The following is an 84,587-nucleotide window of genomic DNA, read 5'->3' on the forward strand; positions in this document are numbered from 1 at the left end:
TCATTCGTGCCAACAGTCGATTAAGTTCCAAACAGAATGGCGCACTACACTAGATGTTTTAGTTAATCATACCTTCCACCAGAGTATTGTCTTTGCGCAATAAGCGCATGGTCAAAGCACGAATCGTCCAAGCATATATATTTTTACCTCAGAGACCAGAGAATCATGGCCCACGTCAGAATGGCGTTCGTCAGTGCCAACAAAACGGCAGTGCCACCCATGTCTTTTGCTTTTTTGGCCAACGGATGAATCTCCAAAGATATTCGATCCACGGTAGCTTCAATGCTCGAGTTGATCATTTCCATTATCAGCACCAGCATGATGCTAGCTACCAGCAGTACCCGTTGAGTCATATCAACTGGCATCATGATGGCCACCGGCACAAGAACGATGGTGAGAATAACTTCTTGGCGAAAAGCGGCCTCTTCTTTCCAAGCAACTAATAGTCCAGACAAAGAGCAGCCTAGGGTCTTCACTAACCGCCGTGGACCAGTAAATTTGTGGGGGTTCACATTTGTCATGTTATGGATTTCATGATGAGGATTCAATTTCGAAGTAAAGCACTGAATGGTGGTTTAGTCTAATGCATCGTTCTTCAGACGAATCCTGACAAGTTTCATTGCTTCACGTTTATTGCAAGATGCCATCAATTTTTTGATCTGATTAAACGTTAGGTCAGACCACCATGGCACTCGGTTAAGCAAAAATAATCAAAACCATCAGGGTAGAAATTGCGCTTTCCTCCAACCATTTCGGCGACACCACTTCGCCGTGGAAATAGAACACGCTTCTTGCAGGTTGAGCCGGACAGCCCATCAACGGTGCGTACGTACTTACCACCATAATTTACGTGTTTTCTGTTTAACCGAGTGCCATTCAGGTCAGACCATATTCATTTGATTTTCTGATTATACGTCATAGCGGGCACCTCTATTCCGTTGTGGCTTGGTTCAATGCATTTCAGAGTCTAAAGTGAACAAATTGAGATCGAATTTAAGGAGTGGGTTGATCATTTCAAGGATGGTGATTATTACGAACGAATAAATAATGAAAATAATGGGTTAAGTTGTTTTATTAATTATAAATTTACAACTTTTTAGCTTCAAACTTCAATTCGATATCGTTGTATCTTATATACACTGATCTAGCGACTTGTTCCGTTACTATATTGCTGCATCGCTTGATGGAAGAGCAAACCAAGTTGCAGAACTGGTGCTAAGATATGGAAACCGAGAAAATGACGCAATTAGCCGTTGAAATGTTCTGGATAGCAACTTGCCAGGAAGCTATTACCGCGTGCTGTTCTGGGAGAGATGTGACAACGTGTTTATCTGATTCTTGATTATGCAAGCCATTTCCTGCCATGGGTAGGAAGAGGGTGGTTTAAGTTTATTTGTGAATCAGAGAGAGCTTACTGGGTGAAATTTGAAATGGCAGTATAAAGAGTATCTCCGATTGCTACATCATGGCCTGTTTGTACCTGCCAATTCTAGATATTTGACAGCATTCTCCCAAGCAGTACTTCACTATAAATATTTAATGGGCTTTTCCATCCATGAAATTTATGTCCAGAACATTAGGGATACAATTTGAGTAACGCAGGTATCGCAGCAGAATATATTCCATGCCTTGCTCTCATTTTTTTCTCACACGGTATAATCGCACTCTTTTTACTGGCGATCTAGCCTGAATGTTGATCTTTCGCGGACTTTACTCAACAGGAAAAACGCCAGTTGCACTAACTATCGGCAATTTTGATGGCGTACACTTGGGTCATCAGGCGTTACTCAAGCAATTAAGGATGGCAGCTCAGCAGCTCGGGCTGCCGACTGCTGTGCTGGTTTTCGAGCCGCATCCGCGTGAATTTTTTACACCGCAGGAAGCGCCTGTGCGGCTGACCAGCATGCGTGAAAAGCTTGAATTTTTCACGACACTCGATGTGGATCGCGTATATGTATGCCGCTTCAACAGCAGTTTTGCACAGATGAGCGCAGTGAATTTTATTCATGTTTTATATGAGAGCTTGGCGGCGAAATTTGTGCTGATTGGCGATGATTTTCGTTTTGGTAACCGACGCAGCGGCGATATTGCGTTGATGGAAAAGATAGGCGGTCAGCAAGGTTTAAAAGTAGAGGTCATGCACAGGGTGTCGCACAATGACGTACGCATATCCAGCACGGCGGTGCGCGCTGCATTGAGTAAAGGTGATCTGCGCACTGCACAGCGTTATTTGGGGCGACCTTATAGTATCAGCGGGCGAGTGGTTCACGGCGACGGTTTAGGCAAGCAACTGGGGTTCCCGACCGCAAATATCCAGTTGAAGCACAATCGGCCACCACTTACCGGTATTTTTGTCGTAAGGGTACAGGGGGACGGTATGTCACCAATGCAGGGCGTAGCGAGCTTGGGTGTACGTCCTACGGTGAAAAAAAATGGCAAGCCAATACTGGAAGTGCATCTGTTCGATTTTTCGGACGAAATTTATAACAAACATTTACGCGTGGATTTCCTGCACAAACTGCGCGATGAAGTGAAGTATCTTGATTTGCAAAGTTTGACGCAGCAGATTGAGCTCGATGTAAGTAATGCAAAGCAATGGTTTATACAATATGACTGATTATAAAAACACTCTCAATCTTCCCGACACGCCTTTCCCCATGCGCGGCAATTTGGCCCAGCGTGAACCGCAGATGCTCGCCCAATGGCAGGCACAGCAACGCTATGAAAAAATACGCGCTACTAGCTTGGGACGCCCAAAGTTCATCCTGCATGATGGCCCGCCTTACGCTAATGGTGACATCCACATTGGCCATGCGGTAAACAAAGTGCTCAAGGATATTATAGTCAAAAGCAAGATTTTATCCGGTTTCGATGCGCCATATGTGCCCGGCTGGGATTGCCATGGTTTGCCGATTGAATTGCAGGTGGAAAAAAAACATGGCAAGGAGATACCGCCCGATCGTTTTCGTGAGCTGTGCCGCGAATATGCCACCGAGCAAATCGAGAAACAGAAAAAGGATTTTATTCGTCTAGGCGTGCTGGGTGATTGGGATAATCCCTATCTCACCATGAACCACCAAACCGAGGCGGATATAATCCGCGCTTTGGGAAAAATATTCGAGCGAGGCCATCTTTATCAGGGGCGCAAGCCTGTGAACTGGTGCCTGGATTGTCAGTCAGCGCTGGCCGAAGCTGAAGTCGAACATGAGGACAAAACATCTTCCGCGATTGATGTGGGTTTTGAAGTAATGAGTTTCGATTTTTTGTCTAAAGCTTTTGGCGTGTCTTTGCCGAGTAATGAAAAATCTTATGCAGTCATTTGGACTACTACGCCATGGACATTGCCCGCTAATCAGGCAGTAAGCGTCCATCCTGATTTTGACTATGTGCTGGTACGAACACCACGCGGATTGCTGATATTGGCTGCTGATTTGAAACAAGCATGCCTGGATCGCTATGAATTGACAGGTGAAATACTCGCTACTTGCAAGGGCGTTGCACTGAATGGGTTGCCATTACATCACCCATTCGATGAACGTGGGGTAAAAATTATTTGTGGAGACCATGTAACCCTGGAAGCGGGTACTGGCTTGGTACATACTGCTCCGGCACATGGCTTGGACGACTATTTTGTTGGTCAAAAATACGGGCTGCCTAATGATAGCCCGGTGGGCGACGATGGCAAGTTCCTCGCAAATACGACACTGGTCGGCGGTTTGTTCGTATGGAAAGCGAATGATGTGGTGGTCTCCACACTTCAGGCTAGCGGACATCTGATGCACCTGGAAAAAATACAACATAGTTATCCGCACTGCTGGCGACACAAGACCCCGATTATTTTTCGTTCCACACCGCAGTGGTTTATCGGCATGGAACAATTTCACCCTACATACTCCATTCTGAAGCCGGGAGAGGGAGCAAACTTGCGTGATCTCGCCAATAATGCGGTTGAAACCACCCAGTTCTATCCGGCATGGGGCAAGGCGCGACTGAAAGCGATGATTGCAAACCGCCCGGACTGGTGTGTGTCGCGCCAGCGAAATTGGGGCGTGCCGATGCCGTTCTTCGTCCACAATGAAACCACGCAGTTACACCCGCGCACGCTTGAGTTGATCGAGCAGGTCGCGCAGCGCGTCGAGCAGCAAGGTATTGAAGCGTGGTTTTCGTTGGACGCCAAAGAGTTGTTGGGTGAAGAAGCAACACAATACCGTAAACTTTCCGACACACTGGATGTGTGGTTCGATTCTGGTACCACGCATGCGTCGGTGTTGCACCGACGCAAAGATTTAGCATTCCCTGCAGATTTATATCTGGAGGGATCGGATCAACATCGCGGCTGGTTTCAGTCCTCGTTACTTACCTCTTGCGCCTTGAATGACCGTGCACCTTACAACGCGCTGCTTACCCATGGTTTCGTGGTGGATGGCCATGGGCATAAGATGAGCAAATCCAAGGGCAATGTTATCGCACCGCAGAAAATTTTTGATACGCTGGGTGCAGACATTTTGCGCCTGTGGGCTGCGTCAACTGACTATTCCGGCGAGATGACTATTTCCGATGAGATTCTCAAGCGTGTGGTGGAAAGCTATCGCCGTATCCGAAATACATTACGTTTTTTGCTTGCGAACACTGCCGATTTTGATATCCAGCGAGACGCCTTGCCAGTGGATGAGTGGATGGAGATTGACCGTTATGCACTGGCGCTGGTAAGCCGGTTGCAGTTAGAGATTAAAGCAGATTATGAGCGCTACGAGTTTCATCTGGTCGTACAGAAATTACAGACTTTTTGTTCCGAGCAGCTGGGTGGATTCTATCTGGATATCCTCAAAGATCGTCTTTACACCACGGCGCAAAATTCGTACGCACGACGTTCTGCACAGAATGCACTGCACTATATTAGCCATAGTCTGGTGAGATTAATGGCACCGATACTCAGCTTTACCGCAGAAGAAGCGTGGGAGACTTTGAGTGGTCAGCAGGACGTGAGCGTGTTTCAGCAGGAATGGCTTTCCCTACCAGATTTGCCGAAAACAGACGATCAAAGTCTAGTTAAAAATTGGACGATAATCTGTAACTGGCGTGCCAAAATAAATAAGTATATCGAAGAAGTGCGCGCTGCTGGGCTAATTGGTCAAGCGCTGGCCGCTGAGGTGGAAATTTACGCAGCGGATGAAAACTTCGATGTACTTGACCGTCTTGGTGATGACCTGCGTTTTGTGCTGATAACTTCGCGTGTCACCATGCATCGCGTCGCATCTGAAGCGGAAGAGCGCATTGAAGTAATGCCGAGTCAGAATATCAAGTGCGAACGTTGCTGGCATTACCGCGGCGATGTAGGCAGCGATCCTCAAAATGCTACGCTGTGTGGACGCTGCGTCAGTAATTTATTGGGTGACGGCGAGGTGCGGAAGTATGCTTAATGCTGCTCTATCTCTGACGAGGAATGAATGACGAAGCCAGTTGGGGGCGTTAGGTTGATACACTGGTTAAGCTTGGCAACGATAATAATCATCCTCGATCAGATCACCAAGCTGTGGATAAGCCAGAGTTTTATCTATGGCGAGAGCGTGGCGGTGACAGATTTTTTTAACTTGGTGTTAGTGCACAATAGTGGTGCAGCGTTCAGTTTTCTAAGTAATGCTGGAGGCTGGCAACGTTGGTTATTCAGTCTCATTGCCGTGACTGCATCGGTATGGATAATATGGCTGCTGCACAAACATAAGCAGGAGAAGCTGTTCTGCTTTGCTCTGACTTTGATTCTCGGGGGTGCATTGGGTAACCTGGTAGACCGCGTTGCTTACGGCTATGTGGTGGACTTCCTGGATTTTTACTGGAACACTTATCATTTTCCAGCATTTAACGTTGCAGACTCAGCAGTTACCTGTGGCGCAGGGTTGATGCTGTGGGAAAGTTTTACAAAAAAGTCTTAGAAGACGTTTGCCTTCGTGGGAATAGCAAATCAGGGTGATGCCAAAAATCCAGAGCTCTCCAAATGCAAGTTGTGGAAAAAATTTCATAGTGCTGCAAAAAATTTTGATAGACAAGCTATACATCAGAATTGCTAGAGATATTTATTACTTATTGAAAAGATAGAATGGAACTATTACTCGCAAATCCCCGTGGTTTCTGTGCTGGTGTTGATCGCGCCATCGAAATGGTCGAACGTGCACTGGCTCTTCATGGTGCTCCAATCTATGTGCGCCACGAAGTGGTACACAACGAGTTTGTGGTTGCTAACTTGCGAAAAAAAGGCGCAGTGTTCATTGATAATTTAGCCGATGTGCCAGCGGGCAGTATCCTCATTTTCAGTGCACATGGCGTATCGCAAGCTGTGCGAAGCGAAGCGAAGGCACGCGGGTTTACGGTGTTTGATGCAACGTGCCCGCTGGTAACCAAGGTGCATAGCGAAGTTGCGCGTCTGCGCGAGCGGGGCAAGGAAATTATAATGATAGGACATGCTGGGCATCCAGAAGTGGAAGGCACAATGGGGCAGGGTGACGGTAGCATGTATCTGGTGGAGTCACCTGCAGACGCGCAGCTGTTAGTGGTGAAGGATCCAAGTAACATCGCCTTTGTCACCCAGACTACCTTGTCCATGGATGATACCGCCTCTATCATCGAAGTGCTCAAGGCACGTTTTCCGGGCATTACCGGCCCCAGCAAAAACGACATTTGCTACGCTACGCAGAACCGACAGGATGCAGTCAAGCATCTGACTAGCCAATGCGACGTAGTAATCGTGGTCGGTTCGCCCAGTAGCTCTAATTCAAACCGCTTGCGCGAGGTTGCACACAACATGAATGTTCCTGCCTACCTGGTTGATAATGCAAGTGAATTGAAATATGAATGGCTGTCTGGAAAGTTGCATATCGGCATATCTGCCGGCGCTTCCGCCCCGGAAGTATTGGTGCAGGACGTGATTAGACGGTTACAAGAATTGGGTGCCGTAAATGTACGTGAATTGGATGGTATTAGCGAAAATGTTGTATTCCCAATTCCAAAAGGGCTTGCCTGAAGGTACCTTTAACAATCCAGTTTTGCGAACAGCCGCTTTGCAAAATTAGATTTGTAGACGCGCCCTGTAATGTCAGATTAATTTGAGGTTGCTACGAATTAAATCTTCGCGACGCAGCATAAATACAAACTCGTCACCTGCTGCCACCTCCAGCCAGATGAACGGAAGATTGGGGTATGTGGCTTCAAGTGTGGGACGATTATGGCCGATCTCGACCACCAGCAATCCATTGGGATTGAGGTGGTCGGCCGCATGTTCCAATATTTCGCGTGTGGCATCAAGCCCATCTGCACCACTGCCCAACGCGAGTTGCGGTTCATGCCGGTATTCTGACGGTAGCGTGGCCATAGATGGCGCATCTACATAGGGTGGGTTGCTGATGATAACGTCGTATTGCTTGCCTTTCAGATTGGTAAACATATCTGATTCTATAATTTGGATTCGGTCTTCCATGCCATAGTCAGCAATATTGCGCTTAGCTACTTCCAATGCGGCTGGAGAAATATCGACTGAATCCACTGCAGCGTCAGGAAAGGCGTGCGCAGCCAAAATGGCGAGACAGCCACTACCAGTGCATAGATCCAGGACGTTGGTCACGATCTTCGTATCAGCTATCCAAGACGCAAATTGCTCCTGTATCAGCTCTGCGATAAAAGAACGTGGCACGATGACGCGCTTGTCTACATAGAATCGAAAATCCCCTAGCCATGCTTCTTGCGTCAGGTAGGCGACAGGAATTCGTTTGTCTACGCGCTGCTTGAGCAATGCGAGTAATGCATTTTTTTCGTCTGAAATTAGTCGCGCATCCAGAAATGGATCCAGCGTGTCCAATGGCAGATGCAGCGTGTGTAGAATGAGGTAGGCTGCTTCATCATATGCGCTGGCCGAGCCATGCCCGAAGCTGAGCTTTGCTTCGTTGAATGCACTGACCGTAAAGCGCAGCCAGTCACGCACAGTGTGAAGTTCGTTAGTGGAGTCAAAATGATGCAGGACACTCATATTTTATTAACCAGCAGATTGACCAATGTGCGGCAGTATATTTTAGATAATACATCCAAGTCGGTCACGGATACGCATTCATTGAGTTTATGTATGGTTGCATTAATCGGACCGAATTCAATCACTTGCGGGCAGATATCGGCTATGAAACGCCCATCTGAGGTGCCGCCACTGGTGGAAAGTTCGGTTTCAATACCCGTTACTTCTTTGATAGCAGCGCCCACTGCATCTACCAGATCACCGCGTGGTGTGAGATAGGGCTTGCCGGACAGTGACCAATCTAAATCATAACTCAATTCATGTTTATCTAGAATGGCGTGAGTCTTGGCTTTCAGTTCGTCCACTGTACTCGCTGTTGAAAAACGAAAATTGAAATCGATTTCTACTGTGCCGGGAATGACGTTGGTTGCACCCGTGCCACTGTGCATGTTGGAAATTTGCCAAGTCGTAGCCGGGAAGTATGTGTTTCCGTTATCCCATACCATTGCAGCCAGCTCGGCGATGGCTGGAGCAGCGAGATGGATGGGATTTCTGGCTAGGTGAGGGTAAGCGATGTGGCCTTGCACGCCTTTTACGATAAGTTTGCCCGAAAGCGAACCGCGTCGCCCGTTTTTGATTGTGTCGCCGGTTTTGGTAGATGAAGTTGGTTCGCCCACGATACAGTAATCCATTTTTTCGTCGCGAATTTGCAATGCTTCTACTACGCGCACTGTGCCATTTACAGCTATGCCTTCCTCATCGGAAGTCAGCAATAAGGCTATTGAACCGGCATGGTCGGGATGTGCAGTCACAAATGCTTCGATGGAGGTGACGAAGGCAGCCAGGGAACCTTTCATGTCGGCCGCGCCGCGCCCATATAACATTCCGTCGCGTATGGTCGGAGTAAATGGGTCGCTGTGCCACTGGTCCAGTGGGCCGGTCGGCACGACATCGGTGTGGCCGGCAAAACACACCAATGGGCCGCTGCTGCCGCGCCGCGCCCACAGATTGTCCACATTGTCGTAGCGTAATGTTTCCAGTTTGAATCCAAGCGGTTCGAGGCGCGCGCCGATGAGCGTCAAGCAGCCTTCATCCAACGGTGTGAGTGAAGGGCGGGTGATAAGTTGTTTGGCAAGTTCAAGGGTGGGCATAGATAGATTAAGACTTGAAATTAAAAATTTTTTCGTAGCTGACGTCGTCGAAGCCGATATGCAGCAGTTTGCCATCCTGTTCCAATAGCGGGCGTTTAATGACGCTTGTTTTTTCCAGTAGCAGGGGTAATGCGCTATTGTTGTCCTGGATGACTTGTTTTTGTTCTGCCGACAAACCGCGCCACGTCAGACCATTACGGTTGATTAGACTTTCCCATCCTATCTGTTGCAACCAGCTCTGCGCCAGTTCCGGCTCAAGGCCATGTTTTTTAAAATCGTGAAATTGATACTCGGCACAATGCTGTTCCAGCCATACGCGAGCTTTTTTGACAGTGTTGCAATTTGCAATGCCGTATAATTTCATCTTATTGAATTAATTAATATTTTATATTTGTCAGTGTGGCGATGCCGGAGTTGCCTGCAATTTAGCGTGGTGAACTAAGAGTAATAGATCAAGGATGATAAATTACTGGCCGAGTCAGCGTTGCGCAAAGCATCTTCTTTGCTGATATCACCATCTTTGTACAGCTTGAATAATGCCTGTTCAAAGGTCTGTGAACCGGACGATATACTTTGATCGATAGCATCGCAAATTTTATCGATCTCATCATTTTTAATTAGCTCTGAGACAAGCGTAGTATTGAGTAAAATTTCCACAGCGGGCACCAACGTGCCATGTACGTTGGGTACCAAACGTTGAGAAATTACTGCCCGTAAGCTCATTGCCATGTCAGCGAGTACAGCTCGACGAGTATCATGTGGAAAGAGATTTACGATGCGGTTCAGTGCATGGTAGCTATTATTGGCGTGCAGCGTGGACAGGCATAAATGGCCGCTCTGGGCAAAAACCAGCGCATGTTTGAAAGTTTCGCGATCGCGAATTTCACCTATCATTAGCACATCAGGCGCCTCGCGCATAGCGCTTTCCAGGGCATTGCCATAGGAAAGCGTGTCGGTACCGATTTCACGTTGATTAACAATGGATTTATTATGTTTAAACAGGTACTCGACGGGGTCTTCAATGGTCAGGATATGGCCGGAGGTAATACTATTGCGATGCTCAATCATTGAAGCCATAGTGGTGGATTTGCCCGATCCAGTCGCACCCGCAACCAATATCAGGCCACGCTTTTCCATAATGAGCTGATTTAATACTGGTGGCAGATTCAGTTCCTCAATGTCGAGAATGTTGAACCGTATATAACGAATGACAATGGAAATGCTGCCTCGCTGGCGGAAAATATTGATCCGATAATTTCCAGTATCCAAGGCACGATAGGAAAAATTCATTTCCATGCTGGACTCGAAAGTTGCGATTTGCTCCGGTGTCATTATTTCATAGGCGATGCGCTCAATAGTTTCGCTATCAAGAGTCTCTGTATTCACTGGCATGACCACGCCATTAATTTTGATGTTGATAGGTGCACCCGCAGAGAAGAAAAGATCAGAGGCATGTTTGTCGGCAGCCAACTGTAAAAAAGGTGTAATGATCATAATCTTTCCTGGGGTGAATCTGGCTTTAAATCCCGCGTAGCAGCTCGTTAATACCGACTTTTGCCCGGGTCTTGGCATCCACCTTCTTTACGATCACGGCGCAATACAGGCTGTAGCTGCCATCCTTGGAGGGCAGGTTGCCGGAAACTACCACCGAGCCAGCCGGTACCCGGCCATAAGTTACTTCGCCAGTTTCACGATCAAAAATTTTGGTGCTTTGCCCGATGTATACACCCATCGAAATTACCGCACCTTCTTCCACAATGACGCCTTCGACAATTTCCGAGCGCGCACCGATGAAGCAGTTGTCTTCGATAATAGTCGGATTGGCCTGCACCGGTTCCAGAACACCGCCGATCCCGACTCCACCACTCAAGTGCACGTTCTTGCCGATCTGCGCACAAGAACCGACCGTCGCCCAGGTATCCACCATAGTGCCTTCATCCACATAAGCGCCAATGTTGACGTAAGAAGGCATCAGTACCACATTTTTGGCTATGAATGAGCCTCTGCGTGCTGAAGCTGGCGGCACTACGCGGAAGCCGCCGTCTCGAAAATCACGCGAGTTGTAGTCGGCAAACTTGGACGGCACCTTGTCATAATAATTGGTAAAACCGCCCTTGATGAAAGCATTGTCTTCAATGCGGAAAGACAACAATACTGCCTTTTTCAGCCATTGATGAGTCACCCACTGACCATCTATTTTTTCCGCCACTCTTAAAGTACCATGGTCGAGATGGCCTATAACGGTGTCCACCGCATCTTTCAATTTGGCATCAACGTTGCGTGGAGTAATTTCGGCACGGCGTTCAAAGGCGGGTTCGATAATCTGTTGCAGTTGTTCCATGATTTTCCTAGTCAAGTTTGCGGGTAAATTCGGCGATGCGATGCGCGGCTTCCAAAGTTTCGCTTAGCTCTGCCACCAAGGCGATACGAATAAAATTTTCGCCTGGATTGATGCCATGTGCGTCACGTGCCAGAAAACTGCCGGGCAGCACGGTGACATTATAGTCTCGATGCAGGTATTGCGAGAAGCGGGTGTCAGCTACAGGCACCCGCAGCCATAGGTAAAAACTGGCATCCGGCAGCACCACCGGCAGCACAGGTTTCAGGATGGATATCACCTGAGAAAACTTTTCCGTATACAGGCGGCGGTTTTCGGCGACATGTTCTTCATCCTGCCAGGCGATGGCGCTGGCCGCTTGTACTGCCGGGTTCATGGCGCAGCCGTGGTAAGTGCGATACAGCGTAAATTTCTCTATTATTTTTGCATCGCCTGCCACAAAACCAGAGCGCATACCGGGCACGTTAGAGCGCTTGGACAGACTGAAAAAAGATACCAGATTGCGGTAGTCGCTGCGCCCCAATTGGTGTGCTGCTTGCAACGCACCGAGCGGCGGCGTATCAAAATAGATTTCAGAGTAGCATTCGTCGGCAGCGATGATAAAACCGTAACGATCGGCCAGTTCAAATAATGTCTTCCATTCTGCAAGTTTCATTACTCGACCGGTCGGGTTGCCGGGTGAACATACATAAATTAGCTGCGTGCGTTGCCAAACATCCTGCGGTATTTGATCAAAATTCAACGCATAGTTATCTTCCGGCAAAGTGTTGAGGAAATAGGGCGTAGCACCTGCCAGCAAAGTGGCGCCTTCATATATTTGATAAAACGGATTAGGGCAAACCACGGTGGGGTTGTCGCACGTACGGTCAATCACCGCTTGGGCGAAAGCGAATAGTGCTTCACGACTGCCATTTACCGGCAGGACTTGTGATTTTGCATCCAGTGCTGGGAGGTTGTAGCGTTGCGTAAGCCAGTTGGCAATGCTGACACGCAGCGCGTCGCTACCTGCGGTTGTGGGATAATTTGAAAGTCCCGCCAGATTGGCACTTAATGCATCACAAATGAATCGCGGAGTGGCATGTTTGGGCTCCCCGATATGCAGCTTGATAGCCTGACAGGCCGGGTTGGGGACAACTGAGCGAAATAAATTGGCGAGCTTTTCGAATGGATACGGGCTTAGGCGATTAAGTTCAGGGTTCATTTTGTTATCTCTTCAAGTCCGCAATTGCTGAAAATTGATCGAAGATTTTAACAGATTTATCGTAAATGGACCCCAGACTAGCCGGATGCATGGAGCAAGGCGGTAGCTATTTTTAGTGTGATAAATAATTTGTAGAATGATATTAGGAGCCTGACGATCATGCAGAAATTCAAAATTAAATCACTGTCCCTTGCTTTGGTAGCAACAGTAAGTTCGGTTGGTATCGCGAATACGGTCAATGCTGCTGTACACCTAAGTGGGAACGGCCTCGGTCAGGTTCTGATTTTCCCCTATTACACTACACGTGCCGGCATGGACACCTATCTGTCTGTATTGAATACCACGGCTTCGTCTAAAGTCTTAAAAGTAAATTTTTATGAAGGCAAAAACAGCCGTGAAGTGATAACTTTTAACCTCCATCTATCTCCTTACGATATGTGGACGGCTGCAATTGTAAATACGGCAAATGGTGCGAAGCTTGTCACGGCCGATAAATCTTGCACTGCCCCTCGGATTCCTGCCGATGGTAAAGAATTCATGAACTTCACATTTTGGGGCTTTGCTCTTGAAGGTATAGGGATTATTGGCGGAGATGGCGAAACAGCCTCACTTGATCGTACCCGTGAAGGCTATTTTGAGATTATCGAAATGGGCACGGTCACAAACACCGCAATCAACACATCCATTACCCACGCTAGCGGCGTGCCTGCTAACTGCGCAGTAGTTCAGGCTGTAACCATGGATATGGGCCCAAACAGTGTATTGGAGGTGGGTGGTCAATCGGCTAAAGCAGACCCACCGACCGGTGGCCTAGCGGGTACAGCCTCCCTGATAAACGTTACAGGCGGAACCGATTATGGCTATGAACCTACCGTGCTTGAAGCGTTTGCTCCAAGTCAAGCTAAGAACATATGGTATGTGCCGGGCCATATTTACCCAGATCTGACATCCTCAGATCGCACCAGCATAGTAATTAGCGGTGGTTCCATTGTAACCAGCAATTGGAATAATGGTGAAGATGCTGTGAGTGCGTTGTTGATGCACGACAGTATCATAAACGAGTCAATTTTTGATCAGACTACCCTGTCTGGTACAGACTGGGTGATAACAATGCCGACAAAACGATACAAAGTTCCTGTCCATAACCCGGCATTGGCGGCGGATACCACTCAACTGTATAGTCCATTTACCCATAAATTTTGGACTGGTGGTGCGTGTGAACCTATTAATGATAATTACGCTTTCTTATTTCAATCCTTTTGGAACCGTGAAGGACAAGAGGTACATTATTTGTACGGTGTACCACCACCAGGACTCGCAACATTCCTATGCTGGGGGGCTAATGTTGTAACGTTCAACAGCAGCCACGTGCTCGGATCATTCAACGAAAGCAATATTTCAATTCCTTTTGAGAATGGCTGGTTGAAGATGACCTTTAAAACTTATGATGAATGTTGTAATAACTACCAGCCTTTAGGTCAAATGAATGGAAATGGTGTAGCTAGTCAATATATTTCCCAGTCTATAACAAGTGTTAATGGCGATACTTACATCGGCTTACCTACCATAGGCTTCATGGTGCAGAATTTTATCAATCAGAATGCAGCTCCTGGCGTTATGGCAACCTATGGCGGAAACTTTAATCACAAATATACGACTTCTATAACGCATGCACCATTCTGAACCACTACCTGCATCGAGCAGATGTTCATGCCATCAGCTATACCGCACTTCCGTCTGGTAATTTTTGTTTGATGGTTGAATTATTAACGCTGTTGGAGGCTCTATTTTCGCAGGATGTCACTTAATTTTCGAGCTGCTAGGTTGACAGGACGTGCTTGGAATAAATGATTGAAGTAGATTGGTGAGATTCTAAAAAAGGTAGGGCTGCAGACGATTGAGGTCAGGATTCGTGACTTTTGCTTCAGTTGAACAAGTACGATCATAAAGGCGTAATGAGTGGCATCAAAACAAAAAATTTTGTCGGTGATATGCCTTTTGAGTGGGGCAATGGTGTGGGGACTGATTTGGTACCCCTATCGCGCACTAAACAATATGGGGGTAGGCGGCGAATTATCTACGCTGCTCAGCTATGTTACGGCAATGGTATTAGGTCTGCTGTTTTTGGGGCCGATATGGCGCGAATTGCGAGTTGCCGGGTGGCTGAGTCTTGCATTGATGGCGAGTGCGGGCTGGACTAATGTAGGTTATGTGCTGGCGATGTTGGACGGCGAAGTCATGCGCGTTCTGCTGCTGTTTTATCTCGCGCCATTGTGGACGGTATTCTTTTCATACTGGCTACTCGGTGAAAAATTAAATTATTACGGCTACGCCATTATCGCGCTGTCATTGGGTGGTGCCTTCGTTATGCTGTGGGATACACAGCATGGTTTGCCGCTGCCGCAAAGCCAGGCGGAATGGATAGGTCTTTCAGCGGGGGTTAGTTTTGCTTTGATGAATGTAATAGTGCGTCGCGCGCAGCACTTGAGCGTGAATTTCAAAGCAGCCAGCATATGGTTAGGCACAATATTGTTTACCACCGTGTTGCTGTTGTACCAAGGCAATTTCATAGCGCAATTGCATAGCATCCCCCTCGATGCGTGGTGGCTGCTATTGCTGATTGGATTGGTGTTGTGTGCCATTAGTTTTGTTTTGCAATATGGACTGACTTATATGCCCGCCAATCAGGCTATTGTTCTGTTTCTATCCGAGCTGGTATTTGCTGCCGTATCCGCGTATTTCTTGGCTGAGGAGGAAATGGGACTGCGGGAAGTGATCGGTGCAGTGTTGATTGTTTCGGCCAGTTTGCTGTCTGGAAAATGCACACCACTTCATGAAAAATAATTTTTTTGGGAAATTTTAATGAATAAGGCGAAATTTATTACCTTTGAAGGGGTAGACGGAGCAGGTAAAAGCACCCATCTGGCATGGTTTGCCGATGCATTGCGCAAACGCGGCAAGGAAGTGCTGGTAACGCGTGAACCGGGTGGCACTCCCTTGGGAGAATGTCTGCGTGACATTCTTCTAAATCAACCCATGCATGCAGAAACGGAGGCTCTTTTAATGTTCGCCGCTCGCTTGGAACATATCGAGCAGGTTATCAAGCCAGCTTTGCAACGGGGAGTCTGGGTGGTGTCCGACCGTTTCAGCGATGCCAGTTTTGCCTATCAGGGTGGGGGCAGGGGGGTGAAGGTGGAAAAGTTGGAACAATTGGAATGCTGGGTACATGAAAATTTTCAGCCGGATTTGACATTATTGTTTGACGTACCGGTTGAGGTGGCACGCCAACGACTGTCGAAGAATACAACGCTGGATCGCTTCGAGCAGGAAAAAGATAGTTTTTTCGAGAAGGTGAGGCAAGCTTATCTGGATCGCTGCAAGAAGAATCCAGATCGCTTCGCTTTGATTAATGCTGCAAAAACACCAGAGGAAGTTAAAGAAGATTTAGAGAAAGAAATCCTATCGCTTTGATAAAAATGTATATTTATAATTTTTTTTATCTGGTTGTGTATGTACTTCAGGAGCCATCAATTGCTCCCCCATGCTTGATTCCAAGCATTGAGTACTATGGAGGCCAAATCACCTGGGTATGCTTGCCTATTTCCGCGTAGTTCATGTATCTTACTGCAGATACTTTAAATTAAGGAGACTCAAATGCGTTATGTGATTGCAATCATCATGCTGTTTTGTGCGGCACAAGCATGGGCAGGAAATGTGGTCGTAAGCAATGCCTCGGCACGCGCCACGGCACCAGGACAAGAAAGTGCCGCAATACAGTTCACCATCACCAGTAAGACAGAAGCACGGTTGGTGACGATTGTCAGTCCGGTTGCTGGCTCAGTCGAGATTCACAGCATGACACATGATGACGGCATGATGAAAATGCATGCCCTTGAATTCCTGCCACTACCGGCAGGCAAGAAGGTCAGTCTGGGCTCGAGCGGTATGCATGTGATGTTGCTTGACCTCAAGAAACCGCTTAAAGCCGGTGAGAATGTGCCACTCACCATCACTGTGGAGTTCGCCGATAAGCACGAGGAGAAAATTAGTGTGAATGCCGAAGTTAAGTCACTCACTAGAAGCCGACATTAGTCATGAGCATCATATTTATAGACTTACAATGATACGTCATTGAATCAGTGCAAACTGTGCGTGTAATGGGCGGCTAAGTGCCGCCCATTTGTTTGTGCTGCAATGATGGCGGACTTCTGAGTTAAAATGCTCGCCTGTTTAGCGAAGGAAAATGTCATGTCACTTACCCCTACCACTGCCGTCCAGAAAGCGCGTACGCTGTCTGAGGCGTTACCATACATTCAACGGTTTTTTGATAAAACTATCGTAATTAAATATGGCGGCAATGCCATGACCGATCCCAAGTTGCAGGAAAGTTTTGCGAGCGACGTGGTGTTGCTTAAACTGGTCGGTATGAATCCGGTCGTCGTTCATGGCGGTGGGCCGCAAATCAATGACCTGCTTCAGCGCGTTGGTAAGCAAGGAGAGTTCATCCAAGGCATGCGTGTCACAGATGAAGAAACCATGGATGTGGTTGAAATGGTGCTGGGCAAAGTAAACAAGGATATTGTTAACTTGATTAACCGGCATGGTGGCAAGGCAGTGGGGCTGACTGGGCAGGATTCCTCGTTTATCCGTGCAGACAAGTTGCTACTGGAAAGCCGCGACGAGCCGGGCAAAATGTTGGACATCGGCTTAGTGGGAGAAATCAGTTTAATTGATCCGTCGATTATAACTTTCCTTGATTCCGGCGATTTTATTCCGGTCATCGCACCGATCGCTGTGGGGGCGGATGGAGAGACATTGAACGTTAACGCCGACGTAGTGGCGGGCAAGTTGGCAGAAGTGCTGAAAGCAGAAAAACTGGTGCTATTAACTAACACGCCGGGCGTGCTGGATCGGAGCGGCAAGCTGCTCACCGGTTTGACTCCGAAACAGATCGACGAACTGGTAGCAGATGATACGCTGTACGGCGGCATGTTACCGAAGATCAGTTCAGCGCTGGATGCTGCGCGTGGAGGGGTGAAATCGGTACACATTATTGATGGTCGCGTAGAACATGCGCTGTTGTTGGAAATTCTGACTGACGAAGGTGTGGGTACGCTGATTAAAAGTATATGAGTCGTATCGTCTGGATTTTTGATCTGGATAACACATTACACAACGCTGTGCCGCATATTTTTCCGCATATCAACCGCAGTATGACCGCTTACCTGCAACAGCATCTGAAGCTGGATAAGCAGACGGCGAACGACTTGAGAATGCATTACTGGCAACGTTATGGCGCGACCTTAAGTGGCATGATGCGGCACCATGCCACCGATCCCGATCATTTTCTGTGGCATACACACCAGTTTCCACAGTTACCGCAGATGGTTTTGTATGAAGCACGCTTGCGCCATGTATTGAAAAGATTGCCGGGCAAGAAATTGGTGTTTTCCAACGCACCGCAGCACTATGCTCATGCCGTGCTGCAATTGTTGCGTATTAATGATTTATTCGACGATGTGTTCGCTATTGAGCATGCGCGTTACCAACCCAAGCCACAGTTAGCAGGTTTTATTCGGCTGTTGCGCAAGCATCATCTGAACCCGGCGCGTTGCGTAATGGTGGAAGACAGTGCAGACAACTTGCAGGCCGCAAAACGCTTGGGGATGCTCACTGTGTGGGTGAGTACCACGTCTCGGTTGCCACCTTTTGTGGATGTGAAGATTCGTGATGTGATGAAGTTGCCGCGCATTTTACCGCGGCTGATTTGAAGAAGAATGACATGGACACCATGCCGATCAGATGTGAATTGCAGATAATTCAAATTGCCGCAGAAATGTTGGAGCAGCCTGAGCAAATCGCAGTAGTATAGGCAAGAGTCACTTTACGCGAGATCCGATGGATAGTGATTGCAGCAATGAACCATCCTGCTCGCAAATGATTGCTTTCTAAATTACAGGAGTTTCATCATGATATTGATTCTTTCGTCCAATACCAACCAGAAAAGCGCAGAATATCAACAGCTAATCGAGTATCTCACCGGTTTGGTTGGTGTCCAGATGCGCGTTCATGTTGAGCGCGGTACAGAACAGATATTAACTGAAATTTACCTCATCGGTAACACCAAGCCACTAGACATTAAGGAGATGCAAAACTTGCCCTGTGTCGAACGTGTGGTGCGCGTGTCGGAGGAATTTCGTATCCTTGGGCAGCATAAAGACGACTCAAGACCAACGTATTTCGATTATAAAGGCGTCCGCTTTGGCCAGGACACGCTTAATGTGTTTGCCGGACTTTGTGCAGTGGATAACGCCGAACATGTCGAAATTATGTTAAAGGCATTACGCGATAATGGACAGGTTTGTACACGCATGGGTGCCTACAAACCGCGCACCAGTCCCTATGCTTTCCAAGGGCATGGCAAGAATTGTTTACCTTTCGTGTTTGATCTGGCGGGCAAATACGGCATAAAAGTGATTGCAATGGAAATTACGCATGAGTCGCACCTCAACGAAATCCGTGCCGCATTGCAGCAGACCGGCAATCCCACCGGTGTGATGTTACAAATTGGCACGCGCAATACTCAGAATTTCGAACTGCTGAAAATCGTTGGACGTCAACAGGAATTCCCGGTGCTGCTTAAACGTGGTTTTGGCATCACGCTGGACGAATCACTCAACGCTGCCGAATATCTGGCGTCTGAAGGTAATCGCAATGTAGTGTTCGGCTTGCGTGGTATGAAGACCAATATGGGCGATCCTCACCGCAATCTTGTGGACTTTGCGCATGTGCCGGTGGTAAAGCGTCTGACCCGGATGCCTGTATGCATTGACCCATCTCATTCAGTCGGCACGCGCAGTGCCGCGCCCGATGGCATTCTCGATTTGATGCACATCACCGCGCAGGGGGTGATGGCTGGTGCCAATATGGTGCTGGTGGATTTCCATCCCGTTCCCTTAAAAGCACTGGTGGATGGGCCACAGGCATTATTGCTGAAAGAATTGCCACACTTTCTTGAGGATGTTCAAATTGCGCGCGACGCGTATCTGAAGCGTGTGGCATTGGCGCAACGTTTTGCGCAGTAAACGGAGGCCATCTATTTCAGCTAGGTTTGCTCCCTTCGCTTCATTACTTATCGCTTGCTGGAGATGAGTGCAAGAAGCGAGGCTGGAAGTAATTTTGTCACTGTAAAGTATGCTATTTTTTTCTGCCTGCTGCTCTTCTGTGCAATTTCGCAGGCTACCACGCCATTTTCGGTCACCGATGCCAGTGGTGCGCAAGTAGTATTTGCCACATCACCACAGCGCATCATATCTTTAGCGCCTAATCTTACCGAACTGGCTTATGCCGCAGGTATGGGCCGTCAAATGGTGGCGGTTACGGCATACAGCAACTATCCACAGCAAGCCAAACAACTGCCGCAAGTTGGCGATGCATTTCGCCTCGACTGGGAGCGTTTGGTCGCGTTAAAACCTGATCTGGTGCTTGCATGGGGTAGCGGCCTGTCATCGCGCGACCGCGCCACATTTGAAAAGCTGAAGTTGAGAGTGCTGGTGCTGGAACCGCGTCGTCTTGATGACATTCCCAGGGTATTGCGTTTGCTGGGACGTATCGCCGGTATGGAGGCAGTAGCTGAAGCTGCTGCGTACGACTTCGTGCAGCAGCTTGATACCTTGCGTCGGCAATATGCCGGACGCACTAAGGTGCGCGCCTATTTTCAAATTACCGTAACGCCGATGCTTACGGTGAACGATGCGCATATCATCAGTGACGTTCTGAATTTGTGTGGTGCACAGAACGTATTTGCCGCTGTGCCCTTGTTGACGCCTGCCATTTCGGACGAGGCACTGGTAAAAGAAAATCCACAGGTGATGCTGGCTGTCGCTGCCACGCGTGAACAGGAAGAAGAGACAAAAAAAATATGGCGCGGGTTGCCGTTGATTGCTGCCCGACAAGGTCAAATGGCTTTCATTCACCCCGACCTGATCAGCCGCTCCACGCCACGCATTCTGCTTGGTGCAAAGCGGATATGTGAACAGATAGAGTCAGCTCGGCACTAGTAGGTTTGAGCGTATTCGCTATGCAATGTGCCGCATGCTTTCAATTATTATTGGGCGAATTAAACTGAGTACCATTTTCGTCACGGCAATCACGATAGCTTTCGTTGGGTAGTCATGACTGTCGGGGGCTGACAGCTTCCTTGAATAGCACCATTACATAAAATAAAAGCATGGGCACTATATGCAATAAAGCGCGATTGATTGTAGTGTAGTCTTCCGCCCATGCTTGAACATGAGTAAAAAAGAAAACAACCGCGAGAAATGAAACAGCGGTGAGCAGTAGAACTGTCATGCTTCGAAAAGAGGGGGCAAGAAGCCGCGAAAAAGACAAAATAAGCGCCGTCGCTACCAGATACCAGAGCAGATGCCAGTTGTCCATCATTATCATATTTTGCCAAAACGGCTGCCAATCGGCCGCAAAGCGCAGATGCACGTGATAGCCAAACAAGTAAAAATCTTTTTCTCCAAGAGCAAACAAAGTTGCCGTGCCCGCAGCTGCAAGCACGGACATCCCCACTAACCCAGCGCGCGGCATGAACACAATCAATAACGCGGGAAGGAAAGTTAACGTCCATGCAATACCAGGTTGCTTTATTAAGATGCACCCTAAGCCAAACAGCAATGCCATGACCCCCTGCCAGAAATCGCGCTTCCTGGTCCAGTGGAAAAAAGCCATTGCTGCCAAGCCATAGAATGCTCCCATAAATAAATCCGCATAGCCTGCCAAAGCCACATGAACATCCAAAATGGGAAGTGAAAGCAGGAAATAGGTAAACATTAGAGCAAATAATGGTGATATCTGCCATTGCCTGGCCTGACCATAAAATGCCAAGCCTAAGGCGACCGCGCATAGTAGCCAGGGCAAGTTCATAAGAGCATCGTCCCATCTGCCCAAGCTGTAGCTCATCCATACTTGTATTAGCGGTATGGCTGGAGGGTAATGGGGAGCGGCATCAGTGTAAGCGCCTGCCAATTCGCCGCTCAGCCAAACGTCAGCGGGAACGAATGTCGCCAAGTGTCCAAGTTCATACCAAACGCGAGCCTTGGTTGCCCATTGCGACCAGGCATCCCAAGGAAACAGCGGACGCCATACAATCTCCAGCCCCAGCCCAGCCAGTCGCACCACAATTGCGGCCAGCACAACGGCATAGACGATTTTCCGCCACCCGGCCAAGCTGTGCCAATCTGCTCCGAATCGCCTGATTCGCCAAGGTTCTCTACGGCCAAGCCAAGCACCGGCAACTGTCAAAAATAATAGTGCCAGCCCAATACTGAAGAAGCCAAGGCGGATTGCCAGCGCATCCAGCAAACGCATCACAAGCGTGGTTAATAATAGTCCGCCCAGATAGCCATACCCTAGGAGCGTCGGCCATGTGATACCGTTGGCCTTGAACCAAGATGCACGCAACCACACTACCCCCAATAGCCAAGGCAAACACAAGCCAGCCACTAACGTAAGTAATTCCATTTAATACACCTTGAACAAAGCATTGCCTTCAGCCCAAAACAGCAAGTCGACTTTTAGAGATTGGTTATCACCCCACATTAATAATTGATGCGGACGATCATATTTCACGCCCTTTTTTGCGAACAGGGCAATATAGTCTCCAGTTTTGATCTGCGATGCCGGGGGTAGATCATTGCGGGCTAGAACGTTTTGAGGATAAAAATGGTAAGCCCCTTTTCTTCGCGAGTAGACGTCATCGGAAAAATACAGGATACGGCCAGTAGCAGTAGGCAGTTTTGCTTTCACACTTCTTGTGAAGTCAAACAAGGCGTTGTCTGCGACAGCAAGATGTTTGTCCTCCCAGGTTTTACCGGCAAATAGCTGGTGCGTCAGCTTTAGTTGCTGAAATAAATTCGCCTGCCAACGTGCATCCAGTATGAACCAGCCGAGCAAAACCATGCCCCATACCATGGCAATATTTAGGGGAACGACTTTTGCTAAGGCCAAGATTAAGCTCAAGATCAGTGCCAGCAATATAATCGCGGCGATGGCTAAAACAGAAGGGACATTTTTGTGGATGGCATCTCCGTCGACAAAGTTAATCGAAGTTGCCTGCCATTGGTCAAGCGCAAACCATTGCTTCACTATATTTGGTAGCGCTCCTGGCAAAGATGAAGACTCAAGTGAAACATCATTAACTAAAATCGGTGTAGCCAGTGTTCCCTTTACAATAATTGCCAAGTCTAAAATTTGGCCGCGCCAATTTTCATCTGTAGCCATCTCCAATGGCTCCAAGGTATTAGCCGCCCAAACAAGTGGACGCACATAAACTCGATTCTCTGCCGTGCGCCACAAAAACTCCATTTCAACGGCAGGTGTGACGCCTGAGACAGACCATCTAATGGCAGCATAATCCTTTGCCTGAAAAGCGGGTGGGGAAAGTGCAGCAACAGCAATACCCTGATTTGTTAGCTCTTTGATTACCAGCTTGTCCTGGTCGCTATAACCTTGGCCCTTACTCATGGTTAGCGCCGCGCCGTTCCAGCTTAATGGCTTGGTGCTACTCATCCATTTTCCTGGCCAATTGTAGTGAAGATAGACTAGTGACAAAATCAAAGCGCTTGCAAAAAATAGCAGAGGTGCAGCTAGCCAATCCTGGCGCAGGATTTTTTTATAGGGTGCGGAATGGGGTTCAAGTTGAATGGACATACCGTAATTTCTTTAATGAAAACACGACAAAGGTATTCTGTGTATATACAAAACTTAATACTCAATGCGCATTTTTGCCAGTGATCATCATAAAAGCCGTCATAAAAATAATTCGCAGGTCGAACCATAAAGACCAGTTATTAATGTAATACAGATCGTACTTTACTCGCATTTCCATTTTTTCGATCTCTCCCGTTTCACCTCGCCAGCCGTTAACCTGCGCCCACCCGGTAATGCCAGGCTTGACGTGATGCCGCATCATATAGGCGTCAATTTGCTGCTGGTAGAATTCGTCATGTACCACCGCGTGCGGGCGTGGTCCGACAATCGACATATCACCCTTTAACACATTAATAAATTGAGGTAATTCGTCCAGGCTTGTGCGTCGCAGAAAAGCTCCAAAGGTTGTAATGCGATGATCGCCGGGAATCGCTTGAGGCACTTCTGCAGTTGGTTCGGCATGATGCTTCATTGTGCGGAATTTCCAAACCCAGATACGTTCACCGTGCAATCCGCCACGTATCTGTTTGAAGAAAATGGGCCCCGGAGAACTAAGTTTGACCCCGATTATGATAAGCAACATGAGGGGGCTAGCTACCAACAAAATAAATGCCGCCAGAATTTTGTCCTCCACGGCTTTAACGATGCCCTGTACTCCAGATAAGGGTGATTCCAACAGATGAATGACCGGAAAACCCGCCACTTCGCCGATGGAATGGTTGAGCAAATGAACCCCGTAAATGTCTGGAACGAAGGTGACTTGCACCGGCAAGCGGCTTAAATGCGCTACCAGTGACTTGACCTGCTTATCCTGCTGCAACGGCAGAGCGATCCATACTTGATCAATACCGAGCTCCGCTACTTCTTGGGGCAGGCAATGCAGGCCACCACGAATCGGCACACCCTCTAACACTTGCCCCTGCATCTGAGTATCGTCATCATAAAACCCCACTACTTTCAAGCCTGTCCATGGTGAAGCGGCGAGGCGGTGGGCCACGTTACGCCCCAGCTTCCCTGCGCCGGCGATAGCGATAAATCGTAGATTAAAACCACGGCTGCGAAAAAAACGCAGTCCGACTCGCAATACCACCCTGAAAGCGACCAAAGAGACGAAACCCGCCACCGCCCACTGACCAATCCATATACGGGAAAAATAAGTACTTGATTTGGTTACAAACAACACAATGATCAACCCAGCGCAAACCACCGCCCAAGCGCTCGCCAATATTTGTATTTCTGCCCACAGACTTGCACCCCGATGGGGGCGATATATAGCGAAAAATGGAAACACTGCGAGGCAAAACAGGAACACACCGATTAGCACAAAAACGTAATTGCTCGGAAAATCCCAAGATCCGAACCTGATCGCGTAAAGCAACATTCCAGTGGCTACCACCACAAAAGGATCCAGGAAACGCTGGGCTAGTTCAAGAGTGCCAGCGTTTTCCTTGAGCAGGCTGCGCGAGTTCATGGCAACTACACCTCGTTCGACGTGGCTGTCGTCAGTGTCTGCTGGAATCGACCCCACTCATTTTCTACACACGTCATGAACTCTGCGCGAAATCTCTCTGGCGCAAAACGGCAGGCATTATTACGACAGTTAACGGGCAAAATACGAGCGGCTTCCTGTTCAAAAGAAATGATTGCTGCTTTAATGGCCGAGATAGATTGCTCTGCAAAAAATATGCCAGTTGGTTGTTCATCATCCAGGCCGCGAATGGTTTCCAGCACACCGCCCTTGCTATATGCAATCACTGGCGTACCACAAGCCTGAGCTTCTAATGGAGTAATGCCGAAATCCTCCTCTGCGGCAAACACAAATGCCTTGGCGCGCTGCATGTAATCGCGTAATACATCATCAGGCTTATATCCCAGCACTAATACATTTGGACCGGCTTTCGCTCTGACTTTCTGCATTTCCGGTCCGTCACCAATAATAATCAACTTTCGTTCCGGCATAGCTGTAAAAGTTTCCGCGATTAAATCAATTTTTTTGTAAGGCACCAAACGAGACGCTGTCAGATAAAAATCTTCCTTTTTTTCGTGTAGGGTAAATTTTGAAATTTCCACTGGCGGATAAATTACCGCCGCATCGCGGCGATAGGTTTTCCAAATTCGCCGTCTAATAAAATGTGAGTTTGCGATAAAGTAATCAACACCATTAGCCGTTCTCACATCCAAAATTCGCATTTTGTGCAGTAGCCATTTGGCGACCCACCCCTTTATGCTCTTGTCCAAACCCGAATCTCTCAAATATTGATGCTGCAAATCCCATGCATAACGCATAGGCGAATTTACATAACTTATATGAAGCTGATCCGGTCCTGTAATAACCCCTTTTGCGACAGCATGGCTACAAGAAATTACTAAATCATAGCCGGACAGATCGAACTGTTCGACAGCCAAAGGCATTAAGGATAAATACTGTCTGTATTTAGTTCTGGCGAAGGGCAAGTTTTGCACAAACGAAGTTGTCGCCTTTTTTCCTAGCAGAAAACCTCGTTCCCGGGAAGGGATAAAATCGACCACGCCATATAAATCAGCATTCGGATAGCATAGTAATATTTGTTCCAGAACACGCTCGGCCCCCGCATAGACTGTTAGCCAATCATGAATTACAGCCACTTTCATATTTTGCACTTTAATATTAGGCATCAAAAAGCGCCTTCATCCCTTCAAAAATAAGCATGTGAGGATAGTTTGGCATATGCTTTACAAGCCCTGTCATCACGCGTGGCCGATCCTGCGGCGAGCAGCATAAGGGCCGTATGGACAGTCTTGGTATTTAAATCGCCAAAACACAACACCTCTTGCTTGATGTTGAAACGGATGAAAATCTGGCAAAAATGAGACATGGTAAATAGATCTAATATTTAGACATACTGCCATTATAATTACATGCTTTGCTTATGGAGAACATTAGTGCGCGGCATAAGCGTTAACTTTAACCGAATTCGTGCTGTTTGCAGCAAGGATTTGTTGCCGTGGCTGGCGCAGCAAGCAGTCTGCATTACCTGTGTGCAGGAACTCAAAGCGCATCCGAATTCGAGCGCAGCATGGCCTGGAACGATCCCGTCATTGGCATTCATTGACAAATTGGAGGCGAATCCATCTCGTGCGCAAAGAATCAACAAGCCAAATCATTGGCAGAAGTGGAGTGCTTCGCGTGTCCACTACTAATAAGCCCCTCGCTTCGCTCTCCTCACATTCCCCTCATCAGGGAACCAACCCCCACGCAGCTCAACCCACATCTCTCGTGGCACTGGTCAGAAGCCTCTGGAGCAACCGCCAGCTCATCGCGCAAATGACCAAGCGTGAAGTGGTGGGTCGCTATAAAGGCTCCGCCATGGGCTTGGCTTGGTCCTTCTTCAACCCAGTGTTCATGCTGACCGTGTATACCTTTGTCTTCTCCGTAATCTTCAAGTCCCGCTGGGCCGTTGGGAACGAAGAGAGCAAAACCCAGTTTGCCGTGGTGCTGTTTGTCGGCATGATTGTTCATGGATTGTTTGCTGAGGTACTCAATCGCGTCCCGTCGCTCATTCTGTCTAACGTAAATTACGTCAAAAAAGTCGTGTTTCCGTTGGAAGTGCTGCCGGTCATTGCCATGGGGGCAGCACTCTTCCATAGCTTCATCAGCCTATGCGTGCTGCTCGTTGCTTTTGCCCTATTTAACGGTTATTTGCACTGGACGGCAGTTCTCGTCCCGTTTGTGCTGCTGCCTATAGTCATCCTCACGCTAGGCCTTGCATGGGTGCTTGCTTCTTTGGGCGTATTCCTGCGTGATGTGGGGCAAACCATCGGCATCGTCACCTCGGTAATGCTGTTTCTTTCCCCCATCTTTTACCCTGTAACTGCCCTACCGGAAGAATTCCGTCCCTGGATCATGGCCAACCCGCTCACTTTCATCATCGAGCAAGCGCGAGAAGTGCTGATCTGGGGACGCCTGCCTGACTGGGCGGGGTTGGGCGTGTACACCCTCGCCGCCACGGTAGTCGCTTGGGTAGGATATGCCTGGTTCCAAAAAACCAGAAAAGGGTTTGCAGATGTCCTTTGACCAATTGCTTTTCGCGGGCGAATTTCAAACGCGGGAGTTTAAGATCAACTTTGAAACGGATCGCCTGCTGGCCAACCTGGGACAATCAGCCATCAATAAATTGCTAAGCAATTTGCTGGAGCTGGGCAAAAAATTTTTTTTGTTGCACGCCAAACATGCCGGCTGCTTCAGTAGTAGATTACTTAGTTATGCATGAAAATGAGCAACCCTTAGTCAGTAAATACAGGCAGGTTTTGCCCGTTGAAGACGAGCTCCCGGCAGAACTTAAAAAGGGAACGGCTATGGCTGGCAGAACAAAAATGAAGTGAAGGAAAAAATGTCTTCTGAAATCGCCATTCGCGTCCAAAGCCTCAGCAAGTGCTATCAGATTTACGACACTCCGCGTGACAGGCTTAAACAATTCGTTTTGCCGCGCCTAAGAAGGATGATGGGAAAATCACCCAAGCAATATTTTGGCGAATTCTGGGCGCTCAAAGATATCTCCTTTGAAATAAAAAAAGGCGAAACCGTCGGTATCATCGGGCGTAATGGCAGCGGTAAATCCACCTTGCTGCAAATGATCTGCGGTATGCTCAACCCAACCAGTGGCGCTGTTCAAACCAACGGCCGAGTTGCCGCCCTGCTGGAGCTCGGTTCCGGCTTCAACCCCGAGTTCACAGGTCGGGAAAACGTGTATATGAATGCGGCCTTGCTAGGGCTTGGCCAAAAGGAAATTGACGCACGGTTTGATGATATTGCGGCATTCGCCGACATTGGTAATTTTATCGAACAACCCGTAAAGACATACTCCAGCGGCATGCTCGTTCGGCTAGCCTTTGCTGTAAACATAATTTCAGAGCCTGACATCATGATTGTTGACGAGGCTTTGGCGGTAGGAGATATGAATTTTCAGGCCAAGTGCATGACCGCACTCACTCGCATCCAGGAAAGCGGTTCTACTATTTTGTTTGTCAGCCATGATGTAGGCGCAGTAAAAAGTTTGTGTTCGCGGGGGCTTTATCTTGAACACGGCATACTTAAGGCCATCGGAAAGGCGTCAGATGTGGCAGAGCAATACATCCGAACGATGCGAGAAGAAATGAATGCAGAAATTCGCCAATTCAGTCGTGTATCGTCTGAATTTAAGACGGAACAAAAAAAAATAGAAGAAGAAAATGTGCAAACCTTGGAGAAAGACAGCACAATTTTGAAGCGATCGGATGAGTTTGACAAACGGGTAGCTGCATTTCGGTATGGCTCTGGGGGTGCAAGAATTACCTACGTTGAACTACTCAATATGAGTAATGAGCCGATATGGTTGTTGGATTTCAACCAAGAAGTAAAGATTCGAATTTATGTTGAATCATCGTCAGAGCAAAGTATTTCGGTCAATTTCAATATTTGTGATGATAAAAAGGGGAATCTAACAGGATGTGGATTTGCTCAAGTTGAACAGGAGTTTCTGACGACAGAAATTGGTGGGCAATATTTGGTCGATTACACTCTTCGACTACCACTACAAGAAGGCAGCTATTCACTTCGAACACAGATCACAGCACCTATAGTGCGCGGTGAGACGGCAGAGTTTGTGGATGTAATCGAGAATGCGGTGGTTTTTCAGATGGAACGGTGGAAAAGAGGCAGGATTTGGTCAAAAATTCATTTGTTTCCAACGTTAAACTTGAAGAGACTGACCGAAAATGTTAACTAAGAGTAAAAATTTTATTTCAGCTACTCGTCTAGATAGCTTTCCAGATTTTATGATAGTTGGTGCGCAGAAAGCAGGAACAACAGCGCTTTATGAATACCTGTCTAAACATCCGCAAATTCAATCAACAACAGAAAAGGAGCTTCATTATTTCAACTGTGAAGCTCGGTACAAAATGGGCATCAAGTTCTATCAAGCACTATTTCAATTGGGTGCAAATTCAAAATTGACATTTGATGCATCACCAGGCTATCTGAACAATGCTAATGCCCCGAAAAGAATTTATGCACACAATCCCAAAGTCAAGATCATCATATTGCTTCGTGATCCAGTTGAGAGGGCGTATGCAGCTTGGAATATGTATAGAAAAATGTATTTGAGGAACCGGAACTGGTTCTTTGACGAGTGGGTTTCTTTTTGCGGGGACACCTGCTTCAGTATATTGCGAAGGCAGGACGATCGCATATTCAACTTTTCGCAATACGTAATTGATGAAATTGAGCTTCAGGATATCAATAATTCATCTGCCATTCTGGAGGCGCCAATTCTTTCTCATGGATATTATCATGATCAAATTCAGAGATATTTATCCATCTTCAACGAAAGCCAGATTCTGATTTTTGAAAACTTAGAAATGCGAAGAAATACAGTCAGGTGTCTTCAAAAAATAGAGACTTTTTTGGATGTTTCAGGTTGTGATTGGGAAAATATGAATCTCGCGCCGGTCTTTGAAGGTGAATATTGTGATCCAATTGATGTAACTGACAAGCGTTTTTTGTACGATTATTATGATTCAAGCAATGAGCGACTTTTTGAACTCCTTGGCAAGCGTTACGCGTGGAGTGCTGAATGATACCCGTAACTCGAACTTTTTTACCAGATATAGAGGAATACACTGTTTATCTAGATAAAATTTGGCAAGCAGGCCATATCACCAACAATGGACCGCTATGCCGTCAGTTGGCTGATGAAATCGCTCTCTATCTTAGGGTTCCCAATCTAGAGTTGGTGACTAACGGCACACTTGCGCTCCAGATTGCCATCAAGGTGCTAGACATTAAGGATGAGATCATCACCACACCATACAGCTATGTCGCCACAACAAATTCTATCTTGTGGGAAGGCTGCGAGCCAGTTTTCGTTGACATTGAGCCGCAAACCTTCTGCATTAACCCTGATCTGATCGAGGCGGCTATCACCGAAAAAACCTCTGCGATTCTGGCCACACATGTTTATGGCTATCCGTGTGACGTGGCAAGAATTCAAAAAATTGCAGACAAGTACAAGCTCAAAGTCATTTATGATGCGGCTCACGCCTTTGGGGTGAAGCTTTTTGGCGAGTCGATTTTGCAGCATGGAGATTGTTCCACTTTGAGTTTCCATGCCACCAAGTTATTTCACACTGCCGAGGGGGGCGCAGTAGTGAGCAAAGACGCCGAAGTCGGCAAACGTGTCTTTCTGATGAAGAAGTTCGGTCACATCGGCGAAGATGAGTATCTCGACATCGGTATTAACGCAAAAATGTCGGAATTGCATGCTGCAATAGGCCTTTGTGTCTTGCCGAAGGTGAGTGACATCATAGCCTCTCGGAAAGAGTGTTCAGGCTGGTATGGAGAACAACTCGAAGGCAGCTTGTTACAATGGCCCATTTCTCCAGTTGGCCTCGAATACAACTATGGTTACTATCCGGTCATTTTTTCGTCTCATGATGTCATGATGAAAGTGCGGCAGACACTCATGGATAACGGCATCGGCCCACGGCGATATTTTTACCCATCGCTGAACACTTTGCCCTTCTTGAAGCCGGAACTAAAACGCATCTGTCCGATGTCAGAGAATATTTCTTCGCGTGTGCTTTGTCTGCCCTTGTATGTTGGGTTAAGTATGGCAGATGTTGGTGTTATTTGTGGAATCATCAGACACACCCTGCAAGGCGGAGTAAAGCTGTAATGAAGCTGGCTATCATGCAGCCTTATTTTTTCCCCTATATTGGCTACTGGCAATTGATAAATGCCGTGGACCGCTTCGTGTTATTTGATGACGCCCAATATATGAGACATGGCTGGGTCAACAGGAACCGGATACTAAAACCTGGTGGCGGTTGGCAATATATTTTGGTGCCGCTTAAAAAACATGATATGACAGAGTCAATCAAGAATGTACAAGCGCATCCGGATAAAAAATGGGAAGAATTGATCATCGGACAATTGGCGCATTACAAAAAAAAAGCACGATATTTTGATGAAACTAATGAGATGGTAAGCGAGATTCTCTTTAGTAATAATGAACAAAGTATTGCTGCTATTAACTTTGCCACAATAAAAAAATTATGCGCGTATTTAGATATCAAGAAGGAAATCATTGTTTCATCCGAGCAGAATCTCGATTATGCGGATGTCAACGATGCAGGAGAATGGGCGCTTCGGATTGCTGAACAAATGGGGGTGTCTGAATATATCAACCCTGCGGCTGGAGCAGATTTGTTTAGTCAGGTGAAATTTTCATCCAGCAACATTAAACTTTCCTTTTTAAAATCACAAGAAATTGTTTATTCTCAACGAGGTATTTTTGAACCGTCCTTGTCGATCATCGATGTATTGATGTTCAATGGCATTGAGGGCACAAGTCGACTTTTGAAAAATTACTCCGTTGAAACGGTTGATAAATGAACAGCTACTGGAAAAATCATTACGATTCTATTTGTAAACAATTTGATGGTTCATTATTGACGCAGGTGGGTAAAACCGTAAATGGCCGAGAAATACCCGAACTCCAAGTAAAGTTGATAGTTGAAAATATAGTCAACGTGTTACGGTTAAGTACAAAAGACTATGTTGTCGATTTGTGTTGTGGGAATGGACTTATAACTAGGCAGTTTGCACCGCTTGTAAAGGATGTTGTAGGTATGGATTTTACATCTGGCCTAATAGATGCAGCGAAGCGATATAGCAGTTTCCATAATATTGAATATGTTAATTCTGATGTATTACGCCCCGATCCTAAATATTTTTCAGGATTAAAGAAAATTGTAATGTATGAAGCTCTGCAACATTTTTCTGAACAGCAATTTGGCATCCTGTTGGATGAGTTAGAAAGTTTGGCAGCAGGATCATTAGTTTTCTTTGGAAGTATCCCAAATAAAGAAAAATTGAGCGCGTATTATGATACCGAAGAGAAATTCACGTTTTACTTGCGGAGTGAGCGCGAGGGCAAACCACATATGGGTCGGTGGTGGGAAATGGAGGAAATTGAGCGGATTGTTTCAGGACGCAGTTTTAAGACAACATTTTTACCCCAGGTAACGTCGTTGTACACAGCATATTATCGATTTGGCGTTCTCCTTGAAAAATACCAATGAAGAAAATTGGTATATTTGGTACTCCTCGCTCCGGTACATCATGGCTCGGGCATATTTTCAACAGCCATCCTGACGTAGCGCTAAGATTTCAGCCGCTTTTTTCATATGGACATAAAGGTAGATTGACCGCGTACTCATCTACAGAAGATATCCAGACTTTTTTTGAAGAAATTCTTTATACCCAAGATGCTTTCGCGACGATGACATCTGAGACGCAAAAGGATTATCCGGTATTTCAAAAAACTGCGCGGCCTACTCATATTGTTTTTAAAGAAACGCGATATCTTCATATCATTGAGAACATACTTGCTCAGTGTAGTGACGTTAAAATCATTGGAATTATCAGAAATCCGCTGGCAGTGCTTGCTTCCTGGGTTTCGGCACCAAATGAATTTAATTCGGCGTGGGATATTAACAGGGAGTGGCGAGGAGCCCCAAGCAAGAATTTGAATAAGCCGGAAGAGTTTTTCGGTTTTGACAAATGGAAGGAATCTGCTGAGGCATTTCTTCGTTTTAAATGCCAATTCCCTCAGCGATTTATATTGGTACGCTATGACGAATTGAATAGAGCGCCACTTGAGACAACTAGAAAGTTATTTGATTTTTGTGGATTAGAAATTTGTGATCAGGTAGAAGACTTCCTCAGCGAATGTAAATCAAGGCATGATTCCGATCCATATTCGGTTTTTCGCGCCAAGGCGAGCGATGATCGTTGGCAAGGTGTATTGCCCGATGAAATTGCGAAACAAATTATGCTAGAACTTAAAAACACTTCGTTGGATATTTTTCCTCAGGGTGGCAAGAATGCCTAAAATCTCTGTCATTCTGACATCGTTCAATCATGAGAAATACCTTCACGAAGCGATTGATAGCGTCCTCAATCAGACCTTCACCGATTACGAGCTGATTATTTGGGACGATGCTTCCTCTGATGGTTCTTGGGCAGTCATCAATAGCTATTCAGATTCACGTATTAAGGCATTTCGAAATGAAGCGACGAAGAGAGGGATTTACGGAATAAACAAAGCTATCTCCGAGGTGGCTACAGGTGAATACATCGCCATTCATCATTCAGACGATATATGGGAACTCGATAAGCTGGAAAAGCAAGTTGCCTACTTGGATAATCATTGTGAAATTGGCGCGGTTTTTACATGGGCGCAAATAATCGACGAGAACGGCGCCAAGTTGGAAAACAATTGGTTTGAACAGGAAAATAAAACCCAATGGCAGTGGCTAAATCAGCTTTTTCATGAGAAAAATCATTTAAATCATCCTAGTGTTTTGATTAGGAGAGAGTGCTACCAAGATGTGGGGATGTACCGTTATGGCCTGGCACAGACGGGTGATGCCGAAATGTGGAGTAGGATTTTAATAAAATTTCCCATACACGTTATTCAAGAGAAGCTAACAAGTCATCGATTATTTTCGGACAAGTCGAATACCAGTGGTTCTAGAATAGAAGTTTCCATCAGGGCGAACAACGAATGGAATGTGTTGAGGGAGAACTATCTTTCGATTTCAAATATCGAAGATATAGTTGCGACATTTCCCAGTCTCCAACGTTTTAGAAATACTGAAGGCGCTGACAATGTGTTTTTGCTAGCGATGGCTTGCTTGTATGAATGTCGGCAAAAAAGTGCATGGAATTTTGGTTTAAAATTGCTGTTCGACTTGTTCCATGACGAAACACGTAGAAACAAAATATTAGAGGTTTATTCTTTCTCTTATATGGATTTCATCAGATTGACCGATAAGTTTGATGTTTATGAGCTGCGTTCAGTAGTCGACTTGGAAGGGCAAGTCACCAACCTCAACCAAGCTGTGGCTAAACGTGACGAACAGATCGCTAGTAATAACCAAGCTGTGGCTGAGGAAATCCTCCGGTTAAGTTCGGTTGTGCTAGCCAAGGATGGCGCAATCGAGGTTCAAACTAAAGAAATTCGGCAACTTTCTTCTATGCTCAAAGATACCTGGCATGAAGTCGCGCAACATGCAGAGGAAATCAACTCTCTGAGATTATTGTTAGTTCAGCGAGACCAGTCGGTTGAGACACTGAATAATTTGCGAAGGCACATGGAAGAAGTACTTGCCAATGTCAAAGAGGAACGCTTACGTGCAGAAGCCGAGTTACAGGCAATTCGACGAACCAAATGGTTTAGGTTGCGGGACGCAATACTCCATCAACCATGGGGGGGCAGAAAAATTGCCCGTGTTGGGTACTTGGCTGGCGCGATGGCAATTCCTCCACTGATTCGCTCAAGACTTTCCCCGTTAGTGTTCCGAATTAGAGCACGGCTCAATGCCTCGCGGCATGTGCTTCTGTCAAACACCAATGAAAGCGGCGCCTATCTGGTTCGGCGACTAGCACCTGCCATACCCAACCGCCCGCATGTGGTACATATTATTGCAAACTTTATGACCGGCGGATCCACGCGTCTTGTTGTTGACTTGATCGAGTACCTTGGCGCTCATTATGCGCAAAGTGTAGTAACGAGCTACATTCCTACACCACCTGCATACATTGGTGTTGATATTACGGAGTTTCGTTTCCCTGAAAATGAACAACTATTTATTGACCATTTTTCACAACTGAAACCCGATCTACTTCACGTTCATTACTGGGGGGATTGCGATGAGCCATGGTACGAGAAAGCAATCGCTGCAGCTGAGCATCTCGGCATCCCCATAGTCGAGAACATCAACACACCTGTAACACCATATATTTCTGATGCCGTTCGGCGCTACGTCTACGTCAGCGATTATGTTCGACATGTGTTTGGTCAGAATCACCCCTCGCATATCACGGTATACCCCGGATCGGACTTCTCACACTTTGACCGAAAATCAGGCGAGCGCCCGGCTGATGATTGTATTGGGATGGTATATCGAATGGAACGTGACAAGCTCAATGAAAGCGCCATTGTTCCATTTATCAAGGCTGTTCAAAAGCGCCCTCAAACACGTGTGCTGATCGTGGGAGGGGGGAACCTGCTTGAGTCCTTCCGTAACGCGGTTGCAAAGGCGGGACTGAATGAGAGTTTCGAATTTACAGGATATGTCAGTTATGATGCGTTGCCGGATCTCTATCGCCGAATGTCAGTTTTTGTAGCACCGGTCTGGAAAGAGAGTTTTGGCCAAGTTAGCGCATTCGCGATGAACATGCAAATACCGGTAGTGGGCTACGACATCGGCGCTATCGGTGAAATAGTGGACAATAAGGCGCTTCTGGCAGAACCTGAGAACCCTGAAATGTTGTCTGATATTATTGTGCGACTGCTTGAATCACCAGCAGAACGCGAAAAGCTCGGCGAGCTTCAACGATGTCGTGCCCAAGACTATTTTTCAGTGCAAGCTATGATCAAGGCATACAGCGCCATTTACCAAGAGATGATGGCTGAGCAAACTTCAAAAATATATGAACGAGTTGCGTGATGAATATCATCGAACGTACTGAAAACCCGCTGACTAGTGGTACTTCAGTAACCGATGGGCTGATGATTAGCAGCATAAAAAAGTTGTCCCGAGAAAAGCACGGAAAATTACATTTTGTTGTTGTATACCCCGAAATAAACAGCCCCGCTCTTTGGGGCGGGGTATTGAGATGAATTGCTCGAAAATCACAGATTTTTATTGCGATGTTGTCTATTCGTCGCAAGCGGCTGGGAATTTACCCGCAGAGATTAAAACCTTGCGGCACGATTATCAAGAAGTATTAATGAGAATATTCCAGAATGAAAATCGTTTTTTTTGTCCATTGCTTTTTCCCTGACCATTTCTATGGTACAGAAACCTATACTCTAGATTTGGCTCGTTACTATAAGGCCAGTGGACATAATGTAACTGTCATTTCCGCAATTTTTCAGGGTGAGCCGCAGGCTGTAGACTTGGTGACGAAATACGAATATCAAGGTGTTTCTGTAGTCTGCATCGACAAAAACCGGCTGCCACATTCTCGCGTCAAAGAAACCTATTACCAGCCCGAGATGAGGAGTGTGCTGGAAAAAGTGCTGCGTGATCTGCGACCTGATCTGGTTCATGTTACCCATCTCATCAACCATACGTCCGCCTTGTTGGAGGTAACCAAGCAACTGGGTATCCCCACTTACGCCACATTTACCGATTTTTTCGGCTTCTGTCTTAACAATAAACTTGAGGCCGCTGATGGCGAGCTTTGCGGGGGGCCATCACCATCGCGTACCAACTGTTTGGCTTGCTATCTAAAGGATGCATCACGTAGTGCTCATGCAAACTCATGGATGCGGTGGGCAACTACGTCCTTTTCCGCACAGTTAATTGCTACGGGGGCCAACTGGGCTAGGCGACTGCCGACATTGAAAGGTGGCCCAATTGACGGACTTGTTGAAGACATCCTGCAACGACCGGATTTGCTTTCTGGTCTGTATAACGGAAGCTACATTGGGGCTGTTGCACCTACTCGATTTTTAAAAAAAGCTTACGCAAACAATGGAATAAATGTGCCGATCCATGACATCTGGTTTGGGGTTGATATTGATCGCAGTCAGAAACCAAAAAGAGGCAAGGGACACAAACCAATAATTGGCTTCATCGGCCAGATTGCTCCCCATAAAGGCACCGATCTCCTTATCAAAGCATTCAAGCGCCTGCCGCGCAATCATGCTGAACTTCGTATTTATGGGCCATCTGACCAAGACCCAAGCTATATGAGTAGCCTGAAGGTGCTAGCGACAGGGCACGATATTCATTTCATGGGTACTTTTCCTAAAGACGCCATGGCCGATGTTCTGCGTGACATGGATCTCCTCGTCATTCCATCTCGCTGGTATGAGAATAGTCCCTTAGTTTTGCTGAATGCTCTCGCCACTCATACACCTGTATTGGTTTCGGATGTTGCTGGTATGACGGAGTTTCTTGAATCGGGCCGCAACGGATACGCCTTCGAGCGGGGAAATGTTGATCACCTTGAGCAATATCTCAGTGAGCTAGTCAATAATCCTGAGAACCTCTATTCTCTAGCAACCAAAACAGAGTATGAGAGAACTCCAAATATAATGGCAGAAGAAACACTGGCGATTTACGAACAACATTTTTAAGTGGCACCGGATAGAAAATAGAAAGGCATGGTATGAAAAAAGTGAAATACCTGATTCTCGGGGGGGGGCCGAGCGGGCTAGCTCTGGCACATTCCCTAATTGATAGAGGGGTGCCGCAAAATCAGGTAGTGCTGCTTGAAAAAGAGTCCACGGTTGGAGGCCTTTGTCGCTCGGAACAGGTGGATGGCTCGCCACTCGATATTGGCGGAGGTCATTTCTTGGACGTTCGCAAGACCGAAGTCCTGGATTTTCTTTTCAGATTTATGCCCAGGGAAGAGTGGAGCAGCTTTGATCGCATCTCCAAAATTCGTCTTCGTGGGCAGGAAATCGATCATCCACTTGAGTCCAATTTGTGGCAATTCAGTAAATCAGATCAAGTTGATTATCTTGAATCTATTGCCCGTGCGGGTTGTATTCGCGGGGAACTGATGCCTGAAAAGTTTGCAGACTGGGTAACCTGGAAACTCGGTGATCGCATCGCAGAAGAATACATGCTTCCCTATAACCGCAAGATATGGTCGATGGATCCCGCCATGCTTGGCACCTACTGGCTCCATAAACTGCCTGACGTATCATTTAGAGAAACACTCCGAAGTTGTTTAGAAGGCCGTCCTTTTGGTGCACTGCCAGCGCATGGAACTTTCCTTTATCCGAAAAACCACGGATACGGTGAAGTTTGGCGGAGGATGGGAGATGCCTTGGGAGACAGTCTTGTAATCAATTGTCCGGTTCAATCGATTGATTTGGCAACGCACACGGTTAATGGTCACTGGCAAGCGGAATCGATCATTTCAACCATCCCATGGACACTCTGGCCGGGATTCTGCGATATTCCGCGCGAAGTTTTACAATCAATCAAGCAGTTGAGCGTAGTTGCAATTGATGTTGAATATGTGCCGGATACCATGAATAACCCGTCACACTGGATATACGAGCCAGACGAAGCTATTCCTCATCATCGCTACTTGCTGCGGTCGAACTTTTGCACGAATGCGCGAGGGTACTGGACTGAAACCAACGCTTTACGTTCTCGCCCAACGACAGGCTTTCGCCACCATAATGAATTCGCTTATCCAGTAAATACCCTCGGTAAACCGAAAGCAGTCGCCCATGTGCTTGCATGGGCCGCAGGACATGGCGTTTTAGGCATCGGCCGCTGGGGAAAATGGGAGCACATGAATTCAGACATCGCCGTTGCGGAAGCCATGGGTGAAGCTGCCCGCATTACTTCTGAAATAACTAATAAATGAAAATATCGTTGTGCTTGATTGTCTGGAATGAGCTCCAGGGTTGCATGCTGGATGTGCCTAAACTTCCACGGGACGCGTTTGACGAAATTTATGCTGTTGATGGTGGCAGCACAGATGGAACGGTCGAATATTTGCAGTCGCAAGGCATCACTGTACACCGTCAACCAAAACGAGGATTGAATGCGGCCTATGTGCATGCAAATGATGTCTCTAATTGCGATGCCGTGGTTGTTTTCTTCCCTAAAACTACCACGCCAACCGAAGATCTCAGAAAATTTCGCCCCCTGTTTGAACAGGGCAATGAACTTATCGTTGCCAGCCGACAAATCGCTGGTGCTATCAATGAGGAAGACGCGGGGCTCTGGCGTCCCCGTAAATGGGCGGTGCGGGGGTTGGCATTGCTTGCCGCAGTTATGTGGCACAAAGAAGGTTGCTGGGTCAGGGATGTACTCCACGGCTTTAAAGGCTGGAAACGCAGCGCTTTTTCGCGCATGAAAATTCTCGACTACGGATTGTCGATTGATATAGAAATGGTTGTGCGCGCATATAAATTGAGAATCAAGCGTACAGAGTTCCCTACCACAGAAACAGCGAGAAACTACGGTGAGACGCATTTTAAGATATGGCCCACCGGGAAACGTCTGCTGGGATATCTCTGGTATGAGATTCGCCGCAATGACTAATCAGTCTGCCACTCTGGCCGTTGTTAGACCACTCTGGGCCAGGGTTCTGACTTCGGGCTGGACGAAAGCAATGCTTGCTGCAGCCGTCATCTATGCACTCGTGGCTTTCAATCGAATCGACTGGACTGTGTTTGCAGGAGTGGCGGAAAACTGGACTTGGTTGGTGCTGGCATTTGTCCTGATGCTGCCACCCTACGTTATTGTGTCATACCGCTTCTGGCTGGTTCTGCGCAACCAGGGAATTGTCACTCCATTCGCCACCGCGGTGCGTTGGACGATGATCGGTTCCTTCTTTGATATTGCGATGCCAAGTAATTCAGGCGGGGACGTGGTCAAGGCAGCGTACATCGTACGTCATGTTGGCCCGGGTCTACGTACCAAAGGAGTCATGGCGGTTGCCTTCGATCGTGTGCTCGGCTTGTTAGGTTTGTTTCTTCTTGCCGGCATAACCAGCATAGTCGGGTGGAAGGTTGTTCTGTCAATTAATAGCGGCGGGCATCTACTGATTTTTCTCATAACTGTGTGCCTGGGTACGCTGATTTTTTTTCGAATCGTTGGTTCGCGGCGCCTGTGTAATAGCCAGAGGCTGCGCACTTTTCTGGAGCGACTTCCTGCCGGTCATCGTATTTACAACCTGATTCAGTGTTTTAATGCTCTGCGGGAGAAACCCCGTGATCTCATAGCAGTTCTTGCATTATCAGTTTTGAACCATATTTGCTGGTGTGCGGCTCTTTTGTGTATCACTTATGCATTTGCTCAGTCACCGCAGCTGATTCTTGGTTTTGTTGTTTTCCCTCTTGCCATATTCAGTAATGTCTTTGGCTTTGCTGGCGGTTTTGGTGTTGGCACAGCGGCATTTGATGTGATTTTTTTGCGGCTGCTAGATATTCATGTCGGAGCAGCAATTGGTTTATCTTTTCAAATATTATGTGTTTTATCGAGATTGACAGGGCTGCCGTTCTACCTGGTTGGGCGTGAGAAGAATCTCGGGAATTTTACTTCTAACTTACCGATAAATGAGCGGATATGATTAAGAAAGACTTTACGAATATTAAGAATGAAAGCCACAGTCACAAACTTTTTCTTTACTCCATATTGGCAATTTGCTTTCTCAAACTTGTTCTGGTTGGAACGAATGAGATAATTTCCATCCCAAATGATTCGGTCAATTACGTTCGCCAGTCGCTTGACTCTCTTCGCGAGCTCGGCGCACCTGCAGGCTATCCATATTGGCTAGCGTTAAGCGCCAGCTTGGGTTTGCCGCAAAGGGTGGCTATTGAGATTCTGTACCTGTTCGCGTCAGCGACCGTGGCTTTTAGTTTGGCACGAGTGATAGGTAGATTCTTTGCGCTGATACTGCTTGGAATACTTATCTTTCTTCCGGCCACTTTTTTTCTTTTTGACCACGCTCTAAGTGACGGTTTTTTTTCCTGTCTGACACTTATTGCACTTGCGCTTTCCATCGCAGCCTTACTTGACTCAGATTCTTCAAAGCTTTTATTCTGGATGCGGTTGCTAATGCTTGCGTTTGTACTTGGTTGGATGCTGATTACCAGAAACGAAGATTATTTGGTGATTGGATGGATTATCTGGTTCGTCGTATGTCGTTTCTTTATTCAGAAACCAAATAGGCAGCTAAAGCAGGTGATTCTTGAGGCGTCATTTTGCTCGACTGTATTAATGCTCGGTGCGTTCTCTGTCGCAGGCAGCGTTTCGACCTTCCACTTTATTACCAAGGGTGTATTTGCACGAACTATTATGACGCTTCCTTCTCATATGGACTTGTTGCTGAAGCTGGCCTCTATCGAGACTAAAGCTCTATCAATCAACCGGGTACCCATCACTAAGGCCCAAAGAGAAAGCGCCTACCTTGCCAGCCCCACTCTGAAACGATTGCGGGAGCATATTGAAGACCCAAATAATATGTACCAAATCGCAAGTTTACGGGCAGGCTTTCCTGTGGGTGAAATCGGCGCAGGTTGGGTCTGGCATGTGTTTAACGATGCCGCGTTTAAAGAACTACCCAATAAAACGTTGAAGGACTTGAATGAATTTTATTTCAATACTAATCTTGAGCTAAGACAGTCATTTGAGCGTGGGATCCTCAATAAAGGGTTTGTGATTCACCCATTGCTTGGAGGTAATGTAAATGGTCTCCTGAGCCGTTTATCGGATAGCTCAAACGCAGTTTATAGAGGCTTATTTAAGTCGTACAGGTATAAGCCTGATAGCAACTTTGAGTCTAGTCTTTTCGATTTAGCCTGTTTACGACGTACATCTCTTATTAGTACGTCAGTTTATAGCGGTCAAGTGCAGGGATGGGCTATAGCAGATCGCGGTGCTGATGCTATTGCAAGCGCAGAGGTTGGCGTTTATGAGGCAAAGATGGGCATAGCCAGCACGCGTTGGTTCACAACGAATCAGATTGCCCGACCCGATGTCATTCAAGGATTTACTGCTGAAGGACTTACTGATCCAGAAGTTTTTGGATTCCATGTAATATTGCCCAAAGTTCCGGGAGATACAATAGTCATGCGCTACTTCTTATCGGATAATTCACACCTTATAACTCCTCCTTTAGTCGTCAATAAGGTATCACATATTGAGCGGGGTTCGGCAGGTAGAGTTCTTATCCAAGGCATTGACTCTAATGGTAGAAGCGAGTTGGCTACTCCGCAAAATATCAGACAAAAGTCACAAAAATGGTTGGCGGATGCATTTGAAAAGATATCTCCTGCTTTGTTGTCTGTAATCTTCGTACTGGCAATAATCTCTGGCGTTTTGCAGAAGAGAATTGTTGGGCGTGAACAGGCAGAAACTCTGTTATTAGCAGTATCAGTACTTATTGCAGGCTTGTTGATACAGAGATTTTTATTTTATACCTTGGTTGATGCCGTGGGATGGGATGTTGAAGTACGCTATCTTACTTCCGCGTTGGTTCTCATGGTTGTCTTATCTGGAGTATTGGTTAGCTATTCCTTCCACACCTACCATCGATGTATTGCTATTTTGTTCCAACGAAACTAGCAGTCCTCGACCAAAGTATTTAAGGAATAATTCTCCATAGCTTGGATCATTAAATTTAAGCGGAGTTATCTAGCAGTCTGTCGGACTTAAAGAATCTTAGCGAAAATTGAGCTGAACGAGGGTAGATTTTGCGAGCTTTCGCCTTACGGCGAAATTCCTGCTAACCCAACTTGATGATTTTGCAGGGTAATAGTTGTTCTTTTGCCCAAAGAAGCGGCGAAATATACACCGCTCCGCTCAATTTGCAGCCGATTTCCTTTAAGTCCGACAGGCTGCTAGTTATTCAATAGGTCAATGAATGAAGTTTTTTTTAAACGATAATCCGATTAAAAACGGCACGAGCCACTTACTAGTGTTGTTTATTATTTTGTCTTGTTGCATTCGACTAATGCTTGGTGGAGATCGCGATATTCTTGCGCTCAATCAGCCGTATGATGATTATTGGTTTGTGTCTAGAGCCTTGCAATGGATATACGGTGGCAATTACAGTCACATGGCATTCGCCCAGCTGCCCGTTTACTCCATGTGGTTGAAGGGAGTGTCTCTTCTTGGAATTTCAGCACGATTGGCTATTGATTTGGCGTGGATAATCTCTAGCGTATATCTCGGATATTCCGTTGCACGGTTTTTGAAATCTGTATGGCCGGGCGTTGTTATTTATATTTTCCTGATATTTCACCCGTATAGTTTCGTTTTGTTTGACCGGGCTTTGTCCGAGAACTTAATGGCCGTATTATCTGCGCTGTCGCTGGCTGGATACATTGAGCTCTGGAATTTACGAAACGTGCCGAATATTCGTAATTTGCGGCGCATCTGTGTGGTAATTGCTATAGCTCTGGCTTTCGCTGGGGCTTATCACATTCGTAAGGAGGGGGTTGTCCTACTCCCCGCGTTATTCCTTCTTGCTCTTCTGTCGGCATTTAAGCGAAATGTTTTTTGGGGTGGAATGTCTAAATTCCGTTTAGGATATCCTTTAATAGTAGCTCCACTTGTTGCAACAATATTTTTGGGGATGGTTTTGGCCGGGGCCAATTACTTACGCTGGGGCGTATTCGCTCGCTATGAACTTGCGGCGCCGGGGTATACCCGTGCTGTCAACGCCCTGAATGCGGTAGACCCAACAGGTTCGACGCCCAAGTATGTTACGGTAACGGCGCAGACAAGAGCAAAGGCCTATGCTCAAAGTCTCACCTTCTCTGAACTCAAGCCGTATCTGGATGGACCGATGGGCCAAGAAGTCGCAAGATATTCCTCCACTTTTTCTGGTGTGCCCGGCGAGATTGCAAACGGGTGGTTTTATTGGACGATTCGTGATGCAGCGGCGGCGGCTGGCTGGCATGTTAATGCATCAACAGCTGAGCGGAAATATTTCGCCATGGCACAGGAGCTGGAGAGGGCGTTTGACTCCGGGCAATTGCCAAAAAGGCGGGTAATACTGCCATTTGTCGACCCTGATGTGACTAAATGGCTTCCAGATTTACCTGATGCGTTGGTTGGCGAGGTTCGACAACTCGTGGATCCGACAGTCGCGAATCTGGCGAGCGCGCCGCCGGCGGAGAATGCATCAGCTATCCAGTACGATCACTATATTACGATTGTGGGGCGCCGTTCTCCTCTCCCAAGTTTTTCAATGGTTGCTTGGATGACTCTCCCTGCGGGTACGTGGGTTGGTCTCGGCACGATTGATTCGACTTATTCATGGCAAGTTCTTGAGGGTCCGATTCGCCCAGACGTACCAGGCGCCATCTCTTTTGCCCTTGCTTCTCCAAATGGAGGTATGCCTACGGAACTTTGGATACGTCAGGAAAATGGAAAGAAGTCGCATATTCCTCTGATTGACCTGCACGAAGGCGCGATGCGAGCCATACCGGATATTTCGGGCGCATTGATAGGAGTCGATCGATTATCCAACAGTGCGAAGAAGCACAGGGCAGATATCTTGATCACGCCAATGTCGAAAGTATGGTCTTGGTTTGGATGGATGCTCCTACCAGCAGGGTTCTTATCTTTTTTGTTTATTCGTGGTAGGGGCTTGACAAATCGGGGCACCATTCCAATGGTGGCTGCTTTGACTTTAGTCGTGATAGTCTCGAGAGTTTTTCTCTTGGCATTGCTGGATTCGAGTTCTTGGAACGGATTACAGACTCGTTACCTGCTGCCGATTTTGCCATTTTTTGTTGTGTTTGGGGTGCTTGGTATTTGGTCTGCTTTGCAATGGGTAGTGTCGCTGCGTCGTAATATTAAATATGTTTAAAAGAAGACTCTCCATTAGCAATTGTTACCTTAAACAATTTTAAAATTGAAATTTCTATCCATTGGCTTTAATTTATAGGAGTACTTTGTTTTCATCACTAAGCTGCGCTATTGCTTTGTATGTCTCATATTAATGGTTGCTTATTCAGGGGTGTGGTAAATCCGATGATTCTGAAGCTGCCAGAGAAATGCAGTAGTGTAAGTAGTGCCAGGATAACTCTGATTCAAAAAATGCAGGTCAACGCCACAATTACCAGGACAGATATGATTGGTCGTTGGTTGCAGGCACTGGTCAGGCTACAATTGAATAGCTCGCGGATGGATCTTTTAAATGACCAATGAAAGTAAGATTGTTGGCAGTGGGAAGATTGTCGGTGGCATTTAATGAGGCTAATTAACGTTACTGGCCGTCTGTCACTTGATAAAAAGCGCTTCGTGTGGAGTGGAGGCTTTATCTGGCAGAGATAATTTTTATTTATTCTGAATTTATCTTTTCTGTCGAGTATATAACTCTGACGAGCATATGAACTTAGCTACCACCTTCCGTAGTGGCGAGCATTAATTTTAAGTTGGACAAAATGATATGAAAAAAATAGCTCTGATTACTGGTATTACTGGCCAGGATGGTGCTTACTTGGCTGAATTTCTGTTAAAAAAAGGCTACATTGTGCATGGCATTAAACGTCGCACATCGTTATTTAATACCGACCGGATTGATCATCTGTATCAGGATCCGCACGAGAAAGATCGCCACTTCGTTTTGCACCACGGCGACATGACCGACTCCAGCAGCCTGATCCGCATCATTCAGCAGGTGCAGCCGGATGAAATTTACAACTTGGCGGCACAAAGCCATGTTGCGGTTTCATTTGAAGAACCCGAATACACCGCTAACTCGGATGCCTTGGGAACGCTACGCGTGCTGGAAGCAGTCCGCATCCTGGGCCTTGAAAAGAAGACCCGTTTTTATCAGGCATCCACCTCCGAACTTTACGGCTTGGTGCAGGAAACGCCGCAAAAAGAAACTACACCTTTCTATCCCCGCTCGCCTTACGCGGTCGCCAAGCTTTATGCCTACTGGATCACGGTCAATTATCGGGAAGCCTACGGCATGTATGCCTGCAACGGTATATTGTTCAATCACGAATCTCCGGTACGGGGTGAAACCTTCGTCACACGCAAGATTACGCGTGCTTTGGCGCGCATCAAACTCAGGCTGCAGGATGTCCTTTTTCTCGGCAATCTGGATGCCAAACGCGACTGGGGCCACGCCAGGGACTACGTCGAAATGCAGTGGCTTATGCTGCAACAGGACAAGCCGGAAGATTTCGTCATTGCTACCGGTGTGCAATACAGTGTGCGCGATTTTGTGAATGCCTCTGCCAAAGAACTTGGTATGCAGATCCGCTGGGATGGTACGGGCGTGGATGAAAAAGGTTATGACCACTCCGGCCAATGCATCGTCTCCGTCGATCCGCGCTACTTCCGCCCCACTGAAGTTGAAACCCTGCTTGGCGACCCCACCAAGGCCAAGGTAAAACTCGGTTGGTCACCCAAAATTACATTCGATGAATTAGTGTCTGAAATGGTGAGCGAGGATTTGAAGGCCGCCGAGCGAGATGAACTGGTCAAGAAACATGGCTATTCGGTCCTGAATTGCCACGAGTAGGAATTTGTTTATGAAACTGCAAGATAAAATTTACATAGCAGGTCACCGAGGTTTAGTTGGTTCGGCCCTTATGCGCAGACTGGAGGCAGGAGGTTATATCAACTTGCTTACCCGAACCCATGCCGAACTCAACCTTACCAATCAGGCAGAGACGGAAGCTTTCTTTGAGCAGGAAAAACCCGACCATGTCTTCCTGGCGGCTGCCAAGGTGGGCGGCATTCTCGCTAACAATACCTATCCGGCCGATTTTATCTATCAGAACCTGGCCATTCAGACCAACATCATTCGCGCCGCATACAAAAACCAGGTCAAGCGCTTGTTGTTTCTGGGCTCGAGCTGCATCTACCCTCGCGACTGCCCCCAGCCAATGAAGGAGGAGTACCTCCTTACCGGCCCGCTGGAATCAACAAATCGCCCCTACGCCTTGGCCAAAATCGCCGGAATCGAGATGTGCTGGAGCTTCAACAGGCAATACGGCACGCAGTATCTGGCTGTAATGCCAACCAATCTTTATGGTCCTGGTGACAACTATGAGCCCAACAACTCTCATGTGCTACCTGCGCTTATCCGCAAATTTCATGAGGCGAAAAATAGCAGTGCGACCAATGTCACCGTCTGGGGTACTGGGAATCCTAGAAGGGAGTTTCTTTACAGTGACGATATGGCTGATGCCTGTGTCTATCTCATGAACTTGGCTGATGACAAATTCCAGCCATTGCTTGCGGCAAATCGTAATTTTGGGCTATCGCCGGTAATCAACATTGGCGTGGGTGAAGACGTTACGATCAAAGAACTGGCAGAACTAGTCAAACAGGCGGTGGGTTACGGAGGCAAAATCATTTATGACCAAAGCAAGCCGGATGGTACGCCTAGGAAACTAATGGATATTTCGCGTACTCGAGAGTTGGGTTGGCAAGCCGGCACATCAGTCTATGATGGGATTCGCTTGGCTTACTCGGACTTTCTGGGGCGTGAATTTGAATTGACCACCGCGCCGTTGGTGGAAGCGTTGCCCTATTAGGGTAAATTTATAACTTGCTTTAGTCTGATAAGGTATTTATGAAATGCGTTATTTTTGGCGGTGGGGGCTTTATAGGCTCGGCCATTGTCGACCGTTTGTTGCGCGATGGGCATACCATCCGGATTTTCGAGCGTCCTCGCGTTGAGCCATTTCGCAAGTTTGAAGCACACGAACAGGTAGAGTGGATGGTGGGCGAAATGCTCAGCACTCATGATATGGTGGATGCGATAGATGGCGCCGATATTATTTTCCATCTAGTGTCCACCACGCTCCCTAAAAGTTCGAACGATGATCCGATCTATGATGTTCAGAGCAACCTTGTGGCAACGTTGCAGATGCTCAACGCCATGGTTGCACGCAATGTACCGAAGATTATCTTTATCTCTTCTGGCGGCACGGTATATGGTTCCCCAACGTATTTGCCCATAGATGAATGCCACCCAACGGAGCCACAGGTTTCTTATGGCATTACAAAACTTGCCATCGAAAAATATCTTCTTATGTATGAGCGGTTGCATGGAATCAAGGCAATTATCCTGCGAGTTTCCAATCCATTTGGAGAACGGCAGCGAGTTGAGACAGCACAAGGGGCAGTCGGTGTTTTTATGCATCGCGCCCTAAATGGGTTGCCTATTGATATTTGGGGCGACGGCAGCGTAACCAGGGATTATCTCTACGTCAGCAATGTTGCCGATGCTTTTGCGAAAGCCGTGAGCTATTCTGGGTCGAAAAGCGTATTCAATATAAGCTCGGGCACCGGTACCAGTTTAAATGCGCTTATTGAGTTGTTAGAGGATGTGCTAGATACCTCCATTGAGCGTCGCTATCTGTCGGGGCGGCCATTTGACGTTCCGGTAAGTGTACTCAGTAATTCTCTGGCCATGCATGAGATGGAGTGGGCGCCAGAGGTGCCATTAAGAGAGGGAATTGCCCGTACAGTCTTGTGGATGAAGCGTGAATTGGAAATGTTGGATACTTGATCCGATCTCAACATTTTTATTAAATGAAAATTATTCTTACGGTTCATCAATTTTTTCCTCAGTAGGCGGCTGATGTAAAAGTGTTGATGTACTCGGTTGCTCGCGAATAGACGAGGCGCTGGAATATGGTGGTTACAGGGCCATAAATTTAAACGATGAAAATTCTTTTGACGACGCATGTGTTTTTGCCCGAGAATTTTGGCGGGACGGAAACGCTCGTTCTAAGTGTCGCACTTGTCTTGAAACAAAGGGGGCATATTGTTACGGTCGTGACAGGCTATCCTGAAAAGGATGAGCTAGGCGACATTAATCAGTTTGATGAGTATGAAGTCGATTCCATCCGTGTTATTCGATTCAGGCATGGACGTACTGTATTGAGAGGCCAAAGCAGTGTCATGCAAAATGACTATGACAACCCCGTTTTTGAAGCCCGGTTTCGTCAGCTGCTAGTAGAGATCGAACCGGATGTGGTGCATTTCCATCATCTGGAGCGGCTATCAATTAAAACAATTGATGCATGCAAGGAAAGAAAAATACCTGCGTTTCTAACTGCAACAGATTTTTGGTATGTTTGTCCCGCACATACGCTACTGTTGCCTAATGAAAAAATGTGCGATGGGCCAGCTCACGGTGGCGCAAACTGCCTTAAGCATGTGACTGAGATATCTCAGCCAAAATGGGTAGCCGGAATCGTAAACTCCATTCCTACATATGTCGTGGAACGCATCATGTGTTATCTCAAGCGATCTAACATAAAGCCTTCAGGCAGTGTCGGCAATGTTCAGGCTCTGGCAAGAAGAAGTGAAATAATTGGAGCCAGACTCCTCCTCTTGGAAAGAATTTTTGTCGCTTCCAGTCATGCTAAAAGAATGTTTGAGACTGCTGGAATAATGGGCGGGAAATTTCGAGTGCTGCCATTTGGAATCAAGAGTCATGGATATGTAAAACGTATCCGGCAGAGAACAGATAGGCCTTTGGTGCTGGGCTTTATCGGCTCGATTTTGCCTCACAAGGGACTCCATGTATTAGTTGAAGCGAGCAAGCTTTTACCTGCGGATGCTGCTGTCAAAATAAAAATATATGGGAAATCAGCAGCTGGAGATTCCGCCTATATAAAAGGTCTGCGTATGCTTGTGCAGAATGACGAAAGAATACAATTTTACGGCACTTTCGAGAACGCGAGGATGCCCGCAATACTGGATGGAATCGATGCCTTGGTTATTCCTTCTTTGTGGCATGAGAATATGCCGTTGGTCTCGTTATCTGCTCAGGCAGCGAGTTGCCCTCTCATTGCATCAGACATTGGAGGATTATCAGACGTCATTGACCCTGGCAAAAATGGACTCTTGTTTAGCCCAGGTTCAGCATCTGGATTGGCTCAAATGATCATGCGGTTATTAGACGACCACGACCTATTAGAAAAACTATCAGAAGCCGCTGTCCGGCCTATGGATATCGATCAGTATGTTGATGAGCTTGAGCTGGAATACAGAAAAGTATTGGAGAGAAGTATCTAATGGCGCGCTTGTGAATTAACGGAACCATCTTTACTCGCTTTTGCCGCTGCATCAATGTGTCTGGTTGCATGGTAATGCGGAGCCAAAGCCGAGTGGCATTCATTGAAAAGCTCCACCTATGCGGATCACATGGCTTCCCTAATCAGCCCACAGTATTTGCGGAAGCCATTTTTCAATCATACCAATCTGACAATATACAGTTCCAGATACCTTGAGTGCACCTGGAAGCCGGTTTAGAGGGGGGCTACTGTGGTTAATGTGCCGACTACGTTAACGCTATTATTCGACAGGGTATTATTGCCGTAAGATATCAGCGTTCCATCGATATTCCATAACCCGAAATTGCTGCTTCCTGTCACCATGCTCTTGCGAATACTAACCGAGGCGGCTCCAACTGAAGCTGGACTTTCGGCAGTAATGCCTACGCCAGAACTTGAAACTATCGAACGACTTATGTCTATTTTTGATGAGGCGGTGGGGGTGATTACACGTGCGTATATTCCGATTCCACTTCCTAGCACGATAGTATTGCTTATAGCTGCGGTCGTGGTCGTGCCAGCTGTTTCATTGAACGCAAAGATGCCGGCAGTTGAATTTCCAAGAAACTTCGATTCAGAGATGTCGGCTGTAGCGCCCTCTTGAAGTTGAATACCTATATCATTGTCTCGAATAAGGGTGTTAACCATTCTCACCGTTGCTGGTGTTTGGACTAAAACGCCGAGTTGGTTAGATGAACTACCAATAATCGAAAAATTAGAAATGACACAATTTTCGATTGAAAGCTTGGCGCCAGCGGTCATTAAAATTCCGCTATCACCGCCCAGTCCATTAATGGTCAGGCCGCGCAGCACTACACTTACACCAGGAGTGGCGATAGTCACTCCAGATGTCCCAGCGGCTGAAACAGAAATGGCTGCATAGACACCAGTAGGTGCAGTCAGAGAGACTGACTTGCTGATCGTGACGGGAAGAAAGCCGGTAGAATCGAGTACCACGACTTCACCGTCTGGATCGGTCACGTCTATTGCCCTGTCAAACTGTCGGCATGGTGCGAAGGGGCCACAGGGATTGGCATCATTCCCGTAAGAAGAGACAAAGGAACGCGAGCGAGCCTGAGCATGAGTAACCATTACGGTACTCATAATAGCAATCAAACATATGGATGAGAATTTAAACATATCAATCTCCTGATTGTTAAGGTTGCGAGCTTGTCCGGGAGCCTTGGGTATCCACGGATCGGCCAGTTTTACTGGAGACCTCCCGGAAGCGGAGTAAGTGAACCAGTATTAGAACCGTTATTCGCTATGGTGTTATTAACTAGTGATATCAGCGATCCGCCAGAACCTTGTGAATATCCAACCACATTTCCGGTCACCATGCTTTCGCTGAATGTGACCGAGGCAGTTCCGCCAGAAGCAGATGATTTGATGCCTGTTAAATTATTTGTTACTGACGAACGAATCATTTGTACCTGGGCACTTCCACTGCCGCTTGAAATTGCTTCAATGCCAGTCCCACCTCCAGTCACGATGGTATCGCTGATGGTGGTACTCGAGAACGGGCTAGAAGTGCTTGCAGTGTAGATGCCGGTGTCATTACCGAGAAATTTCGAGCCCGAAATGTCGGTGACTGCACCCGCCTGAAGCTTAATGCCAGTAACATTGTCGCGAATAAGAGTGTCGACTATTCGCACCGATACTGCCGCATTGACTGAAATAGCATTTTGGCCAGCACCTGAAAAATTAGAAATGACACAGTTCTCAATCGAAAGATTGCCGATGCCGCTCATCACAATCCCGTTGTCACCGCCCAGGCCATTAATGATCAGGCCACGCAGCACTACATTTACACCAGGAGTGGCGATCGTTATTCCGGATGTTCCAGCAGTTAAAACGGAAATGGCTACATAGACACCAGTAGGTGCCGTCAGCGAGACTGACTTGCTGATCGTGACGGGAAGAAAGCCGGCAGAATCGAGCACCACCACTTCGCCGTCGGGATCGCTCACGTCTATTGCCCGGTCAAACTGTCGGCATGGTGCGAAGGGGCCGCAGGGATTGGCGTCATTTCCGTATGAAGAGACAAAGGATCGCGTGCGAGCCTGTGCAGGGGTAACCATGAGGGCACTCAGAATAGCAATCAAATATATGGATGATGATTTTTTAAGCATGTTGATCTCCTAGGTTGTTAGTTAAAATTGAACTCTTTCTGCGCTTTAATGTTTTCGAATATTGGACATTAATAATGTTAAGTTACACCGGTAATCGTGCCGAAACTCAAACATGCTTATGTGACACGATAATTATCCATAAATTCAGAGTAAGAATAAAACGTTTGCTGCTTTGTATAAGTAATTAGATAAGCACAAACTATGCCAAGTTTATTTTTCATAAAATAAGTTAGCATTTACATCGCCTTAATATTTTAATATGTTGAGTTCATAAAATGTTAGTGGTACAAACTGGAATGAATGTAAAAATAATCGACTTCCTGATACCTAAACTGCGTAGTCTCACTTGAACAGTCTGTAAAATGGAATTTATAAATGCTTTCAAGCGTGTTTTATAGATAATGCTAGTCAGATAATGCAATGCGATCCCGCAAATTGTAAAGTCACGGAACCTATCAATGACTGCGATTTTCACTTTGGAGCCAGGTAGCAAAAATAATTCAATTCAAATTCGAATAACATGTTCACCTGATAGACGATCGATTGGTCAGGCGGATTCAAGTTCTTCGTACCTCACAAAAAAGTCGATGAATACCTTAGTTGTTCAATTGCAATGTATAAACCACAGGCTTTAGCCGGTCAGTTTTAGGCTTGCAAATTCAGCAAGAGAGGAACAACTACATCTCGTTTCTCCCCGCTGGTGTTGCGTCAGGCTGCGCTAGCCACCTGTATTAGTAGGAGATAGTTCAGCATCTTTGCCATAAAGTTTCTTCTTGTCCCATTGCACGATTGAGTACACGACACAGTACGAACAATAAGTCAGAAAGACGGTTCAGGTAGGGCAAGGCATATTGTGGCGCGGTTTCGAGCTGAGCGAGTGCAGCGAAGTCTCTTTCAGCGCGGCGTGCCACGGTGCGCGCTACATGGCATTGTGCCGCTGCACGGGTTCCACCCGGCAGGATGAATTCCTTAAGTGGCGGCAGGTCGGCGTTGTAGTGAGCAATGGCGGTATCCATATGCAGAAGCTTGTCTTCGGTAAATTGCGCAGCTGGATATGCCAGCGCGCCACCGAGATCGAATAAGTCATGCTGAACATGTAACAGCAAGTCGCGCACGTCATCGGGTACGGCTTCAGCGAGCAGTACGCCGAGGTGGCTGTTGAGTTCATCTATGTTGCCGATAGCGTGAATACGTGCGCAATATTTTTCCACGCGCGTGCCATCGGCTAGTCCGGTGCTTCCGTTATCTCCGGTGCGGGTGACGATTTTGCTTAAACGATTAGCCACTATTTCTCCTCCAGACAATTCAAATATACATTTGCATCGGGTGCCGTGCCGTGCCGTTGCGCCTGCCAGATCATTTCACCCAGGCACTCCATCATGCGATGTTGAGCGTCGTGTTCTGATTGATGATGTGCGACAAGACGCTGAAAGTGCATGCGAATGCCATGCGGTTGGTCGATGGAAATCTGTTCCTCGATGGTGAGGTGCATCATCAGGTGCAGGAAGGGATTAGTCGTGCCTTGCTCCGGTGAGTAGTCTTTATCTTGATAGCGTTCCGGGTTTTCCAGTATTGCGTAATATGCAGGATGCTTTTCGATAAGCTGTGCAGCGAGGTCTTCAAGTGGCGAGAGCAAAGTGCCTGCGCGACGCTTGCGCCAAGTATCGATGAGAAACATTCGGGCTTCATCTCTGCTGGGATTGAACATTATATTTCCTTGTGTCGGTATTCACACAGATCAACGATGCTGCAAATACCACATTTGGGCTTGCGTGCTTGACATATATAGCGTCCATGCAGGATCAGCCAATGGTGTGCATCATGCTTGAATTTGTCCGGCACGAACTTGAGCAGTTTTTGTTCCACTTCCAGCACGGACTTGCCGGGAGCAAAGCCGGTGCGGTTGGATACGCGGAAGATGTGTGTATCCACTGCGATGGTGGGTTGGCCGAAGGCAGTGTTGAGGACTACGCTTGCGGTCTTGCGTCCCACGCCCGGCAGCGCTTCCAGCGCCGCGCGCGTCTGAGGCACTGCGCCACCATGATTTTCCAATAATAGTCGGCAGGTTTGAATGATGTGTTTAGCCTTAGTTTTGTAAAGGCCAATGCGCTGCACATAGCCGCGCAATTTTTCTTCGCCCAGATCAAGCATGCCCTGTGGAGTATTTGCCACAGGAAATAATTGCCGGGTGGCGGAATTTACACTGATATCGGTAGCTTGAGCCGAGAGAGTTACCGCCACCAGGAGCTCAAACGCCGAGTGGTATTCCAGCTCAGTAGTTGGGTGCGGATTGGCAGCTTGCAGTCGTAGAAAAATTTCCTGGCGTTTTGCTGGATTCACAAAGTCGTCTCATACAAGAAAAATTGGGTTGCGCAGTAGTTTCTCAAAATGGATAAGCTTGCATAAGGGTTGCTGACCCATGCGAAACCGGTATTCGAAAATTGGAAGATTATTTCGTTGGATAATGCATGTCTAGTTTTCATAGTCTGGCTGATATTTTACATGACAACTTGTAGGTCGTTAGAGACTGAAGAAAAAATATAACTTTTATTCGATGGCACAAAATTCATCAATGCAGCATGGGAGTATCAAGCTTTGAGTTGTAATATCAAGATGTGGGATTAGATCTTCAATAAAACCGGTGTGAGGATAGGCTTGCGGGTTAGCAAGAATGAGATGGCGTAGTGCTGTTGCGCTGGAGTTATATAGTCGAGTTTAATGAAGATTGACGTCTGTCTTGACGGATGGGTTCACTGTAGGCTACGCTGCCACTACCAATCAGTCACGCGCGTTTAAATAAATTTATGTTTGAAAAAAAAATAATTGGTTTCGCAGGTTATTCCGGTAGTGGCAAAACGACGTTACTAGAAAAAGTTATTCCTTTTTTAACTGCACAAGGCTTGCGTATTGCCGTTATCAAGCATGCTCATCATGATTTTGACATTGATAAACCCGGTAAAGATACCTACCGCCATCGCAAGGCAGGTGCAAGCGAAGTGTTGATTGTTTCTGCGCAAAGATGGGCGTTAATGCACGAGTTGAACGATGAGTCGGAACCTAGCCTGGAATATCTCTGTTCACGGTTCTCAGCCTATGACCTTATATTGGCAGAGGGTTACAAGCATGCAGCCATACCAAAACTGGAAGTGCATCGCAAAGAGACTGGGGCTGACAGTCTATATCCTACTGAACCGGGTATTATCGCAGTTGTGACAAATAGCAAAGATAAATTCCCGCTACCTGTGCTTGATATTGATGCGCCGCAGGAAGTGGCCGAGTTTATTATGAATTATTTTTCCAGGGAAAATCATGAAATTTGAGATAGTGTATTTTGGTAAGCCGAGAGATAATTTGAACATATCACAGGAAACCGTAGATGTTCCGGAAGACTCGTTGACGCTTTCCGGTCTACTTGCATGGTTAAGTTTGCGTGGAGGGGCTTGGGCACAAGAAATGGACGAAGATTGTGTGCGCTGCGCTGTTAATCAGGAGTTTGCCGGGCTGGCAAAACCATTGAACGATAATGATGAAATTGCCATCACCGCGCATTACCATGGCTGTTCAGAATTTTGGGTAGATGATCCACGCTTAAGGCCAAATCATGCACGCATGAAACCGAATCAATGGTCTTGATTGACGCCTAAATATTACTATACCGCACAGAATATTCACACGCCATACGGGGGGTTTCTCGCTTGGCGAAAAGTAAATCCGCCCATCCTTTGACTGACTCTCAGGACGATCGGATTTACTACTTCTGCGGGAGGTTGAAAGTTGATTGCCCACTCTATTTCACATAGAGTATAGAGTCAGGAAATTCTCATTATCTATAAACTTGATATAGACGTGCCCAAATGAACTGGCCGTATTTATTTTGAATTATTTTTCAAGGAACTGCGATGAAAATTGAATTGGTGTATTTCGGTCGGCCGAGAGAACATTTGAAGATGTCACGCGAAACTGCAGATGTACCAGCAGAAGCATCTACGCTGGCTGGTCTTCTCGCATGGCTGCGTTTGCGCGGGGATATATGGGCGCAAGAATTGGCAGACAGCCGCGTGCGTTGCGCGATTAATCAAGAGTTTGCTGGTTTGCCTGCCGCCATCAACGAGCATGACGAGATCGCCATTTTCTCGCCTATTTCCGGAGGTTGAAATGAGCGTTTTGATACAGGAAGACGATTTTGACCTGGCCTCCGAATTAGCAACCCTGCGTTCTGGCAATTCAAAAGTGGGTGCCATGGTTAGCTTCGTCGGTTTAGTTCGCGATTTTAGTCATAATGAAACGATAGAAAGTATTTTTCTTGAATACTATCCCGGTATGACTGAAAAGGCGCTGAATAAAATCATTGCTGAGGCGACTGAACGGTGGAGTTTAATAAATGTCCGTGTCATCCACCGCATTGGGCAATTGCTTGCGAGCGACCAGATTGTGCTGGTGGCTACTACGGCATTGCATCGCGGTGAAGCGTTCGCGGGCTGTGAATTCATCATTGATTACTTGAAAACTGCCGCCCCATTCTGGAAAAAAGAACAAACCAGTGAAGGTTCTCAGTGGCTGGAAACACGTGACACTGACGTGAAACGCATGGAGCATTGGCATAACGATGCAGTCAGGAAATCAGCATGACAAATGGCATGACCCACTTCGATCAAGACGGACAGGCGCATATGGTGGATGTTGCCGGAAAGAGCGAGACCCAACGTATCGCAAAAGCGTCCGGTAGTATCAAAATGAGTCCCAGTACGCTGGAGTTGATTGCCTCCGGTACCGCCAAGAAGGGCGATGTGCTGGGTATCGCGCGTATTGCTGCGATACAGGCGAGTAAGCGAACCGCTGAATTGATTCCATTATGCCACCCGCTGTATTTGACACGTGTTGCGGTGGAGTTTCAACTCGACCACGAGAGCACTACGGTGGAATGCATTGCCACCGCAGAAACGTTTGGTCGCACTGGTGTCGAAATAGAAGCCATGACCGCAGTAAGTATCGCCCTGCTTACTATCTATGATATGTGCAAGGCGGTTGATCGTGGTATGGAAATTAACCGACTGCGTTTACTGGAAAAGCAGGGTGGGCGTTCAGGGCATTGGCAAGCAGCATAAACTATTTTTGTCGTTGTGCTGATTTGGGCCGGAATGACGTTAATACGTCCGTTTTTGTTTCTATATAGGGCCCCCCAATCAAATCTATGCAGTATGGCACGGCGGCAAAAATCCCATCCAGTGTTTCCTTAATTGCCTTCGGTTGCCCCGGCAAGTTCAGAATCAGAGACTGCCCGCGTGTCACGCCAAGTTGGCGTGACAAAATTGCCGTAGGTACATAACGCAGGCTGACTGCACGCATTTGTTCTCCGAAACCAGGTAATACCTTGTGTGCCACGGCCAATGTTGCTTCTGGAGTTACATCGCGTAACGCTGGACCAGTCCCACCTGTAGTCAAGATCAAATGACATTTTTCTTTATCTGCTAATTCAATCAAGGTTGTCTCAATAATCTTCTGTTCATCCGGTATCAAACGTGTGACACATTCCCATGGGCTCATCAGAGTCTGCGTAAACCACTCTTGCAATGTTGGTAAGCCTGCGTCTTGATAAACTCCGCTGCTAGCTCGGTCGCTGATTGAAATAAGGCCAATTTTAAGTGTATTTGTCATATATTTTGTTAAGTCAGATGATATAGAAGAATTTTTCGCAAGGAATGCAACCTCGCTATATGATTAATTATGGGCTAACTTATCAAGCAAGCCAGAAAAACAAGCAGTTGTAAATTGTTTTAAGTAGTGCGTTAATTTAATTATTTCACAGTAACAGTGTTCCACTTGTTTCTTCGAAGATTATCTCATCAATAAAGGGGTTTTATTTTAAGTTATTCGCATGTCAAACGTGTGAAATCGATATCACCAAAGATGGCGCCATCACTACTGTTCATTGGCCGACATACGGCTTCAAGTTCCGTTTAAAGGCTTTTGCTTGGCTACAAATAAAATGCAACTATAGTTTTCATGGTGAACGAGTAGTTGCCAATGCACTATTCGTTTGCGTTTCTTCTTTTAATATATTTAATTCTCTGGCCGACTGAGCTTGCTCTTTCAATAAAATTACTTTAGTCAGTACAATAATCATCAGCAGGTGGTAATAGAGATCGAAATTGGACAGCCCTAGAAAGGCTCCGGACACCGCAAAGCCAACCATACTTACTTGCCCCATTGCGGCTAAATCTACTGCCCATTTTTTGTCAGGATCGCGTTGTGCGTGTTTTATTACCCAGGAACCGGTTTGCCACGTCAAGATAGCAAGCAATAACCACAGCCCAAGCCCGATAAATCCATGCTCACCTAGCACTTCAAAATATACACTATGTACATCGTGGACACTGGACGGGTCAGGCGCGTACTGATGGAATGTGCGATACTGGAACATTTCAAACCCACCACCAGTAACGCGATCCTTAGCTACATTCCATGCTGTCCACCAGGCGTTTATCCGACCTTGCGCTGATTGATCTTGCTCGTATGTTTTAATGGTTGACATGCGGTCATACCACTCTTGCGGCATAACCAGAGCCACAATACCGATGGCGGCGGTAAGCATAACGCTGGTGAAAAATTTATTCCGGCTTTTTATCCAGAAGATAAAGCCCATTACCGCCGCGCCCACCAGCGCACCTCGTGATTGTGAGCCGATTGTCGATATTATGGTTAGTATCATAGCCGCTCCCAGTCCTTGGTGCAGCCACTTGCGTGTTTCATGCAATTGTAAATAGCGTATTAAAGGGATAGTCATTAACAAAGCCAAAGCGATTTCATTGTTACCGGCTATGAATGTCCCTGGCGGTCCCTGGACACGAAATGCACCTCCTTTCAGTATTGTGAAAATCCCGCCTTTCACGCCATAAAAACCAAGTGACAGTGCAATGATCCAAATTAGTCCATGCAACCGTTGGCGATTGGTTATTACTAGCGGGGTAAGAAAAATCATGATTTGAATTTTGATAACTTTCAGCAATTGCTCCGTGGCCAGATTGTAGAAAAACGCAAAATATGTGGTGACCGTCATCCATATAATATACAAGAGTAGCACCGTCATCTCGCGTGTCCATGGCATGCTTTTCGGCTCTTTTGAAGTGAGTACGCTAACCATTGTCGTAAGTGCCACGATATATGCAAAGGGCATGGTGGTCGCGAAACCCCAAGCCAGTCGATGGGGATTCATGTAGCTCAACCAGGAAAACAGATAAAGGCCAACATACGGGCGCGATAAGGCCATGGGCAAGAATCCAAACACGATGGCAGTGACAATTAAATCACGCACTGATTTATCTCCGTTCTTTCTCGGAGGGTGTGACGGCAAACCATGTCACACGCTTCTTTAAATGTATGTCCTTAAGTAAACCATTGTGCAAACTTTGTGCGAGCTGCTGCTCATCATGCCAGCCTCGATCCTTGACCTGATACAGCTTACCTTTGCCTGATTGTGGTGCACCCAGCGCTTCGCTTCGCGTGAGGCGGTCGATCACCTCGGCGTAGACCTCGGCGCTATCGCGCACAGCGCGCCAAAATAGGGTGAGTTCATTGTCTCCCTCATGCACTTCGGGGCAAACATGGGCGAGCAGCTTGCCGGTATCGATGCCGGCATCGATGAAGTGCAGCGTACAGCCTATTTTTTCTGGTTCGCCGTTATAGAGCGCCCAGAATGTGCAATCTGCGCCGCGGTATTCGGGCGATAAGCCGCCATGCAGATTGATGATGCCCAAAGAGCCGCGCGTAAGCAGCGCCCCTTTTATGAGTGAGGTGCCGAAAACTGCAATTACATCGGGCCGAAGCCTATCGGCAAGTTCGATTACGCTCGGATGATTAATATGCGGCACCTCGGTGACCAATTCGGGTCTATCGAGTCGCGGTTCGGCATCACCAAAGAAAAACTTGCCTTCACCCCCGTCAGCATAACGTTTACGATCGCGTAGCCAGCGCCACACTTTGCGCCACAGGTTATCCGGACGCAGCAGCTTGAGTATTTTTTTATACGTCCAGTGGCTGCCTGCTTCCTGAACGATAGCGACTACCTGCGCGGAACCACACAGCCGGTTCGCGACATAAAGATGCCGAGGTGCGCGGCCGCATAGCACCATGACAGAAAGATCAGCCATGGAGACTTTCTCCTGACTTGGCAATTCGCGTAGCGACGGGCGGAATCGCACAATTTTGCATATCCATCATCAGCGCATCGGCAAAAAATTTTGCTGCCCAGTTTGGATATTCAAAACGGGAGTAGTCGCCCCAGATTGGGAAGGAGCCAGCGATACCCCCCCGTACCGCTTCATCAGCATCACCAAGACGTTGCGTGCGTTTTACATAGCCGATTGCACGACGCGCATTCTCGTGAAATTCCGGTGCGCCACCACCTTGCGCCAAACGTGTCCAATTGAGGCTCATTTGCGCTATGCCAGTGAGACAGCTGTAGTTTGCACGTGATATCCAATTATCCGTATAAGTGCCGGCTAACCAGCCGTCGGCACGCTGCACTCGCGCCATGCCGCGAGCAGCGACAAGTGCAGCTGCAAGGTAACGTTCATCGTCCAGCAATACCCCGCTTTCCAAAAATCCGCGGATTGCGTAAGCGATGGTATGAGTAAACGGTGCTTTGTCCGGAGAAAAGGCGTTGGTGCGAAACCATCCGGAAGTTGTTTGCTGGGTGAGTGCCCAATCAAGGTTGCGACGCGCCGCTTGGGTTAGTTCGGACTCGTTCGCGATCAGGCCTGTGGATACAAGCGCCCAAGTGCCCCGGGTGTTGTATACGTGCGGCACATTATTGTGTTCAAAGCGATACCAGCAGCCATCGGCATCTTGCTGACGCACCAGCCATAAACCGGCTCTGACCGCTGCTTCCAAGCACTCCTTACGTCCCAGTTGCAAATATCCAGCGAGCATGCCATGCATGATCTGACCGGTATTGAAGATAACGGGACGGCTACCCACTTCGCCGAAGTGGCCGGGGAATGCACCATCACTCTGCTGTATGGAAAGTTCCCAGTCGATCATGCGCTGAGCGCGTTGCTTTAGATCAGGTCGTTCCAACAACTTGCCCGCCGCGAGGAAGGATTCGATGATGTAGCCGGTCGTTTCCGGATAGCTTGGCAGCCAGCCGTCCTCAAAGCTCCATCCCGCCGAAACACCGCCTGCGTCGGGGTGACCGTCCCTGATATCCTGGGCACGACTCAACCAGTCAATCACGCTTGCGAGATGAGTCGCATGGTCGAATTCTGGCTGAGCCGGAGCAGAAAGATCATTAAGAATAAGGCGCATATGTCGTGGCCGCCAAGGACGGTAGCGGAAAGGCAGTGCAAGCAAATTGGCAAGACTCATGTTACTCGTTTCCTGTTAAATTTTTTTCGGGTGCATGGTGGACGATGGTTCTCGGAGTGCGTTATTTAGTCCCGATTGCAGTGGCACATGACTCACCACATAGCGGTATTTGCCTGAGGCTTCGGGTGGAATCGAGTCCACAAAGCGTAGTTCGATCCGCACATCGTTGCCGAGTCGAGCTTGAATTCCGCTCACGGACTTGTCGCGAGATTGATCGGTCCAGTCAGGGTTTCGTACTAGCAGAATCTCTACGTCCTGAATACCGTGCTGGATGAATTTAAACTCGTCGATACCTTCCGTAGCACGTAGCACATAGATTACCGCAAGCGCATGCATGATTGTGCCGTCGGAGCGCACCACGAAATCTGTGGTACGGCCCATCACTTCTCCGATCACGTGCAGTCCTCGTCCTGATTTGCAGTTGTCGTTGGCGTAGCGTACCACGTCGCCAGTGCGGTATCGAATGAAGGGTTGTGCGTGGGAACAGAGTCCGGTCATGATTGCTTCGCCGGATTCGCCGGGCGCGACCGGATTGCCTTGTTCATCGAGGATTTCGAGGATGATGCTCTCACTCATCAGCAGTATCTGGCCGTCCGGGGTTTCATGGGCGGTGAAACCAATATCGCGGCTACCAAATTCATTGGCGGCAGGCACGCCGAAAACTTCTTCGATCAGCTTGCGTTGGTGCGGATAAAGTGGTTCGCCGGTGGTACACACCACCTTGAGCGAGGAAAGCTTGAGCTTGATGCCGCGTTCCCCGGCGTGTGCCGCCAGCAGAGCCAAACTGCTGGCATAGCCGTAAATGCATTTGGGCTGAAACTCGTGAATGGCTTTGATGTAGGCGTCCATGTTGGTCGCTGACATGTCGAAAGCATTCAGAACCAGCTGATTGAGCAGTCGGTCTCGCAGCGCTTTGATACGACCGGTTTTGTTCAGTTCGACCGGGGCGCCCCAGAGATAGACCTCCCGGTCACCCACCTCGACGCCCCACCAGCGCCTGGCGCGTATGCGACCGGCGGCATCGGAGGCTTGGCGCAAACGCCCATAGTGAAAAATCAGCGGCTGGCCGCTGGAGCCGCCAGTATTGTATTTGAAGGCTCCGCCGGGAATGTCGTGCCAAACTAGCTGTTCAATGTTGCGGGTGGCATCCTGCTTGGTCATGGTGGGTAAGCGACGCAGTGCTTCCAAGGTGAGCGGCGTGCTACATTGTGGTTCCAAGCCAGCGGAGCGAATGTTCTCGGCATGCCATGGGCTGTGCTGTTCTGCCGACTGGAGCAGCAGCTTGAGCTTGTGCATCTGCAAGTGCTCGACCTCTGCACGAGACATCCATTGGCTCTTATCCAATTCTTTCAGGTAGCCGAAGGTGGGGCGCTGCATCAGCCGTTCATGCAGAGGGAACAGAGTATGCGCCACCAACCGGTTATAGAGATCGGCCATGATTATTTCCCATCTTGGGTAACAGTCAACATTGCCCCATCCAGTGCCATTTCGTACGCCAAAAAAAGTTCACCCCGCACGCTTTCCCAAGCGAATCGTCGTGCATGATCTAGACCGGCTTGAACCATACGCCTTCGCAACGATTCATCACTCAACACGCGCAACATGGCCTCGGCCATTCGCTCTGGGTCACTCGGTGGAATCAGCAGAGCGGTCTTTCCGTCTTCCACCAGAAACGGTAAACCGCCGACATTGGTGCTGACCACAGGTACACCGCTGGCCAATGCCTCCAAAACCGAAATCGGCATATTGTCTGCCAGGCTGGGGTTAAGAGCGATATCTGCATCGCGATAGAGCATGGGCATATGCTCGTTATCAATTTGACCTGCAAACACTACAGCATTGGACACGCCCAACTCCTTTGCCATCGCTTCCAGTTTTGCGCGCTCAGGACCAGAACCAGCGATAGTCAAACGCGCATCAGGGAAAGCTTTGCGTAAAATGCTAAATGCTTTGAGTGCGGTGGAATTGTCGTACAGTAGTTCTAAATTGCGCGCTACCACGATATGTGGGGCTAAAAGGTTTTGTTTGCGTGTATGGTTAGGCATGAAGCGGCTTAAATCCACAATATTGGGCACTATGCGAGTGATAAAGCCACGATTCGCGAATACTTTTTCCAGGAAACCGGAAGGCACTACAATTGTATTGACTCTTTTTAGTGTCGGCTGAACCCAGGCAAATGCTCGAGTGAAAAAATCGTCTGCCTCGCCCCCCCGATAATTGACTAACACTGCTTTGCCTCGCAACTTTGCAATCCACACCGCTGGTGCCGCAAATAAGTGCCAGGACCAGCCGGAATTGGCCATGATGTGAAATAAATCGACTCTGCCTGCAGCGCGCCATAAATTGAACAAGTACGGCAACAAGCGAAACACGGCACGCAGTCCCGTGATGCGGCCGACACAGTGTGGTCGGTAGGGTGCGTTTACCCGGACAAGCTCAACGCTTATTCCTTCTTGCTTCAGGAGTGTAGCCAGCTGCCAAGTCTGGTTGGCCATGCCACCCGAGGGTGGCGGCAGCGGCCCAATGAGGGCGATTTTTAAATCTTGAACTCGCATTCTGATTATCGTACTGTCTGGTCGGTTAAACGACTGTAAACGGTGTGATAGCGAGCTACAGACACTTTCCAGTTACGCTCAGTCTCGACAAAGTGCCGCCCGGCGGCTTTCATCGCCGGCCAGCGCTCGGGTGTATTAAGCAAATCGAGCACCTTGCTCGCTAGGTCTTGCGGAGATCCGGCTTTGAAAAGCACGCCCGTTTCACCATCACGAATCAGCTCTTTGTGTCCTCCTACGTTGGAAGCCACAAATAAACGGCCCTGTGCCATCGCTTCCAGTGGTTTCAACGGCGTAACCAATTCAGTGAGACGCATTGAGTGGCGCGGATAAACGAGTACGTCCACCAGGTCGTAATAGCGGTTCACCTCACTGTGTGGTACTCGACCAGTGAACACAACCTTATCCGCAATGCCGAGTTGGCGAGATTGCTGTTTCAATGCTTCTTCCTGCGGCCCACCGCCCACCAATAAAACACGTACATCCGGCATTTGCTCGAGAATGCGCGGTAATGCAGTTAGCAGTAAATCCAACCCTTCATAGGCATAGAATGAGCCTATGAAGCCGATGATACGGTAGCCTGTCAGACCTAGTTGCTGCTTAAGCAAGTTATCCGGTGTGCTTCCCAAGGAAAATTTTTCAATATCCACGGCATTGGGGATGACGGTGACTTTTTGCGCTGAAACGCCACGCATCACGATATCGTTGCGCAACCCTTCACAGATCGTGGTAATGGCATCCACGCGATTGAAGGCGTAGGTTTCTAGGGCGCGAGTAAGGCGGTAACGCAGTCCCCGTTCTGTGCTAGTACCATGATCCACCGCTGCATCTTCCCAGAATGCACGAACCTCATAGACCACTGGAATACCCAACCTGCGGCCAACGCGTAAAGCAGATATGGCATTCAGAGCAGGAGAGTGTGCATGTAAAATATCCGGCTTAACGATACGGGCTACTTCATCAAGACGGCGAGTAAGAGCATTAATGACGGAAATCTGGTTTAAAAAAGGTACTTTCGCCATTTGAGTAATTGCATGGTGTGTACGGAAAAAATGCCAGCCATCGATATTTTCTTCACTTGCGCTACAAGTTCCCTGCTTTGGGCTAGTCAGTTGTATGGTATGCCATCCCAAAGCACGTTGTTCTTTAAGAATAGAAAGAGTGCGAAAAGTGTAGCCACTATGTAACGGAATAGAGTGATCAAGGATATGTAAGATGTGCATTTCTATTTTTAGATCAATAATTTAAGTTGCGCGCGTCATTAATTTGTCCGCGATAAGCATCAAAGATCTTTCGTAGAGCATCTGCCATCGAAATAACTGGATTCCATCCCAGCTCCTCGCAGGTGTTGGTGATTTTTGGGACCCGGTTCTGCACGTCTTGGTAGCCATTGCCGTAATAGATTGCCGCTGTGGTTGTTACCAGTTGCACCTTGCTCGCAGAATCAAGGTACTCCGGGTATTCTCCAGCCAATTTCAGCATCATGGTAGCCAAGTCACGGATGGAATAGTTGTTGCTCGGATTGCCGATATTGTAAATCTTACCGGAAGCGACACCATCCTTGTTTACAATGATCTTCATTAGTGCGGTTATTCCATCGTCGATATAAGTAAATGCCCGTTTCTGTTGCCCACCGTCTACCAGACTTATATTTTCACCCCGCACGATGTGGCCGAAAAATTGTGTCAGCACGCGCGAGCTTCCTTCTTTCGGTGTGTGTATGGAGTCCAGTCCAGAACCAATCCAGTTGAATGGACGGAAGAGGGTAAAATTTAATCCCTGTTCCGTCCCATAGCCCCAAATCACGCGATCCATCAACTGCTTGGCACAGGAATAAATCCACCGTGGCTTATTGATTGGGCCGCAGATAAGCTCTGAATTTTCGGGGTCAAACTCCTCATCGTGGCACATGCCATACACTTCAGAGGTAGAAGGAAATATCAAGTGTTTCTGGTATTTAACGGCTGAGCGGACAATGGGTAGATTAGCTTCGAAATCGAGCTCAAATACCCGCAGCGGTTCTTTGACATAAGTGGAGGGTGTCGCAATTGCCACCAATGGCAAAATCACGTCGCACTTCTTGATATGATACTCCACCCATTCTTTGTTGATGGTGATGTCGCCTTCAAAAAAATGAAAGCGCGGATGATCGAGAAAATCAGTAATACGTTCTGAATTCATATCCATGCCGTACACATCCCAATCAGTTGTAGCAAGGATGCGGTTGGATAGGTGGTGTCCGATAAAGCCATTTACGCCAAGGATTAAAACTTTCTTCATTACAATTTCCTTAATAAATACACTGCAAGGTAGCAGCGTGTATATGGCTTATTAATCAGACCAACTTAACCAGTAATAAAAGTTTGAGCAAGTTAATGGGTGCTGCTTATTATTGTGTATTGGTTAATTGACGCTGCTTTGCTGAATATTTCGAAGAAATGCTTCGAACATTAGCAGTGTCCACAATGGCGTGCTGTAATCGCGCAGCCCGGCTTGATGATGGTCGACTAATTCGCGGAGGTAATCCGCATTAAAGTAACCAGTGGCTGCTAGTGTTGGGCCCAGCACGGCCTCCCGGACTTTTTCTTTCAGAGGGCCGCGGAACCAGCTTGCAAGCGGCACTGCAAAACCCATTTTCTTGCGATATAAAATTTCATTTGGCAGGTGCGACTCCATCGCCTTCTTGAATATATACTTGCCTTCCCCACCCTGTAGCTTGAGCGATGCAGGTAACCGTGAGGCCCACTCCACCAATTTGTGGTCAAGCAGAGGTTCGCGCACTTCGAGCGCGTGCGCCATGCTGGCACGATCAACCTTGGTCAGAATGTCGCCGACGAGATAGGTCTTGATGTCGAGGTATTGCACTCGCGCCAGTGGTTCCTGTGCAGGCGAGTGTGCATCGTGCCGGTACATCACCTCCACCGCCCGGTAGCCATCTAGCGCCCGATTAAAATCCGGGCTGAACAGGCGCGCGCGCATGGAATCGCTGAAGAGCGAAATACTATGAAAATAACCTTCTACTGAATCGCGCGCCATGCCCTCGAGCGTGGATTTAGCACGAAAAATTTTAGGTGCCCAATCTGCTTTTGGATAGAACTTGCCCAGCAGGCCGAATACTGGGCGACGCACTGCAGATGGAATGAAACTGCGCATGCGTTCTTCGTTCAGATGCCAGCGATAACGCCGGTAGCCAGCAAAGCTCTCGTCGCCTCCATCACCGGAAAGTGCAACAGTGACATTTTTTCGCGCCAGTTGGCACACGCGGTAAGTGGGCATGGCGGAGCTGTCTGCGTAAGGTTCATCGTAGAGTGCAGCTAACTTATCAATGAGACCGAAATCATCGGTATCAACTTGTTCCACTCGATGATTAGTGTGGTAGCGTGTTGCGACTATTGCAGCGTATTCAGATTCATTGAATGCCGGGTCGCCGAATGAGATAGAGCAGGTGTTCACCGGTTCGGTGGACAATCCTGCCATCATTGCCACCACGGCGCTGGAATCTACGCCTCCAGAAAGGAAGGCGCCTAGGGGTACCTCTGAGGCCAAGCGGATTTTTACAGATTCGCGCAGTAGCGGCACGAGTTCTTCTTGCGCTTCGGCTTGCGTCATTGGAGCAAGAGGATGAAATGGTACGTCCCAATATTCACGCGGCTGCGGCATTGGCTGACCGCGCTTCACGGTGAGGGTATGCGCGGGTGACAGCTTTAAGGCTTGCTTGTATATGGTACGCGGTTCGGGAACATAGCCGTAAGCGAAATATTCCTCAATCGCTTGTGGGTCAATGTCACGTCGCAACGCTGGGTGGGCGGTCAAAACCTTAAGCTCAGATCCGAAGATAAGTTGACCGTCGTCAAGCAGTGCATAGAAGAGCGGCTTAACACCGAGGCGATCACGTGCCAGAAAAAACGTCTCTTTATTGCGATCCCATAACCCGAACGCGAACATACCGCGGAAGCGTTCAACGCAGGCTTCACCCCATTGCTCCCAGGCATGTACGATGACTTCAGTATCACAACGGGTGCGGAAGGTATGGCCCAATGCTTGAAGTTCGGGGATTAAATCGACGAAATTGTATATCTCGCCGTTGAACACCACCACCACACTGCCGTCTTCGTTGAACAGGGGCTGATGACCAGAAGAAAGGTCTATGATCGAGAGCCGTTTGTGCGCCATTGCCATTCCAGGCTCCGCATGCAAGCCGCTCTCGTCTGGGCCGCGATGATGCTGAGTCTGGTTCATGCGCGTGAGCAGCGCCTGATCAATGGGGCGCTTGGCTTGCGTATCAAATATGCCGGCTATTCCACACATGATTTTTTTTTCATTTTTGTTATGTTAATGGTCTCTATCTTAATTACCCAGCACTGTGTCATATACGTTCAGGTATCCACTTACCATGGCCGACATTGAAAAGTTCGCCTCAATTTTGGCTCGCCCCGCCGCACCATGCGTGTGGGTTCGAACGCTATCTTGAAAATACATTAGCATGGCATTTGTCATTGCTTTCAGATCGGCAGTTGGTACCAGCGTGCCTGTGATGCCCTCGTCCACCAGTTCACTGTTCCCGCCGACGGCGGTTGCGACTACCGGCAAACCGCATGCCATCGCTTCCAGAATGGTGTTGGATACGCCTTCGCCCAACGAGGATAAGCAGAATAGGTCGAATTGGCGCATCAAATCCGCTATGTCGTCTCGGTTGCCCGGTAACCAGGCGAGATGCTCGGCATTGGATTGCTTTAGTAAGGCCAGGCAGGACATGCGCGCCACGCCTTCACCCAGAATTACCAGCCGCGCGCGAGCACGAATCTCAGGCTTAAGTTCTAGCATGTGTAGAAAAGCACGCACCAAATTGGGATAGTCTTTTACCTCTGCCATACGTCCCACGGCGCCGATCACAAAGCCATCTGGCGGGCAAAATCCAAACGGGCCGAAGTTAATTCTTGGTGTAGTGAGCGGTGAGAATTTTACACTATCGACACCGTTGTAAATTTGAGTAGCGATTGCCGGATTTACATGTACGGAATCGATTAACCAGCGTTTCAGATCTTTACTCACTGGAATGTAATGCTTTACCAGCGGCCGAATTGCTTGACGCAGCAAATTGTATTTACGATTCTTGCCCTGCAAGTCAAACATGTCACGCCCATGCTCGCCATGCACTCTGTTGCTGATACCAGCGGCAGCGGCAACCACTTGCCCTTCCAAGGCCGCGAGATTGCGTGTATGTACAATGGCTGGCTTGAGCCGCCGTAGCTCACGAAATAATCGACCATACAGTCCTATATCATTGCCGGCACGCTTGTTAAGCGCCACTAATTCGACCGGTTGATGCAGGCGTTGACGAAACTCGCTGTATCCGGTCAAGCATACGATGGCGTGGCGGTAGCGTCCTGGGGGCATATGATTGATCAAATTCACAATGCCATTTTCCATGCCGCCCACGCCAAAATGATGAATGACATGCACAATCAATGGTGGATTATTAGTGTGCATATGTTCCGTGCTCTGCTACTTCAATAAGGCTGCCATCGATTGCCGGCAGCATATCGTTGGCAAAAGTTTGTAGTGACAATGCCGCTGCTTCCGGCGTACCCTCATAGGGCGCTGCAATGATGATTACTGCACCATCGTCTCGCTGTCCAGATAACTTGGCCTTTGCCAAAAGCAACTTCGCCAGATACGGGTTGGTAGTATATGTACCCTCCAAACTATTCCAACTCCAGATTAATAATCGGTTATTGGCGGCACGCAATAATGTTTGCTGGATTGTTTCATTCTTTCCTCGAAGAGAAATTATGCGCGATCCTTCACCTACATTGTTCCATACGGGATGCTTTTGCTGGATCATGTAGTTTTGGGAATTAATTAATTCCGCATCCTGGCGTTGAGTCCGGTAATAACCGAGATAGATGCTGATGATCTTATCCCCCTTGCGGTAAGTATGCATGGCTTGTGCATGGGTGCCAACGTAGTGGGGCTGCCAATCCGAAAATGCCGTAGTTTGCAGATTCCAACCTTGATTAGACTCAGGTAGCTTAATAATTAGCCCATCGGTTTTGATTGGGCGGCTGTCTAAATACACTGCGTAGGCAGGCCACAAGGCTGCAACCAGAATGGTGATAACGCCCACGGCAAATCCACGGCTCGTGATTGTGCCACGAGCTGTATTAACAGCAATCTTGTGTTCTTGCCGTTCGTGATCGGGTTGATCTTCCCGCCAGAAAGCGCCAATCCAGAATAGCAACGTTATAACGATTCCGAAAAAGACCCAGCCGTAAATGTAATGGTCAACTCCCAATGCCAATTGCATATTGCTTAAGTGAGCGATCATCACGATCAGATAAGCGCGCATCCCATTGGCAAAAATGGGGACGATCAGTGACAGCGCAGCAAAAATAAACCTGCGTTTATTACTGCGATAGGTGAGATAGCCATATAAGGTGCCCAGAGTGATAGAGGCAATCAAATAGCGTAAACCGCTACAACCTTCTACAACGGACCACTGGCCACTAGGTATTGTGAAAAATGTTCCTTCACGGAAAACTGGAATACCTGTTACTTGTAGTGCAGTCACTACAAAATTGGCAGTGAAATCCATTAGCGGGGGAATCAGGAACTCTCCAAACGGAACGGCAAAAAACAGGAATCCAAGGGGGAAAGTAATCGCACGGGCTACCCGCAGCCCCAGCATCGTCCAGACTGCCACCGGTATCATTGCTACCAAACACAATTGAGCGATAACCTGCACACTGCCGGCATCGGCAAGCAGCCAGCCCAGGCCTAGCCCTGCCATAACTATCAAGCCGCGGTAATCCGCGCATGGTGATATCTCGGCAAGCGATTTGCGCTTCAGCCATATGAGATAGGCGCTAATCGGAAAAATAAAAAAACCGTGGGTAAAGGTCTCAGAGCGCAGCCAGATAGAGACAGTGGATAATACGGTTTGGTGATAGATGGCGAGAATCGTGGCTATGGTCGCAAGTGTGAGGATGGCCATAAAGCGCCATTGCAATATTGCCGGCTCGGTTTGGTTACCGACGCTGGAAGCCGTTAATGCTTGAGGTGTTGTGCCAGTCATCGTTGCATATCCTTGATAGTAGCCAAGTGTGGAGTTTCTTCTGCTACCCAAGTACTTTTGCCTGGATTGAAGGATTCAGACGCAGTTATCGGAGTGTCCGCAAGCAATGTTTTGACATGCGCAAGGCTGCGTTCCCATTCATAATCAGCCAGAATCCGAGCGCGTGCGGTTGCGCCAGTATGTTCTACGGCTTTGTTTGAGAGCATCGATATAATAACGTGGCTAAACTCTTGGCCGTTGCAGGCAATATGCAACTCTTTGCCTGATGTCGCTAAAATACCTTCTGCTGCCTGGGGAGATGCAATAACCGTTTTTGCCATAGACATGGCTTCCAATACTTTGTTCTGTAAACCTCTGGCGATGCGTAAAGGCGCCACCGCTAGTTTGGCATGGGCGAGATAGGGCCTGACATCATCTACTGCGCCTGTTACCACGGTTCCAGGTAACTGCGCCAGTTCCTGTACGGCGGCAGTTGGGCGAGATCCCACGATATAAAACCGTGCATGGGGATACTTGGCAAGTACAGTGGGAAAGATTTCCTGAGCGAACCAACGCACGGCGTCTACATTTGGCCAGTAATCCATAGCGCCGGTAAATACAATGGCTGCCGTGTTTGCTTGATACGGATCAGGATATTCTCGGCTAGGCGAAAAATAGTCACTATCCACACCATTATTGAAGAACCCAATTTTCTCAGCACTCTCCGGCGACAGTTGTTTAAAAAGATTGGCCTCAGTTTTAGAAACGAACAGCGATGCATCATACGTGCGTGCCACTTGTCGTTCGTAGCGGAGCAGCAAGCGGCCTTCGCGTTGATATAGCCAACTCATGGGCCATGGCTTTCTTGTAGCGTATTGACGCCATTTGTCCGAGTCTATATCGACAAAATCGATGATACAACGCGCTTGTTGAATGCCTGTTATATATTGTGCCATGGTGGAAGAGAATATTAGAACGTGCTTTATTGAGTGCGTCTTTATTACCTTTTTTACCCACTCCTGCAATCCGATATTCCGGTAATAATCCAAGGTAAGAGGACGATTCACGATTAATGCGCTCAAACTACGCAGGCGTGCTGTGCGGGGATTTAAAGAAGCGAAATGGGTTTCTTTGCATAATTGCTTTACTGTATTTACGTATTGCCAATCGTCTGGATCATCGATAAAGGTACCGAGATGAACATGGTAGTGTCGCGCCAGATATTTTAGCAAATGGTATGAACGTATTTTGTCACCCTTGTTGGGTGGGTAGGGGATACGGTGGGTAAGATAAAGCAAATGATCCATTGGCCCTATCCCAGGTTTTTTACAATGTGCGGTCCGAGCCAGTTGACTACTGGCAGCGGTAATTTTTGCCAGATCTTGATGAATAACTGGTATTTTGGGTTCAATGGATTGGTGTCAGGTACGGTTTTCGCTTTGAGCAATTGGTATTCGTAATGCAGTGGTTGCGGCTCAAATCCCCAGTTTTTCTTGAAGTCGAACGGACCAGTGCCGCGCTTGCTGCGGCCATAGTCGAATACCTTGATGCCGCGCTCGCAAGCGCGCCGCATCAACTCCCAGTACTTAAAATCATTGGCTGCAAAATTGCGAGCTTCCACGGTGTCGCCAGCATAGTAGGGTAATACTTCATCGCGGAAGTAAAAGCTCAGTACGCTGCTTAAGAGGAGCCCATCTTTAACTACGGACAGTACTTCGCAGTCGCTGCCGAATATTTCTTTAAGTAGTATGAAATAGCGCTTGGGTAATGTGGGAGTACCATGACGGTGGACATTGTCTGCGAACACGGAAAAAAATCGCTCTATGCCTTCGTCAATCTCGCTAGCGAGACCATTTTTAATTCCCTTTCTAACCATCGCCCTCTGTTTTCGGGGGATGGCGAGCATGTTTGCTTCCACGTCCGGCTCGATAATCTTGCGAAAACAGACATAGAGATTCTTGCTTGGCCATTCAGTGTGGAAGGGCAGAATGTTGCGATATTCCAGGAAGTCCACAGATAGTTTTGCAGCCAGCATTTGAGCCGCATCGTCTAGTGCCTTCCGCGCTGGCTCTGTCGTTGCGATGATCCCCCCGTAAACGCAAAACGGTAGTGAAGATAATGAATGTCCAAACAATATGCTGTTAATTTCTGCCAGCGGGAGAATGCCTTGGATGGCTCCATTTTCTTCAGCCAGCAAGAAGTGAGTGTGATGCCCGAAGGCACGTTCTATTACTTCTTTCCAGCCAGCTCGATGAAAAAATGTGGAGTCAGGACACGCGTAAACAAATTCATCCCAGCGTGCAGTATCATTCGGTGTCATCACGCGCACCTGCAGTGCGGGTATGGCCGTTGAAACGTTCATCACGCGTCTGCTTTCATAAATATGCGGTCCATGCGCCCCCAGTGAAAATCCCGCAACAACGATTGTATGCGGGACTCCATACGTTTCAGATTGATGTAATGGCGAAAGCGTGTTTTCGTTGAGATGCCACATTGACGGGGTTGGTCTGGATCAAGCTCCCACGGGTGGAAATAAAAAATACAGGGTTTAACGTCCTGCTGGTTGACACGGCGTATAAGCCAGCGCGATGCTTGATATGGTAGTAGTCTGAAGTAGCCTCCGCCTGCTGCGGGTAGGTTTCGACCCAATAATGCTGCAGTGGTGGGGGGAAGTTCCAGCATGCCGTCCTTTCCGCGTGGGTAGTGAGCAAAACGGGGTGCCTCGGGCATGCCGTAGTGGTCGTGTCGAATCGGATAAATGCTGGAACTATATTGATAGCCAGCTTCCTGAAGTAAATCAAGCGCCCAAAGGTTCTCAGCGCCGATGGAAAAACTCGGGGCGCGATAGCCAATTACCTGGCTACCTGAGATATCTTCTAATATCTTTTTGGCGCGAGTGATGTCTAGGATGAATTCATCGCGGCTTAGCTCGCTAACGCGTTGGTGACCATAACCATGACTGGCAAGCTCATGCCCATTATCTACGATGCGGCGCACGATGGCAGGATAGCGTTCAGCGATCCAACCTAAAGTGAAAAAGGTTGCGTGCGCATTACCTTCGTCCAGTAAAGCTAGTGCGATATCAATATTGCGTTCAACCCGGCACGGTAGACTTTCCCAATGCTCGCGCGGGATGGTGGAGGCGAAGGCCGAGACTTGGAAGTAATCTTCCACGTCGATAGTCATCGCATTACGTATTAGCGCTGCGGTCATCAGACTTTTCCGGTAAAAATCCAAATTTGCGAACATTTGTTGCGCAGATTACTTGCTTAAATTGTTTCATTTTTATCTATGAGCATTGAGGAAAAAAATTTCTTTCTTACCTGTTGGTGATACAAATCACTGCAGAACGTTGGCAAATAGAAAAGTCTGCATACTGAATGCTCGCAAGCTTTCCCCGTGTTTTTTCTCACTCTGTATGGGTAGAGGCTACAATAACTATTTGCTTGGGAAACTATTTTTAAGCCAGTCGAGAATTTCCGCTGCAATACGTGTCGAGGCCTGCCCATCCCAGAATTCAGGGGTTCTGCCTGCTTTCCCGCCAGTAAGCATGATCTCGTCAAATATAGTTAGTATCTTTGCTGAATCCAGCCCGGCGATAGTGTTGGTTCCCTCATCCACTGTGATCGGCCTTTCTGTATTATTTCTGAGTGTAATGCAGGGTATACCAAGGGCTGTGGTTTCTTCCTGAATGCCGCCTGAGTCGGTCAATACAACTCGTGCATCCTTCATAAGCCCCAGCATTTCCAGATAACCCATTGGAGGTAGCTGCAATACTGTAGGAACATTCAGTATGTCGTTAAATCCAAATTTTTGAATCATGTCGCGAGTGCGTGGATGCATCGGGAAAATAATTGGTAATTGGACACTGATCTTGATGGTTGTTTCAAGCAGTGAGCGCAGGGTGTCGGGATCATCCACATTGGAAGGCCGGTGTGCGGTTAGGATCGCATATCCTTCATGACCAACCAGAAACTCTTCCCTGCCGACATTCTGCAGGATATTAGATATTGGGACTGCTTTTTCCAGGTTACGATGCAAGGTGTCAATCATGACATTGCCGACAAATCGAATGCGATGCTCGGCGATTCCCTCGCGCAATAGGTTTTCGCGACCACTGCGCTCAGTGATAAAAAGGAGCTCAGATATCTGGTCGGTCAAAACCCGATTGATTTCTTCCGGCATAGCGCGGTCGAAGCTGCGCAGGCCGGCTTCAACGTGAATAACTGGAACCCCTTTCTTTACAGCCACAAGCGCACAGGCTAGAGTGGAATTTACGTCACCGACTACTAGTACTGCAGAAGGATGCTTTGAGTCCAGAACAGCCTCGAAGCGAAGCATAACATTGGCGGTTTGTGCAGTGTGGCTTCCAGAGCCAACATCCAAATTAATATCGGGCTGCGGTATGCCGAGCGCTTCGAAATATTGATGGTTCATAGCAACGTCATAATGTTGGCCGGTATGAATCAAGGATACATCGAGCTCTGGCCCAAGAGCAGCAAAGGCCGCCATGATAGGAGCCATTTTCATGAAATTAGGGCGCGCGCCTACAACACATAGAATGCTATAAGGTGCAAGGGCAGGTGGTTTAATGATTTGCATTATTTGTTATCTATGAATATATTCTTTTAAATAAATTTGGATTGTTTTTTGCTGGATCAGCATTTACATGCTATCCCAAACTCTCTGAAAAAAGCGCAGAGCGCTAGCGTAATCTGACAGTCTTACCCTGCAGTTCTTAGGCCAGCTTTTGATTCCATTTACGTTGACATTGTTCTGCAGTATTTTGATGTGGGCTGATTTTTTTACCTCAAATTCAATCGCAATTTGCACACTCAAGTAAATCGCTCCTCACTGAACAATCATAATATTTATGTGATTATTTACTTGGTCAGGTCATTGATATTTGAATTAGAGCGAGAAAGAATTCGTTTAACCAGATCCAAAACGGAGATGACAGAGCTTTCCATTTTAAAAATCCTCTCGTCCATACTTTCTAAATTACCCTGAGTATCCTCTTTCTGCCCCGTTTGTGGGATGTCAGATATATTCTGTGCTGCGGCCTCCGGTATAGGGAGAGAAAATTCTTGTTGAATATCACCTATTACTTCAGTTACATCAGAACTTCCGAAATTATGACGTTCTTCAAGATAACCCATTAGAAAAAGGCGATCGCAAAGTGTATTTATTTTGCGTGGGATGCCCCCAGTAAAATTGTAGATTTCTAAGAAAGCATCTTCGTTCAAAGAAGGGTCTCCATTCCAACCAACGGTATGCAGTCGATGTTCGATGTAGTCTCTTGTTTCCAGAGCATCTAATGGTCCCAAGTGGTAGGTCGCAATTACCCTCTGCTGCAATTGTTGCATGTCGCGACTAAGAAGGGTTTCCCTGAATTCAGGCTGTCCTAGCAGAAAGATCTGTAGCAATGATTTGTCAGCAGTTTGAAAATTGGACAGCATTCTTAACTCTTCCACTGCTTGGGGTGAAAGATTCTGTGCTTCATCCACTATCAATAGTGCGCGCTTTCCGTTTTGATCACATTCTCGAAGAAACTGCTCAAATCTGGTCAGCAGGCTGGCTTTGGAGCCGTCTTCGCAAGGTAGTCCGAACGCTGCGACTACCATTCTTAATGTGTCATCTGCATTAAGGTTGGTGTTGACGATTTGTGCTGCTAGAATTTTTTCCGCTTCAAGTTTGCAGAAAAGACCGCGCACCAAGGTGGTTTTGCCTGCGCCGACATCACCGGTTATGACAATGAAGCCTTCTCCTTGAGACAGGCCATATTCCAAGTAGGCCATGGCGCGCTTATGCCCACTACTGCCAAAGAAGAATTGTGGATCAGGCTTGAGTTGAAAGGGCTTGGCGCTTAGTCCGTAGTATGATTGATACATTTATTGGGCTGCTCCAGCTAAAAACGCATTATCAAAGATGCGATGAGGGCATTCTCGCGAGAGTCACCACTAATTTGGTTAGATTTTCGCTCGACATGTCGAAAATTAATTGCGCCATTAAGCTTGGGCTGTATTTGTCTTGTCAGCCCGACTCTAAAAGTTTTTGTTTCGTTCTCTCCGACTGTTTCAAGTGTTTGGGATTTAGCGTACATGGCGCTGATATTGGCAGTGGTTCGAGGACCAATTTTCAAGCTCCAAAGCGCATTACCACCAATTTGTTTTGTATTGTCGTTCAATGCAAAGCTGTTTGTCCCAAACAAAACACTATCCACCTCTCTTGAAGTTTGTGCTTCACGCAACATGTGGAACATACTAAACACAAGTGTGTTTCTCACACCACTTAAAGCAACGGTTGCCTGCAAACGTTTTTGCAGAAAAAATCGATTTGTGATGAAGTTGATTGGATCAACATATGAGGCTGACAATCCATTGTCTAGGATGAAGGCATCTACTGTTTGCTGTCGTAATACGGGATCGGGAATACTGGACGTCCATAGCTGATTCAGGAAGCTTGCTGTATCAATCGTGGCCGTAGCCAGAAATTGATCGCGGCTAGTGGTGACATTCTGGTTGTAGTCCAGGCTCCAAGCTGATCTGCGAGTGCGATGGCTGGCCGAGAGAGTGTAGGTAGTGCCAAAAAACGCTTTGCCAGTATTGGCAGTGATATTCGTTCTTGCAGATGGTGTCCAGACAAAACCAACTGTCCAAAAAGACCCAGCCGATTTTCCAGTTGTTGATATATAGCTGAACTTTTGGTATCCACTTGTTCCAGTCAGGCTGAACTTTGATGAAACCCGATAACGAAGATTACCTCTATATTGTTCGTTTTCACCAGATGTGCCTAAACCGCTTATTTTTTGTTTGTTATATTGTAAACCCCAGCTTAGTGTTCTGAAAGCAGAACCGCTGGTGAGACTGAACAGGATCCTATCCGATTGGCTCCCAGATTGCCCCTCTATGCCAGTGTATACCGCATTATGAGTGTAGCGTGCTTGCGATGAAGCAAAATTGGAGAAGTCGTGACGTATATAAGGGCTAATGCTATAGGTTTTTACATTAGTTCGGTTGTTCGTGATGTTTTCATTGTTGGTAGTCAGTGGGCCAAGGAGAGAAATGTTTTGTTGGCCGATGTTAGCAGTACTATCAAGAAAAAAAAAGTTTTTAATTAACTCCGCATTTGCACCTGCATTTAACTGTTGAGCAATCCTATTTCCATTACTCTCATTTGCATAGAAAATATTTTGCATTGTGTAGTTTGCATTGACTTTCAAGCGTGCTCCGGTTCCAGTCAATGAAACTCCAGGACTAATTTGGGTGATGAAATCACTCTTCTCATTACCTTGTGTAGCGAGAGTAACATTGTCGGTATAAGTTTCTACTAGGGTTAGGCGGGGTGTTACTTTCCAGTCAGCAGCAGTGGAGCATGCAGGATATATCAGTAAGATAGGGGAGGCTATCTGGACTATCTTATGGAAAATATTGCGAAATCCATTACTACAAATCACTTTAGTCATAGTAGCCGTAACCATAATTGGTTCCGCCGGCGAATGCCTTCGACTTATTGTAGATTAAGTTAATGTGTGGGTTTGTGTCGATCTGACGGAGTGCCTCTTTGACAGAGTGCTGAGTTGTAACTTCGGCTTCTACAACCATGACAATCTGACCCATCTGACTTGCTAGGACACGTGCCTCAGTTGTGGGGAGCAAGGGCGGGGAATCAAATATAACAATGCGATCTGGGTATCGGTTTGCAATTTCATTCAACAAGCTACTCATAGCTTGGCTTGCCAATAGTTCAGTTGCGTGTCTATGACTTGTTCCTGCGGGAAGAATTCTGAGAGTATCAACGTTAGTATTAATCATAACTTCTGCTAAATCGAGTTGTTCGTCGAGAAGAATATCCATTAAACCGACAGCTGACTTCAATCCTAAAGTGCGAAGAACCGATGGCCGAGCTACATCCGCATCTATGAGTAGAACCGTGTGATCCATTTCTGTTGCGATGCTCATTGCCAAATTAATGGCACAGAATGTTTTTCCCTCTTGAGGTAACGCACTGGTTACCATGATCAAATTTCCATGGTGTATCGCTCCAGCTCCTTTTATGAAAGCATTTTGGATCAATGAGCGTTTAATTCCTCTAAACTCCTGAGCGGCTAAAGTTTTGCCTTGATCAGGCGTGATCATGCCCAATTGATGCAATTTAGCTAGATTTATTTCGACTTGCGTAATTGATTTTCTGTCGGAATTACGGGCATTGTGTTCATGAATTACTTTTGAACTTTGTTCACTTGGGCTTTCCAACTTTACCTTTAGTGGGGGCGTTACCTCACCTTTATTCTGCTCAAATCTATTTGCTGCTTTTTCAATAATGCTCACCTGATCTCCCAACAGTATTCGGTCTGGCTGCTTAATCTGATCATCGATTTGATCTTAATTAAGCAAATCCCTGTCCGTTATTATCTTGGCCATAATTGTTGTTTTAAATTTTTAAGAGGTGCTCTCAATATTATAATTTAAGGAACAAAATTATCATTACCACACCATACAAGGCAACCAGTAAAGTAATAGCAAGCCCGAAAGCATATAGACTCCTTTTTCGCTTTGTTTTCTCATGGTCAGTCCAATTCATAGTCACAGTGCCCAGGATCGGCAAACCAACTGATTCCCGTAGACTATTTTGACTCATAAAAGTAGGTCTGATTTGGCTCATTAATAGCGCACACCCTATTCCGCCTAACACGGCACCAAGAAAAACCATGCTGAATAACATTAACCGGTTCGGTCCTGAAGGAACAAGTGGAACTGTAGGTGGATCTATGACCTTGAATGTCAGCATATCTGAAGTAGCACTTAATTCCCCTGACAGCTTTGCAGACTCTCTGCGACCAACAAGACTTTCATAATTTGATTTGTTAATATTATAGTCCCGGTTGAGTTGAGCAAACTCTTCTGCCACTTGGGGCTTCGCAATTGTCAGTGCTGTTAATTGAGCCATTCGAGAAGAGTATTCTTCTACTCGAGCTTTCATCGCGGCGACTCTGGCTTCGGCCTCTGATAAGGAAACATTAAGTTGTTGCAGCATTGGGCTGTAACCCTTGCCTCGATCCCGATCAATGACGGGTTTTTTATGCTTAGCCTCTTCCAGCTTGCGCTCTTCAAGTTTTGCAATCAGGCGCTTGATTGAAAGAACATCAGGATGGCGTTCTGTAAAGCGCAGACGCATAGCATCCATGTCATTAGTTAACGCCTGGATCCGAGCGTCAATTACTGGGTTAACGATATTGCTCGCTGGCGCTAGCTCTGAATTCAGGTCATCAGAGAGTGAGCCATCTTCAATTTGATCTTTGATGGCGTTGCGCGCTTGTTCTGCTTCACGTAGCCCAAGCTTCGCTTCGTTCAGGCTATCCGAAACTGTTTCCAGTTGTGAGCCATAACCGCCGTCCCGTGGCAATAGACCACGGTTTTTTATTTGGAATTCCGTGACAGCTTTTTCCGCTATGACCAACTTATCCTCATAATTTTTGATTTGCTCATCGATAAATTTAATCGCTTTTTCGGAGTCTTGTTTCTGATTCCCGAAGCTGCCTTCAACAAAAATGGTTAGAAAGGCCTGGACTACATCTTTCGCAATTTTTGGAGTTTGGTGGTTATAGGAAAAAACATAGAGGTCAGCACCATTACTTGCGTTGATCCTTATCTGGCTCTTCAGGTCACTGACTAGCCGCTCATGATCCTTGGCATCTGTAGCATTGATATCTAAATCCACCATTCGCAAAACTCGCTCTACGTTTGGACGGCTAAGAAGAGTACGGCTCATGATTGAAACCTGCTGCTCCATGTTTGGAACAGTAGTCATACTTGCCAGGAGTGGCTTTAAGATAGTTCTGGTGTCCACAAAAACTCTCGCAGAAGCCTGATAATCGTTAGGTAAGGAATTTATCTTGTATCCTCCTACCAAAACAACGATCCACGCAATAACTACCGCATACCATCGGTATTTCCATATTCCTTTTAAGTAGGAAAGTATCAGGGATATTAATTCCTCCATTTTGCCGAGCTCTCCATAATGGTGTGGGTATCAGTTTTTAATTTAACAGTACTCCGTGATTGCATAACGGAGTGGCCATTTAGTTATGGGATGTATTGACAAATTAGTTGTGCGTCGCCAGGTTTCTTAAACCACAGCCGTGCATTTAAGAAAGAAATATCAATCAAAAAAAGCTTTCAGGTATTACTAAAATATCCCCTGGGCGTACTGGAATGTTGGCTGAAATGTCTCCATCTTCAATTAGATCGTCTAAACGGACAGCAACATGTTGTGTTTTGCCATCTATGTTGCGAATAATGCTGGCCTTGTTACCCGCTGCAAATGGTGTAATACCACCTACCGTAATCATGACATCTAATAGTGACATACCGTTGTTATAGTGAAGAGCTTGGGGTTTGCCCGCCTCTCCTATTACACGAATTTGTTCAGTATATGGCCCGACAAAGCCAGTCACGATAACCGTTACAATCGGATCTTGAATGTATATAGCCAGTGCTTTCTCAATATCACGAGCCAAATGTGTTGACGTCTTTCCCATGGCGGGCAGGTCTTCTACCAAAGGGGTGGTAATTTTGCCGTCTGGGCGAACTGGAACTGACATTGAGACTTCTGGATTGTGCCAAACTATAATATTAATGCTGTCACCTGGGCCGATCAGATAGTCGTGTGAGGGGGGTTCTTCTGATGGGGAAAGAGTTATACGTGGGGTGCTAGAGCAACCTCCGAGGGTTAAGATCGACAGTGCTATAGCAAAAACTAGCAATCTCATTGTATTAGTACGTAGAGTATTCATCTGATTTCCTTAGAATTGCGATCATTATGATGATGGTAGGTTTGCTAGGCGTATTCCTCACGCCTTTTATGATGATTTAGATGAAGTCGTATCTCGTTGCTAGACTTTCGATTATAAATTTACTGAGCTTCTACCTAGGCTAATGATTGACCATCGGATAAAGCATGAAAACCTTTAGTATAATTCTGAATTTTTATATATGCTAGTTTTGAATTATGGCTACTTTTCTCTATACGAAAAGGTATCAAAGAAACGGCATTGAATTAAGACAGGCATATTTTTAAGTATGATTTCAGTTCAATATAAATCCGTCCTCCATTCAGTAACTACATCTTCGAAAAGAATAAAGGTATGTCACGTATTGCTTTTAATTCGAAAGGCTATTGCATTTTATATCAAATAACCTATTATTTATTATAGCATAATCTTGATAAATGATTTGATAAAATTATTGAATATCCATGACTCGCGTAGGTAAACTGTCCGAATTCGTCAACGCAAAACTTAATGCCCACTCTCCTGATAGTAGAAAGGTCTCTTTCTTCCTTCGTCATCGGTGTTAATGGATAAAAGTTGTGCTATCGGTGGCGGACAGGGCCAATGTGCATTACTTTTTCAAGGGTGAACAACTGTTGGTTTTTGCCCCTTAACGTCTGTTGTATAACGTTTTTTGATCGTTTTTTTCTACCCGTGCATTGACTGTTTTACCATCTTCCTCTGCTTTTTTCTTTGCGCTTTGGTGAGTGTGGTGTATGTGTATTTCGATTTCGTCAGTAATGCTTAATCAAGCCGATAAAGGTTGTAACGTGCTTGCTAGAAATGCGGATTCAGTTGCAGTGCATTCATGAATTCACGCCGTGCTTCATCATTGCAGAGGGCTAGCAGATAAGCATAACCAAGATTGTTGTGTATACGCACTTTGCCAGGTGACTTCATCACGGTATCTTCCCACAAACGGATATTTCTAGCGTAATCCTGATTTCGCAGTATGGTAAAAGTACGCTAGCAGGCTACCATGATCACAAATAGCGCTAGGACGAAGACCAGTGGTAGCGCATTGGCGGAAGAGTTGTTTTGCAACGGCAGGTTTGGATCAATGTTCAGTCACAGAGGTAAGCCCATTGCCGCATCAGGTGGGAAAAGGCAGAGCTCTTACACACGATATATCTATCCCTATGAAAAAAAGCTTGAATGACCTTAAGTGGCAAAAATTAAATTAATTTTTTGCCATTGCTTGAAGCAAACCGGTGAGCCGTATCAAGAAAGTTGCCTGAGTTGCAAATGCCGACAGTGATACCGATAACCTTAGGTGCCAATTGTCACGGTTGTGAGTGCTGACTCAAGTGGCATATTTCACTCAATTGGTGCACTGCAGGTTTCAAGATGCATAAAATTGATGCATATAAATTTTTTTCTATCTTCATAATAAATCAACATGTTGTTTTTAATAACAAAATTATAATGGCACGGAAGCTGCTCGGCTAAGTACGTTCTAGATAATGCTGTTTACGCTTTAACACACATGAGGAGTAATAATTATGAAAATGGTTACTGCAATCATCAAGCCGTTCAAACTAGACGAAGTGCGTGAGGCTCTGACTGCGATTGGCATACTGGGTATTACCGTTACGGAAGTGAAAGGCTTTGGTCGGCAGAAAGGTCATACCGAATTGTATCGCGGCGCAGAATACGTGGTGGACTTCCTGCCCAAGATCAAACTGGAAGCCGCTATTAATAAGGGCATGCTAGAGCTGGTGCTGGAAGCTATCGAAAAAGCTGCACACACCGGCAATATTGGTGACGGCAAGATATTCGTTCACAACATCGAGCAAGTAATTCGTATCCGTACTGGCGAATCCGGCGTAGAAGCATTGTAAGGAGAGCGTCATGAATTTTTTTGCATATTTCGCGTTGTTGGGCATGCTGTATGGTCTAGCAGTTTCGGCGTTTACAGAGGAGTCCAGCATCTCTGTGGCAGCATCGACAACAACCTAGTCCAGATTTCTGCGGCAGCTAAAGCAGTCGTTTTGCCGCTTCTACTACCCAACAAGGGTGATACGGCGTGGATACTAAAAGCTACCCTGCTAATTGGATTAATGTCTATTCGCCGCGCGACATAATAAGCGGCAAACTTGATTTTTACGACGACTCAAAGACCACAGGCTGCAACGACAAACGAAAAATCCACAATGTAATAGACGCGTACGCGATGATACCTTTAGCGGCTCACATCGAATATTGGAATAACACAACATTGTTCGATCAGCTATATGCCAATCTGTAATAATTCGATCTGTTCAAGTTGAGGTAAATTAAGGACAGATCTTTTATTTGTATTTCTGCAGTTTATTAAAAACCAACCTGATATATCCATTGCATGTATTTGTCGCCTAACGAATAAGGTTAGGTGCGACACGAAGTTGCACGATGAAGTTGTTCTGCCAGAGTAATGGACAGAACCACCCGTGTCACCGGGTGAATCTAGGAGCCTGAATAAAGCAGCGGCTCTGACAATGTAACGAAGCGTCGCAAGGCGCGGGGCGCAACTTGCGAGAGGCGCGCCTCTCTAGCAGCCACAAGCTGGATAAGTGCTAGTGTAGTGAACCGTAATTAACGGAACTAATGACAATGGTGCCTGTCTCATTTCCAGTTATCGAGACAGGAGAAATACACAATGCGA

At 47.1% G+C, this 84,587-nt stretch carries 76 protein-coding genes; 39 read left to right on the forward strand and 37 right to left on the reverse strand.

Going from position 1 to position 84,587, the window contains the following annotated elements; translation table 11 throughout:
* Positions 1-143: 143 nt before the first annotated feature.
* Entirely contained in the window at positions 144-455 is a 312-nt protein-coding gene (locus tag MJ769_RS01770; protein WP_305854676.1) for a diacylglycerol kinase, read from the reverse strand.
* A 1,235-nt stretch (positions 456-1,690) separates the two neighbouring features.
* Between MJ769_RS01770 and MJ769_RS01775 the strand changes: the two genes are divergently transcribed.
* The 4 genes from MJ769_RS01775 (at position 1,691) to ispH (ending at position 7,015) form a co-directional block, all read left to right on the forward strand.
* Positions 1,691-2,617, forward strand: a complete 927-nt coding sequence (locus MJ769_RS01775) for a bifunctional riboflavin kinase/FAD synthetase (protein WP_239234135.1) — start codon at positions 1,691-1,693, stop codon at positions 2,615-2,617.
* Positions 2,610-5,420, forward strand: a complete 2,811-nt coding sequence (gene ileS, locus MJ769_RS01780) for an isoleucine--tRNA ligase (protein WP_239234136.1) — start codon at positions 2,610-2,612, stop codon at positions 5,418-5,420. Before MJ769_RS01775 ends, ileS begins: the two co-directional genes overlap by 8 nt.
* 27 nt (positions 5,421-5,447) lie before the next feature.
* Positions 5,448-5,930 carry a signal peptidase II gene (gene lspA, locus MJ769_RS01785; RefSeq protein WP_239234137.1) on the forward strand — a complete coding sequence of 161 codons (483 nt, stop codon included), beginning with the start codon at positions 5,448-5,450 and terminating at the stop codon, positions 5,928-5,930.
* Positions 5,931-6,094: 164 nt separating this feature from the next.
* Positions 6,095-7,015 carry a 4-hydroxy-3-methylbut-2-enyl diphosphate reductase gene (gene ispH / locus MJ769_RS01790; RefSeq protein ID WP_239234138.1) on the forward strand — a complete coding sequence of 307 codons (921 nt, stop codon included), beginning with the start codon at positions 6,095-6,097 and terminating at the stop codon, positions 7,013-7,015.
* A 72-nt stretch (positions 7,016-7,087) separates the two neighbouring features.
* Here the strand turns inward: ispH and prmB are convergent, their stop codons facing one another.
* From prmB to dapC, 6 genes are all read right to left on the reverse strand, one after another.
* The gene (gene prmB, locus MJ769_RS01795) at positions 7,088-8,014 is read right to left on the reverse strand and encodes a 50S ribosomal protein L3 N(5)-glutamine methyltransferase (protein ID WP_239234139.1); all 927 of its coding nucleotides are present in this window, start codon (positions 8,012-8,014) and stop codon (positions 7,088-7,090) included.
* Positions 8,011-9,144 carry a succinyl-diaminopimelate desuccinylase gene (gene dapE / locus MJ769_RS01800; RefSeq protein WP_239234140.1) on the reverse strand — a complete coding sequence of 378 codons (1,134 nt, stop codon included), beginning with the start codon at positions 9,142-9,144 and terminating at the stop codon, positions 8,011-8,013. The genes prmB and dapE overlap by 4 nt, the downstream gene beginning before the upstream one ends.
* Positions 9,145-9,151: 7 nt before the next feature.
* Complete coding sequence (locus tag MJ769_RS01805) at positions 9,152-9,508, reverse strand: ArsC family reductase (RefSeq protein ID WP_239234141.1); 357 nt, start codon at positions 9,506-9,508, stop codon at positions 9,152-9,154.
* A 74-nt stretch (positions 9,509-9,582) separates the two neighbouring features.
* Positions 9,583-10,638, reverse strand: a complete 1,056-nt coding sequence (locus MJ769_RS01810; protein ID WP_239234142.1) for a PilT/PilU family type 4a pilus ATPase — start codon at positions 10,636-10,638, stop codon at positions 9,583-9,585.
* 25 nt (positions 10,639-10,663) lie between these two features.
* Complete coding sequence (gene dapD, locus MJ769_RS01815; RefSeq protein WP_239234143.1) at positions 10,664-11,485, reverse strand: 2,3,4,5-tetrahydropyridine-2,6-dicarboxylate N-succinyltransferase; 822 nt, start codon at positions 11,483-11,485, stop codon at positions 10,664-10,666.
* Positions 11,486-11,492: 7 nt separating this feature from the next.
* Positions 11,493-12,683: a succinyldiaminopimelate transaminase gene (dapC, locus tag MJ769_RS01820; RefSeq protein WP_239234144.1), complete on the reverse strand. Its 1,191-nt coding sequence runs from the start codon at positions 12,681-12,683 to the stop codon at positions 11,493-11,495.
* A gap of 159 nt (positions 12,684-12,842) precedes the next feature.
* Between dapC and MJ769_RS01825 the strand changes: the two genes are divergently transcribed.
* The 8 genes from MJ769_RS01825 (at position 12,843) to MJ769_RS01860 (ending at position 20,743) form a co-directional block, all read left to right on the forward strand.
* Positions 12,843-14,366 (forward strand): hypothetical protein, encoded by a 1,524-nt coding sequence (locus MJ769_RS01825; RefSeq protein WP_239234145.1) that lies wholly within the window; start codon positions 12,843-12,845, stop codon positions 14,364-14,366.
* A 276-nt stretch (positions 14,367-14,642) separates the two neighbouring features.
* Positions 14,643-15,527 (forward strand): DMT family transporter, encoded by an 885-nt coding sequence (locus MJ769_RS01830; protein WP_239234146.1) that lies wholly within the window; start codon positions 14,643-14,645, stop codon positions 15,525-15,527.
* Positions 15,528-15,545: 18 nt separating this feature from the next.
* Entirely contained in the window at positions 15,546-16,154 is a 609-nt protein-coding gene (gene tmk / locus MJ769_RS01835; RefSeq protein ID WP_239234147.1) for a dTMP kinase, read from the forward strand.
* 183 nt (positions 16,155-16,337) lie between these two features.
* Positions 16,338-16,775 (forward strand): copper chaperone PCu(A)C, encoded by a 438-nt coding sequence (locus MJ769_RS01840; RefSeq protein WP_239234148.1) that lies wholly within the window; start codon positions 16,338-16,340, stop codon positions 16,773-16,775.
* A gap of 156 nt (positions 16,776-16,931) precedes the next feature.
* Positions 16,932-17,816 (forward strand): acetylglutamate kinase, encoded by an 885-nt coding sequence (gene argB, locus MJ769_RS01845; protein ID WP_239234149.1) that lies wholly within the window; start codon positions 16,932-16,934, stop codon positions 17,814-17,816.
* Positions 17,813-18,454, forward strand: a complete 642-nt coding sequence (locus MJ769_RS01850) for a pyrimidine 5'-nucleotidase (RefSeq protein ID WP_239234150.1) — start codon at positions 17,813-17,815, stop codon at positions 18,452-18,454. Before argB ends, MJ769_RS01850 begins: the two co-directional genes overlap by 4 nt.
* A gap of 198 nt (positions 18,455-18,652) precedes the next feature.
* On the forward strand, positions 18,653-19,768 hold the full coding sequence (locus MJ769_RS01855; protein ID WP_239234151.1) for a 3-deoxy-7-phosphoheptulonate synthase: 1,116 nt from the start codon (positions 18,653-18,655) through the stop codon (positions 19,766-19,768).
* 63 nt (positions 19,769-19,831) lie between these two features.
* Complete coding sequence (locus MJ769_RS01860; protein ID WP_239234152.1) at positions 19,832-20,743, forward strand: cobalamin-binding protein; 912 nt, start codon at positions 19,832-19,834, stop codon at positions 20,741-20,743.
* A gap of 112 nt (positions 20,744-20,855) precedes the next feature.
* Here the strand turns inward: MJ769_RS01860 and MJ769_RS01865 are convergent, their stop codons facing one another.
* The 4 genes from MJ769_RS01865 to MJ769_RS01880 form a co-directional block, all read right to left on the reverse strand.
* Positions 20,856-22,211, reverse strand: a complete 1,356-nt coding sequence (locus MJ769_RS01865) for a hypothetical protein (RefSeq protein WP_239234153.1) — start codon at positions 22,209-22,211, stop codon at positions 20,856-20,858.
* Positions 22,212-23,399, reverse strand: coding sequence for a hypothetical protein (locus MJ769_RS01870; RefSeq protein WP_239234154.1), 1,188 nt, complete (start codon positions 23,397-23,399; stop codon positions 22,212-22,214).
* A 61-nt stretch (positions 23,400-23,460) separates the two neighbouring features.
* Entirely contained in the window at positions 23,461-24,870 is a 1,410-nt protein-coding gene (locus tag MJ769_RS01875; RefSeq protein ID WP_239234155.1) for an undecaprenyl-phosphate glucose phosphotransferase, read from the reverse strand.
* A 5-nt stretch (positions 24,871-24,875) separates the two neighbouring features.
* On the reverse strand, positions 24,876-26,054 hold the full coding sequence (locus MJ769_RS01880; RefSeq protein WP_239234156.1) for a glycosyltransferase family 4 protein: 1,179 nt from the start codon (positions 26,052-26,054) through the stop codon (positions 24,876-24,878).
* 433 nt (positions 26,055-26,487) lie between these two features.
* Between MJ769_RS01880 and MJ769_RS01885 the strand changes: the two genes are divergently transcribed.
* From MJ769_RS01885 to MJ769_RS01980, 20 genes are all read left to right on the forward strand, one after another.
* The gene (locus MJ769_RS01885) at positions 26,488-27,453 is read left to right on the forward strand and encodes an ABC transporter permease (protein ID WP_239234157.1); all 966 of its coding nucleotides are present in this window, start codon (positions 26,488-26,490) and stop codon (positions 27,451-27,453) included.
* Positions 27,443-27,649: a hypothetical protein gene (locus MJ769_RS01890; RefSeq protein WP_239234158.1), complete on the forward strand. Its 207-nt coding sequence runs from the start codon at positions 27,443-27,445 to the stop codon at positions 27,647-27,649. The genes MJ769_RS01885 and MJ769_RS01890 overlap by 11 nt, the downstream gene beginning before the upstream one ends.
* 120 nt (positions 27,650-27,769) lie before the next feature.
* The gene (locus tag MJ769_RS01895; RefSeq protein ID WP_239234159.1) at positions 27,770-29,143 is read left to right on the forward strand and encodes an ABC transporter ATP-binding protein; all 1,374 of its coding nucleotides are present in this window, start codon (positions 27,770-27,772) and stop codon (positions 29,141-29,143) included.
* The gene (locus MJ769_RS01900; RefSeq protein WP_239234160.1) at positions 29,133-29,993 is read left to right on the forward strand and encodes a sulfotransferase domain-containing protein; all 861 of its coding nucleotides are present in this window, start codon (positions 29,133-29,135) and stop codon (positions 29,991-29,993) included. Before MJ769_RS01895 ends, MJ769_RS01900 begins: the two co-directional genes overlap by 11 nt.
* Positions 29,990-31,090: a DegT/DnrJ/EryC1/StrS family aminotransferase gene (locus MJ769_RS01905; RefSeq protein ID WP_239234161.1), complete on the forward strand. Its 1,101-nt coding sequence runs from the start codon at positions 29,990-29,992 to the stop codon at positions 31,088-31,090. The genes MJ769_RS01900 and MJ769_RS01905 overlap by 4 nt, the downstream gene beginning before the upstream one ends.
* Positions 31,090-31,809, forward strand: a complete 720-nt coding sequence (locus tag MJ769_RS01910) for a WbqC family protein (RefSeq protein ID WP_239234162.1) — start codon at positions 31,090-31,092, stop codon at positions 31,807-31,809. The genes MJ769_RS01905 and MJ769_RS01910 overlap by 1 nt, the downstream gene beginning before the upstream one ends.
* Positions 31,806-32,498, forward strand: coding sequence for a class I SAM-dependent methyltransferase (locus tag MJ769_RS01915; protein WP_239234163.1), 693 nt, complete (start codon positions 31,806-31,808; stop codon positions 32,496-32,498). The genes MJ769_RS01910 and MJ769_RS01915 overlap by 4 nt, the downstream gene beginning before the upstream one ends.
* Positions 32,495-33,310, forward strand: a complete 816-nt coding sequence (locus MJ769_RS01920; RefSeq protein WP_239234164.1) for a sulfotransferase family protein — start codon at positions 32,495-32,497, stop codon at positions 33,308-33,310. The genes MJ769_RS01915 and MJ769_RS01920 overlap by 4 nt, the downstream gene beginning before the upstream one ends.
* On the forward strand, positions 33,303-35,933 hold the full coding sequence (locus tag MJ769_RS01925) for a glycosyltransferase (protein WP_239234165.1): 2,631 nt from the start codon (positions 33,303-33,305) through the stop codon (positions 35,931-35,933). The genes MJ769_RS01920 and MJ769_RS01925 overlap by 8 nt, the downstream gene beginning before the upstream one ends.
* Complete coding sequence (locus MJ769_RS01930; protein ID WP_239234166.1) at positions 35,933-36,106, forward strand: hypothetical protein; 174 nt, start codon at positions 35,933-35,935, stop codon at positions 36,104-36,106. The genes MJ769_RS01925 and MJ769_RS01930 overlap by 1 nt, the downstream gene beginning before the upstream one ends.
* 126 nt (positions 36,107-36,232) lie before the next feature.
* Positions 36,233-37,573, forward strand: coding sequence for a glycosyltransferase family 4 protein (locus tag MJ769_RS01935; protein ID WP_239234167.1), 1,341 nt, complete (start codon positions 36,233-36,235; stop codon positions 37,571-37,573).
* A gap of 32 nt (positions 37,574-37,605) precedes the next feature.
* The gene (locus tag MJ769_RS01940; RefSeq protein ID WP_239234168.1) at positions 37,606-38,823 is read left to right on the forward strand and encodes a protoporphyrinogen/coproporphyrinogen oxidase; all 1,218 of its coding nucleotides are present in this window, start codon (positions 37,606-37,608) and stop codon (positions 38,821-38,823) included.
* 44 nt (positions 38,824-38,867) lie between these two features.
* Positions 38,868-39,506, forward strand: coding sequence for a glycosyltransferase (locus MJ769_RS01945; RefSeq protein ID WP_239234169.1), 639 nt, complete (start codon positions 38,868-38,870; stop codon positions 39,504-39,506).
* Positions 39,499-40,536 carry a lysylphosphatidylglycerol synthase transmembrane domain-containing protein gene (locus MJ769_RS01950; RefSeq protein WP_239234170.1) on the forward strand — a complete coding sequence of 346 codons (1,038 nt, stop codon included), beginning with the start codon at positions 39,499-39,501 and terminating at the stop codon, positions 40,534-40,536. Before MJ769_RS01945 ends, MJ769_RS01950 begins: the two co-directional genes overlap by 8 nt.
* Positions 40,533-42,533 carry a hypothetical protein gene (locus MJ769_RS01955; RefSeq protein ID WP_239234171.1) on the forward strand — a complete coding sequence of 667 codons (2,001 nt, stop codon included), beginning with the start codon at positions 40,533-40,535 and terminating at the stop codon, positions 42,531-42,533. The genes MJ769_RS01950 and MJ769_RS01955 overlap by 4 nt, the downstream gene beginning before the upstream one ends.
* A gap of 298 nt (positions 42,534-42,831) precedes the next feature.
* Entirely contained in the window at positions 42,832-44,787 is a 1,956-nt protein-coding gene (locus tag MJ769_RS01960) for a hypothetical protein (protein ID WP_239234172.1), read from the forward strand.
* A 582-nt stretch (positions 44,788-45,369) separates the two neighbouring features.
* Positions 45,370-46,455 (forward strand): GDP-mannose 4,6-dehydratase, encoded by a 1,086-nt coding sequence (gmd, locus tag MJ769_RS01965; RefSeq protein ID WP_239234173.1) that lies wholly within the window; start codon positions 45,370-45,372, stop codon positions 46,453-46,455.
* Positions 46,456-46,465: 10 nt separating this feature from the next.
* Positions 46,466-47,476, forward strand: a complete 1,011-nt coding sequence (locus MJ769_RS01970) for a GDP-L-fucose synthase family protein (RefSeq protein ID WP_239234174.1) — start codon at positions 46,466-46,468, stop codon at positions 47,474-47,476.
* A 38-nt stretch (positions 47,477-47,514) separates the two neighbouring features.
* Positions 47,515-48,456: an NAD-dependent epimerase/dehydratase family protein gene (locus tag MJ769_RS01975; RefSeq protein WP_239234175.1), complete on the forward strand. Its 942-nt coding sequence runs from the start codon at positions 47,515-47,517 to the stop codon at positions 48,454-48,456.
* Between the two features lie 155 nt (positions 48,457-48,611).
* Positions 48,612-49,973: a glycosyltransferase family 4 protein gene (locus MJ769_RS01980; protein ID WP_239234176.1), complete on the forward strand. Its 1,362-nt coding sequence runs from the start codon at positions 48,612-48,614 to the stop codon at positions 49,971-49,973.
* 233 nt (positions 49,974-50,206) lie between these two features.
* Here the strand turns inward: MJ769_RS01980 and MJ769_RS01985 are convergent, their stop codons facing one another.
* From MJ769_RS01985 to nth, 5 genes are all read right to left on the reverse strand, one after another.
* Positions 50,207-51,151: a right-handed parallel beta-helix repeat-containing protein gene (locus MJ769_RS01985; protein WP_239234177.1), complete on the reverse strand. Its 945-nt coding sequence runs from the start codon at positions 51,149-51,151 to the stop codon at positions 50,207-50,209.
* 68 nt (positions 51,152-51,219) lie between these two features.
* A complete protein-coding gene (locus MJ769_RS01990) occupies positions 51,220-52,143 on the reverse strand; it encodes a NosD domain-containing protein (RefSeq protein ID WP_239234178.1) in 924 nt (307 codons plus the stop codon).
* Positions 52,144-52,889: 746 nt separating this feature from the next.
* Entirely contained in the window at positions 52,890-53,429 is a 540-nt protein-coding gene (locus tag MJ769_RS01995; protein WP_239234179.1) for a cob(I)yrinic acid a,c-diamide adenosyltransferase, read from the reverse strand.
* Positions 53,429-53,851 carry a DUF1841 family protein gene (locus MJ769_RS02000; RefSeq protein ID WP_239234180.1) on the reverse strand — a complete coding sequence of 141 codons (423 nt, stop codon included), beginning with the start codon at positions 53,849-53,851 and terminating at the stop codon, positions 53,429-53,431. The genes MJ769_RS01995 and MJ769_RS02000 overlap by 1 nt, the downstream gene beginning before the upstream one ends.
* On the reverse strand, positions 53,851-54,483 hold the full coding sequence (gene nth / locus MJ769_RS02005) for an endonuclease III (protein ID WP_239234181.1): 633 nt from the start codon (positions 54,481-54,483) through the stop codon (positions 53,851-53,853). The genes MJ769_RS02000 and nth overlap by 1 nt, the downstream gene beginning before the upstream one ends.
* A gap of 464 nt (positions 54,484-54,947) precedes the next feature.
* On the opposite strand from nth, the gene mobB reads away from it, so the two are divergent.
* From mobB to moaC, 5 genes are all read left to right on the forward strand, one after another.
* Entirely contained in the window at positions 54,948-55,463 is a 516-nt protein-coding gene (gene mobB / locus MJ769_RS02010) for a molybdopterin-guanine dinucleotide biosynthesis protein B (protein ID WP_239234182.1), read from the forward strand.
* Positions 55,453-55,776 carry a MoaD/ThiS family protein gene (locus MJ769_RS02015; RefSeq protein WP_239234183.1) on the forward strand — a complete coding sequence of 108 codons (324 nt, stop codon included), beginning with the start codon at positions 55,453-55,455 and terminating at the stop codon, positions 55,774-55,776. Before mobB ends, MJ769_RS02015 begins: the two co-directional genes overlap by 11 nt.
* 266 nt (positions 55,777-56,042) lie before the next feature.
* Positions 56,043-56,297 carry a MoaD/ThiS family protein gene (locus tag MJ769_RS02020; RefSeq protein ID WP_239190853.1) on the forward strand — a complete coding sequence of 85 codons (255 nt, stop codon included), beginning with the start codon at positions 56,043-56,045 and terminating at the stop codon, positions 56,295-56,297.
* Position 56,298: 1 nt separating this feature from the next.
* The gene (locus MJ769_RS02025; RefSeq protein WP_239234184.1) at positions 56,299-56,772 is read left to right on the forward strand and encodes a molybdenum cofactor biosynthesis protein MoaE; all 474 of its coding nucleotides are present in this window, start codon (positions 56,299-56,301) and stop codon (positions 56,770-56,772) included.
* Complete coding sequence (gene moaC / locus MJ769_RS02030) at positions 56,769-57,248, forward strand: cyclic pyranopterin monophosphate synthase MoaC (RefSeq protein ID WP_239234185.1); 480 nt, start codon at positions 56,769-56,771, stop codon at positions 57,246-57,248. Before MJ769_RS02025 ends, moaC begins: the two co-directional genes overlap by 4 nt.
* A 1-nt stretch (position 57,249) precedes the next feature.
* Here moaC and mog read toward each other — a convergent pair whose 3' ends face one another.
* The 21 genes from mog to MJ769_RS14410 all read right to left on the reverse strand — a co-directional run bounded on the left by mog (position 57,250) and on the right by MJ769_RS14410 (position 82,846).
* Positions 57,250-57,798 (reverse strand): molybdopterin adenylyltransferase, encoded by a 549-nt coding sequence (gene mog / locus MJ769_RS02035; RefSeq protein ID WP_239234186.1) that lies wholly within the window; start codon positions 57,796-57,798, stop codon positions 57,250-57,252.
* A gap of 346 nt (positions 57,799-58,144) precedes the next feature.
* Positions 58,145-59,455 (reverse strand): putative O-glycosylation ligase, exosortase A system-associated, encoded by a 1,311-nt coding sequence (locus tag MJ769_RS02040; protein WP_239234187.1) that lies wholly within the window; start codon positions 59,453-59,455, stop codon positions 58,145-58,147.
* Positions 59,456-59,459: 4 nt separating this feature from the next.
* Complete coding sequence (locus MJ769_RS02045) at positions 59,460-60,290, reverse strand: formyl transferase (RefSeq protein ID WP_239234188.1); 831 nt, start codon at positions 60,288-60,290, stop codon at positions 59,460-59,462.
* Positions 60,283-61,506 carry a prenyltransferase/squalene oxidase repeat-containing protein gene (locus MJ769_RS02050; RefSeq protein WP_239234189.1) on the reverse strand — a complete coding sequence of 408 codons (1,224 nt, stop codon included), beginning with the start codon at positions 61,504-61,506 and terminating at the stop codon, positions 60,283-60,285. The genes MJ769_RS02045 and MJ769_RS02050 overlap by 8 nt, the downstream gene beginning before the upstream one ends.
* 15 nt (positions 61,507-61,521) lie before the next feature.
* The gene (locus MJ769_RS02055) at positions 61,522-62,943 is read right to left on the reverse strand and encodes a phenylacetate--CoA ligase family protein (RefSeq protein ID WP_239234190.1); all 1,422 of its coding nucleotides are present in this window, start codon (positions 62,941-62,943) and stop codon (positions 61,522-61,524) included.
* A gap of 2 nt (positions 62,944-62,945) precedes the next feature.
* A complete protein-coding gene (locus tag MJ769_RS02060) occupies positions 62,946-64,061 on the reverse strand; it encodes a glycosyltransferase family 4 protein (protein WP_239234191.1) in 1,116 nt (371 codons plus the stop codon).
* A 5-nt stretch (positions 64,062-64,066) separates the two neighbouring features.
* Complete coding sequence (locus MJ769_RS02065; RefSeq protein ID WP_239234192.1) at positions 64,067-65,281, reverse strand: TIGR04063 family PEP-CTERM/XrtA system glycosyltransferase; 1,215 nt, start codon at positions 65,279-65,281, stop codon at positions 64,067-64,069.
* 13 nt (positions 65,282-65,294) lie between these two features.
* Positions 65,295-66,338, reverse strand: a complete 1,044-nt coding sequence (locus MJ769_RS02070; RefSeq protein ID WP_239234193.1) for a bifunctional UDP-4-keto-pentose/UDP-xylose synthase — start codon at positions 66,336-66,338, stop codon at positions 65,295-65,297.
* A gap of 123 nt (positions 66,339-66,461) precedes the next feature.
* On the reverse strand, positions 66,462-68,366 hold the full coding sequence (locus MJ769_RS02075) for an XrtA/PEP-CTERM system amidotransferase (protein WP_239234194.1): 1,905 nt from the start codon (positions 68,364-68,366) through the stop codon (positions 66,462-66,464).
* Positions 68,367-68,405: 39 nt separating this feature from the next.
* Complete coding sequence (locus tag MJ769_RS02080; RefSeq protein WP_239234195.1) at positions 68,406-69,548, reverse strand: TIGR03088 family PEP-CTERM/XrtA system glycosyltransferase; 1,143 nt, start codon at positions 69,546-69,548, stop codon at positions 68,406-68,408.
* Positions 69,538-71,133: an exosortase A gene (gene xrtA / locus MJ769_RS02085; RefSeq protein WP_239234196.1), complete on the reverse strand. Its 1,596-nt coding sequence runs from the start codon at positions 71,131-71,133 to the stop codon at positions 69,538-69,540. Before xrtA ends, MJ769_RS02080 begins: the two co-directional genes overlap by 11 nt.
* The gene (locus MJ769_RS02090; protein WP_239234197.1) at positions 71,130-72,419 is read right to left on the reverse strand and encodes a TIGR03087 family PEP-CTERM/XrtA system glycosyltransferase; all 1,290 of its coding nucleotides are present in this window, start codon (positions 72,417-72,419) and stop codon (positions 71,130-71,132) included. Before MJ769_RS02090 ends, xrtA begins: the two co-directional genes overlap by 4 nt.
* A gap of 5 nt (positions 72,420-72,424) precedes the next feature.
* Positions 72,425-73,474 (reverse strand): FemAB family XrtA/PEP-CTERM system-associated protein, encoded by a 1,050-nt coding sequence (locus tag MJ769_RS02095; RefSeq protein WP_239234198.1) that lies wholly within the window; start codon positions 73,472-73,474, stop codon positions 72,425-72,427.
* On the reverse strand, positions 73,474-74,325 hold the full coding sequence (locus tag MJ769_RS02100; protein WP_239234199.1) for an XrtA system polysaccharide deacetylase: 852 nt from the start codon (positions 74,323-74,325) through the stop codon (positions 73,474-73,476). The genes MJ769_RS02095 and MJ769_RS02100 overlap by 1 nt, the downstream gene beginning before the upstream one ends.
* Positions 74,326-74,550: 225 nt before the next feature.
* The gene (gene wecB / locus MJ769_RS02105; protein WP_256445672.1) at positions 74,551-75,714 is read right to left on the reverse strand and encodes a non-hydrolyzing UDP-N-acetylglucosamine 2-epimerase; all 1,164 of its coding nucleotides are present in this window, start codon (positions 75,712-75,714) and stop codon (positions 74,551-74,553) included.
* Positions 75,715-75,995: 281 nt separating this feature from the next.
* Positions 75,996-77,003, reverse strand: a complete 1,008-nt coding sequence (locus MJ769_RS02110) for an XrtA/PEP-CTERM system-associated ATPase (protein ID WP_239234201.1) — start codon at positions 77,001-77,003, stop codon at positions 75,996-75,998.
* Between the two features lie 17 nt (positions 77,004-77,020).
* Positions 77,021-78,577 (reverse strand): TIGR03016 family PEP-CTERM system-associated outer membrane protein, encoded by a 1,557-nt coding sequence (locus MJ769_RS02115; protein WP_239234202.1) that lies wholly within the window; start codon positions 78,575-78,577, stop codon positions 77,021-77,023.
* A complete protein-coding gene (locus tag MJ769_RS02120) occupies positions 78,570-79,442 on the reverse strand; it encodes an XrtA-associated tyrosine autokinase (RefSeq protein ID WP_239234203.1) in 873 nt (290 codons plus the stop codon). Before MJ769_RS02120 ends, MJ769_RS02115 begins: the two co-directional genes overlap by 8 nt.
* Positions 79,443-79,572: 130 nt before the next feature.
* Positions 79,573-81,114: an XrtA system polysaccharide chain length determinant gene (locus MJ769_RS02125; RefSeq protein WP_239234204.1), complete on the reverse strand. Its 1,542-nt coding sequence runs from the start codon at positions 81,112-81,114 to the stop codon at positions 79,573-79,575.
* Positions 81,115-81,277: 163 nt separating this feature from the next.
* Positions 81,278-81,907, reverse strand: coding sequence for an XrtA/PEP-CTERM system exopolysaccharide export protein (locus tag MJ769_RS02130; protein WP_239234205.1), 630 nt, complete (start codon positions 81,905-81,907; stop codon positions 81,278-81,280).
* Between the two features lie 813 nt (positions 81,908-82,720).
* Entirely contained in the window at positions 82,721-82,846 is a 126-nt protein-coding gene (locus tag MJ769_RS14410) for a hypothetical protein (RefSeq protein ID WP_256445673.1), read from the reverse strand.
* A 599-nt stretch (positions 82,847-83,445) separates the two neighbouring features.
* Between MJ769_RS14410 and MJ769_RS02135 the strand changes: the two genes are divergently transcribed.
* Together MJ769_RS02135 and MJ769_RS02140 are read left to right on the forward strand one after the other, a co-directional pair.
* Entirely contained in the window at positions 83,446-83,784 is a 339-nt protein-coding gene (locus tag MJ769_RS02135) for a P-II family nitrogen regulator (RefSeq protein WP_239234206.1), read from the forward strand.
* Positions 83,785-83,969: 185 nt separating this feature from the next.
* Entirely contained in the window at positions 83,970-84,191 is a 222-nt protein-coding gene (locus MJ769_RS02140; protein WP_239234207.1) for a hypothetical protein, read from the forward strand.
* Positions 84,192-84,587 lie beyond the last annotated feature (396 nt).

Source organism: Candidatus Nitrotoga sp. BS (genome assembly GCF_927797785.1).
Classification (GTDB): Bacteria; Pseudomonadota; Gammaproteobacteria; order Burkholderiales; family Gallionellaceae; genus Nitrotoga.

Bases quoted from the DNA above. Each gene is read 5' to 3' on its own strand.
- MJ769_RS02090 (WP_239234197.1), bottom strand. From the start codon at position 72,419: ATGGATCATTTGCTTTATCTTACCCACCGTATCCCCTACCCACCCAAC.
- argB (WP_239234149.1), top strand. From the start codon at position 16,932: ATGTCACTTACCCCTACCACTGCCGTCCAGAAAGCGCGTACGCTGTCT.
- mobB (WP_239234182.1), top strand. From the start codon at position 54,948: ATGTTTGAAAAAAAAATAATTGGTTTCGCAGGTTATTCCGGTAGTGGC.
- MJ769_RS01905 (WP_239234161.1), top strand. From the start codon at position 29,990: ATGATACCCGTAACTCGAACTTTTTTACCAGATATAGAGGAATACACT.
- MJ769_RS01810 (WP_239234142.1), bottom strand. From the start codon at position 10,638: ATGATCATTACACCTTTTTTACAGTTGGCTGCCGACAAACATGCCTCT.
- MJ769_RS01945 (WP_239234169.1), top strand. From the start codon at position 38,868: ATGCTGGATGTGCCTAAACTTCCACGGGACGCGTTTGACGAAATTTAT.
- MJ769_RS01935 (WP_239234167.1), top strand. From the start codon at position 36,233: ATGAAAATCGTTTTTTTTGTCCATTGCTTTTTCCCTGACCATTTCTAT.
- MJ769_RS02045 (WP_239234188.1), bottom strand. From the start codon at position 60,290: ATGGCTGATCTTTCTGTCATGGTGCTATGCGGCCGCGCACCTCGGCAT.
- MJ769_RS01980 (WP_239234176.1), top strand. From the start codon at position 48,612: ATGAAAATTCTTTTGACGACGCATGTGTTTTTGCCCGAGAATTTTGGC.
- MJ769_RS01915 (WP_239234163.1), top strand. From the start codon at position 31,806: ATGAACAGCTACTGGAAAAATCATTACGATTCTATTTGTAAACAATTT.
- MJ769_RS01925 (WP_239234165.1), top strand. From the start codon at position 33,303: ATGCCTAAAATCTCTGTCATTCTGACATCGTTCAATCATGAGAAATAC.
- MJ769_RS01955 (WP_239234171.1), top strand. From the start codon at position 40,533: ATGATTAAGAAAGACTTTACGAATATTAAGAATGAAAGCCACAGTCAC.
- MJ769_RS02025 (WP_239234184.1), top strand. From the start codon at position 56,299: ATGAGCGTTTTGATACAGGAAGACGATTTTGACCTGGCCTCCGAATTA.
- MJ769_RS01960 (WP_239234172.1), top strand. From the start codon at position 42,832: ATGAAGTTTTTTTTAAACGATAATCCGATTAAAAACGGCACGAGCCAC.
- MJ769_RS02100 (WP_239234199.1), bottom strand. From the start codon at position 74,325: ATGACCGCAGCGCTAATACGTAATGCGATGACTATCGACGTGGAAGAT.
- MJ769_RS02000 (WP_239234180.1), bottom strand. From the start codon at position 53,851: ATGTTCAATCCCAGCAGAGATGAAGCCCGAATGTTTCTCATCGATACT.
- MJ769_RS01975 (WP_239234175.1), top strand. From the start codon at position 47,515: ATGAAATGCGTTATTTTTGGCGGTGGGGGCTTTATAGGCTCGGCCATT.
- MJ769_RS02020 (WP_239190853.1), top strand. From the start codon at position 56,043: ATGAAAATTGAATTGGTGTATTTCGGTCGGCCGAGAGAACATTTGAAG.
- MJ769_RS01870 (WP_239234154.1), bottom strand. From the start codon at position 23,399: ATGTCCATTCAACTTGAACCCCATTCCGCACCCTATAAAAAAATCCTG.
- MJ769_RS01895 (WP_239234159.1), top strand. From the start codon at position 27,770: ATGTCTTCTGAAATCGCCATTCGCGTCCAAAGCCTCAGCAAGTGCTAT.
- MJ769_RS02110 (WP_239234201.1), bottom strand. From the start codon at position 77,003: ATGTATCAATCATACTACGGACTAAGCGCCAAGCCCTTTCAACTCAAG.
- MJ769_RS01865 (WP_239234153.1), bottom strand. From the start codon at position 22,211: ATGGAATTACTTACGTTAGTGGCTGGCTTGTGTTTGCCTTGGCTATTG.
- xrtA (WP_239234196.1), bottom strand. From the start codon at position 71,133: ATGACTGGCACAACACCTCAAGCATTAACGGCTTCCAGCGTCGGTAAC.
- MJ769_RS02095 (WP_239234198.1), bottom strand. From the start codon at position 73,474: ATGAACGTTTCAACGGCCATACCCGCACTGCAGGTGCGCGTGATGACA.
- wecB (WP_256445672.1), bottom strand. From the start codon at position 75,714: ATGCAAATCATTAAACCACCTGCCCTTGCACCTTATAGCATTCTATGT.
- MJ769_RS01985 (WP_239234177.1), bottom strand. From the start codon at position 51,151: ATGTTTAAATTCTCATCCATATGTTTGATTGCTATTATGAGTACCGTA.
- MJ769_RS01860 (WP_239234152.1), top strand. From the start codon at position 19,832: ATGAGTGCAAGAAGCGAGGCTGGAAGTAATTTTGTCACTGTAAAGTAT.
- MJ769_RS01970 (WP_239234174.1), top strand. From the start codon at position 46,466: ATGAAACTGCAAGATAAAATTTACATAGCAGGTCACCGAGGTTTAGTT.
- MJ769_RS02070 (WP_239234193.1), bottom strand. From the start codon at position 66,338: ATGAAGAAAGTTTTAATCCTTGGCGTAAATGGCTTTATCGGACACCAC.
- prmB (WP_239234139.1), bottom strand. From the start codon at position 8,014: ATGAGTGTCCTGCATCATTTTGACTCCACTAACGAACTTCACACTGTG.
- MJ769_RS01940 (WP_239234168.1), top strand. From the start codon at position 37,606: ATGAAAAAAGTGAAATACCTGATTCTCGGGGGGGGGCCGAGCGGGCTA.
- MJ769_RS02130 (WP_239234205.1), bottom strand. From the start codon at position 81,907: ATGAATACTCTACGTACTAATACAATGAGATTGCTAGTTTTTGCTATA.
- MJ769_RS02060 (WP_239234191.1), bottom strand. From the start codon at position 64,061: ATGCGAGTTCAAGATTTAAAAATCGCCCTCATTGGGCCGCTGCCGCCA.
- MJ769_RS02125 (WP_239234204.1), bottom strand. From the start codon at position 81,114: ATGGAGGAATTAATATCCCTGATACTTTCCTACTTAAAAGGAATATGG.
- MJ769_RS01890 (WP_239234158.1), top strand. From the start codon at position 27,443: ATGTCCTTTGACCAATTGCTTTTCGCGGGCGAATTTCAAACGCGGGAG.
- MJ769_RS01920 (WP_239234164.1), top strand. From the start codon at position 32,495: ATGAAGAAAATTGGTATATTTGGTACTCCTCGCTCCGGTACATCATGG.
- MJ769_RS01850 (WP_239234150.1), top strand. From the start codon at position 17,813: ATGAGTCGTATCGTCTGGATTTTTGATCTGGATAACACATTACACAAC.
- MJ769_RS02135 (WP_239234206.1), top strand. From the start codon at position 83,446: ATGAAAATGGTTACTGCAATCATCAAGCCGTTCAAACTAGACGAAGTG.
- MJ769_RS01950 (WP_239234170.1), top strand. From the start codon at position 39,499: ATGACTAATCAGTCTGCCACTCTGGCCGTTGTTAGACCACTCTGGGCC.
- MJ769_RS01855 (WP_239234151.1), top strand. From the start codon at position 18,653: ATGATATTGATTCTTTCGTCCAATACCAACCAGAAAAGCGCAGAATAT.
- tmk (WP_239234147.1), top strand. From the start codon at position 15,546: ATGAATAAGGCGAAATTTATTACCTTTGAAGGGGTAGACGGAGCAGGT.
- MJ769_RS01990 (WP_239234178.1), bottom strand. From the start codon at position 52,143: ATGCTTAAAAAATCATCATCCATATATTTGATTGCTATTCTGAGTGCC.
- ispH (WP_239234138.1), top strand. From the start codon at position 6,095: ATGGAACTATTACTCGCAAATCCCCGTGGTTTCTGTGCTGGTGTTGAT.
- MJ769_RS01880 (WP_239234156.1), bottom strand. From the start codon at position 26,054: ATGCCTAATATTAAAGTGCAAAATATGAAAGTGGCTGTAATTCATGAT.
- MJ769_RS02080 (WP_239234195.1), bottom strand. From the start codon at position 69,548: ATGCACACTAATAATCCACCATTGATTGTGCATGTCATTCATCATTTT.
- MJ769_RS01900 (WP_239234160.1), top strand. From the start codon at position 29,133: ATGTTAACTAAGAGTAAAAATTTTATTTCAGCTACTCGTCTAGATAGC.
- MJ769_RS02015 (WP_239234183.1), top strand. From the start codon at position 55,453: ATGAAATTTGAGATAGTGTATTTTGGTAAGCCGAGAGATAATTTGAAC.
- MJ769_RS01910 (WP_239234162.1), top strand. From the start codon at position 31,090: ATGAAGCTGGCTATCATGCAGCCTTATTTTTTCCCCTATATTGGCTAC.
- MJ769_RS02055 (WP_239234190.1), bottom strand. From the start codon at position 62,943: ATGGCCGATCTCTATAACCGGTTGGTGGCGCATACTCTGTTCCCTCTG.
- MJ769_RS01775 (WP_239234135.1), top strand. From the start codon at position 1,691: ATGTTGATCTTTCGCGGACTTTACTCAACAGGAAAAACGCCAGTTGCA.
- dapC (WP_239234144.1), bottom strand. From the start codon at position 12,683: ATGAACCCTGAACTTAATCGCCTAAGCCCGTATCCATTCGAAAAGCTC.
- gmd (WP_239234173.1), top strand. From the start codon at position 45,370: ATGAAAAAAATAGCTCTGATTACTGGTATTACTGGCCAGGATGGTGCT.
- moaC (WP_239234185.1), top strand. From the start codon at position 56,769: ATGACAAATGGCATGACCCACTTCGATCAAGACGGACAGGCGCATATG.
- MJ769_RS01930 (WP_239234166.1), top strand. From the start codon at position 35,933: ATGAATATCATCGAACGTACTGAAAACCCGCTGACTAGTGGTACTTCA.
- lspA (WP_239234137.1), top strand. From the start codon at position 5,448: ATGACGAAGCCAGTTGGGGGCGTTAGGTTGATACACTGGTTAAGCTTG.
- MJ769_RS02115 (WP_239234202.1), bottom strand. From the start codon at position 78,577: ATGACTAAAGTGATTTGTAGTAATGGATTTCGCAATATTTTCCATAAG.
- MJ769_RS01805 (WP_239234141.1), bottom strand. From the start codon at position 9,508: ATGAAATTATACGGCATTGCAAATTGCAACACTGTCAAAAAAGCTCGC.
- MJ769_RS01825 (WP_239234145.1), top strand. From the start codon at position 12,843: ATGCAGAAATTCAAAATTAAATCACTGTCCCTTGCTTTGGTAGCAACA.
- dapE (WP_239234140.1), bottom strand. From the start codon at position 9,144: ATGCCCACCCTTGAACTTGCCAAACAACTTATCACCCGCCCTTCACTC.
- ileS (WP_239234136.1), top strand. From the start codon at position 2,610: ATGACTGATTATAAAAACACTCTCAATCTTCCCGACACGCCTTTCCCC.
- mog (WP_239234186.1), bottom strand. From the start codon at position 57,798: ATGACAAATACACTTAAAATTGGCCTTATTTCAATCAGCGACCGAGCT.
- MJ769_RS02050 (WP_239234189.1), bottom strand. From the start codon at position 61,506: ATGAGTCTTGCCAATTTGCTTGCACTGCCTTTCCGCTACCGTCCTTGG.
- MJ769_RS01840 (WP_239234148.1), top strand. From the start codon at position 16,338: ATGCGTTATGTGATTGCAATCATCATGCTGTTTTGTGCGGCACAAGCA.
- dapD (WP_239234143.1), bottom strand. From the start codon at position 11,485: ATGGAACAACTGCAACAGATTATCGAACCCGCCTTTGAACGCCGTGCC.
- MJ769_RS02065 (WP_239234192.1), bottom strand. From the start codon at position 65,281: ATGCACATCTTACATATCCTTGATCACTCTATTCCGTTACATAGTGGC.
- MJ769_RS01875 (WP_239234155.1), bottom strand. From the start codon at position 24,870: ATGAACTCGCGCAGCCTGCTCAAGGAAAACGCTGGCACTCTTGAACTA.
- MJ769_RS02075 (WP_239234194.1), bottom strand. From the start codon at position 68,366: ATGTGTGGAATAGCCGGCATATTTGATACGCAAGCCAAGCGCCCCATT.